Source organism: Enterobacter sp. ECC-219, assembly GCF_043966805.1.
GTDB classification, from domain to species: Bacteria; Pseudomonadota; Gammaproteobacteria; order Enterobacterales; family Enterobacteriaceae; genus Enterobacter; species Enterobacter cloacae_N.
Genome location: NZ_CP143680.1, coordinates 3,544,076 through 3,659,418, shown reverse-complemented (window position 1 = coordinate 3,659,418; position 115,343 = coordinate 3,544,076). Strand labels below are relative to the sequence as shown.

Genomic DNA, 115,343 nt, shown 5'->3' with positions numbered 1-115,343 from the left:
TGAAAGCGGCTCCGGAAGACGCGGTTGCGAATGCCTACGACATGGTTATCAACGGCTACGAAGTGGGCGGCGGTTCCGTGCGTATTCACAGCGGTGACATGCAGCAGACCGTGTTCGGCATTCTGGGCATTAACGAGCAGGAACAGCGCGAGAAGTTCGGCTTCCTGCTGGACGCCCTGAAATACGGCACGCCGCCGCACGCGGGCCTGGCCTTCGGTCTCGACCGTCTGACCATGCTGCTGACCGGCACCGATAACATTCGTGATGTTATTGCCTTCCCGAAAACCACTGCCGCAGCGTGTCTGATGACCGAAGCGCCAAGCTTTGCCAACCCGGCTGCGCTGGCCGAGCTGGGCATTGAAGTGGTGAAGAAGGAAGAGAAAAACTGATATGGCATATAAGCTTCCCGTTTCTGTCCTGGTGGTCATTTATGCAGAAGACACGAAGCGGGTGCTGATGTTGCAGCGGCGTGACGATCCTGATTTCTGGCAGTCGGTTACCGGCAGCCTGGAAGAGGGGGAGACCGCGCCGCAGGCCGCCGCGCGTGAAGTAAAGGAAGAGGTCACCATTGATGTTGCTCATGAGCAACTGACCCTGAAGGACTGTCAGCGCACGGTGGAGTTTGAAATTTTTAGCCATTTACGTCATCGCTATGCGCCGGGCATTGAGCGCAATACGGAGTCGTGGTTCTGTCTCGCGCTCCCCCATGAGCGGGAGATCGTGTTTACCGAACACCTGAACTACCGCTGGGTAGATGCGGCGGATGCCGCCGCGCTGACCAAGTCGTGGAGCAACCGGCAGGCGATTGAAGAATTTGTAATTAACGCGGCCTGAGAAGGCGCGATTTTTGGAGAACTTTTTATGGCAGGTCATAGTAAGTGGGCCAACACCAAGCACCGCAAAGCGGCACAGGATGCCAAGCGCGGTAAGATCTTTACCAAAATTATTCGCGAGCTGGTGACTGCGGCGCGTCTGGGCGGCGGCGATCCAGCTTCTAACCCGCGTCTGCGCGCGGCGGTGGATAAAGCGCTGTCTAACAACATGACGCGTGACACCCTGAACCGTGCTATCGCACGTGGCGTCGGCGGTGATGAAGACGCGAACATGGAAACCATCATTTATGAAGGTTACGGCCCTGGCGGTACTGCGGTGATGGTTGAGTGTCTGTCCGACAACCGTAACCGTACCGTTGCGGAAGTGCGCCATGCGTTCACCAAAACCGGTGGCAACCTGGGCACTGACGGTTCTGTAGCTTACCTGTTCAGCAAAAAAGGCGTCATCTCCTTCGAGAAAGGCGACGAAGATGCGATCATGGAAGCGGCGCTGGAAGCGGGTGCGGAAGACGTGGTGACCTACGATGATGGCGCCATTGACGTTTACACCGCCTGGGAAGAGATGGGCGCCGTGCGCGATGCGCTGGAAGCCGCGGGCCTGAAAGCGGACAACGCTGAAGTCTCAATGATCCCGTCTACCAAAGCGGACATGGATGCGGAAACCGCACCGAAACTGCTGCGTCTGATCGACATGCTCGAAGACTGCGACGACGTGCAGGAAGTGTACCACAACGGTGAAATCTCTGATGAGGTTGCAGCGACTCTCTGATGAGAGCCTGTAAACCGTTTACGGGAGACGCGTGATGTCGATTATCCTCGGGATTGACCCCGGCTCGCGCGTCACCGGCTATGGCGTTATCCGTCAGGTGGGACGCCAGCTAACCTACCTCGGCAGTGGCTGTATTCGTACTAAAGTGGACGATCTGCCGTCGCGCCTGAAGCTCATCTACGCGGGCGTGTCGGAGATCATCACCCAATTTCAGCCGGACTATTTCGCCATCGAGCAGGTCTTTATGGCGAAAAACGCCGATTCAGCGCTAAAGCTGGGTCAGGCGCGCGGTGTCGCCATCGTCGCTGCCGTAAACCAGGATTTGCCGGTGTTCGAGTACGCCGCGCGTCAGGTTAAGCAGACGGTAGTGGGGATTGGTAGCGCGGAGAAAAGCCAGGTGCAGCACATGGTGCGTACCCTGCTGAAGCTTCCCGCGAACCCGCAGGCCGACGCAGCCGATGCGCTGGCGATTGCGATTACCCACTGCCACGTCAGCCAGAACGCGATGCAGATGAGCGAGTCGCGGCTCAACCTGGCGCGAGGCAGGTTACGATAATCAGAAATCAGGCTGGATGTTTATCCAGCCTTTTTTTATTATGTCGGCAGTTAATTTCTTCCAGAACGCAGGAGCGTCACGTGATAGGCAGACTCAGAGGCATCATCATTGAAAAACAACCCCCGTTAGTGCTGCTGGAAGTGGGTGGCGTGGGCTATGAAGTCCATATGCCGATGACCTGCTTCTACGAGCTGCCGGACGCGGGCAAAGAGGCGGTTGTCTTTACTCAGTTTGTGGTGCGTGAAGATGCTCAGCTGCTCTACGGCTTCAACAACAAGCAGGAACGCACCCTGTTCCGCGAGCTGATTAAAACCAACGGCGTCGGGCCGAAGCTGGCGCTGGCGATTTTGTCCGGTATGTCAGCCCAGCAGTTTGTGAATGCCGTTGAGCGCGAAGATCCTGCGGCGCTGATTAAGCTTCCGGGCATCGGTAAGAAAACCGCCGAGCGTTTGATAGTCGAAATGAAAGACCGCTTTAAAGGTCTGCACGGCGATCTGTTCACCCCGGCGGCCGATTTGGTTCTGACCTCCCCGGGCGCGCCTGCCTCTGATGATGACGCCGAGCAGGAAGCGGTTGCCGCGCTGGTGGCGCTGGGCTATAAACCTCAGGAGGCCAGCCGCATGGTGAGCAAAATTGCCAAACCGGATGCCAGCAGTGAAACCCTGATTCGTGAAGCGCTGCGCGCTGCATTGTGAGGTAAAGGATGATTGAAGCAGATCGCCTGGTATCGGCAGGCACCCTTCAGGCAGAAGACGTGGTGGATCGCGCGATCCGCCCTAAGCTGCTTGATGAGTATATCGGCCAGCCGCAGGTACGTTCCCAGATGGAGATTTTCATCCAGGCGGCAAAGCTGCGCGGCGATGCACTCGATCACCTGCTGATTTTTGGCCCGCCGGGGTTAGGGAAAACCACCCTGGCGAATATCGTCGCCAACGAAATGGGCGTTAATCTGCGCACCACCTCCGGCCCGGTGCTGGAGAAAGCGGGCGATCTGGCGGCAATGCTGACCAACCTTGAACCGCATGACGTGCTGTTTATCGACGAAATCCATCGCCTGTCTCCGGTAGTGGAAGAGGTGCTCTATCCGGCGATGGAAGATTATCAGCTGGATATCATGATTGGCGAAGGCCCGGCCGCGCGCTCTATCAAAATCGATCTCCCTCCGTTTACCCTGATTGGCGCAACGACCCGTGCCGGGTCGTTAACCTCTCCGCTGCGCGACCGCTTCGGTATCGTTCAGCGTCTGGAGTTTTATCAGGTGCCGGACCTGCAGCATATCGTTGGCCGTAGCGCGCGCTATATGGGGCTGGATATGAGCGAAGAGGGCGCTTTTGAAGTGGCGAAGCGTTCGCGCGGGACGCCGCGTATTGCCAATCGCCTGCTGCGCCGCGTGCGTGACTTTGCCGAAGTGAAGCATGATGGCACCATTTCGGCAGAGATTGCCGCCCAGGCGCTGGATATGCTTAACGTCGATGCCGAAGGCTTTGACTATATGGACCGCAAGCTGCTGCTGGCGGTGCTGGATAAGTTCTTTGGTGGCCCGGTTGGCCTGGATAACCTGGCGGCGGCGATCGGAGAAGAGCGTGAGACGATTGAAGATGTGCTGGAGCCGTATCTGATCCAGCAGGGCTTTCTGCAGCGCACGCCGCGTGGCCGAATGGCGACGGTGCGGGCTTGGAATCATTTTGGTATCACCCCACCGGCAATGCCGTAACGATGAGCAGGCGGGATGTTAAATTCCGCCTGCGACGCTGACCGATTATTCACCTCATCCGATTTTCCCATCAATATTATTTTGGATAAATTTATCATCCATATCATTTGAGATAATTCACTCATTTTATCTACTATGAATTTATAGCGATACCCAAGCTTATAAATGAATTTTATTTACCCTATCAGGAATAACAAAATGAAATTAATGAAGGCAATATCTATTGCCGCTCTGACTATGGCGGCTATATCTGGCGTAGCGAATGCCGCTATTTCAGGAACCCAAACATGGAAAATGGTAGATCAGAGACTTGAAAATACCAGTAACGGACAAAAACTGTGTATGACTGGCGTTGGCCTGGAGCAGGCGACGATGGAAGAGTGTGGTTCTAATCCAGATATGCAGAATATACGTGAGGCCAATTTCGCTCTTGGTGGGACTCTGATACTGGATGAACATCCATATTATGCATTCGGGCCAATAGATAATAAAATCTATTTAGTCCAAAATGACACTTCCGCGCCTCATTGGAACCATGTTAACGGACAGATGATAACAGCTGATTATGATGGTCATGAGAAATGTCTTGATATTGAAGGCGGTATAAACGTCCCTGGCGCCAAATTGTATTTAGCAACTTGTACCAATAAATAAAATAAGCACCGATAATTTCATCGGTGCTTATTTACGTGTGCGCCCGACATGGGCGCACTCCTGCGGGTGGAAGTTTCGCCATGAGTTGATCACAGCACATGAAGCGAAACGCCACCCTCTGTGGTGGTGGTAATCGCTTATTCAGGCATTCGGTTGTTTTTTCATCATACTAAAAATAAACAACACCGCCGCACACAACACCACCGACGGCCCCGCAGGCGTGTCATAGAATGCCGAAAAGGTTAACCCGCCCGTTACCGCAATCATCCCGATAATCACGGCCACGCCGGCCATCTGCTCCGGCGTGCGGGCAAAACGACGTGCCGTGGCGGCAGGGATAATCAGCAGCGACGTAATAATCAGCGCCCCGACAAACTTCATCGCCACGCCGATGGTTAATGCCGTCACCAGCATCAGCAGCAGCTTAACCCGCTGCAGCTTCACGCCGTCGACGAAGGCCAGGTCCGGGCTGACGGTCATTGCCAGCAGGTTACGCCACTGCCAGAGCAGAATACCGAGTACCACCACCACCCCGATGGCGATGGAAATTAAATCTTCCGGCGTCACGGCAAGCAGATCGCCAAACAGATAGGCCATCAGGTCGACTCGGATATTCGACATCAGGCTTACCACCACCAGACCCAGCGAGAGCGCGCTGTGGGCCATGATGCCAAGCAGCGTATCAATGGCGAGGTGAGGACGTTTCTCCAGCCAGACCAGCCCGGCTGCCAGCAGCAGGGTGACAACAATCACCGCGTAGAAGGGATTAACGTCCAGCAGTAAACCAAAAGCCACGCCCAGCAGGGAGGCGTGCGCGAGGGTATCCCCGAAATAGGACATTCTGCGCCATACCACAAACGAGCCGAGTGGACCCGCGGCGCAGGCAAGCATAATCCCGGCCAGCCAGCCGGGCAGTAATAGTTCAATCATGAGTGTCCATTTCCCCGGCGCAGGACAATTCGTCCCTGTAAATCATGGCGGTGATTATGATGATGACGGTAAATACCCAGCTGTTCAGCGCCGCGAGGGCCAAACATGGAGATAAATTCCGGGTGCATCGAGACCACTTCAGGTGTGCCGGAGCAGCAAATATGATGGTTAAGGCACAGCACTTCGTCCGTTTTCGCCATCACAAGATGGAGATCGTGGGAGACCATCAGCACGGCGCAGTTCAGTTCGCGGCGCAGCTGGTCGATCAAATCATAAAGCGCGACCTGACCATTAACGTCCACACCCTGGGTTGGCTCATCAAGCACCAGCAGCTGCGGGCTGCTCAGCAGCGCACGGGCCAGCAAAACGCGCTGCGTCTCACCGCCGGACAGCTTTTGCAGCGGTGCGTCGATAAGATGGCCCGCCTGCACGCGTTTCAGCGCCGGGAGAATATCGGCTTTACGCGTGCCGGGGCGCAGGCGCAGAAAGCGACTTACCGTCAGCGGCAGGGTGGCGTCCAGGTGTAATTTTTGCGGCACGTAGCCGATCCGCAATTTTTCCTCGCGCGTAATCACACCTTCGTCCGGTGTTACCAGACCCAGCACCACACGTACCAGAGTGGATTTACCAGCGCCATTAGGGCCGAGCAGCGTTAAAATTTTGCCGGGCTTGAGATCCAGCGATACGTCTGAGAGGACGCGGCGCTGGCCGAATGAGACCGAAATATTATCGAGAGAAACCAGTGTCGTCATGTCAATTTAAGCTTGAAGAAGTCAACGGATGTTATAATATCACATTCCACGCATTCACTACGATGACTAGTCGCATTATGTTACATAAAAATACGCTTCTTTTCGCAGCATTATCCGCTGCCCTTTGGGGAACAACCGCACAAGATGTTAACGCTGCCGTTGTCGCTTCGCTAAAACCGCTTGGATTCATCGCATCGGCCATTGCCGATGGCGTAACGGAAACCCAGGTTCTGCTCCCGGATGGTGCATCCGAGCATGACTATTCCTTACGCCCGTCAGATGTAAAACGCTTGCAAAACGCGGACTTAGTTGTCTGGATTGGTCCGGAGATGGAAGCGTTTATGCAGAAATCGGCCAAACAGATTCCAGGCGAAAAACAGGTCGCGATTGCCGGGCTTTCCGGCGTGAAACCGTTGCTAATGAAAGGGGCGGATGACGACGGTGACGAACACGATCATCACGCTGCAGAGGGTGAAAAAGGTGATGGCGATCACCATCACGGCGAGTACAACATGCATCTCTGGCTTTCCCCAGAGATAGCGCGGCTTTCAGCGGTTGCAATCCATGACAAATTAGTGGAACTTATGCCGCAAAGTCGAGCCAAACTAGACGCCAACCTGAAGGATTTTGAGGCACAATTAGCCGCAACCGATAAGCAGGTGGGTAATGAGCTCGCACCGTTGAAAGGAAAAGGGTATTTCGTTTTTCATGACGCCTACGGCTACTACGAAAAACACTATGGTTTGACCCCGCTTGGGCACTTTACCGTCAACCCTGAAATTCAACCTGGTGCGCAGCGTTTACATGAAATCAGAACACAGCTGGTTGAGCAAAAAGCAACGTGCGTTTTTGCTGAGCCACAGTTCAGGCCAGCGGTCGTAGAAGCCGTGGCCAGGGGAACATCCGTGCGCATGGGAACCCTTGACCCGCTAGGTACGAACATCCAGTTGAGCAAAGCGAGCTATTCGCAGTTCCTCAGCCAACTGGCGAACCAGTATGCGAGCTGCCTGAAAGGAGATTAACGAGGAAGTGAATACGTGCAACAGATAGCCCGCTCTGTCGCCCTGGCATTTAACAATCTGCCTCGACCCCACCGCGTTATGCTGGGGTCGCTTACAGTTCTCACTTTAGCGGTCGCCGTCTGGCGGCCCTATGTTTACCACCCGAGTTCTGCCCCTATCATTAAGACCATCGAGCTTGAAAAGAGCGAAATTCGTTCTTTGCTGCCTGAAGCCAGCGAGCCTATCGACCAGGCCGCTCAGGAGGATGAAGCCATCCCGCAGGATGAGCTGGACGATAAAACCGAGAACGAAGCGGGGATCCACGAATACGTTGTCTCTACCGGTGACACGCTGAGCAGTGTGCTCAACCAGTACGGTATCGACATGGGCAATATCAGCCAGCTGGCGGCTGCGGATAAAGACCTGCGTAACCTGAAAATCGGGCAACAGCTCTCCTGGACCTTAACGGCGGATGGTGATCTCCAGCGTTTAACCTGGGAAATGTCCCGCCGCGAAACCCGCACCTACGATCGCACTGCAAACGGTTTCAAAATGACCAGTGAACTGCAGAAGGGCGACTGGGTGAACAGCGTGATGAAAGGCACTGTGGGCGGAAGCTTTGTTTCCAGCGCCCGTGATGCCGGCCTGACCAGCGCTGAAATCAGCGCGGTGATCAAAGCCATGCAGTGGCAGATGGACTTCCGCAAGCTGAAGAAAGGCGATGAGTTCTCCGTCCTGATGTCCCGCGAAATGCTGGACGGCAAGCGCGAGCAAAGCCAGCTGCTGGGCGTGCGTTTGCGCTCTGAAGGCAAAGATTACTACGCTATTCGCGCTGAAGACGGCAAGTTCTATGACCGCAGCGGTACGGGACTTGCGAAGGGCTTCCTGCGTTTCCCGACGGCGAAACAGTTCCGTGTCTCTTCTAACTTCAACCCGCGTCGTCTGAACCCGGTTACCGGGCGCGTTGCGCCACACCGCGGGGTAGACTTCGCGATGCCGCAGGGTACGCCCGTGCTGTCGGTGGGCGATGGCGAAGTGGTGATGGCAAAACGCAGCGGTGCAGCGGGTTACTACGTGGCTATCCGTCACGGTCGTACCTATACCACCCGCTATATGCACCTGCGTAAACTTCTGGTCAAACCGGGCCAGAAAGTGAAACGCGGCGACCGTATCGCGCTTTCCGGCAACACCGGACGCTCTACCGGCCCACACCTGCACTATGAAGTGTGGATCAACCAGCAAGCCGTGAACCCGCTGACGGCGAAACTGCCGCGCACCGAAGGCCTGACAGGTAAAGATCGCTCCGATTACCTGGCGCAGGCGAAAGAGGTGATACCGCAGCTGAGCTTAAACTAAGCCTTTGTTGTGTGAAAAAAGCCGGTGTCAGTATGCACCGGCTTTTTCTTTTGTGCGTGGGCGACTGCCTCGCTACACTATCTGAATAATTTTTTGCGTCACCAGACCCTGGAACCAGCATGGAAACAAAAAAAAATAATATTGAATACATTCCTGAGTTTGAAAAATCCTTTCGCCACCCGCGCAACTGGGGCGCCTGGCTGGGGGTTTACACCTTTGCGGGCATCGCTATGCTGCCTGCCGCGCTGCGCGATCCTGTTCTGGGGAAAATTGGCCGTCTGGCCGGACGTATAGGTAAAAGCGCGCGTCGTCGTGCGCAGATCAACCTCTATTACTGTTTTCCTGAAAAAAGCGATGCCGAGCGCGAGGCCATCATCGATGCGATGTACACCACCGCACCGCAGGCCATGGCGATGATGGCGGAGCTGGCTCTGAAAGGTCCGGAAAAAATCATCGAGCGCGTTGACTGGAAAGGGCTGGAAATCATCGACGAAATGCGTCGCAATGACGAAAAGGTGATTTTCCTCGTTCCTCACGGTTGGGGCGTCGACATTCCGGCGATGCTGATGGCCTCTCAGGGCCAAAAGATGGCGGCCATGTTCCATAACCAGGGCAATAAAATCTACGATTTTGTCTGGAATACCGTACGCCGTCGTTTTGGCGGACGTTTGCATGCGCGAAACGATGGTATTAAGCCGTTTATTCAGTCCGTACGTCAGGGGTACTGGGGCTACTATCTGCCGGATCAGGACCACGGACCCGAGCATAGCGAGTTTGTCGACTTCTTCGCTACCTACAAAGCAACGCTCCCCGCGATTGGCCGCCTGATGAAGGTCTGTCGCGCTCGCGTGATCCCGCTCTTCCCGGTTTACGACGGTAAAACGCATCGTCTGAGCATTGAAGTCCGTCCGCCGATGGACGATTTGCTGACTGCGGACGATCGCACCATCGCACGTCGTATGAATGAAGAGGTGGAACTGCTGGTGGGGCCGCATACCGAACAGTACACGTGGATACTGAAGCTGCTGAAAACGCGGAAGCCGGGAGAGACGGAACCCTATAAGCGTAAAGAGCTGTACCCGAGGAAATAAAATACAGTCACCCCTCTCCCCATAGGGGAGAGGGGATCAGATCTTACTCTACGGTCAGTACGCGAGTGGTGTTGGTTGAGCCGATGGTGCTCATCACGTCACCCTGGGTCACGATGACGATATCACCGGACACCAGGTAACCTTTATCGCGCAGCAGGTTTACGGCATCGTGCGCGGCAGCTACGCCGTCATTGGTGCTGTCGAAATGTACCGGCGTCACACCGCGGTAGAGCGCCGTCAGGTTCAGCGTACGCTCGTGACGTGACATGGCGAAGATCGGCAGGCCGGAGCTGATGCGAGAGGTCATCAGCGCGGTGCGGCCAGATTCGGTCATGGTGATGATCGCCGTAACGCCTTTCAGATGGTTGGCGGCGTACATGGCGGACATTGCAATCGCTTCTTCCACATTGTCGAACTGGATATCCAGACGGTGCTTGGAGACGTTAATGCTTGGGATCTTCTCCGCGCCCAGGCAGACGCGCGCCATTGCGGCCACGGTTTCTGCCGGATACTGGCCCGCCGCGGTTTCCGCAGAGAGCATGACCGCATCGGTCCCGTCCAGCACGGCGTTAGCCACGTCCATGACTTCCGCACGGGTTGGCATTGGGTTGGTGATCATGGATTCCATCATCTGGGTGGCGGTGATCACCGCGCGGTTCAGCTGACGTGCGCGACGAATCAGCGCTTTCTGGATACCGACCAGCTCAGGGTCGCCGATTTCCACGCCCAGATCGCCACGGGCAACCATCACCACGTCAGAGGCAAGGATCACATCGTCCATGGCATCCTGATCGCACACAGCTTCCGCGCGTTCAACCTTAGCGACGATTTTGGCATCACAGCCTGCGTCGCGGGCCAGGCGGCGCGCATAGTTCAGATCTTCGCCACAGCGTGGGAAAGAGACCGCCAGGTAGTCAACGCCGATCTGGGCCGCGGTTACGATGTCCGCTTTGTCTTTCTCGGTCAGGGCTTCCGCAGAGAGGCCGCCGCCCAGTTTGTTGATGCCTTTATTGTTGGAGAGCGGGCCGCCGACGGTGACTTCGGTGAACACCTTCATCCCCTGAACTTCCAGAACCTTCAGCTGGACGCGACCGTCGTCGAGTAGCAGGATATCGCCAGGCACCACGTCAGCCGGCAGGCCTTTATAGTCGATCCCGACTCTCTCTTTGTCGCCTTCGCCTTTGCCGAGGTTGGCATCCAGCAGGAATTTGTCGCCGATATTGAGGAAAACTTTACCTTCTTTAAAGGTTGATACACGAATTTTTGGACCCTGCAGGTCGCCGAGGATTGCGACGTGGCGGCCCAGCTTAGCGGCGATCTCACGCACTTTATCGGCACGCAATTTATGGTCTTCTGGCGTACCGTGAGAAAAGTTCATACGCACCACGTTGGCGCCAGCGGCGATAATTTTTTCGAGATTATTATCGCGATCGGTGGCCGGGCCTAAGGTGGTTACGATCTTGGTTCTGCGAAGCCTTCTGGACATGTAATACTCCGTTGACTGAAACAACTTTGGTGTTGCGTGAACATAGAATCGGCCTTCATCTGCCGCAAGGCAGCAAAGAGGGGACCGAATGCCGAAAATCATTACATCGTAATTATTGGTTACGTCTTCGTTATCTACTTCAGGGAACATCGCTCTTTATAAGCAATTCTTTATCAAAACGCGATTCCTTCAGCGCTTCCTTGACTCGCTTCAAGTTATCCCGGAATTTTGCGCCCCGGCGTAAGGTAAAACCGGTCGCCAGCACGTCGATTACCGTGAGCTGCGCCAGACGGGACACCATCGGCATATACATGTCGGTATCCTCAGGGACATCCAGCGTAATGGCGAGCGTCGCCTCGCGCGCCAGCGGCGTGCCGGCGGTGGTGAGGGCGATCACCATGGCATCGTTTTCACGGGCCAGCTGCGCTAGCTCAACCTGGCTTTTGGTGCGGCCAGTGTGCGAAATCAGTACCACGACGTCATCCTCACTGCAATTCATACAGCTCATGCGTTGCAGCACAATGTCATCGGAATAAATAACCGGTACGTTAAAGCGGAAGAATTTATTCATGGCGTCGTGCGCCACGGCGGCTGACGAGCCAAGTCCGAAGAACGCAATTCGCTTGGCCTGGGTGAGTAAATCCACCGCGCGGTTCACTGAACTCATATCCAGACTTTGGCGAACGTGATCGAGCGTGGCCATGGCCGACTCAAATATTTTCGCCGTGTAGGCATCTACGCTGTCGTCTTCATCCACATTACGATTAACATAGGGTGTGCCGTTCGCCAGACTTTGTGCTAGATGCAGTTTAAAATCAGGAAAGCCGCGCGTTTCCAGACTACGGCAGAAGCGGTTGACCGTCGGTTCACTGACGCCAGCTTCCTGAGCCAGAGCGGCGATGCTTGAATGAATTGCCTGAGCGGGCGCGGCCAGAATGACTTCAGCCACTTTTCGCTCGGATTTGCTAAGGTGTTCCAGTTGATACTGGATTTTTTCAAGCATGTTCATTGTTAACAAGGCGCTCGTGGGGGTGGAAACGATTTCACGCATTGATGAAATCTTGATTCGATTAGCCGATATTACCCCTGTGGCTTCCATAAAGGGTAACAGTCGACAAGATAATGTTGTTGTTTTTTTTCATTACTTGATCGATGTCGGGTTTTGCTATGACCCTGTTGCGCAAATTATCGACGGCTGTTGCGTCATTACGTCGCCGTAATTGGCTGAATGGCGAAAAATCGCCGTATCGCACGAGACGATAAGCGCTAATGGTTTCGGGAATGACGTAAAAGCAGTACAGTGCATTGTAATAAAATTACAACGATACCTGGCAGAAGCACCAGGTGATCCAACTGAGGAGAATGACATGGCGGTAACGCAAACAGCCCAGGCATGTGACCTGGTCATTTTCGGCGCGAAAGGCGATCTTGCACGCCGAAAATTGCTGCCTTCCCTGTATCAACTGGAGAAAGCGGGCCAAATTCATCCGGATACGCGTATCCTGGGTGTAGGGCGCGCCGACTGGGACAAGGACGCTTATACCAAAGTCGTCCGCGAGGCGCTCGAAACTTTCATGAAGGAAAAAATTGATGAAAGTTTGTGGGATACCCTGAGCGGTCGTCTCGATTTCTGCAACCTGGACGTCAATGACGTTAGCGCGTTTTCCCGTCTGGGTGCCATGCTGGATCAGAAAAACCGTGTCACCATTAACTATTTCGCCATGCCGCCAAGCACCTTTGGCGCTATCTGCAAAGGTTTGGGCGAAGCGAAGCTGAACGCCAAGCCGGCGCGCGTGGTGATGGAGAAGCCGCTGGGTACGTCGCTGGCGACCTCGCGTGAAATCAACGACCAGGTAGGCGAGTTCTTTGAAGAGTGCCAGGTCTACCGTATCGACCACTATCTTGGTAAAGAGACGGTACTGAACCTGCTGGCGCTGCGCTTCGCTAACTCCCTCTTTGTGAACAACTGGGACAACCGCACCATCGACCACGTGGAGATTACCGTGGCGGAAGAGGTGGGGATTGAAGGTCGCTGGGGTTACTTTGACCAGGCCGGCCAGATGCGCGACATGATCCAGAACCACCTGCTGCAAATTCTGTGCATGATTGCCATGTCTCCACCGTCTGACCTGACGGCTGACAGCATCCGCGACGCCAAAGTTAAAGTGCTGAAGTCGCTGCGCCGCATCGATCGTTCCAACGTGCGCGAGAAGACCGTGCGCGGCCAGTACACCGCCGGGTTTGCGCAAGGCAAAAAAGTGCCGGGCTATCTGGAAGAAGAGGGCGCGAACAAGACCAGCAACACCGAGACCTTTGTGGCGATCCGCGTGGATATCGACGACTGGCGCTGGGCGGGCGTTCCGTTCTACCTGCGTACCGGTAAACGTCTGCCGACGAAATGTTCCGAAGTTGTCGTCTACTTCAAAAACCCTGAGCTGAACCTGTTCAAAGAGTCCTGGCAGGAGCTGCCCCAGAATAAGCTGACCATTCGTCTGCAGCCGGACGAAGGGGTGGATATCCAGATCCTCAACAAAGTACCGGGCCTGGATCATAAGCACAACCTGCAGACCACCAAGCTGGATCTGAGCTACTCCGAAACGTTCAACCAGACGCACCTGGCGGATGCCTACGAGCGTCTGCTGCTGGAAACCATGCGCGGTATCCAGGCGCTGTTCGTACGTCGCGACGAAGTGGAAGAGGCGTGGAAATGGGTCGACTCCATCACCGAAGCCTGGGCTGCCGATCAGGATGCACCAAAACCGTATCAGGCGGGTACCTGGGGGCCGGTCGCGTCGGTGGCGATGATCACCCGCGATGGTCGCTCCTGGAACGAGTTTGAGTAGGATTATCCACTAGCCCAAAAGTGTTATTTTACCGGTAACATGATCTAACACAGCTCGTGGCACAATTTTTATACTTTTAAGCTCCGCGTGGATTCACCCGCGGAGCTTTTTTTATTACACTGCCGGAAGTGATTTTGCCCCTGAGCTCCGGACAGCAAGCGTTTCAGCGTTGTTAACAACTGCCAGCGACTTTGTAGACTCCCGGGCCCGGACAGATAAATTAAAGGAGCTTTTATGAATCCTGTATTGTTACGCGTAACACAACGCATTATCGAGCGCTCGAAAGAGACCCGTTCGGCCTACCTCGCCCGGATTGAACAGGCGAAGAGCAACACCGTTCACCGCTCCCAGCTGGCCTGCGGTAACCTGGCGCACGGCTTCGCCGCCTGCCAGCCCGATGACAAAGCCTCCCTGAAAAGCATGTTGCGTAACAATATCGCTATTATTACTTCCTATAACGATATGCTCTCCGCACACCAGCCCTATGAGGTCTATCCCAACATCATTCGCAAGGCGCTGCACAGCGTAAACGCGGTGGGTCAGGTCGCGGGCGGCGTGCCGGCGATGTGCGACGGCGTGACGCAGGGGCAGGACGGTATGGAGCTGTCACTGCTGAGCCGCGAAGTAATTGCAATGTCCGCGGCGGTGGGCCTGTCACACAACATGTTTGATGGCGCGCTCTATCTCGGCGTCTGCGACAAAATCGTCCCGGGCCTGGTGATGGCGGCGCTGTCATTTGGTCACCTGCCCGCCATCTTTGTGCCATCCGGCCCGATGGCGAGCGGTCTGCCAAACAAAGAAAAAGTGCGCATCCGCCAGCTGTATGCGGAAGGGAAAGCGGATCGTCAGGCGCTGCTGGAGGCCGAAGCGGCCTCCTACCATGCGCCGGGAACCTGTACGTTCTACGGCACAGCCAATACCAACCAGATGGTGGTGGAGTTTATGGGGATGCAGCTTCCGGGTTCGTCCTTCATCCAGCCGGATGCGCCGCTGCGTCAGGCGCTGACCGAGGCCGCGGCCCGTCAGGTGACGCGTCTGACCGGAAACGGCAATGAATGGATGCCGATGGGCAAAATGGTCGACGAAAAAGTCATCGTCAACGGCATCGTCGCCCTGCTGGCCACCGGCGGCTCGACCAACCACACCATGCACCTCGTGGCCATGGCGCGCGCGGCGGGCATTCTGATTAACTGGGATGACTTCTCCGACATTTCCTCCGTGGTGCCGCTGATGGCTCGCCTGTACCCGAACGGCCCGGCGGACATCAACCACTTCCAGGCCGCGGGCGGCGTCCCGCTGCTGATGCGCGAGCTGCTGAAAGGCGGTCTGCTGCATGAAGACGTGAACACCGTAGCCGGATTTGGCCTGCAGCGCTACACCCAGGAGCCGTGGCTGAACAACGGCGAGCTGGACTGGCGCGACGGGGCAACCGCGTCTCTGGATCCGCAGGTGATTGCCACTATCGACAAACCTTTCTCCCACCACGGCGGTACCAAGGTACTGAGCGGTAACCTCGGTCGTGCGGTGATGAAAACGTCTGCCGTGCCGGAAGAGAACCAGGTTATCGAGGCCCCGGCGGTGGTGTTTGAAAGCCAGCACGACGTGTTGCCTGCCTTTGACGCCGGTCTGCTTGATAAAGACTGCGTGGTGGTGGTGCGTCACCAGGGGCCTAAAGCGAACGGCATGCCAGAATTACATAAACTTATGCCACCACTTGGTGTATTATTGGACCGCCGTTTCAAAATTGCGTTAGTGACCGATGGCCGCCTCTCAGGCGCATCCGGCAAAGTGCCTTCCGCCATCCACGTCACGCCTGAAGCCTACGACGGCGGCTTGCTGGCAAAAGTGCGCGACGGCGACATGATCCGCGTGAACGGCCAGACAGGCGAGTTAACCCTGCTGGTGGATGACGCCGAGCTGGCGGCACGTCAGCCCCATATTCCTGACCTGAGCGCATCGCGCGTGGGGACCGGACGCGAAATGTTCAGCGCGCTGCGTGAGAAACTCTCCGGTGCAGAGCAGGGCGCAACCTGTATTACGTTTTAAGACGACTTGATTTTAACGATCTGGCGAGAGAGAACTCTGATGAAAAACTGGAAAACAAGTGCAGAAGCAATCCTGACCACTGGCCCTGTCGTGCCGGTTATCGTGGTAAACAAGCTGGAGCACGCTGTGCCAATGGCGAAAGCGCTGGTTGCGGGCGGCGTTCGCGTTCTGGAAGTGACCCTGCGTACCGCCTGCGCGATGGATGCCATCCGCGCCATTGCTAAAGAAGTGCCGGATGCCATCATCGGTGCGGGTACCGTTCTCAACGCGCAGCAGTTGGCGGAAGTAACCGAAGCTGGCGCACAGTTTGCCATCAGCCCGGGCCTGACCGAGCCGCTGCTGAAGGCCGCGACAGAAGGCACGATTCCTTTGATCCCGGGCATCAGCACCGTTTCAGAACTGATGCTGGGCATGGACTACGGTCTGAAAGAGTTCAAATTCTTCCCGGCAGAAGCTAATGGCGGTACTAAAGCGCTGCAGGCGATTGCGGGTCCCTTCTCTCAGGTACGTTTCTGCCCGACTGGGGGTATCTCTCCGGCGAACTACCGCGACTACCTGGCGCTGAAAAGCGTGCTGTGCATCGGTGGCTCATGGCTGGTACCGGCGGATGCGCTGGAAGCGGGCGACTGGGATCGCATCACGAAACTGGCTCGCGAAGCGGTTGAAGGCGCGAAGCAGTAACTTATTCGCAGCATGAAAAACGGGCCTTTCGGCCCGTTTTTTCTATCCTGCTATCTTAACGTTCGCTGCCGCCGCTTTTGCTCTTGCTACGGCCTCGTCAACCTTATCCCCGATGGCTAACGCCACGCCCAGACGACGCGTGCCGTCGATCTCCGGCTTGCCGAACAGACGGACCTGCAGGCCTGCGCCAACCGCACCTTCGACGTTATCAAACGTCACATTCTGGCTGGTCAACTGTGGCAGGATCACCGCCGAGGCCGCCGGGCCGTACTGACGGATGCCGCCAACCGGCAGGTCGAGGAAGGCGCGCACGTGCAGGGCGAACTCGGAGAGATCCTGCGAAATGAGCGTAACCATCCCGGTGTCATGCGGGCGAGGGGAGACTTCGCTGAAAATCACCTCGTCACCGCAAACGAACAGTTCCACGCCGAACAGGCCGTAGCCGCCCAGGGCCAGAACGGTTTTACGGGCAATCTCCCGGGCACGCTCCAGCGCCAGGGGGCTCATCTGCTGCGGTTGCCAGGATTCGCGGTAATCGCCATCTTCCTGACGGTGACCTATCGGGTCGCAGAAATGGACGCCGTCCACGGCGCTGACGGTGAGCAGAGTGATTTCGAAATCAAACTTCACCACGCCTTCGACAATGACGCGACCGGCACCGGCACGGCCACCCTGTTGCGCATAATCCCACGCGCTATCCAGCGCGCTGCTGTCGCGAATAAAGCTCTGACCTTTACCGGAAGAGCTCATCACCGGCTTAATGATGCACGGGTAGCCAATCTCCTCGACGGCCTGCAGGAATGCGGTTTTGTCGCCCGCAAAACGGTAGCGTGAGGTCGGCAGCCCCAGCTCCTCCGCCGCCAGGCGGCGAATGCCTTCACGGTTCATGGTCAGTTTTGCCGCTCTGGCGCAGGGCACCACGCGCTGGCCTTCCTGCTCAAGCGCGATCAGCGTATCGGTTGCGATAGCTTCAATTTCCGGCACGACGTAATCCGGTTTCTCCTGCATGATGAGCGTACGCAGGGCATCGCCGTCCAGCATGTTAATCACATAAGAACGATGGGCGACGTGCATGGCGGGCGCGTCAGCGTAGCGGTCTACGGCAATCACTTCCACCCCTAAGCGCTGACACTCAATGGCGACTTCTTTACCCAGTTCACCCGATCCCAACAGCATCACGCGCGTCGCCGCAGGCCGCAGCGCGGTTCCTAAACGAGTCATAATATTCCCCCTGAAAAAGATGCGCGCAGTATAAACGAAAACGTTTGCGTCTGTCTTGCGCAGGGCAAAAAGGCAGATGAGAAATTTGCGCTTCTTTAGCCTTAGCGGACATTTCCTGACGCCTGCTCGCATACGCTGTGGAAAATGTTAACCGTTAAGCGAGGGAATCCATGTCAGGCTGGTTAAATCAACTGCAATCCATGTTAGGACAGAAAACGTCAGGTTCCGGCGAGCAGGGGCTGAGCAAGCTGCTGGTACCGGGGGCACTCGGCGGGCTGGCAGGGCTGCTGGTTGCCAATAAATCCTCACGCAAGCTGCTGGCGAAGTACGGTACCGGCGCGCTGCTGGCCGGTGGTGGTGCCATCGCTGGCACCGTGCTGTGGAACAAATACAAGGATAAAGTGCGGGCGGCGCACCGCGATGAACCTCACTATGGCGAGCATACTTCTCCGCTGGATTTGCGCACGGAGCGGCTTATTCTCGCGCTGGTGTTTGCCGCCAAAAGCGACGGGCACATTGATGATAAAGAGAGAGCGGCTATCGAACAGCAGTTGCGCGAAGCCGGGGTTGAAGAGCAGGGCAGAACGCTGGTGGCTCAGGCCATTGAGCAGCCGCTCGATCCGCAGCGTCTGGCGCTGAACGTGAAAAATGAGGAAGAAGCGCTGGAACTTTATTTCCTCAGCTGTGCCGCCATCGATATCGATCACTTTATGGAACGCAGCTATCTCAACGCCCTCGGCGATGCGCTGAAAATCCCTCAGGACGTACGCGAAGGGATAGAAAAAGATATCCGGGAGCAAAAACAGACGCTACAGGGCTAACTCTCGCCCCGGTGGTCATGTTTCGCTTGCATCATGCGCGGGTTTTGCCAACCTTATAGGGTGTAAAACTCAAAAGAATGATGACATGCCACCGAAAGCCCGACGTACTCCTTATGCGATCGTCACGCATGGCGATACGCGTATAGATAATTACTACTGGCTCCGGGATGATTCGCGTTCCCGGCCAGAGGTGCTCGACTACCTGCACGAAGAAAACGACTATGGTCGCAAGGTCATGTCCAGCCAGCAGGCGCTTCAGGACCAGCTGCTGAACGAAATGGTGCAGCGCATTCCCCAGCGCGATATCTCCGCGCCGTGGACCAAAAACGGCTATCGCTATCGCCATATTTACGAGCCCGGCAATGAGTATCCCATCTATCAGCGACAGTCGGTATTAAGCGCCGAGTGGGATGAATGGGACATTCTGCTGGATGCGAACCAGCGAGCCGCCCACAGCGAGTTTTATACCCTGGGCGGCATGTCCATCTCCCCGGACAACACCATAATGGCGCTGGCGGAGGATTATCTCTCCCGTCGCCAGTACGGCCTGCGTTTTCGCAATCTGGAAACCGGCAACTGGTATCCGGAAATGCTGGAAAATGTCTCCCCGGATTTTGTCTGGGCGAACGATTCCGAGACGGTCTACTACGTCAAAAAGCATGCTTCCACGCTGCTGCCTTATCAGGTGTGGCGCCATACCGTAGGCACGGACTCAGCCGATGACGAGCTGGTCTATGAAGAGAAAGACGAAACGTTTTATGTCAGCCTGCATAAAACCTCCTCGCGCCACTATGTGATTATCTTCCTGGCCAGCGCCACCACCTCGGAAGTACTGCTTCTGGATGCCGAACTGCCTGATGCCCAGCCGCTCTGCTTCCTGCCGCGCCGCAAGGATCACGAGTACAGCCTGGATCACTTCCAGCACAGCTTTTATCTGCGTTCGAATCGCGAGGGCAAAAACTTTGGTCTGTACAAAACCAAGGTGCGCGACGAGCGCAAGTGGGAGGTGCTTATCCCCGCGCGGGATCAGGTGATGCTGGAAGGGTTCACGCTGTTTACCGACTGGCTGGTGGTGGAAGAGCGTCAGCGGGGGCTGACCAGCATCCGGCAGATCAACCGTAAAACGCGTGAGGTGATTGGGATTGCGTTCGACGATCCGGCCTACGTCACGTGGATCGGCTTCAACCCTGAACCCGAATCGTCGCGGCTGCGCTACGGCTACTCATCCATGACCACTCCGGATACGCTCTTCGAGCTGGATATGGATACCGGACAGCGCCAGGTGCTTAAGCAAACCGAAGTGAAGGGCTTTGATTCCGACAATTATCGCAGCGAACACCTGTGGGTCACCGCGCGCGACGGCGTTGAGGTCCCGGTTTCGCTCGTTTATCACAAGGCGCATTTTCAGAAAGGTAAAAATCCGATCCTGGTCTACGGCTACGGCTCCTATGGCTCCAGCATGGATGCTGACTTCAGCAGCAGCAGATTAAGCCTGCTCGATCGCGGCTTTGTTTTCGCTATTGCCCACATTCGCGGCGGCGGCGAGCTGGGGCAGCACTGGTATGAAGACGGGAAATTCCTGAAAAAGAAAAACACCTTCAACGACTATCTCGACGTCTGCGATGCGTTAATTGAACAAGGTTATGGCGATCCGCAGCTCTGCTTCGGCATGGGCGGCAGCGCGGGCGGAATGTTGATGGGTGCCGTCATCAATCAGCGCCCCGATCGCTTTAAGGGCATTGTTGCGCAGGTTCCGTTTGTTGATGTGGTGACAACCATGCTCGATGAGTCCATTCCGCTGACGACCGGGGAGTTTGAGGAGTGGGGTAACCCGCAGGATGAAGCCTATTATCGCTATATGAAAGAGTACAGCCCGTACGATAACGTGGAAGCGAAAGCGTACCCGCACATGCTGGTGACGACCGGTTTGCACGATTCACAGGTGCAATACTGGGAACCGGCAAAATGGGTGGCAAAGCTGAGGGAACTGAAAACCGATGACAACCTGCTGCTGCTCTGTACCGATATGGACTCCGGGCACGGGGGGAAATCGGGGCGATTCAAATCTTACGAAGGGGTGGCCCTGGAGTATGCCTTTTTGATTGGCCTGGCGCAGGATACGCTGCCAGGCCGCGCGCAGCGTTAAGCTTCGCCCAGATAATGTTTCAGGGTTAAGCGCAGTTCCGGGCTCATTTTGTCGAGGTTGTTGTACAGCCAGCGCAGATAGCCCGGATCTTTATCCGCAATATCCGATACCGCTCTCCCGCGGTATTTGCCGAAGGTAAACGTCGTCAGCAGCGCAGGGCGGCCGGTGATGGTTGCCATATCATCCGGCGTCCAGCCGGAGATATTCATAATGTCGATGAGCAGCGCGGCGGTGATATAGCAGTCATACAGGGCGCGGTGATGGTGCAGCCCTTCAGGGGTTCTGACGCTGAGCTTACGGGATTTATACAGCGCCATATTGCTGTATTTGATCCCCGGCCAGAGGCGACGCGCCAGCTTCATGGTGCAAATCCACTCCCCGGGCATTTCGGGGAGTACCCGGCGGTCAAAGCTGGCGTTGTGGGCAACGTACCACGGGCTGCCGTAGTAGTGCGGGATAACGTCCTCTATCCAGGGTTTATCCGCCACCATTGATTCTGTAATGCGATGGATAGCCATGGCCTGTGGGCTAATAGGGCGATCGGGACGCACCAGATGGCTCATCGGGTTGACTATTTTTCCATCAACCACGTCGACCGAGGCCACTTCCACAATTCCGCCCTGAAGATCGCAAGTTTCGGTATCAATGACGCGCAGCATGAAAATCTCCTGAGCTTAAAACGCTTAGCCTAAAGGAATGATATCGCCTTGCCAACCCTGTCCGTTGCGCGTGCCGGTCAACAGAAGCTCACCTTTATCCGCCCGAACGATCAGCTGGCCTTTTTCATCCCATAACGCGCTGCCCGCGCTGGCATTCGCCATTAATACCGCGATGGCATACCTGTGCGCAAAGCGCTGCAGGGTGTTGATAGATTGTCGCCAGCGGTAATCCCTCACCGACTGGCTGCTGGTGAAGAGCGTTGCCTGCGGATCAAGATTCGGGGAATCGCCTTGCTCGTCCAAGATAGTGAGCTGTTTATCCCCCGGCACCAGGCTGGCGCCGCTCCCCTGAGGGTAACGCAGAATGCAATCGCGAGAGGGGGTAACCAGCGCGAGGCCTTTCTGGCGCCGACCGTTTCGTTCAACGGGAAGCCCTGCAATGAGGGTAATGCGGTAAAAATGGGCGGCGTTTAGCAATGGCAGTAGCTGAGCGTCTCCGGGCGGGGGCGGTAGTGCCGTGGTGCCCGGGCCCGTTAACGAGAGTTCCGGGAAGACCAGCAAATCGCACCGATGTTGTGCTGCTTCGGCAATGAAGTGGAGATGGTGCGCAACGTGGTCATCTACGCTATGGTGCTGCCCGCCATACTGTGCTGCCGCTATATTCCAATGTGACATCGTGACTTCCTTATACACTGAGTCGCAGGGATTAAAGAATAATCCTAATTTAACCAGGGTTTTCTTATCCTGCCAGATTCCGCGTAAGGAAGTGTAACGAGTCGTTAAGCTTATTTAACTTTCGGCTCGTACGGTAAGCGGGAGAGGTTGACCGAGGCGAGACGGTGGGCGATTAACCTTTCGCGAAACCAGTCACGCAGGTGGGCGGGTTGTTCCCGTTCGACCACTTCAGCCACGATGGGCATGTTGTAACGCTCTTTAAAGGCGACGCCAGCGGCAGCGAGATCGACATTCACTTTATCCATCTCGTCCTGAGGAAGGGCGGCCAGATTGATCTTCATTACCTTCTCCTTATTTTGCGGCGGCAACGTTACCGCGATTGCGCGACGATGACAAGCAGAGCGGGATGATCCTCGACTCGTTTATTATACAGCGTTATTCTTTAGCATACAGGCATAACAAAAAGGAATGATTGTGATGGGTTTTTCCTCTTCCCGCGCGGTATGTACGCTGGTTTTTCTGGCCTCGACGATACTTTCGCCCTCTGTACTGGCGCATGCGCATCTTAAGCAGCAAAGCCCGGCAGCAGACAGCCAGGTGGCGGCACCGCAGGTGCTTACGCTGAATTTCTCCGAAGGCATTGAGCCCGGATTTAGCGGCGTCGTGGTGACGGATGCACACAAGCAGGTGATCAAAACCGGTACCGCAACGCGAGACGAAAAGAACAAGGCACAGCTGACCGTTCCGCTGGAACAGACGCTGGCGCCGGGGGCTTACCGGGTGGACTGGCATGTGGTCTCCGTCGACGGACATAAAACCACAGGCAGCTATCACTTCAGCGTGAAATAGCATGCTGGCACTGTTATACGTGGGGTTGCGCTTTATCCATTTTGCGGCGCTGATGCTCGTTTTTGGCAACGCGCTTTACAGCGTCTGGTTTGCGCCTTCCGGGCTGCACCGCCTGATGGCCCGGCGTTTCCAGCTCCAGCAGAGAGTGGCGTCCATTGTCAGCCTGGCCGCTGCGATCCTGATGTTCATGCTTCAGGGTGGCTTAATGGGCAACGGCTGGGGCGATGTACTTAACCCGCAAATCTGGCACAGCGTGCTGGGGACTCGGTTTGGCGGCGTCTGGCTGTGGCAAATCATCCTCGGCGCCATCACCGTTGCCGCCGCGTGGCTCGCGCCGCTGAAAGGCTCGCGGCTGCTGCTGCTCGCTATGGGACAGCTTATCCTTCTGGCAGGGGTAGGGCACGCGGCGATGAGCGACGGTCCGGTGGGGGCGATACAGCGTCTCAATCATGCTGTTCACCTGCTGTGTGCCGCAACCTGGGTGGGGGGATTGTTGCCGCTGCTGTTCTGCATGCGTCTGGCTAAAGGGCGCTGGCAGAACGCGGCCATCTATACCATGATGCGTTTCTCGCGGGTGGGGCATTATGCCGTGGCGTGCGTGCTGCTCACCGGCGTGGTGAATGCGCTGTTGATTATGGGCATCCATATTCCCTGGCAGTCTGGCTACGTGCAGTTTCTGTTGTTCAAATGTGCTCTCGTGGCGTTGATGGTGGCAATTGCGCTGGCAAATCGGTATTTTCTGGTGCCACGGTTCCGTCCAGATTCCGGGCGTGCACAACGACTTTTTATCAGGATGACACAGGCAGAGGTGGTGCTGGGGGCGCTGGTTCTGGCAACGGTCAGTCTGTTTGCTACCTGGGAACCCTTCTGACAAGGTTAACTATTAAATGAAAAAGACAGTACTTTCACTCTTATTGCTGACCTGCGCGGGAAGCGCTCTGGCGGCACCGCAGGTTATCACCGTCAGCCGTTTTGAGGTGGGCAAAGACAAATGGGCCTTCAATCGCGAAGAGGTGATGCTGACCTGCCGTCCGGGGCATGCGTTATACGCAATCAACCCGAGTACGCTGGTGCAATATCCGTTAAATGATACCGCAGAGCAGCAGGTCGCCAGCGGCAAGAGCAGCGGTCAGCCAATCAGCGTGATTCAGATTGATGACCCGGCCCACCCGGGGCAGAAGATGAGCCTGGCACCGTTTATCGAGCGCGCTGACAAGCTCTGCTGACGTTCAGGTTTCCAATAAAAAACCGCAGATGCTCGCGAAAGCACTGCGGTTTTTCACTTTTAATGATGCTCTGACGCTTTTTTTCAGTCCACTTTTGCTGTGGACTGGAAAACCTGGCGTCGTCATCTATTCTTAAAAGGCAAGGCGACTTAGCCTGCATTAATGCCAACTTTTAGCGCACGGCTCTCTCCCAAGAGCCATTTCCCTGGACCGAATACAGGAATCGTATTCGGTCTCTTTTTATCTGTATAAAAGTGAATAACTTAACTCCGTTATCTTCTTTATACAGCGCATGCGTCCTGTGCGACTTCGTAAAACATAACACAACACAGCAGGCGGAAGTCCAGCCCTTTTTGCCTGTTTTGTTAAATTTTTGTGAGTAGTCAGCGAAAGTCAGTGCTGTGCTTAAAAGCGGGACTTAACGGACGCTTCAATTTCATCAAGCAGTTCAAAGCGACGACGGTATTCAGCGCGTTTTTTACTCGCTATCTCGTCGAGGGATTTGCGCTCCACCTGCAGCGGAAGCTGCCAGCAGAAGGAGGAGAGTTTTTTCCCGCCCAGAGAATCCCAGAATTCGTCATAGCTGGCATGGAAATGACGGCCTTTGCTGAGGCGATAGCGCAGCGCCCGGAAAACGTGCCCCTCATCGCTGACGGCAAAAATGGCCCGGACAGAGGACTGTGCTGCCAGATGGAAAAGAACTTCCATCAGCACGCGCTTGGGGAACAGGCCATGGCAGGCGCGAGTTGCCAGTTTAATGGCATCCCGTGATACGCAGCGACGGGGGCCCTGAAGTCCGCCAATGACCATAACGGGCTGACCATTGCTGCGGGCGACGCTAAAGGTCAGGCTGGCCAGCAGCGTATCCTCGTTGTCGCGCAGCCAGAGTGTGCTCTCACCTTCACGCTCGGCTTTGCCGGCTGAGGACGCATTAACCGTGTAGGTCACGCCGTCTTTTGCATGGAAGTGCGCAATGGGTTGTTCCAGTGGGCCGGTCAGCGCCTGGGCGAGACTGCTCTCTTTCAGGCTGTCAATCCAGTAATAGTGGTTAACGATAGCGTCAGCGCGATCGTTTGCCGTCAGACCGCGCATCAGGTACTGCCGATGGGTCTTGCTGGGCAACGTAATTTGCGATGTCAGCAATTTGTCGAAATCGTCACGACCAGAGAGGGCTTCCAGCATACGGTGGGTGGAAGACCAGAACAGCAGCGAACGTAAAAGGAACTTCAGTCGGTAATCGCGCTTCCGCCAGATTGGCCCCGGAACGCGTTTGCCGTTCACCAGCTCGGAAATAATATTCGTGCGATGCGGATAGAACACATCGTTATGTAGCTGTGTATTAGACACGTGAAGACCTCTCGTTTTTTTCTACCCTTATTCTACGTAGCCTATAAAAAGGGATTAATAGCGTGAGGATCTTTATTTCTCTTTGGTTTACCGTTTGTTTGACTTGGTAAGGACCGCTCCCGTCTTTTTCATTTACTGACGCGGCTATACTGTTTAAGGGAGGCCTTATGTATCAGCGAATCGAAGGTGGAGAGTGGCGTCACGTCTGGGTTGTCAGTGACATACACGGTTGTTACCAGAGGCTCATGGAGGAACTGAAACGCCGTCATTTTAATCCTTATGAGGATTTACTTATTTCCGTTGGCGATCTGATCGATCGGGGGCCGGACAGCGTTAAATCATTACAGCTCATTAACGAGAAATGGTTTCGAGCCGTGCGGGGTAACCATGAGCAAATGGCAATAGATAGCCTGGATAATAATGATTTTGCGCTCTGGACGATGAATGGCGGAATGTGGTTTACGCGCCTTGAGCATGAGCAGCAGGCGCTGGCGCGAACGTTACTTAACGCCTGCCGGGAGCTGCCGCATATTATTGAGATAACCTGCGCAAACGGCCTTAATGTTATCGCTCACGCGGATTACCCGGCGGAGGAATACCGCTGGGAAAAACCGGTAAGCGCCCAGCGCGTGTTATGGGATCGCGACCGCCTGATGGGATTTATGGTGGGCAAAGGGCAGGGGATTAGCGGCGCGGATCACTTCTGGTTCGGCCATACGCCCGTCGACAGACGGTATGATTTTTCTAACCTGCACTATATTGATACCGGTGCGGTATTCGACGGTTACTTTACGCTGGCGCAGCTACAGTAATAAATAACCCGCCTTCGGGCGGGTTCTCTCTAGGTCAGGCAAGACGCATGACCCAGGCATCGGTTTTACTATCGTAATGCTCACGGTAAAGAACAGAGTGTTCGCCATCAAGTATTGCCGGGACGCTGGTGTCTGCATCCCATGCATCGAGCTGCATGCACAAATCCGGGTCGGATTTGCAGGGAATACTTAACGTTCGATCGCCTTGTGCTTCGCCGCGCAGCTCTGCGTCGTCGATCTCAAAAGCGCCAATACGCACGCTGGTTTTCGTCATAGTGCTCTCCGGGTCGGTTGTCAAAATCTGGTATGACCAGTATGGGCATCCATTTTTGATCGTAGACAAGGAGAGCAAAATCGCCAGTAAAAAAATGCGCTTTTTTCAGGCAGTGCGATCGTTACCGGTAAACAGACGGCCATCGCGGACCAGCTCGCGTGGATAGCTATTTTTAAGCCTTGAGCCAACCTTTTTTGCCAGCCCCAGCGGGTATCCCTGATAGGTCACCACCACTTCATCAGCGGAAGGCGTGCCGTCAGGATAAACGTCGCGTCCACGGTACCACTCTTCAGCTTCCTGGTGCGTCAGGGCGAAAGTATTTGCATGCCCGGCAAGCGCGATGACCGCCTCGTGCTGCCAGCGATAGCCCTTATTGTGCACTTCCGCCAGGCGAATCCCGATACGGGAAAAACGCACTTTGCCAATCAGCGGCTCGATATTCGCCGGGAACAGCCATATCTCTTTGTCTCGCGTCCAGAGGCGCTGACTCTCATCCCAGTCCAGCCCAACCTTGCGGGCAGCGGCTTCAAGCTGCGCGGCATCGCGGCCTTTGAGCGGTGCAAACGGGAAATTGCCGACCTTGAATTTAGGGGCGGGGAGGGGAGCTACCGCCTGAGTTTTACGCAGGCGGGCCACGAAGAACCCTTCGCAGTCGTAAATCTGAGGGAATACGTGCAGGAAACCTTCCGGCGTGACCGCCTCCTGTGCCGAGGCGAACAGATCGTTAAGCGGCATGAACTCGACGGCGTCCGGGTATTGCGCTTTCAGCCACAGGCAGACATCTTCGTTTTCATCCCGGTTTAAAGTACATGTTGAATACACCAGCGTGCCGCCGGGGCGCAGGGCGTGGAACGCGCTGTCGATCAGCTCGCGCTGCGTGGCGGCGATCTCAAGATTGCTCTCCACCGACCAGTTCTTTAACGCATCGGGATCTTTACGCACCACCCCTTCTCCTGAGCAGGGGGCGTCCAGCAGGATGGCATCAAACATTTCCGGCAGGGCGGCGCCAAAGACGCGTCCGTCGAAATGCGTCAAAGCGACATTGTGAATACCGCAGCGGCTGATATTGGCATGCAACACCTTCACGCGGCTGGCGGAAAACTCATTGGCGAGAATCGCCCCGCGGTTACCCATGCGCGCGGCAATCTGCGTGGTTTTCGAGCCGGGCGCGGCGGCGACATCCATCACGCGTTCAGGCGCGTTGCCGTCGGCGAACAGGGCGGCAACCGGCAGCATTGAGCTTGCTTCCTGAATATAAAAAAGACCGCTCAGATGTTCTGCAGTACTTCCCAGCGGCACGGCGTCTTCGTCATCGCGATCGATCCAGAATCCCTCGTCACACCACGGAACCGGCGTAAGTTGCCAGTTGTACGGAGAAACCAGCGCCAAAAAATCCTCGACGCTGATTTTCAGCGTGTTAACGCGAATGCTCCGACGTAACGGACGCTGGCAGGCGGCGATAAAATCGTCCAGCGACAGATGAGAGGGAAGCGCCTCGCGCATCTGCGCCAGGAATTGTTCAGGAAGAAATACGGAGTTTTGAGCCACGAGCACACCACAGGGAAAAGTTCAGGTGCGCAGTGTAACATAAAGGCTCCGGCGCGTTGACACCGGAGCCTGTCAGATTAACGCGGCAGGGCAGTGCCCCATTCGCGCCACTCTTTCGGTTCGCTTTCCAGCAGCAGGAAGTGTTTACCCGGCTGCGCTTTCGGCGCCAGCGGCGTTCCCGGCGGGGTGGCAAACGCAATACCGCCGCGGATGAACTGGTTGAAGGTACCGGTTTTCACCACGCCACCCGTCAGGCCGAAGTCCAGCGAATAGCCGGACGCCAGCCAGAACACCGAGTTATTACGGACCAGGTGCTGGTAACGCTCGCTGATGCGTAACGCCACCATCACGCGGTCGGAGAGCGTGCCGAGCGTGAGACCCGTTACCGTACCCACCTCAATGCCGCGGAACAGTACCGGCGTACCGATGCCAAGCGAGCCTGCTTCCGGTACTTCGACCACAATGCTCAGGCCGCCAAGGTAGCGTGAGTCGGTGATGGTGGCTTCCTGCAGCTCGAAATCACGGCGGGCTTTACCCTGGCCGGGCTCGACGTTGATGTAAGGCTGCAGAATGGTGTCGAGATGCTCAACGCCTGCGGCTGAAATCTGCGGGGTCACCACCGAGAAGCGTGAACCCGTTCGGGCGAAGGTCTGCACATATTCCGGATAAAGCACCGCGGTGGCCTGTACCTCGTTGCGCGAGGTGATAAGCGTCAGCTTCTGGATCTGTCCGATATCAATGCCCAGGTAGCGAATTGGCATGCCTTCTGCCAGCTTGCCGGCATCGAACGCATGCAGGGTAATCTGTCCACCCACGGCACGTGCGGCGGTTTCGGACGGGAAGAGAATTCGCTTATCGCCTTTGCGCAGGTTCGCGCCTGCGCCGCTGAGGTTATCGAAGCTGATTGCCCCGCGCAGCGCGCGAGAGAGCGGGGAGGCCTGCACGGTCAGCCCGTTACCGTTAAGCTGCACCTTCGCGCCGCCCTCGGCCCAGAAGACGCTGTTTGGCGTCAGCAGCTTACGGTATTCGGGTTTGATATGCAGTTCGATATCAAACGCGTCCGCACGAGGGCGAACGGCGATCACCTCCCCGACCTCAAACTTGCGGTAGAGCACCACGGAGCCCGCCTGAACGTCCGGCAGCGTCTCGGCGCTTAAGGTCAAGGTAGTGGTTGGCAAATCGCTCAGGCTGTTTTCAATCGCTTTGTCCAGGTTGGCGTAGAGCGGGTAGCTGTCGCGAACGGGGCCTTTATTGCCCGGCAAAATGCGAATGCCGCCGTTAACCCATTCGCTGGCGCTCGCACCGAGGAACTCCACGCCGTCCAGGCCCACCTTCACATCGACGCGGCTGTTCACCACGAATTTACTGTCGCCATGGACGAGGTTGCTGTATTGCGGATCGATAGCAACCGAGAAGCTCACGCCATTTTCGGAGAGCGTTCGCTCCAGCACCTGACCCACCTGTACGCCGTGCAGAATCAGCGGCTGACCGGCCTCAATGCCGTAACTTTCGGGCGCATTCAGCGTAACCGTCACGACGCCCGGTTTTTGCAGCAGCGCTTTATCCGCCGGGGCAATGACGAAGCTGTTGCTTGGCTCACCTTCACCAGGGATCAGTTCAAAGGTATTTCCGGTAAGCAGCGCGCTGAGGCTGGCATCGTTCAGGGAGAGCTTCGGACTGCGCATTTCGATGCGCGTTTTCTCGCGCAGGAGATCGACCACGCTCGGGTCGACCGTCATTTCGCCGGTCACCGAACCGCCCGGATTAAGCGTCATTTTGGTGAGCTGGCCGACCTGCAGTCCCTGGTACATCAGCGGCGTTGAACCCGCTTTCAGTCCCTTTGCATCAGGCAGAACAAGCTTAACGATCACGCCACGCTGGCTGTGCGCCAGGTCCGGGTATAAACCGAACGTGTCATCGGCCGTGGCAGGGCTTGAATTTTCCGGGGAGTCAAAGGCAATGGCACCATTCACCAGCGCGGCCAGGCTCTCAAGCTTCACTTTTGCACCGCTCAGGCTGAGGTCGGCGTCCACGCCGGAGACATTCCAGAAGCGGCTGCCTTTTTTCACCAGATTGGTGAACCGACGTTCGATCAGCACATCAATGGTTACGCCCTGTTTGTTCGGGTTGATGGTGTAATCATACACGCGGCCAACCGGAATCTTGCGGAAGTAAACCAGCGAGCCGCTGTTCAGCGAGCCCAAATCCGGTGCCTGAAGATGGATCATCAGATCGCCGTTATTGAGGCGGTATTTTGGCTGCGTATCCAGCGCGACAAAGTGATCCTGCGGTTCACCTTTACCCGGCATCATACCAATGTAGTTACCGCCAACCAGCGCATCCAGCCCGGAGACGCCGGCCAGAGAGGCTTTCGGCGTCACCAGCCAGAACTGCGTTTCGCTTCGAAGAGCATCCTGCATGTCAGATTTGATACTGACCCGCACCTGAATCTTGTTAAGCCCTTTGCCAAGGGAGATGTCCTGAACCGTACCGACTTCTACCCCCTGAAAACGAACAGGGGTTCGCCCGGCGACGATGCCGTCGGCGGTCTGAAAATCAATGGTGACGGTACTGCCGCGATCTTCATAGCTCGTCCAGATAAGCCAGCCTGCAATCATCAGTGCGATGACGGGCAGCAACCAGAATGGCGAAATGCGGCGTTTAGTTTTAATTCTCGCTTCAGTCGGCGAAGCGGGGGTTTCCTGACTCATGTGCATCCCAAAGTAAGCGGCTATCCAGCCATTCCACAGCAAGAATAGTCAATATCACCGCAGAGCCGAAATAAAAAGCCGCGGGTCCCATAGTAAAAGCAAGAAGCTGGTCGCGATTGATCAGCGACATCATCAGCGAAATCACAAACAGATCCAGCATTGACCAGCGGCCAATCCAGGTGACGAATCGCAGAAGCAGAATACGGGTACGTAAACCTTGTTCACACTTAAAGTGAATGCTGACCAGCAGGGTAAACATCACCACCACTTTGGTAAAGGGAACCAGGATACTGGCAATAAACACGATGGCCGCCACCCCAACGTTGCTGTGCGCAAGGGAGATAATACCGGAGAGGATAGTATCTTCCTGACGGCCACCGTTCACGTAGATAATGGAAATCGGCAGCATATTGGCCGGGATCAGAAACACCAGGGAGGCAATCAGCGCCGCCCAGCATTTTTGCAGGCTGTTGTTGCGCCGTAGCCTCAACGGTATATGGCAGCGCGGGCAGCGTCCACGCTTGTCGGGCAGCCCGGTGTAATGGCATCCCAGACAGACGCGAAGGTTCTCATCCGGGCGGGTGGCAGGGCGCTGAGGGTAAAAACGCTCCCAAAGCTGCTCAACGTTCAGATGGATCAGCGTCAGGATGCTGAGCAATACCAGGCAGATAAAAGCAAAAAGCCCGACGCCCGGCTGCAGAAAGGCATAGTCCTGCACCTTGATGGATGCCACGCCCACGCCCACCAGATAGATATCCAGCATGACCCACTCTTTGAGCTTTTCCAGCATCAGCAATACCGGACGCAGGTTCATCCCCAGAATGTTGCCAAACCACAGGTAAGCAATGGCGGCAACCAGCACCAGCGGCGCGCCGACAACGCAGAACAGCACCATGGCAGCGGTGAGAGGATCGCCCTGGCTCGTCATCTGCCAGATACCCTGCAGCACGTTGGCGTCAATGCGCACACCAAGCAGGTAGAGTTTCAGCAGCGGTTCGCTCCACGCGAAGGGCATCAGCAGCAGCATGGTGACGGCCATGGCGGCGAGGCGCGTTAACGACCAGTCGCGGCCGTCACGAATTTTAGCGTCGCAGCGGGGACAAAAGGCGCTTTGGTGCGATTTCATCTTCGGCAACATAAAAAGCGTATCGCACTGGGGGCAACGCTGATAATGTGCACGAGGCAAAGCTTCGCTTACCGTATGGACAGTTATCTTTTTTGTCGGCGTAATTTTGGTTGTTTTTAAGGCCATCAGCTGCGCGCAAATAAGTATTGTTGAACGTTATATTAACTCATGAACGGATTCATCTTGAGCATGAGCGCATTTATTGCTTATTTTAATAGGCTATGCGGTAATTTTGTAAGACAACTAAGTGATTGAATAATGAACAAAACAGAATTCTACGCGGATCTGAACCGCGATTTTAAGGCATTGATGGCAGGTGAAACCAGCTTCTTAGCCACTCTGGCAAATACTAGCGCATTGCTGTTCGAACGGCTATCCGATGTGAACTGGGCTGGCTTTTATCTCCTGGAAGGTGAAACGCTGGTGCTGGGCCCGTTTCAGGGCAAACTGGCCTGCGTGCGCATTCCGGTAGGGCGCGGCGTATGCGGTACCGCGGTGGCCGAGAATCAGGTTCAGCGCGTGGAAGACGTGCATGCGTTTGACGGGCATATTGCCTGTGATGCTGCCAGTAATTCAGAAATCGTTCTGCCGCTGGTGGTAAAAAATCAGATTATTGGCGTTCTGGATATCGACAGTACGGTCTTCAGTCGCTTTACAAGCGAGGACGAACAGGGGCTGCGCGAGCTGGCGGCGAATCTGGAAAACGTCCTCGCTGCAACCGATTATCAAAAATTCTTTGCGAGCGTCGCAGGATAATCAACGGATAACGTAGCATTTACTGATAGCGTCATTATAATGACGCCTGTTCATGCCTGCGCTTGTTGGCAACGTCCGTTGTAATCAGGAAATTTCATGGAAAATCAACCTAAGTTGAATAGCAGTAAAGAAGTTATCGCATTTCTGGCCGAGCGTTTCCCGCAGTGCTTCAGCGCGGAAGGTGAAGCTCGTCCCCTGAAAGTCGGTATTTTTCAGGATCTGGTGGCGCGTGTTGAAGGGGAAATGAACCTCAGCAAAACTCAGCTGCGTTCTGCCTTACGTCTTTATACTTCGAGCTGGCGTTACCTGTACGGTATCAAACCGGGCGCAACCCGCGTGGATCTCGACGGCAACCCTTGCGGTGAGCTGGACGAGCAGCATGTTGAGCACGCGCGCAAGCAGCTGGAAGAAGCCAAAGCACGCGTTCAGGCACAACGTGCAGAACAGCAAGCGAAAAAACGCGAAGCCGCAGCGGCAAACGGCCAGGAAGAAGCGCCTCGTCGTGAGCGTAAACCACGCCCAGCGCCGCGTCGTCACGACAATAACGATCGCAAACCGCGTGCAGACAAACCAGCAGCGAAAGCCCCTCGCGCGCCTCGTGAAGAGCCGCGTCATACTCCGGTTTCTGACATTAACGCCCTGAGCGTGGGTCAGGCTCTGAAGGTAAAAGCGGGCAATAACGCTATGGACGCCACCGTACTGGAAATCACCAAAGATGGCGTTCGTGTACAGCTGACTTCTGGTATGTCAATGATTGTACGCGCAGAACACTTGTTGTTCTGAAACGGAGGCCAAGCCTGGCATGAACACTTTTTTTAAGCTCACCGCGCTGGCGGGCCTGTTTGCCATAACAGGCCATGCTTTCGCAGTGGACGATATCACGCGTGTTGATCAAATTCCGGTACTCAAGGAAGAGACGCAGCACGCGACGGTAAGCGAGCGTGTAACCTCTCGCTTTACCCGCTCGCACTATCGTCAGTTCGATCTCGATCAGGCCTTTTCGGCCAAAATCTTTGACCGCTATCTGAACTTGCTGGATTACAGCCATAACGTTTTGCTCGCCAGCGATGTCGAGCAGTTCGCTAAGCGCAAATCCGAGGTGGGTGATGAGTTGCGGTCAGGCAAGCTGGATCTGTTCTACGATCTCTACAACCTGTCGCAAAAGCGCCGCTTTGAGCGCTATCAGTACGCGCTGAAAGTGCTGGAACGTCCGATGGACTTCACCGGCAACGACACCTTTAATCTCGATCGCAGCAAAGCACCCTGGCCGAAAGACGAAGCCGAGCTGAACGCGCTGTGGGATGGCAAGGTCAAATACGACGAACTGAGCCTCAAGCTGACCGGTAAAGATGAGAAAGAGATCCGCGACACGCTGACGCGTCGTTACAAATTTGCTATTCGTCGTCTGGCGCAGACTAACAGTGAGGATGTTTTCTCACTGGCGATGACCGCCTTTGCGCACGAAATCGATCCGCACACCAACTATCTTTCTCCACGCAACACCGAACAGTTCAATACCGAGATGAGCCTGTCTCTGGAAGGTATTGGCGCGGTGCTGCAGATGGACGATGACTACACGGTGATCAACTCCATGGTTGCAGGCGGCCCGGCATCCAAAAGCAAAGCGATTAGCGTAGGCGATCGCATTGTGGGCGTAGGACAAACCGGTCAGAGCATGGTTGACGTTATTGGCTGGCGTTTGGACGATGTGGTTGCGCTGATCAAAGGTCCGAAAGGGAGCAAAGTTCGCCTCGAAATTCTGCCGGCCGGTAAAGGCACCAAAACCCGTATCGTGACCCTGACCCGTGAGCGGATCCGTCTGGAAGACCGCGCGGTGAAAATGTCGGTGAAAACCGTGGGTAAAGAGAAGGTGGGGGTCCTGGATATTCCTGGCTTCTACGTGGGGCTGACCGACGATGTAAAAGTTCAACTGCAGAAACTTGAGAAGCAGAACGTGAGCAGCGTTATCATCGACCTGCGTACGAACGGTGGCGGTGCGCTGACTGAAGCGGTGTCGCTCTCAGGCCTGTTTATCCCGTCTGGCCCGGTGGTACAGGTGCGTGATAACAACGGTAAAGTTCGTGAAGATGCCGATAACGACGGTGTGGTCTATTACAAAGGCCCGCTGGTGGTCCTGGTTGACCGCTTCAGCGCGTCCGCATCTGAAATCTTTGCCGCTGCAATGCAGGACTATGGCCGCGCGCTGATCGTGGGTGAACCCACCTTCGGTAAAGGTACCGTTCAGCAGTATCGCTCGCTGAACCGTATTTACGATCAGATGCTGCGTCCGGAATGGCCTGCGCTGGGCTCCGTTCAGTACACCATTCAGAAGTTCTACCGCGTTAACGGCGGCAGTACGCAGCGTAAAGGCGTAACGCCGGATATCATGATGCCGACCGGCACGGAAGAGACCGAAACCGGCGAGAAGTTTGAAGATAACGCGTTGCCGTGGGACAGCATCAACGCTGCGACGTTCGTTAAAGCCGGTGATATGACGCAGTTTGGTCCTGAGCTGCTGAAAGCGCATAATGACCGCATCGCGAAAGATCCGGAATTCCAGTACATCATGAAGGACATTGCGCGTTTCAATGCCCTGAAAGATAAGCGGAATATTGTTTCTCTGAACTACGCTCAGCGTGAAAAAGAGAACAACGAGGACGATGCAACGCGTCTGGCGCGTATCAACGATCGCTTCAAGCGAGAAGGTAAACCTCTGCTCAAGAAACTGGACGATCTGCCAAAAGATTACCAGGAGCCGGACCCGTACCTGGACGAGACGGTGCATATCGCGCTCGACTTGGCGAATCTGGAAAAAGAGAAGCCTGCCGTACAGCCCGCTCCGGCAAAATAATCTCCCAACAGGCACAAGAAATTGTGCCTGTTTCTTTTTGTTCTGCATCCTTCCGTCAGGCTGATTTCCAATTGTGTAAAGTTGTGTCTTTCTGGTGACTTACGCCTACCGGATGCTTGAAAATAGCCGTAATACCCATACGATGTGGGTAATCGCATAGTGCGTTTTGTTAAACTGAGGTTAAAAGAAAATTATGATGCGAATCGCGCTCTTCCTGCTCACCAACCTGGCGGTGATGGTGGTTTTCGGGCTCGTGCTAAGCCTGACAGGAATTCAGTCGAGCAGCGTTCAGGGTCTGTTGATTATGGCGCTGCTGTTTGGTTTTGGTGGCTCTTTCATTTCCCTGCTGATGTCAAAATGGATGGCGCTGAAATCCGTAGGCGGTGAGGTGATTGAACAGCCGCGTAACGATATGGAACAGTGGCTGATGAATACGGTGGCACAGCAGTCTAAGCAGGCAGGCATTGCGATGCCGCAGGTTGCTATTTACCATGCCCCGGATATTAACGCGTTTGCCACGGGTGCCCGTCGTGATGCGTCACTGGTTGCCGTGAGCACCGGATTGTTGCAGAACATGAGCCGTGACGAAGCCGAAGCGGTTATCGCGCATGAAATCAGCCATATTGCCAACGGTGACATGGTAACCATGACGCTGATTCAGGGCGTGGTGAACACCTTCGTTATCTTTATCTCCCGTATCCTGGCGCAGATTGCGGCTGGCTTCATGGGCGGCAACCGCGATGAAGGTGAGGAGAGCAACGGTAACCCGCTGATCTACTTCGCCGTATCCATGGTGCTGGAACTGGTGTTCGGTATCCTGGCGAGCATTATCACCATGTGGTTCTCTCGTCACCGTGAGTTCCATGCGGATGCTGGCTCTGCGAAGCTGGTGGGGCGTGAGAAGATGATTGCAGCCCTGCAGCGTCTGAAAACCAGCTACGAGCCGCAGGAAGCGAACAGCATGATGGCCTTCTGCATCAACGGCAAATCAAAGTCGCTGAGCGAGCTGTTTATGTCTCACCCGCCGCTGGATAAACGTATTGAAGCGCTGCGCAGTGGGGAATACCTGAAGTAACGCTAAGAGCGTAAATAAGCCGGGCAGGAGAAGACTCCGCCCGGCTTTTTTTATGCCTGAACGCCGGGTTGGGTCACGCGCAGACCGCTGACGATGGCTGCCAGGGTGGCAAGGGCGCCTGCGGTGAGAAGCGCAACGTGATTACCGTTTTGCCCGGCAAGGTTAAACATCAGGGCAACCAGCGCCGCACCGGTGCTTTGTCCCAGCAGACGCGCGGTCCCCAGCATGCCGCTGGCACCTCCGCTGCGATGTCGCGGCGCCACGGTAATAATGGTGTGGTTGTTGGGGGACTGGAACAGGCCAAACCCGGCACCGCACAGGACCATGCGCCAGATGATGTCCAGATCGCCTGGCGATGACGGAAGCAGCGCCAGCGCAAAAAGACCGGTTGCCATCACTGCCAGCCCCACCGCACCCAACAAACCGGCATGTACACGTTCTATTAAATAACCGGCAAGCGGTGCCATCACCATCGTCGCCAGCGGCCAGGGGGTTAACAGCAGCCCGGTCTCCACTTCGGAACGTCCTATCACGCTTTGCAGGAAGAAGGGCAGAGAAACCATAGCCAGCATCTGGGCGCAGAAGGAGCAGACGGAGGTGCAGATGGAGAGCGAAAAGAGGGGGATACGCAGCAGATCGACCGGCAGTAAAGGTACCGGCAGGGCAAGCTGGCGGCGAACAAAGAAGAAGCCCGTCACCAGCAGGGCAACAAGCTCCGCGGCGGTAAGCAGCAGAGATTGACCCTGCGCAAAGCCGCTCAGGGCGGTAATCAGCAGACCAAAGGTGAGCGCATTCATCACTGCACTTGCCACGTCAAAGCGCGGCATGGTGCTTTTCGGGCCGTTAGCGGGGAGATAACGCAGGGCAAAGAAGATGGCCACGATACCCAGCGGCACGTTTATGGCGAACAGCCATTGCCAGGAGGCGACAGAAAGTATAGCGGCCGCAATGGTTGGCCCGGCGGCAGATGAGACCGCGACAATAAACGAGTTTATCCCCATGCCGCGCCCCAGATGACGCTGCGGATAGATTAGGCGGATTAGCGCCGTATTGACGCTCATCAGCGCCGCGCCGCCAAAACCTTGCGCGATGCGCGCCAGCGTCAGCGTATGCAGAGAGTCCGAAAGGGCGCACAGCAGTGATGTGAAAGTAAATACCACCAGCCCGCACTGATATACCCGACGGTAGCCGAACATATCGCCCAGAAAAGAGAAGGAGAGCAGGGAAACCACAATCGCAATCTGATAGGCGTTAACAATCCATATCGAACTGGCCGGGGAAGCATGCAGATCGGTGGCAATGGTGGGAAGGGCAACGTTCGCAATCGCGCCGTCAAGGACGGCCATTGAGATACCAATAATTATCGTAGCGATAGCGCCATACCGCTGGGGCAAAGGCAGGCCATCGGAAAGGTTCTTTTCCATCGGGGATAAATAGCTCAGAGTGAAATTATTCTCAGGGTAACTATTTTAGCATCGTCAACACCGTTTTATGTCGCAGATTTGTAACGAAGTAAACGCGGATTGATTGCAGGTAACATGACGGGAATTTATAATAAAAACCGGTTCTGATTTTTATAAAACACTCTCTATGAGGTGGTAAATGGCAATTGCGGATTTGGATAAACAGCCAGATTCTGTTTCTTCCGTGCTGAAGGTGTTTGGCATCTTACAGGCGCTCGGGGAAGAGCGTGAAATTGGTATCACAGAGTTGTCACAGCGCGTGATGATGTCGAAAAGCACCGTTTATCGCTTTTTGCAAACCATGAAATCACTGGGTTACGTTGCACAGGAAGGGGAGTCTGAAAAATACTCTCTGACGCTGAAACTGTTTGAACTGGGTGCCAGGGCATTACAAAACGTGGATCTGATCCGTAGCGCGGATATTCAGATGCGTGAGATTTCCCGCCTGACCAAAGAGACTATCCACCTGGGTGCGCTGGATGAAGACAGTATTGTTTACATCCATAAAATCGACTCCATGTATAACCTGCGTATGTATTCGCGCATTGGTCGTCGCAACCCGCTTTACAGCACAGCAATTGGTAAGGTTCTGCTGGCGTGGCGCGATCGTGAAGAGGTAAAACAGATCCTCGATGGCGTGGAGTACAAACGCAGCACTGAACGCACCATAACCAGCACCGAAGAGTTATTAACGGTGCTCGACAAGGTGCGTGAACAAGGGTATGGCGAGGATAACGAAGAGCAGGAAGAAGGGCTGCGCTGTATTGGCGTTCCGGTGTTTGACCGCTTTGGCGTCGTGATTGCGGGGTTGAGCATCTCTTTCCCAACGCTGCGCTTCTCGGAAGAGCGCCTGCACGAGTATGTGGCTATTCTGCATACCGCCGCGCGCAAGATTTCAGAACAGATGGGTTACCACGACTATCCGTTTTAAGCCTGGTTAGCATAAAAAACGCCGCATCTTTGCGGCGTTTTTTTATTCGGCATTCACGCTGTGGATCAGCCATTATCAATCACGACGGAAGTCTTACGCAGTACCGGGCAGTTGGTTAAACCAACGATCCCGCTGTCCGAATGGAGATACTGCGCGGTGCTGACTCCCTGTGCTGTTAAATATTTACATTGTATGCCCAGCCCTGCTGCATTTTCGGTGCTTCCCACCAGCACGCCATAACCCGTTAACAGAAGGCCTATCCAGAGTATCGCCAGTGCAACAATTGTTCGAATAATTAAGCGCATTATTACCTCTTTTTCATTGTTATCATAATGCCAGACTAAACGGTTTACGTAATGAAACAAGTGCAGGATTCTGAAAAGAGCCTGATGGCGCTACAGTTAGTCCTTGTTTAAGATAACCGTGATAACCTGGTTGCATCAGGTCTTTAAACGGAGTGTGGAGTGAAAAAAATACGCTGGGTGATTCTGATTATCGTGCTGATAGCGTGCGTGGTGTTATGGACGCAGACTATCAACGTGATGTGCGATCAGGATGTACAGTTTTTTAGCGGCGTTTGCGCAATCAATAAGTTTATTCCGTGGTAGCACGCATTTTTTCTTCAGGTGATTTCCTTCCTTCGCGCCAGTGGTAAAATAGACGCTTTTATTGAGGTGGTGAAATGGGTGAGTTACTGAATTCAGGGCTGCTAAATATGGCATCCCTGACGATCTCTTTGGTTGTTCTGCTGGTGGGGCTGGTCATTTGGTTTTTCGTAAACCGTGCCAGTTCACGTACTAATGAGCAGATCGAACTGCTGGAAGCGCTGCTTGAGCAGCAAAAGCGACAGAATGCGCTGTTGCGTCGTCTGTGCGAGGCTAACGAGCCGGAAGAGAAAGACGTGCCAAAAGAGGCGGTCGCTGAAGAGAACAACGACCAAGACGATTTTATCCGCCTGGTTGCTGAGCGCTAATCGTATCATTCCGGGAGGTGGCTGTGGTCTGGAAAAATCCCTGGTATGACCCCTCCCTGAAACATCACACCCCAAACGGTTTTCGTAATACGACTTCTGCAGGACACCAGCCCGGCGACCTTGACCGCTGGCGCAAAGAACGTAAAGAAGCCGGCCTGCCGAAGCCGCCCGCCCTCGGTTACGATGACTTTATCCGGCAGTGGTGGCAACCGGCCAATCTTCAGCAACCACAGGGGGATGGGGCGTGGTGGCTCGGACATGCGAGCATACTGCTGCAGCTGGACGGCAATATTCTTCTTACCGATCCCGTTTTTTCACGGCGCGCTTCTCCGCTCCCTTTCTTAGGGCCGCAGCGTAAAACGCCTCCGGCACTGTCTGTCGATCAACTGCACCAACTTGACGCAGTCGTCATCTCGCATAATCATTACGATCATCTTGATGAACTCACAATTCGCCACATTCTCAAACGCTTTCCCGACGTCAGTATATTTGTTCCTTTAGGTCTGGGCGGCTGGTTTCGTCGCCGGGGTGCAAAACAGGTGGTTGAGCTCGACTGGTGGCAGAGTTTTACCTGGCAGGGGATGACATTGTCAGCCGTACCGGCGCAGCACTGGAGTATGCGCACGCTCTGGAACCGCAATCGCTCATTATGGTGCGGCTGGGTCTTTGAAGGGCGACATCACCGGTTCTGGTTTAGCGGCGATACCGGCTATTCGCCTGAGCTGCTGTTGATACCGGAACGTCTGGGGCAGATTGATGTGGCAGCATTGCCCGTTGGTGCATATGCCCCGCGATGGTTTATGGCCGTACACCATATGGATCCCCAGTCTGCCGTTGCGCTGTGGCAGCAGCTAGGTTGCCCTCTGGCGTTCCCTGTTCACTGGGGCGTGTTTGAACTGGCAGATGAAGCGCTGGATGACCCGATAAAAGAATTAACTGACGCGCTGGATAATGTAGCGTCAGTTAATAATCCTTTCAGGATACTGAAAATTGGCGAATATTTACCCTTATAAACGAAGCGATGCATTGTTGCATATATTGTGTATGTATTCGTTGTCAGGAATGTTTTATTTTTATCGAAACGTTTTGCTTGCCTTGTTTTGATGCAGAGTCATAAAAATTTCATTATTTTGGTGCATAATCCTGTTTATTATCTGGTGCATTTTAATACAGCGGGTCGTGGTTTATTAACATCGTTTTTGCCTGAAACAATACGGTCACGTTACAATGATTTAAGCATAAGTTTTCACAATTTGTTCTAACTCAATCAACGCCGAAGATTTCTTTTCCCGTCTGCTGGACGCATTGTAATGATTGAGCTATGTTAAAAAAGTCTTAGATTACAGCGGTTGCGCAAGCAGCGTTGAGTCTGTGTAAGGGAGTAAAGCCGTCTGTTTGTGAAGCGCATAATTGTGCAAATCCTTACAGACAGTGTTCGAATTTGTGCGGCGGATCGAGACATGTTTAAAAATGGCTTGCCATATTAAACATAGTGTGTGATAACACGTTTTGGGTCAAACGAGGTACAGTTCTGTTTATGTGTGGCATTTTCAGTAAAGAAGTCCTGAGTAAACACGTTGTCGTTGAATACCGCTTCTCTGCCGAACCTTATATTAGTGCCTCATGCAGTAATGTCTCAGTTTTATCTCAGTTAATGCCTGCGGGCTAAGAAAACACTCTAAGGAATTTTGCAAAATGGCAAAGATTAAAGGTCAAGTTAAGTGGTTCAACGAGTCTAAAGGTTTTGGTTTCATTACTCCTGCTGACGGCAGCAAAGACGTGTTCGTACACTTCTCTGCAATCCAGGGTAACGGCTTCAAAACTCTGGCTGAAGGCCAGAACGTTGAGTTCGAAATTCAGGACGGCCAGAAAGGCCCAGCTGCAGTTAACGTAACTGCTATCTGATCGAACCGCTGCTGACTGGGGCGCATAGCGCTTCAATCTCAGACATAAAGCCTCGCATCATGCGGGGCTTTTTTATTCCCTTTCTTTCAAAATATTGCAATCTCCGGCCTTGTTAGCAACTTGTTGCAAAGCTGCGAGGTTAGTAGCACAGTTTCGCCTCCCAAAGCGCATCTTTTCTCGTTAAATCAGGGCGTTGTTTAACAGTCCTGGGGTTCAGGTGAAGAAGAAATTGATAATAACCGCTGGCAATTTCACGCCGGCGCGTTTTGCGCTGCTCTGTTTCGCTATTTTCTGCAGTCTGGCCTTCTTACTTGGCCGCGTTGCCTGGCTACAAATCATTAAACCCGACAATCTGGTGAAGCAGGAAGATATGCGATCCCTCCGTCAGCTGGCGATTGATGCGCCGCGTGGGATGATTATGGATCGCGAAGGGCGACCCCTGGCGGTCAGCGTGCCTGTCCGGGCCGTTTGGGCCGATCCTAAAACCGTGCGGGCGAAAGGGGGCGTCGGTTTTGATGAACGCTGGCAGGCGCTGGCAAATGCGCTGCCTCTCTCACTGAACACGCTTGCTTCGCGAATTAACGCTAATCCCCAGGGCCGCTTCATCTACCTGGCGCGTCAGGTCGCTCCAGCACAGGCAAAGTGGATTGATAAACTTAATTTGCCCGGCATTAATTTACGCGATGAATCCCGCCGTTTTTATCCGGCAGGCCACGTGGCGGCAAATCTGATTGGCTTCACCAATATTGACGGACAGGGCATTGAAGGGGTGGAAAAAAGCTTCAATGCGCAGCTGACGGGTAAAGCGGGTATCCGACAGGTAAGGGAAGATCGCTACGGGCGCGTGGTTGAAAACCTGACGGAAGTGGCGCCCACGCCGGCGCATAACATCCAGTTGAGCATTGACGAGCGGCTGCAAACCATTACCGAAGACGCGCTGGATAATGCCGTCGCCTGGAATAAGGCCGAGTCAGGGGCCTCCGTGTTAATCAATATCCCCACCGGGGAAATACTCGCCATGGCGAGCTATCCTGATTTCAACCCCAATAACCGGGAAGGCGCGACGATAAACGATTTTCGCAACCGTGCAATCAGCGATACGTTCGAGCCCGGTTCGACCGTCAAGCCGCTGGTGCTGATGACGGCCCTGCAGCAGGGGCTGGTCCAGCCGGACAGCGTTATTGATACCCACCCGTATACCCTTGACGGGCATCGTATCCGCGACGTGGGTTATTATCCTGAGCTGACCATGACAGGGATCCTGCAAAAATCGAGCGATACTGGCGTATCCCGACTCTCGCTGGCGATGCCTGTTCAGCATCTGATTGATACTTATCGAAACTTTGGTTTTGGTACCAACACGGGGCTTGGCCTAACGGGTGAGAGCGCGGGGCTGCTGCCACAGCGTAAATACTGGAGCCAGCTCGACCGCGCGACCTTTGCCTTTGGCTACGGCCTTATGGTCACGCCGCTCCAGCTGGCCCACGTCTACGCGACGATTGGCGGCTTCGGGCTTGAGCGTCCACTCTCCATCACCCGCATCGATCCCCCCGTTATCGGACACCGCGTCATGCCGGAAGAGATCGCGCACGAGGTGGAGCACATGATGGAGAGCGTTGCGCTGCCCGGCGGCGGGGGCGTTAAGGCCGCCGTTCGCGACTATCGCGTGGCGGTGAAGACCGGGACGGCGAAGAAAATTGATGATAGCGGCAAATATGTCGATAAATACGTCGCCTATACCGCAGGCGTTGCGCCTGCCAGCGACCCGCGTTTTGCCCTGGTGGTGGTGATTAACGATCCTCAAAACGGGGCCTACTATGGCGGAGCGGTTTCCGCACCGGTCTTCAGCGAAATTATGGGCAACGTTCTGCGCCTGGAGAACGTGAAGCCTGACGGGCTGCCTGCCGGTTCTGACCACCTTATCGTGATGCGGTAATCCAGCCGTTTTATAGCGGGGCGAATAGCGGTACACTTCGCCCTTTGGTTTATCTCCCGGAGTTGTCATGTCCTTCAGCTGTCCCCTTTGCCACGCGTCCCTGACGCGCTCAGATAAAAGTTATGCCTGTCCGCAGGGACACCAGTTTGATATGGCGAAAGAAGGGTATGTGAATCTTCTTCCGGTGCAGCACAAGCGCTCCCGCGATCCGGGCGATAGCGCAGAGATGATGCAGGCGCGCAGGGCGTTTCTCGATGCCGGACACTATCTGCCGCTGCGGGAAACGGTAGCGCAGATGCTGAATGACATGTTGCCTGATTCGGCGTCCGCCATGCTTGATATCGGCTGCGGGGAAGGGTACTACACCGCACGGTTTGCGGATGTGGTGCGTGAAAAGGGGGCCGTGACATTCGGTCTCGACGTGTCGAAAGTGGCGATCCGCGCGGCGGCTAAACGTTACGCTGGCGTGACGTTCTGCGTGGCATCCAGCCACCGGCTGCCGTTTGAGGATGTCAGTATGGACGCCGTTATCCGCATTTACGCGCCGTGTAAAGCAGAAGAGCTGGCGCGCGTGGTGAAGCCCGGAGGCTGGGTGATAACCGTCACGCCGGGCCCGCGTCACCTGATGGAGCTGAAAGGGCTCATTTACGACGAGGTGCGTCTGCATGCCCCGCACTCTGAACAGCTGACAGGCTTTACGCTGAAGCAGGAGCAGTCAGTGGCGTATGAAATGAATTTAAACGGTGAAGAGGCGGTAGCCCTGCTGCAAATGACGCCGTTCGCGTGGCGGGCAAAACCGGAAGTATGGGATGCGTTAGCGGCTCGAACGACGTTTGGCTGCCAGACGGATTTCAGTATCCACGTCTGGCAGCGCGACGCTTAAGGTGCGAAGTGTGCCCAGAGGATCTGGGCACCAATGCCGATCAGCACAATACCGCCTAAGATCTCGGCGCGTTTACCCAGCAGCGGGCCGATAAACCGTCCAACCATCATGCCCAGCGTGGACATAATCAACGTTGCACAGCCGATGGCCAGCGCGGTGGCGATAATATTGACCTGCAGGAACGCCAGACCCACCCCGACGGCCATGGCGTCCAGGCTGGTGGCAATTGCCGTAGTGACCAGCAGCCAGAAACCGTGGCGGTGCAGCGGTGCTTCATCTTCATCATCATTCCCGCGAAAACCTTCAATCACCATTCGGCCACCGAGAAATACCAGCAGGACGAACGCAATCCAGTGGTTCCACTCCAGCACGAACTGGCTGGCGAGCATGCCCAAACCCCAGCCAATGAGCGGCGTCAGCGTTTCGATGGCACCAAAGATCAGACCGGTGCGCAGAGCTTCTGAGAATTTAGGTTTGTGAAGCGTGGCGCCTTTGCCGATGGAAGCCGCAAATGCGTCCATGGACATGCCAAAAGCGAGAAGGATCGTAGCGGAGATGTTCATAAGAGCGTCCAGACCGGGGATATCCATATGACACATCACTGCCCCCAGTAAACAGCAGTTGATGTATCTATGGTCTCGCCTGATCCCTTTTGCACGGTAAGTGTGCTGAAAGCGATCCGTACGCGCCACGTTTTTCAACGAGTATGTTGACACGTACATTTCCTGCGTGCAGGAAATCGGCTACTCCCCAACGACGGGCGCAACCTTAACATATTTTGAGAATATAAAACAACAATGATAAAGGCTTAATTTATTCGCCTTTTTGATAACGATTTTCATTTAGATTTATGCGTGAAAATATCGTTAATAAATATAAGTCAATGAGGAGGGAAGATATAGCAACGGCTATATTCTTTGCGAAAGAATATCACAATATATAGCCGAGGTTATAATAATAAATCATTGAGTTTTAACGAGTAAGTTGTAGATTTTTTCAAGGTCATCAATATTTTTGACCCGGATGAGCAGGCGGCGTTGTTCTAATTGCATCACTAACACGCCGTCTTCGGATAAATTCATCTCTTTAATACGGTTATATTCTATCCATATGTTGGCGAAGAAGAATCCGTGTTTTTTAAAAATGAGTTTTGGCGAGCGGATCCAGAAAAGGTAAATCGCCATTAATGCCAGCGCACATAATAACCATGTGGTTAATATTGCACCGTGGCTGGTCACGTTATTGTATATCAGAATGACCACCAGGCCCGCGAAGATAAACGCATCAATGCGTCCTCGGCGCAAGAGGGGAAGGGACAGCAGCGTCTCGCCGTGGCGGCGAGGCATTATGAACTCGTCATAGATCGCGTAAGCCAGAAGGGCAACAATAAATAAAACCAGTACGATGTCCGTAACAGTCATTCATCCTCCAGATAAAAAGACCGGGGGCATGCCCCCGGTCGATAACGCAATGTCTTACAGGCCCAGCAGGCCGACAGCGTAGCCCGCGATACCGATGACGAAGAAGCCAACGATGATCCACAGCGGGTTCACTTTCTTACGCAGCAGCCACATACAGGCGAAGGTCAACAGCAGCGGCACCAGGCCAGGCATCAGCTGGTCCAGAATCGTCTGCACGGTGGTGACGCGGGTCTGACCATCCTGACCGGTGATGGTCGAAACCACCAGCGGGATGTTCACGTGCGTCCACTTGTTAACCAGCGCCCCCATCACAAACAGGCCGAGAATTGACGCCCCCTCGGTCAGTTTCTGCAGGAAGCCGCCGCCCATATCCTTAACGATGTCCACGCCCTTACGGTAGCCGTACGCCACGCCGTAGTAACGGGTCAGCAGACGCACCGCGTTGAACAAGATGAAGAACAGCAGAGGACCGAGCAGGCTGCCGCTCATCGCGATCCCGGCACCCAGCGCCGCGAAGACCGGGCGAACGGTACCCCAGAAGATAGGGTCGCCCACGCCAGCCAGCGGACCCATCAGACCGACTTTGATACCGTTGATGGCACCATCGTCAATCTCCGCGCCGTTCGCACGCTGCTCTTCCATCGCCAGCGTCACGCCCAGAACAGGAGCCGCGACGTAAGGATGGGTGTTGAAGAATTCCAGGTGACGCTTAATCGCCTGACGACGCGCTTCGTTGTTTTCCGGATACAGGCGTTTGATCGCCGGTACCATGGAGAAGCAGAAGCCCAGCGCCTGCATACGTTCGAAGTTCCATGAACCCTGAAACAGGTTAGAACGGATGAACACGCCACGAATATCACCCGGAGTGAGTTTTTTCTCGGTGGTAGTTTTTGTCATATCAACCATTTCGCTCACCTGTTAGTCCAGTTCGTTATCGAGATCGTTGTTACCAGCAGCCTGCGCTGGGGCACCCGCAACGCGGTTATATTTCGGGCTGAGCTGGATGTAGAGAATCGCCATCACGGCACCAATCACACCCAGTGCAACCAGGTTGAAGTTGGTGAAGGCGGCGGTGACGAAGCCGAGGTAGAAGAACGGCATCAGGTAGCCTGCGCGCATCATGTTGATGACCATTGCGTAACCCACCACGACGATCATACCACCCGCGATGTTCAGACCGCTGGTGACCACTTCAGGGATCGCATTCAGCATGCCCTGAACTTCGCTTGTGCCGACAGAAATCGCAACGATAACCGCCGGGATCGCGATACGCATCGCCTGCAGGAACAGGGACGAAACGTGGATCCAGGAGAGTGCCGTGAGGTTGCCATTTTCGGCCGCCTTATCCGCCGCATGCTGGAACGCAACGGTGATGGTACGCACGATAATAGTCAGCACCTGGCCCGCTGCGGCCAGAGGAATGGCCAGGGCGATACCTGCACCGATACTCTGATGACCGGCAATAACCAGAACGGTCGAGATGATAGAGGCCAGCGCGGCATCGGGCGCAACGGCAGCACCGATGTTCATCCAGCCGAGGGCGATCATTTCCAGCGTACCGCCGATGATGATACCGGTTTTCATATCACCCAAAACGGCACCAATCAACGTACAGGCCACCAGAGGGCGGTGGAACTGAAATTCATCAAGTACGGATTCCATACCCGCAATACACGCGACGATGAACACCAGCACAATCTGAAGAGTGGTAATCTCCATTGTACTTCTCCTATGACATAAGCTTTATGTGAAAAACCGGCGCGGGCTTATTTCCCAACTTTACCGATCAAATCCATCATTTTCAGTTTCGGGTCAGTGGAAACTTTACGGGCTTCCAGCTCAATACCGCGGGCATTCAGCTTGTTGAACGCCTCGATATCTTTCGCATCGACTGAAATCGCGTTGTTGACCTGCGTTTTGCCCTGACGGAAAGCCATACCGCCGATGTTCACGGAGGTAATTTTCACGCCGCCTTCAACAATGCGCTCGACGTCTGTCGGGTTAGTAAACAGGAGCATCACGCGCTCGCCCGCATATTTCGGGTTGTTGTAAACGCGGATCATCTTGGCGACATCCACCACGTGCGCGGTAACGCCCGGTGGTGCAACCTGAGTCAGAAGGGTTTTACGGACGGTATCAGCGGCCACTTCGTCGCTGACGACGATGATGCGGCGAACGTTGGTCTCTTTGGTCCAGCGTGTCGCCACCTGCCCGTGGATTAAGCGGTCATCAATACGCGCAAGGCCGATAACCATGTAATCGTTCGGTCCCATCGGTTTTGCCGGTGCCGCCGCTTTCGGTGCCGCCGCAGCCGGGGCAGGGGCAGGTTTTTCAACCGGCTGAGCCTTCAGGGCTTTCACGCCTTCACGACCGGTTTCAACGGCCAGCGCGACCAGCTCATCGAAGCTCGGGTTGTCGTCGCGCGCCATAAAGGTTTCCACCAGCATGGGAATGTTAACCCCGGCGACGACTTCATAATGCTCTTTATCGACGACAATGCGGCTGGCAGCGTTAAACGGACTGCCGCCCCATGTATCGACGAGAAACAGCACGCCTTTGCTGGTATCCAGCTTCGCGAGTTGAGCGTTGTACTTCTCAATCAGCGTCTCGGCATTTTCACCGGGAACGAAATCGATCCAGCCGACGTTTTCCTGCTCGCCCAACAGCATCTCTGCCGTTTTGAGTAGCTGCTCAGCAGCCCAACCATGTGTGCCTATGACAATAGCAATGGTCACTTGCTACCTCCTTTTATTATCATTAATACGCCTGCCGGGCAGACGTACTGAGAATCGTATTGGCGAACCGAATCGATTCAGATAAGGGTTAGAGTTCAAAAACTAAGACTTCCGCGAATTATTTTAGATAGTGAAAAAATAATTTATGTGATGAAGATCCGTAATTTAGCCACACGCGACAGATTTATCTTAAGGGTACAGCCACTGTGTTACAGATCTTTGCAAAGGAACGTAAATCTTTGCTAAAAATGCATTGTGTCTGATATGTTTAGCCTCCGTTTAATTGTTCAGGAGTATAGGGCTACAGCCCACTATATGGACCGTCACCGACGTCAGTCATCTACCAGGCCATTCCGCGCCTTTTTCACCGGCGAACCACGCCACGTATCGACTCTGTCTGCCTTATATTTGCCCACGTTGAGTGGGGCACCGTTTTGTCATTCCTTTAGCAGGAGCTTGTCATGGAATTCTTAATGGACCCGTCAATCTGGGTGGGACTGCTCACGCTGGTCGTACTGGAGATCGTTCTCGGTATTGATAACCTGGTGTTTATCGCCATCCTTGCGGACAAACTGCCGCCAAAACAGCGTGATAAAGCGCGTCTGATTGGTCTGTCGCTGGCGCTGGTCATGCGACTGGGGCTGCTCTCCGTCATCTCCTGGATGGTCACGCTGACTAAACCGCTGTTCTCCGTCATGGATTACACCTTCTCCGGGCGTGATTTGATCATGCTGATCGGGGGGATATTCCTGCTTTTCAAAGCGACGACGGAGCTACATGAACGGCTGGAAAACCGTCAGCACGATGATGGGCACGGTAAAGGATATGCCAGCTTCTGGGTCGTGGTACTGCAAATTGTGGTGCTGGATGCGGTCTTCTCGCTGGATGCGGTTATTACTGCAGTCGGTATGGTGAACCATCTGCCGGTGATGATGGCGGCTGTGGTCATTGCTATGGCGGTAATGCTGCTGGCCTCGAAACCGTTGACGCGCTTCGTCAACCAGCATCCGACGGTGGTCGTGCTCTGTCTGAGCTTCCTGCTGATGATTGGTCTGAGCCTGGTGGCGGAAGGTTTTGGCTTCCATATTCCGAAAGGCTACCTGTACGCCGCGATTGGCTTCTCGATTCTGATCGAACTGTTCAACCAGATTGCGCGCCGTAACTTTATTAAGCAGCAGTCAAATCAGCCGCTGCGCGCCCGTACGGCGGACGCCATTCTGCGCCTGATGGGAGGGCGTCGCCAGGTGAACGTCCAGTCTGATTCCGAAAACCGTAACCCGGTGCCGGTCCCGGAAGGGGCGTTTGTGGAAGAGGAGCGCTACATGATTAACGGCGTGCTCTCCCTTGCCTCCCGCTCGCTGCGCGGCATCATGACGCCGCGCGGGGAAATTAGCTGGGTGGATGCGAACCTGAGCGTAGATGAAATTCGTCAGCAATTGCTCTCTTCACCGCACAGCCTGTTCCCGGTATGCCGCGGTGAGCTGGATGAGATCATCGGCGTCGTGCGGGCAAAAGAGATGCTGGTGGCGCTGGAAGAGGGCGTCAACGTAGAGGCGATTGCAGCTTCGTCGCCGGCGATTGTCGTGCCGGAAACGCTGGATCCGATCAACCTGCTGGGCGTATTGCGTCGCGCGCGCGGTAGCTTTGTTATCGTCACCAACGAGTTTGGTGTGGTACAGGGGCTGGTGACGCCGCTGGACGTTCTCGAAGCGATTGCCGGTGAATTCCCGGATGAAGACGAAACGCCTGAGATTGTGGCCGACGGCGAAGGCTGGCTGGTCAAAGGTGCGACCGACCTGCACGCGCTCTCGCACACGCTGGGGCTGGAGAACGTGGTTAACGACGAAGAAGACATCGCAACCGTGGCGGGTCTGGTTATCGCCGTAAACGGTCAGATCCCGCGCGTCGGAGATGTAATCGAGCTTCCTCCGTTGCACATCACTATCGTTGAAGCCAACGACTACCGCGTCGATCTGGTCCGCATTGTTAAAGAACAGTCTGCACACGACGAAGATGAATAAGTCTGCTTAACGGGTACGATGTGCCCGTTATGATGTGCTGGCGGGGACGAATTTCCCGCCAGCCATTGTGGCGTTAATACCGCGTCCGCTTCTCTCAACCCCTTTCGCAACGAGTCCAATACTTAGCCGCTGCCTGATATCAGGCAGTGCGCGAGCAGCCGCGACTGTAAAAGTGTAGTGGGGAAAGAAGAAGGAGACGAGAATGAAGGGAGAAATTCGCCCATCCGTTGCGGATGGGCGAAAGAGAGGATTAGTCGCACTGCACCTTAATGGCCAGACCGCCGCGCGACGTCTCACGGTACTTCGCGTTCATGTCTTTGCCGGTTTCGTACATGGTCTCGATTACCTTATCCAGCGACACGCGTGGTTCGCTGGTACGGCGCATCGCCATGCGCGAGGCGTTAATCGCTTTGACGGAAGCAATCGCGTTACGCTCAATGCACGGCACCTGCACCTGGCCCGCGACCGGGTCACAGGTCAGACCGAGGTTATGCTCCATGCCAATTTCCGCCGCCACGCAAACCTGTTCAGGGCTTGCACCCAGCAGCTCGGCCAGACCGGCCGCCGCCATGGAGCAGGCTACGCCCACTTCACCCTGACAGCCCACTTCAGCGCCTGAAATGGACGCATTCATCTTGTACAGCGCGCCAATAGCGCCTGCCGCGAGGAAATAACGGATATAGATATCCGGCGTCACGGGCTCAATAAAGTGATCGTAGTAGGCCAGCACAGCCGGGACGATCCCGCACGCACCGTTGGTTGGCGCAGTCACGACGCGACCACCCGCAGCGTTCTCTTCGTTTACCGCGAGGGCAAACATGTTTACCCAGTCGACCACGTTCATCGGGTCGTTAGAGAACTTGTCGGTGGTCACCAGCATACGGCGCAGGGCAGAGGCACGACGCGGCACGCGCAGTGGCCCAGGCAGGACGCCTTCGGTGTTCATCCCGCGGTCAATACAGGCGCGCATGGTTTGCCACACGTTGGCAAAATAGTCCTCGATCTCTTTTTTGCTGTGCAGCGCCAGTTCGTTCTGCATCACCATGCCGGACAGCGACAGACCGGTTTCTTTGCAGTAGCCCAGCATTTCGGTGGCCGATTTGAACGGATAGGGCACGTTCACGTCGCCCGCGCTCTCTTTACCAAAATGCTCTTCGTCAACGATGAAGCCACCGCCGATGGAGTAGTAGGTTTTGCTGTAGATCTCTTTTTCGCCGCTCCAGGCGTGGATAGTCATGCCGTTTTCATGCAGCGGCAGGTTGTCGCTGCGAAAACGCATGCCGTCATCCTGCGGGAAATCCACTTCGTGCTGACCGTTAGCCAGCAGCAGGCGACCGCGCGCTTCCACGTCGCGGATGAATGCCGGGATGGCATCAATATCAACAGTGTCCGGCATATTGCCCGCCAGACCCATAATAATGGCGATATCGGTGTGGTGGCCTTTACCCGTTAATGACAGTGAACCGTAAACGTCTACGGCGACACGGGTAACGCTTTCCAGTAATCCTTTTTCGACCAGATCATCGACGAACTGTTTACCGGCCTTCATCGGCCCTACAGTGTGGGAAGAAGAAGGACCAATCCCCACTTTGAACATGTCGAATATACTAATCACTTTCACACTCCTGACAGGGTTACCGGGGTTCCAGTAACGATGTTATAACTGCGCATAGTGTAAGAGGGAACACCGACCTCGGCTTAACTATTCACATGAATTAAACTAATGGTTGACGATGGGTTTTGCTAATAGCGCGACGCGGATCGCAAACCTGCAAAAAAGGATGGAATGTAAAGTATAGTCAAGGCTTCAGGCCGATTTGCAGCGCCAGTTCACGAATAATGCCCGCCGTCATGCCCCAGACAAAATAATGCTGATACCAGGACAACCAGACCCGATGGTCATGCCCCCGGCGATGGATATCCAGCGGATGATAGCGACTTAGCCGGAGCGCCTCTTCAAGCGGCATTTCAAACACTGCAGAGACTTCGTCGACGCTGGCGTGATACTGCAGGCCAGGCGGGATAATGCCGACCACGGGTGTGACCTGAAAGCCGGTGACGCTGTCGACCGGCGGCAGCACGCCGATGACCTCGACCTTTTCAGGAGGAATAGCCACCTCTTCCTGCGCTTCCCGCAGCGCGGCGGCAATCAGCGACGCATCGGTGCTGTCCACCGCGCCTCCCGGGAAGGCCACCTGACCGGCGTGTTTGCGCATATGCGGCGAGCGCTGCGTAAGCAGCAGGCCCGGCTGTTCCCGACGCACCACCGGGATCAGCACCGCCGCCTGGCGCTGATTCAGCGCTTCGCGGTTGACCTGCGGCCGCAACAGCTGAAAGCGCGACAGAAAATCATCCAGCGTCAGGTTCTCTTTCTCCACCGTTAGTTCTCCAGTTGTTTCAGGATACGGTTCACCTTATCAAAGGTTTCCTGATATTCCGCCTCGACCTGGCTGTCCGCCACAATGCCGCCGCCCGCAGAGCAGTACAGATTGCCGCCGCAGGCCGTCAGCGTGCGAATGGTAATGCTGGTATCCATGGTGCCGCACAGGCTGATATAGCCGATGCTGCCGCACCAGGCGTTGCGGCGGTGCGGTTCCAGCTCGTCGATGATTTCCATGGCGCGAATTTTTGGCGCGCCGGTGATGGAGCCGCCCGGAAATGCGGCGCGGAGCAGATCGCAGGCGGTGCGAGAGGCGGGCAGACGCGCGGTAATGGTACTGACCAGATGATGCACCGCCGGGAAAGGCTCGACGACGAACAGTTCCGGCACGCGCACGCTGCCTGGCTCGGCGACCCGGCCAATATCGTTACGCATCAGGTCGACAATCATCAGGTTTTCGGCACGATCTTTCGGTGATGCGGCGAGTTTTTCCGCCTGCCGGCGATCGGCATCAGGGTCCGCAAGACGCGGTAGCGTACCTTTAATCGGGCGGGTTTGAATCGTGCCCTCCGCGAGATGAATAAAGCGCTCCGGCGACAGGCTAAGGACCGCCCCCTGTTCCAGACGTACGAACGCGCTGAACGGCGCCCTGTTGCTGGCATTGAGACGGATAAAGGCCTGCCACTCGTCCCCCTGATACGTCGCCTGAAAACGCTGGGCGAGGTTAACCTGATAGCAGTCGCCGCTTTGCAGATACGACTGAACGCGCGCGAATTTTTCGGCGTATTCCGCTGAGGTCATGTTCGAGCGCCAGCCGGAGGTTAGCGTAAACGTCCGTGCCGGGGCAGGCTGCTGCGCCTCAAGCCAGGCCAGACGCGCCTGCACGTCTTGATGGCTCAGAAGGGAAACCGTTCGTTTCTGGTGATCGACAATTAACGCCCAGTCATACAGCCCCACGGCCATGTCCGGCAGGGAAATATCAGCCTGCGCATGCTCCGGCAGCGTTTCGAAACGGCGACCCAGATCGTAACCAAACAGGCCCAGCGCGCCCCCCTGAAAGGGGAGGTCCGGATTCGGTGTGGCAGATAAGCCCAGTGCGTTAATGGCTTGCTGAAGCTGCACCAGCGGATCGTCCGTTAACGACAGGTCATCGATTGTCAGCGTCTTCACCGGATCGGCCACCAGAATATCGAAGCGGCTATAGGGGTGGTCCGCATGACCGGAATGCAGCAGCATCGCAAACGGACGATGGCTCAGGCGGGCAAACCAGAATTCAGCGGCGTCTGCACGCCAGGGCAAGGTAATAACAGTGGGGAAGCGCATGTTCATGTGTGGCATACTATCGGGCAGCGTGAAATAATTAGCGCGAATAATTTAGCAGGAGTTGACGATGTTTGCAGGTTTACCTTCTCTGAGCCATGAACAGCAGCAGAAAGCGGTTGAGCGAATCCAGGAACTGATGTCCCAGGGGATGAGCAGCGGACAGGCGATTTCCCAGGTGGCGGAAGAACTGCGCGCCACGCATACCGGCGAGCGGATCGTGGCGCGTTTCGAGGATGAAGATGAAGAGTAATCGGGCTTAAACTGCCGCGATAATCTTAATCTCAACCTTATATTCCGGTTTCATCAACGTGGCCTGTACGGTGCAGCGTACGGGTGCGTGCCCCGCCACTACCCACGCATCCCAGGCTTTGTTCATCGCCGCGAAATCATCTTTATTGGCCAGGAAAATGGTCGCATCCAGAATCCGGGATTTGTCGCTGCCCTGTTTTTCCAGCACGGCATCAATCTGCGCCAGGGTATTAGCCGTTTGTTCGAACGCGTCCGCGTCCAGGTTAGCGGGTACGCCGGTGTAGTAGAGCGTCTGGTTATGGATCACCACATCAGACCAGCGGGCTTCGGCATCAATGCGCACAATTGTCATAAACGTTTCCTCGTTATTTTTCGTCGTCAGGCGGCAAGACTGCCATATTGTTCCACTGTCGTCACTATTTGGGGTGGCACAGGAGAGAATGGGCTGACATAATCCCTGTGCAAAAATACAGTGAGAGAGCAACGTGGCAGACGATTTTTCCCCTGAAGGTCAATTAGCGCAGGCGATCCCCGGCTTCAAGCCCCGTGAGCCTCAGCGTCAGATGGCGCACGCCGTTGCACGCGCCATCGATAAGGCTCAGCCGCTGGTGGTCGAGGCCGGAACCGGCACGGGTAAAACCTATGCTTACCTTGCGCCTGCGCTGCGCGCGAAAAAGAAGGTGATTATTTCCACTGGATCGAAAGCGCTGCAGGATCAGCTCTACAGCCGCGATCTGCCTACCGTAGCAAAAGCGCTGAAATACAAAGGGCGTCTGGCGCTGCTGAAAGGGCGCTCAAACTACCTTTGCCTGGAGCGACTTGAACAGCAGGCGCTGGCGGGCGGCGATCTGCCGGTACAAACCCTGAGCGACGTCATTATTCTGCGCGCCTGGGCGAACCAGACTGAAGAGGGCGATATCAGCACCTGCGCGAGCGTGCCGGAAGATTCCCCGGCCTGGCCGCTGGTAACCAGCACCAACGACAACTGCCTCGGCAGCGACTGCCCGCTGTATAAAGACTGCTTTGTGGTGAAAGCGCGTAAAACCGCGATGGATGCAGACGTTGTGGTGGTGAACCACCACCTGTTCCTCGCGGACATGGTGGTTAAGGACAGCGGTTTCGGCGAGCTGATCCCGGAGGCGGATGTGATGATCTTCGATGAAGCCCATCAGCTTCCGGATATCGCCAGCCAGTATTTCGGCCAGTCGCTTTCCAGCCGCCAGCTTCAGGATCTGGCAAAAGATTTCACCATTGCCTACCGGACCGAACTCAAAGATACCCAGCAGCTGCAGAAGTGCGCCGACCGCCTGGCACAAAGCGCGCAGGATTTCCGCTTACAGCTTGGCGAGCCGGGCTATCGCGGCAACCTGCGCGAGCTGCTGGCGGACAAAAATATCCAGCGCGCGCTGCTGCTGCTCGATGATGCCCTGGAACTCTGCTACGACGTGGCGAAGCTGTCCCTCGGACGCTCGGCGCTGCTTGACGCCGCCTTCGAGCGCGCCACACTGTATCGCGGTCGGTTGAAACGGCTGAAAGAGATCAATCAGCCTGGATACAGCTACTGGTACGAATGTACCTCGCGCCACTTTACCCTGGCGCTCACGCCGCTGACGGTGGCCGATAAATTCAAAGAGGTGATGGCGCAGAAGCCGGGAAGCTGGATCTTCACCTCCGCCACCCTGTCGGTCAATGACGATCTGCACCACTTCACCGAGCGCCTCGGCATTGAGCAGGCGGAATCACTGCTGCTGCCCAGCCCGTTTGATTACGAAAAGCAGGCGCTGCTGTGCGTGCCGCGCAATCTGCCGCTGCCGAACCAGCCGGGTGCGGCGCGGCTTCTCGCGGCGATGCTCAAGCCGATGATTGAGGCCAACAACGGGCGCTGCTTTATGCTCTGCACTTCACACGCCATGATGCGCGACCTCGCCGAGCAGTTTCGCGCCACCATGACCCTGCCGGTTTTGCTGCAGGGGGAAACCAGCAAAGGGCAACTGCTCCAGCAGTTTGTCAGCGCCGGTAACGCCCTGCTGGTGGCGACCAGCAGCTTCTGGGAAGGGGTGGACGTGCGCGGCGACACGCTCTCGCTGGTGATCATCGATAAGCTGCCGTTCACGTCGCCGGACGATCCGCTGCTTAAAGCGCGGATGGAGGACTGCCGCCTGCGCGGGGGCGATCCGTTTGACGAGGTTCAGCTACCGGATGCGGTCATTACCCTGAAGCAAGGGGTAGGGCGTCTGATCCGCGACGTCACCGATCGCGGCGTGCTGGTCATTTGTGATAACCGGCTGGTTATGCGTCCTTACGGTGCGACCTTCCTCGCCAGCCTGCCGCCCGCCCCGCGTACGCGGGACATTAAACGCGCGGTGCGCTTTCTGGCAAACCCAACGGCGGAGTAATTCGCCCCGGAGTGTGCTAAGATGCGCGCCATTTTGTGACTGACCCTTGCGAGAGCGCGACGACTGATGCGAATTCTGGCTATTGATACCGCGACAGAGGCTTGCTCTGTTGCTCTGTTGAACGACGGTGCTGTTTCTGCCCATTTCGAAGAGTGTCCCCGGGAACACACCCAGCGTATTCTGCCCCTGGTAAAAGCCATTTTAACCCAGGGCAATACCGCCTTAACCGACCTCGATGCCCTGGCCTTTGGCCGCGGTCCCGGCAGCTTTACGGGCGTACGTATTGGCATTGGTATTGCGCAGGGGCTCGCGCTCGGCGCTGAACTGCCGATGATCGGCGTCTCTACGCTCGCCACGATGGCGCAGGGGGCCTGGCGCATGACGGGCGCGACCCGCGTGCTCGCCGCTATTGATGCCCGCATGGGCGAAGTTTACTGGGCGGAATATACCCGCGATGAAAACGGCGTCTGGCACGGCGAAGAGACGGAAGCGGTACTTAAGCCTGAAGCCGTGACTGAACGCCTGAAGCAGCTGTCCGGCGAGTGGGCGACGGTCGGCACGGGCTGGCCGGCGTGGCCGGAGATGGCGAGCGGCACAGGCGTGACGCTGGTGGACGGCAACATGCTCCTGCCAGCGGCAGAAGATATGCTCCCGATTGCCCGTCAGCTGCTTGCGGAAGGAAAAACCGTTGCCGTTGAACATGCGGAGCCGGTTTATTTGCGAAACACCGTCGCGTGGAAGAAACTTCCGGGCCGCGAGTGAATCTCAGTAACAGGAACTGAGAAAAAGGAGTCGCATCATGGCGGTTCAGACTAAAGTAGTACGCCTTTTTATGGCAGGCGCGGTTGCCATAGCACTGAGCGGTTGCGTAACCGTACCTGATGCGATCAAGGGCAGCAGCCCGACGCCACAGCAGGATCTGGTTCGGGTGATGAATGCGCCCGAGCTTTACGTCGGCCAGGAAGCCCGCTTTGGCGGGAAAGTGATCGAGGTGCAGAACCAGCAGGGGAAAACCCGTCTGGAAATCGCCACCGTACCTCTCGATAGCGGCGCGCGGCCCGTCCTCGGTGAAGCTTCTCGCGGGCGTATCTATGCTGACGTGAATGGCTTCCTCGATCCGGTCGATTTTCGCGGACAGCTGGTGACCGTCGTCGGACCGATTACCGGTTCGGTGCAGGGCAAAATCGGCAACACGCCGTACAAATTTATGACCATGCAGGTGAACGGCTATAAGCGCTGGCGGCTCGCACAGCAGGTGGTGATGCCGCCTCAGCCAATCGATCCGTGGATGTGGGGTCCACATCCTTATCGTTACGGTTATCCGGGATGGGGATGGTATAACCCGGGCCCTGCACAGGTGCAAACGATCGTAACTGAGTAACTTACTGTTATTATTAGGAAAGAGACAGCGGCTCAGCCGCTGTCTCTGTTTTTTTACGGATAAAACGAAAAAAAAGAGTGACGCGCTTCGCAACCTGCAATCTGAACAATTAATAAACTGGTACGCTGAGTTAATATAATGTTAACAAACTGTTTATTATCGGGGCTGTGATGACGACGAACACTCATTTCAGAGGTGATGCATTGAAAAAGGTTTGGCTTAACCGTTATCCCGCAGATGTGCCTGCGGAGATCAATCCTGACCGTTATCAATCCCTGGTTGAATTATTTGAGCACTCGGTAAGACGTTACGCAGACCAGCCCGCGTTTGTGAATATGGGCGAGGTGATGACGTTCCGTAAGCTTGAGGAGCGTAGCCGGGCGTTTGCGGCTTATCTGCAGGAAGGGCTTGGGCTGCAAAAAGGGGATCGCGTCGCGCTGATGATGCCGAACCTGCTGCAATACCCGGTGGCGCTGTTCGGCATCCTGCGTGCCGGGATGATTGTCGTCAACGTCAACCCGCTTTATACGCCGCGCGAGCTGGAACACCAGCTGAACGACAGCGGGGCGGTGGCGATTGTGATTGTTTCTAACTTTGCCCATACCCTGGAAAAAGTGGTCGACAAAACCCAGGTGAAGCACGTCATCCTGACGCGCATGGGCGATCAGCTTTCCACCGCCAAAGGGACGCTGGTTAACTTTGTCGTTAAATACGTCAAACGTCTGGTGCCCAAATACCATCTTCCGGACGCTATCTCTTTCCGCCGCGCGCTGCATGCGGGCTATCGCATGCAGTACGTCAAGCCGGAAGTGGTCTCAGAAGACCTGGCCTTCCTGCAATACACGGGCGGCACAACCGGCGTGGCCAAAGGGGCGATGCTTACACATCGCAACATGCTGGCGAACCTTGAGCAGGTCAATGCCACCTACGGGCCGCTGCTCCATCCGGGCAAAGAGCTGGTGATCACCGCGCTGCCGCTGTATCACATTTTCGCGCTGACCATGAACTGCCTGCTGTTTATTGAACTGGGCGGGCAAAACGTACTGATCACCAACCCGCGCGATATCCCGGGGCTGGTGAAGGAGCTGGCGAAATATCCGTTCACCGCCATGACCGGGGTGAACACCCTGTTCAACGCGCTGCTCAACAACAAAGAGTTCCAGCAGCTCGATTTCTCCACGCTGCATCTCTCTGCGGGCGGCGGCATGCCGGTTCAGCAGGCGGTGGCCGAGCGCTGGGTGAAGTTAACCGGGCAATATCTGCTGGAAGGCTATGGCCTGACGGAGTGCGCGCCGCTGGTGAGCGTCAACCCGCACGATATCGACTACCACAGCGGCAGCATCGGCCTGCCGGTGCCGTCCACGGAAGCAAAGCTGGTGGATGATGAGGGTAACGAAGTGCCGCACGGTGAGCCAGGCGAGCTGTGCGTCAGAGGGCCTCAGGTGATGCTGGGTTACTGGCAGCGCCCTGATGCGACCGACGAGATCCTCAAAGACGGCTGGCTGCACACCGGCGATATTGCGGTGATGGATGACGAAGGCTTCCTGCGCATCGTCGATCGCAAAAAAGATATGATCCTGGTCTCCGGCTTCAACGTCTACCCGAACGAAATCGAAGACGTGGTGATGCAGCACAGCGGCGTGCTGGAAGTGGCGGCAGTCGGCGTCCCTTCCGGCAGCAGCGGTGAAGCGGTGAAGATTTTTGTGGTCAAGAAAGATCCTTCTCTTACCGAGGAAGCGCTGATAACGTTTTGTCGTCGTCAGCTGACGGGCTATAAAGTACCGAAGCTGGTGGAATTCCGCGATGAGCTGCCGAAATCCAACGTCGGGAAGATATTACGACGAGAATTACGTGACGAAGCCCGTGCCAAAGTAGACAATAAGGCCTGAGCTTCACGTTAATCGCCCAGACGCCGGTTAAGCCGGCGTTTTTTATGGGCGCAAACAAAAGAGAATCCGATTTGAATTACCAGATGATCACGACCAACGACGAGCTGGCTTCGCTCTGCGAAGTAACGCGCGACTTTCCTGCCATCGCTCTGGATACCGAGTTTGTCCGTACTCGCACCTATTATCCACAGCTGGGTTTGATTCAGATGTACGACGGTAAGCACGTCTCGCTGATCGACCCTCTCGGCATTACCGACTGGGCGCCGATGCGTGACCTGCTGCTGGATACTGCGGTAACGAAATACCTGCACGCGGGCAGTGAAGATCTGGAAGTCTTTCTGAATACCTTTGGCATCATGCCTCAGCCGCTGATTGATACGCAGATCCTTGCGGCGTTCAGCGGTCGTCCGCTGTCGTGGGGATTTGCCGCCATGGTGGAGGAGTACACGGGCCTGACGCTGGATAAAAGTGAATCCCGTACCGACTGGCTGGCGCGTCCGCTTACCGAGCGCCAGCTGGAATATGCGGCGGCAGACGTGTTTTACCTGCTGCCGATTGCCGGACAGCTGATGAAAGAGGCGGAAGCCTCCGGCTGGCTGTCAGCCGCGCTGGACGAGTGCCGTATGACACAGCAGCGTCGTCAGGAAGTGGTTGATCCGAAAGAAGCCTGGCGCGACATCAGCAACGCCTGGCAGCTGCGTACGCGTCAGCTGGCGTGCCTCCAACTGTTAGCCGACTGGCGCTTACGCAAAGCGCGCGAACGCGATTTGGCTGTTAACTTCGTGGTTCGCGAAGAGCATCTCTGGGCGGTCGCACGCTATATGCCGGGCAGCCTGGGCGAACTGGACAGCATCGGGCTTTCGGGGAGCGAGATCCGCTTCCACGGTAAAACCCTGCTGGCCCTCGTCGCCAAAGCGCAGGAGCTTCCGGAAGAGGCGCTGCCTGAGCCATTGCTGAATCTGATGGATATGCCGGGCTACCGCAAAGCGTTTAAGGATATCAAAGTGCTGGTGCAGGATGCCGCAACGGAAAGCAAACTGAGTGCAGAACTGCTGGCGTCACGCAGGCAGATTAACCAGCTGCTGAACTGGCACTGGAAGCTAAAACCGCAGAATGGCGTGCCGGAACTGATGGCGGGCTGGCGCGGGGAATTGATGGCCGATCGCCTGAATACGCTGCTGGAAGCATACCCACGCTAAAGAATTGTAGCCCCGGTAAGCGTAGCGCCACCGGGGAGATTGCCGGGCGGCGCTACGCTTGCCCGGCCTACAAAACCACAAACGGTTTAACGAGACTCTTCCGCTTCCGGTAGCGTCACGTTCAGCTCCAGTATCGAAATATCCCCGTCTTTTTGCTCCAGCTGCACCGTCACCATCTCCGGGTCAATCTGTACATACTTACAGATCACTTCCAGGATGTCCTTGCGCAGCTGCGGCAGGTAGTGAGGCTCGGCGTCGCTACGACGACGCTCCGCAACGATAATTTGCAGACGTTCTTTTGCGATGTTGGCGGTGTTCTTTTTCCGCGAGAGAAAAAAGTCCAGTAATGCCATAACTTATCCTCCGAACAGGCGTTTGAGGAAACCTTTCTTCTCTTCTTCAATGAAGCGGAAAGGACGTTCTTCTCCCAGCAGACGGTCAACGGTATCCGCATACGCTTTACCTGCATCTGCCATTGTATCAAGGATCACGGGCTCGCCCTGGTTAGACGCGCGCAGCACGGACTGATCTTCCGGGATGACGCCAACCAGTTTAATGCGCAGGATCTCCAGCACGTCTTCCATGCTCAGCATGTCACCTTTGTTTACGCGACCCGGGTTATAGCGGGTCAGCAGCAGGTGCTCTTTAATCGGATCTTCGCCATTTTCCGCACGACGGGATTTGGAGGCGAGGATGCCGAGAATACGGTCTGAGTCACGCACGGAGGAGACTTCAGGGTTGGTGGTGATAATCGCTTCATCAGCGAAGTAGAGCGCCATCAGGGCACCGGTCTCGATGCCGGCAGGGGAGTCGCAGACAATGAAGTCGAACTCCATTTTTTTCAGCTCGTCGAGCACCTTTTCCACCCCTTCACGGGTCAGGGCGTCTTTGTCACGCGTCTGAGAAGCCGGGAGGATATAGAGGTTCTCGGTGCGCTTGTCTTTAATCAGCGCCTGGTTCAGCGTGGCATCGCCCTGAATGACGTTCACGAAGTCATACACGACGCGACGCTCGCATCCCATGATGAGGTCGAGGTTACGCAGACCGATATCGAAGTCGATAACGACGGTTTTCTTTCCCTTCTGGGCCAAACCAGTAGCGATGGCCGCGCTGGAGGTGGTCTTGCCAACGCCTCCTTTACCCGAAGTAACAACAATAATGCGTGCCATAGAAATTCCTTGTTAAAAAGGGATCAATTCAACGGTTGAACGGTCAACGCGTCGTCTGCCAGAAGCAGGCGAGCCGCTTTGCCATAAAATTCGGCTGGGATCTTGTCGCTCAGCCAATATTCACCTGCGATGGACACCAGTTCCGCCGTCAGGTGAGTACAAAATATTTGCGCGTCCCGATCGCCACTTGCGCCTGCGAGCGCACGTCCACGCATCATACCGTATACGTGAATATTGCCATCTGCAATCAGCTCTGCGCCAGCGCTGACGTGGCTTGTAACAATCAGATCACAGTTTGGTGCATAAATGCGCTGACCGGAACGAACCGGCACATCAATCATTCGCGTTTTTGTGAGAGCGGTAACGTTTTGCGCCACAGGAGGGGGCGTTTGCACGGCAGCAGGTGCTGCACGTGGGGCTTTTTCTTTGCCTTCATTAAGAAGCGGCAGCCCCGCGCGCTCAATTTCTGCTTTCAGCTCGGTATCTTTGCAGCCGCTGATGCCGACAATACGCAGCCCGGTTGAGGAGACCGCCTGCTGGAGAAGTTTCCAGTTCACCGGCGCCTCAAGACCGCTGACGTTGATAACAACAGGGGCGTGCTTCAGAAAGGCGGGAGCCTGGGCGATTTTGTCTTCTAACGCCTGACGAATAACCTCGGGTTTTGCATCATGCAAATGTACCACTGATAAGGTGAAGCTACTGCCTTTAAGCTCGATGGGCGTGTTTGACATCCTGGCCTTACTCAATTTGCTATTAACCGCAGCCATTCGCTGCGATATTCCGAAGAGTATCAGGCATGTTATAGTCAGGAGTATATTGAGGCAAGCAACCACCCATTAATTCAGAGTAAAAACATGTTTTGTGTGATCTACAGAAGTACAAGCCGTGACCAGACCTATCTTTATGTCGAAAAGAAAGACGATTTTTCACGCGTGCCGGAAGAATTAATGAAGAACTTTGGCCGACCACAGCTGGCGATGCTGCTGCCGCTGGACGGCCGTAAGAAACTGGTGAATGCCGATCTGGAAAAAGTGAAAACGGCATTAGCCGAGCAGGGCTATTATTTACAGCTTCCACCGCCGCCTGAGAATTTATTAAAACAGCATCTTGAGGCGAACGGGAAAAAATAGCCTCAGCTGTTTTCGGGCATAACACATCAACCGATTAGGGGTCGAGCATGTATCAACATCATAACTGGCAAGGTGCATTACTGGATTATCCCGTCAGCAAAGTGGTCTGCGTGGGCAGCAACTATGCTAAGCATATTCAGGAGATGGGCAGCGCAACGCCAGAAGAGCCGGTCCTGTTTATTAAGCCCGAGACGGCACTGTGCGACATCCGCCAGCCGCTGGCGCTGCCGCAGGGTCTGGGGTCGGTGCATCACGAAGTGGAGCTCGCGGTGCTGATCGGCGCGACGCTGCGCCAGGCTTCCGAAGAGCATGTCGAGAAAGCGATTGCCGGTTACGGCGTGGCGCTGGATCTGACCCTGCGTGACGTGCAGGGCAAAATGAAGAAAGCGGGGCAGCCGTGGGAAAAAGCCAAAGGCTTTGATAACGCATGTCCGATTTCAGGATTCGTTCCGGTGAGTGAATTTACCAACGATCCGCAGGACACCCCGCTCAGCCTGAAGGTGAATGGCGAGGTCCGCCAGCAGGGCACTACGGCAGACATGATCCACAAGATTGTGCCGCTGATCGCCTACATGAGCCGTTTCTTTACCCTGAAGCCGGGCGATGTGATCCTCACCGGCACGCCGGAAGGCGTGGGTCCGCTCGCCAGCGGGGATGAGCTTGAGGTCGGTTTTAACGGACTGTCGCTAAAAACCCGCGTGCTGTAACCGAAGCTTGCCGCCTGAAGAGGGCGGCAAAACTTGCAACAGCGTGCCAGACTCGTTATAAGGTGCGCTTTCTTTTGACGTGTGGACATCCTGATGAACGACATCCCTTTCTGGCAAAGCAAAACTCTTGACGACATGACCGACGCGGAATGGGAATCCCTGTGCGACGGCTGCGGTCAGTGCTGCCTGCATAAGCTGATGGATGAGGACTCCGACGAGATCTATTTCACCAATGTTGCCTGCAAGCAGTTGAACATTAAAACCTGCCAGTGCCGCAACTACGAACGCCGCTTCGAGTACGAGCCGGACTGCATCAAGTTAACCCGTGAAAATCTGCCGACTTTTGAGTGGTTACCGCATACCTGCGCGTATCGTCTGCTGGCGGAAGGAAAAGATCTGCCGAAATGGCATCCGCTACTGACCGGTTCAAAAGCGGCGATGCACGGCGAGCGTATCTCTGTGCGCCACATTGCGGTGAAAGAGTCTGAGGTGCGGGACTGGGAAGACCACATTATGAATCACCCGAATCGGTGAGAATAAAAAACCCGCCGAGGCGGGTTTTTGCTTTTACCTTCCAAACAAATCGCGTTTCTTCGGTTTGAACGGCTGAGCGATCAGCACCAGCAGCGCCACCACGAAGTAGGCCACAAAAATTCCCACCAGCCACTGCGGCATCTCCAGCGTCAGGAATTCCCACTGACGTACGGAGCAGTCACCGGATGCGACGAACACCTGCGGCAGCCACTTATCCAACGGCAGCCAGCTCGGGAAGCGGGCGGCGAAATCACAGGTCATAAACGGTGACGGATGCAGCTGCATCATGGTGTGCTGCCAGGAAAGCTCAATCCCTTTCCAGGCGCTGTACAGCCAGATTGCAATACCCACATAGCGCAGCGGCGTTTTCGGGGCAATCGCACCCACCAGGCCTGCCCCCATAATGCCGAACAGTGCGCAGCGCTCATAGATGCAGAGCACGCAGGGCTTGAGTCCCATTACGTGCTGGAACCACAGCGCAACCATTTCCAGCGCAAAGGCGGTCAGGGCCATCAACAACCACGCTCCGCGACCGCGGGAGCACTGGTTTAAAAATCTCAACATAATCATTTCCCTGGAACATGCTTAGAAAGCGCAGTGTAAACGAATTTTAATGCGCCGCAAGTATACCCGCTTGTAACAGCCATTGCGTACAGGGAACGAGAGTAATTTTGATGCACAGCAAACCAACAGCGGTAAGCACCAGCGTGTATGGCAGCGCCATCCAGACCATTCTCCCATAAGAAAGTCGTATGAGTGGCGCCAGTGCCGAGGTCAGCAGGAAAAGAAATGCCGCCTGGCCGTTCGGTGTTGCAACGGAGGGCAGATTTGTTCCGGTGTTGATGGCCACCGCCAGCAGTTCAAATTGCCCGGTGCTGACAATACCTTGCTCCATCGCCGCTTTGGCCTCATTGATGTACACCGTCCCGACAAAGACGTTATCGGAAATAGAGGACAACAGCCCGTTAAATAAATAGAACAGCGTAAGCTGCGAGTCCGGCGAGGCCTGGAGCACAAATGCGATAATCGGTGCGAACAGGTGTTGGTCAATAATCACCGCCACGACCGCAAAGAAGACTGCCAGCAGCGCGGTAAACGGCAGGGCTTCGGTAAAGGCTTTGCCGATAGCATGTTCGTCCGTTACCCCGCTAAAGGTGGTCGCAAGAATAATGACGGAGAGGCCAATCAACCCGACTTCGGCAAGATGCAACGCCAGCGCGGCGATAAGCCAGATGCCGATGATCCCCTGCGCAATCAGACGCAGCGTCTCCTGGCGCGTGCGCTGTTTGCGGCTCTGCTCGTCAAATTTATGCAGTTCGTTGCGGACCGGCTCAGGCAGCTGTGCGCCGTAGCCGAACAGCCTGAATTTTTCGACAAGAATGCAGGTTGCTAACCCGCAGACCAGCACAGGCACGCTGACGGGGGCCATGCGCAGGAAAAATTCGCCAAAATGCCATTCAGCCGCTTTCGCGATGATCAGGTTTTGCGGCTCGCCCACCATGGTCATCACGCCGCCCAGCGCCGTACCGACCCCCGCGTGCATCATCAGGCTGCGCAGAAATGCGCGGAACTGTTCCAGCACGTCGCGGTTATGCGCCTCGACGTGGCTATCGTCCTGCAAATCATCACTCGGGCGAGAGGAGGCCACGCGGTGATAAATGCCGTAAAATCCAACGGCGACGCTGATCACCACCGCGACGACGGTGAGCGCATCCAGGAAGGCCGACAGAAAGGCGGCGGCAAGGCAAAACGCCAGCGAGAGGATGGTTTTTGACGGAATGCTCAGCAGCAGGCGGGTGAAGATAAACAGCAGCAGCTGTTTCATAAAATAGATACCGGCCACCATAAAAATAAGCAGCAGGAGCACTTCAAGATTGGAGGCCAGTTCTGCTTTGACATGCTCTGCTGACGTCATGCCGATGACCACGGCCTCAAACGCCAGCAAACCGCCGGGCAGCAGGGGATAGCACTTCAGTGCCATTGCCAGGGTGAAGATAAACTCCGCCACCAGCAGCCACCCGGCGATAAACGGATCCACACTAAAAATGAGGGGATTAACGACCAGGAAAACCAGCAGTATCAGTTTGTTCCAGTCAGGAGAATGACCTAAAAAATTGCGCCAAAGCGCGCGCCCAAAAGAAATTTCCACAACAGACGTCCTTCCCGTCAAGTAATACAAAACATCAGTATACGCAAAAATCGCGGCCCGGAGGCGGATAAGACCGCATTGTAAATTTCACAAAAATGAAACGGCGATCCCCTTTTCTCACTTTGCCGCGCTACCTGCCGCTGCGCGCCTCTGGTATGATGAGTCCAATTTGCAAAAGCTGTGTAATGGAAATCTCACTATGGTCATTAAGGCGCAGAGCCCGGCGGGTTTCGCGGAAGAGTACATCATTGAAAGCATCTGGAATAATCGTTTCCCTGCGGGGTCCATTCTTCCGGCTGAACGCGAACTCTCTGAACTGATTGGCGTCACTCGCACCACGCTGCGTGAAGTGCTTCAGCGACTGGCGCGTGATGGATGGTTGACGATCCAGCACGGCAAGCCAACAAAGGTAAATAACTTCTGGGAAACCTCGGGGCTGAACATTCTTGAAACGCTGGCGCGCCTCGACCACGAAAGCGTGCCGCAGCTGATTGATAATCTGCTCTCCGTGCGCACCAACATCGCGACTATCTTTATTCGTACCGCTTTCCGTCAGCATCCGGAGGATGCGCTTGCGGTGCTGGCCAGCGCGAATGAAGTTGAAGATCATGCCGATGCCTTTGCCACCCTAGATTACAACGTGTTCCGCGGCCTGGCGTTTGCCTCCGGCAACCCGGTTTACGGCCTGATCCTCAACGGCATGAAAGGGCTCTATACCCGCATTGGTCGCCACTATTTTGCCAATCCTGAAGCCCGCAGCCTGGCGCTGGGCTTCTACCATAAGCTGAGCAAACTCTGCACCGAAGGCCTGCACGATCAGGTTTATGAAACCGTGCGCCGCTACGGCCACGACTCCGGCGAAATCTGGCACCGTATGCAGAAAACGCTGCCGGGCGATTTAGCGATTCAGACCCGCTAAAAGAAAAACCTCTCATACGAGAGGTTTTTTTCGTCGGGTGGCGGCTACGCCTTACCCGACCTACGGGGTTTGCAGGCCCGGTAAGCGCAGCGCCACCGGGCAAAAAAGCTGCACTACAGGGTATTCAACCGCGCCGGGCACCGATCCAGCAGCTCCACGCTGCCATCCTCATTCTGCTGCTCCAGCTGCACGTCAAAGCCCCACAGGCGGTGCACGTGCTTCAGCACCTCTTTACGTCCTTTATCGAGCGGCGCGCGGTTATGCGGGATATAGCGCAGCGTCAGGGAACGGTCGCCGCGCAGGTCCACGTTCCACACCTGAATATTGGGTTCAAGGTTGCTCAGGTTGTACTGGGAAGAGAGGCGAGAGCGGATCTCACGGTAGCCTTCCTCGTTGTGGATCGCCGAGATCTCCAGATAGTTGTTACGGTCATCGTCCAGCACGGTGAAGAAGCGGAAATCACGCATGATCTTCGGCGACATAAACTGGCTGATAAAGCTCTCATCCTTAAAGTCGCGCATCGCGAAATGCAGCGTTTCCAGCCAGTCAGAGCCGGCGATATCCGGGAACCAGTACTTGTCCTCTTCCGTCGGCGACTGGCAGATGCGTTTAATATCCTGGAACATCGCAAAGCCCAGCGCATACGGGTTAATCCCGCTGTACCACGGGCTGTTGTAGGGCGGCTGGAACACCACGTTAGTATGGCTGTGGAGAAATTCCATCATGAAACGCTCGGTGACTTTCCCTTCGTCATACAGGTGGTTGAGAATGGTGTAGTGCCAGAATGTCGCCCAGCCTTCATTCATCACCTGGGTCTGTTTCTGCGGATAGAAATACTGGCTCACCTTGCGCACGATGCGCAATATCTCACGCTGCCATGGCTCCAGCAGTGGGGCGTTCTTCTCCATAAAATAGAGCAGGTTTTCCTGCGGCTCGGACGGATAACGACGCGCTTCGGCGATCGTTTTTTCCTCCTCACGCTTCGGCAGGGTACGCCACAGCATGTTCACCTGGCTCTGCAGATACTCCTCGCGGCTTTTCTGCCGGGCTTTCTCCTCCTGCAGAGAGATTTTCTGCGGGCGTTTATAGCGGTCCACGCCGTAGTTCATTAGCGCGTGGCAGGAGTCGAGCAGCTTCTCCACCTCGTCCACGCCGTAGCGCTCTTCGCAGTCGGTAATGTATTTACGCGCGAAGATCAGGTAATCAACGATGGAGCTGGCGTCCGTCCAGCTGCGGAACAGGTAGTTATTTTTAAAGAAGGAATTATGCCCGTAGCAGGCGTGCGCCATCACCAGCGCCTGCATGGTAATGGTGTTCTCTTCCATCAGATAGGCGATACACGGATTGGAGTTAATGACGATCTCATACGCCAGCCCCTGCTGGCCGTGCTTATACAGCCGCTCCGTTTCAATGAATTTTTTACCAAACGACCAGTGCGGATAGTTGATCGGCATCCCGACGCTGGAGTAAGCGTCCATCATCTGTTCGGAGGTGATCACCTCAATCTGATGGGGATAGGTATCCAGGCGATACAGCTTTGCCACCCGGTCGATTTCGGCGAGGTAGACATCCAGCAGCTCGAAGGTCCAGTCGGGTCCATCGCTCAGACGTGTGTTGTCCTTGTTCAGGGAATCAATAGTAGCCATTAGCGCGCCCTCGTTGTGGGTGCTCTCTCTGTCTGGAGAGCCTCCTTTCAAGCATAGATCAACGTGTTAAAAAGCGTGCTGGCGCAGAAATTTTTTCTTTGCGATTTCTCGTTTTTGATACGGCAAAAAAAGGGTGCACATCAGCATTTTATGCTGGTTAAAAATAAAGCTCAGCAGGAGATCCCAAATTATCCCTGTCCCCTGATGCTGGGGGATGTGTGAGGTAAGTCACCATAAAAAAGTCATATGTTGAATAATATTTTCAACTAGGTTATCAATCTGTAATTAGATGATTGTTCTTTTGCTCATAATGGAGTGGCTATGCGTGTTGTCATACTGGGAAGTGGTGTCGTTGGCGTAACCAGCGCCTGGTATTTAAGTCAGGCGGGACATGAGGTTACCGTTATCGATCGTGAATCCGGCCCGGCGCTTGAAACCAGTGCGGCAAACGCCGGTCAAATCTCTCCCGGCTATGCGGCCCCGTGGGCTGCACCGGGCGTGCCGCTGAAGGCGATCAAATGGATGTTCCAGCGTCACGCGCCGCTGGCCATCAGCCTTGACGGCACGCAGTTCCAGCTGAAGTGGATGTGGCAGATGCTGCGCAACTGCGACACCCGCCATTACATGGAAAACAAAGGGCGTATGGTACGTCTGGCGGAATACAGTCGCGACTGCCTCAAAGCCCTGCGCGCCTCGACGGGTATCGAGTACGAAGGCCGTCAGGGCGGCACGCTGCAGCTGTTCCGCACCGAACAACAGTATGAAAACGCCACCCGCGATATCGCCGTGCTGGAAGATGCCGGCGTACCTTACCAGCTGCTGGAGGCCAGCCAGCTGGGTCAGGTTGAACCCGCGCTGGCCGAAGTGGCCCACAAGCTGACCGGCGGTCTGCGTCTGCCGAACGACGAAACCGGCGACTGTCAGCTCTTTACCCAGCGTCTGGCGCAGATGTGCGAGCAGGCAGGCGTGACGTTCCGCTTCAACACCTCTGTCGATAAATTGCTGTCGGAAGGCGAAAAAATTTACGGCGTGAAGTGCGGCGACGAGGTGATCAAGGCGGACGCCTACGTGATGGCGTTTGGCTCATACTCCACCGCCATGCTGAAAGGCATTCTTGATATTCCGGTCTACCCCCTGAAGGGCTACTCGCTGACCATCCCGGTGAAAGAGGAGAGTGGGGCGCCCGTGTCGACCATCCTGGATGAAACCTACAAAATCGCCATTACCCGCTTTGATAACCGTATTCGCGTCGGTGGCATGGCGGAGATTGTCGGCTTTAACACCGAACTGCTGCAGCCGCGTCGTGAAACGCTGGAGATGGTGGTGGGCGATCTCTTCCCGCGCGGTGGTTTTGTTGAGCAGGCGACGTTCTGGACCGGCCTGCGTCCGATGACGCCGGACGGCACCCCGATTGTCGGGCGCACGCCGTTCAAAAACCTGTGGACCAATACCGGACACGGTACGCTCGGCTGGACGATGGCCTGCGGATCGGGCCAACTGCTGAGCGACCTGATTTCCGGGCGCACGCCGGCAATTCCGTTTGACGATTTAAGTGCTGCGCGCTATCAATCAGGATTCACGCCAGCGCGTCCTCAGCACCTGCACGGCGCGCATAACTAAGGAGTTGTCATGTCCCGTCCTGTTCTGGCTCAGCTGGATCTGCAGGCCCTGAAGGAAAACCTGCAAATTGTTCGCCGGGCAGCACCTGGTTCGCGCGTCTGGTCGGTCGTCAAGGCGAACGCCTACGGCCACGGTATCGATCGTATCTGGAGCGCGCTCGGCGCGACCGACGGCTTTGCGTTACTCAATATCGAAGAGGCCATCCTGCTGCGCGAGCGCGGCTGGAAAGGGCCTGTTCTGCTGCTGGAGGGGTTCTTCCACGCGGACGATCTGCCGCTGCTGGATAAGTATCGCCTGACTACCAGCGTGCACAGCAACTGGCAGATTAAAGCCATTCAGGATGCGAAGCTCCACGCTCCGCTGGATATTTATCTCAAGGTAAACAGCGGCATGAACCGCCTGGGCTTCCAGCCCGAGCGGGTTCATACGGTCTGGCAGCAGTTGCGCGCCCTGAAAAACGTCGGCGAAATGACGCTGATGGCGCACTTTGCCGATGCGGAAAAACCGGACGGCATTGCGGATGCCATGGTCCGCATTGAGCAGGCGGCAGAAGGGCTCGATTGCCCGCGCTCGCTGTCAAACTCGGCGGCCACGCTGTGGCATCCTGAAGCTCACTATAACTGGGTACGTCCGGGGATCGTTCTGTACGGTGCGTCTCCTTCAGGGCAGTGGCAAGATATCGCCAACAGCGGCCTGAAGCCGGTTATGACCCTGCGCAGCGAGATCATCGGCGTGCAGACGCTGAAGACGGGCGACACGGTAGGCTACGGCAGCCGCTACCGGGCTAAGGGCGAGCAGCGTATCGGCATCGTCGCGGGCGGTTATGCCGACGGCTACCCGCGCATCGCGCCGACCGGTACGCCGGTCTGGGTGGATGGCGTTCGCACGGGCACGGTAGGGACGGTCTCAATGGATATGCTGGCGGTTGACCTCACGCCATGCCCGCAGGCAGGGATCGGTTCTCCGGTCGAGCTGTGGGGCAACGAAATCAAAATTGATGACGTGGCGGCCGCGGCGGGAACGGTTGGCTATGAACTGATGTGCGCGCTGGCGCCGAGGGTGCCGGTTGTGACGGTGTAACTTGTACGTGTGCCGGGTGACGTGAAGCCGCCACCCGGTAAAAAAATCGCTACTCCGCGTCCTCTTCCATCGGCCTCAAACCGACCTTCCGCACCGCGTTATCTTCTTTTTCGGCAACCGTCCAGATCATCCCGGCAAACTCAACCTGGTCACCCACGACCGGGGCAGCGCCAAGCCGCTGTTGGATGATTTCGCCCAGCGTTTGCGGGTTATCACTCTCTTCAGCTCCTTCATCCAGGCCATAAATCAGCGCCACATCCGCAAATTTGGCGCTGGCTTCCAGAATAAAGTCGCCGAAGAAGCGCTGATCCAGCGCCACGGGAGGCGACTGGCTGAACAGCTTGCCCAGCGCGGGCAGGTCGCGCTCGCGGCCAATCACGCAGAGAATATCCCCTTCGCGCAGGCGGGTGCTGCCGGTAGGGTGCAGCAGGACATTATCGCGGAACAGGGCGGCAATGCGCGTTTCGGCCGGCATATGCAGATCGCGCAGCGAGGCCCCCACGCACCATTTATCAGCGCTCAGCTGGTAGACGAACTGTTCCCACGGATTTTCCGGATGAATATCCAGCCCCACGCGGGAAACCGGCCAGCCCACGGGGGGCACCACCACTTTGGCTTTTTTTGCCGCCCACCCGAGCGAGGTTCCCTGGAACAGCAGGGAAATCAGCACCACGAAGAACGCCACGTTGAAAAACAGCCGCGCGTTATCCAGACCGGCCATCATCGGGAAGACCGCAAGAATAATCGGCACCGCGCCGCGCAGGCCTACCCAACTGATAAAGACGCGCTCGCGCAGGTTAAAGCCGCGAAACGGCAGCAGGCCCGCAAACACGGACAGCGGACGGGCGAAGAAGATCATCCACGCCGACAGCAGAAGCGCCGGAACGGCAATCGGCAGCAGGTCAGATGGCGTCACCAGCAGGCCCAGCACCAGGAACATGCCGATTTGCGCCAGCCAGGCCAGCCCGTCGAAGTTCTGCAAAATGGCGTGACGGTTACGAATAGGGCGGTTGCCCATCAGGAACCCGCAGAGGTAAACCGCAAGAATACCGCTGCCGTCCAGCGCGGTGGTGACGGCAAAAATCAGGATCCCACCGCTCAGCGCCAGCAGAGGGTAAAGCCCCGAGGGCAGCGAGATGCGGTTAATGGTCTGCTGTAACAGGTATCCCCCCGCCAGGCCGATGACAATCCCCAGCCCGAACTGCTGCAGGATATGTAAGGCAAACATCCAGCTCAGGCCCGTCTCGTGCTGTTGGATCATCTCTATCAGCGTGATGGTCAGGAACACCGCCATCGGATCGTTACTGCCGGATTCAATCTCAAGCGTTGAGCCAACGCGTTCGTTAAGCCCTTTACCGCCAAGCAGGGAAAAGACCGCCGCCGCATCGGTAGAGCCAACGATTGCGCCAATCAGCAAGCCTTCCATCAGATTGAGATGGAAAAGCCATGCGGCCATCATCCCGGTGAGGCCGGAGGTGATCAACACGCCGACGGTCGCCAGCGACAGCGCAGGCCCCAGGGCCACGCGGAAGGAGCTTGCCTGAGTGCGCATCCCGCCGTCGAGCAGGATCACCGCCAGCGCGAGGTTACTCACCATGTAGGCGAAGGGATAGTTATCGAAGGGGATACCGCCGATGCCGTCAACGCCGGCCAGCATGCCGATGGCAAGGAAAATAACAAGAATGGGTATGCCGAGACGCGATGAAAATGAACTTAATAAAATACTGCTGGTTACAAGTACAGAACCCAAAATGAAAAGGCTGATTATCGCTGCGGCATCCAATGTTCTCTTACTCCCACCTCAATGTTAACGCTGTTACTAAAACCCTAACATATTAACAACGGTAACAGCGTTTTATTAAGGGGGTTTTTTATGCTTTTATGACCGGATGACCGCCGATCGTTAACCGACTGCCCGAAACATCATGTGTAAGCGTCGCCTGCGCGCCCAGCGCAAGGGTAACGGTCTTCTGCTCATGGCCGAAATCCAGACCGGTGATAACCGGAATATCCAGCCGCGAGCGGATGAAGTCGACCATCGTTTCCAGGGAGTAGCCCGCGTCATAGTCATTCGGGGCTGAGCCGCTGAAGCTGCCCAGCACAATCGCGGACTGGCGATCGAGAATACCGGCATGATAAAGCTGCAATAACATGCGCTCGACGCGGAACGGATGTTCGTTGATATCTTCCAGCACCAGAATGCCGTCTTCGATTTGAGGCATCCACGGCGTGCCGATGAGCGAGACCAGCATCGCCAGGTTACCGCCCCACAGCTGGCCCTCACATTCCCAGTGCGGCCCATTCCCCTGCCACTCGACGCTGTAGGTGGGATTGCGCAGCGCGCGCCAGAAATGCTCCACGGTGAACGCGTCCAGTTCCGGCGCGCCGAAGTTACCGGCCAGCATCGGGCCGCTAAACGTAATGACGTTATGCTGCGCCAGCAGACCAAGCTGGATGGCGGTGAAATCGCTGTGGCCGCATATCAGCAGCGGATCCTGCTGCTGGCGCTGCGCCAGGCCCTGCCAGTCGATGCTCTCCAGCAGCCTGCTCGCACCGTAGCCGCCGCGCACCGCAAGGACTATTCGGTTTTCGCCCTTCAGGTTCACCAGACTATTGATATCATTCAGCCTCTGCGCTTCTGTTCCGGCAAAACGCTGCTGGCGGCGCGGGATAATTGTCTGATTTTCTACCTGGTGGCCGGATTCCAGTAAGCGCTGAACGCCCCGCTGCGCCGCGTCCTGGTTAATGCAATAGCCCGACGGCGCGATGAGATGAAACTGAGACATGGCAATTCCTTGCTGAATGAGAAACTAATTGTCTATATCATGCCGCGTATACGCTGCCAGCTTCAAGGGCGGCGCACCGCGATGACCGGCTATAAGGATAGATGACGTGAAATTGAGATGGTTTGCTTTTTTGATTGTTTTGCTGGCTGGCTGTAGTTCAAAACGTGATTATCAAAACCCGCCCTGGAACCCGGAAGTGCCGGTGAAACGGGCCATGCAGTGGATGCCGATCAGTGAACAAGCCGGAAAGGCCTGGGGCGTCAGCCCGCGTCTGATCACCGCCATTATTGCGGTGGAGTCCGGCGGCAATCCCACGCTTGTCAGCAAATCCAACGCGGTGGGTCTGATGCAGCTGAAAGCCTCAACGGCGGGGAGAGAGGTTTACCGCTATATGGGCTGGAGCGGACAGCCGTCGACCAGCGAGCTGAAGAACCCGGAACGTAACATCTCCATGGGGACCGCTTACCTGAGCATTCTGGAACATGGCGTGCTGAAGGGCATCGAGGATCCGGAAGTGATGCAATACGCGCTGGTGGTCTCGTACGTGAACGGCGCAGGGGCGCTGCTCAGAACCTTCTCCTCTGACCGTAAAGAGGCGATCGAGGAGATCAACGACATGGACAAAGATGAATTCGTCGAGCATGTGGCGAAAAATCATCCGGCACCGCAGGCGCCTCGCTATATCTGGAAAGTACAGAAAGCGATGGATGCCATGTAATGCCGCAAACGGGCGGCGCTCGCTGCCCGACTTCTCTCAAAGCACCTTATTCGCACGTTCCCGTGCTTCCCGCTCCAGCGAATAGATAATGCGCTGCAGCTCGCGCTCGGCGCCCGGACCGACGTTCAGAAAACGGAAGCTCAGCCGCGGCGAGGTAATCGTTTCATTTTTGCTGTCCACCACCGTGCGCTCGCTGATGGCAATCAGCTGTGCATCGAAATAAAAACGGCCCCAGCCCGCCATATCCAGTTCAATTTGCGTAAACCGCATGCCTTCTACCAGGCCCTCCGGTTTAGGGGTATCCATCAGCGCGCCCATTCCGCCCAGCGACAGGTCAAAGAGACGGAAGCGGATCTCTTTTTTGTCCGGCATTTTAGCCTTACAAAAATAGGCAGGATGAAGCGGGGCGCTGATGCGGAAATATTCACGACGCTGGACAAACCAGAGGTTGCCAGGAAGGGGGGTAACAAAAGCCGGGAGCCCCTGGTATTCACTCATTTCCAGTCGCAGGAGGACAAACTCCACTTTGGCCCCATGGGTTTCGGCCATGACGACGATATTCTCTGCTTTCAGCGCCGCGCGGTTTTCATACTCCTGGCTGCCCAGGTCAATAACCAGCCGCTCCTGCGAGACGTCAAGGATCTTGCTGATAAACTGATTATTCGACCAGCTGATGCGCAGCGGCACTTCGCCTTTTTGCAGGTCGCGTAATACCCCTAACACAGCCAGCGGATTTTGCTTGAGGAACTGCTCACTGTAATGACTCACGCCGGGTGGCTCCTTGATTGATGACGGACTGTCTTAGCGTTATCGGCAATCCATCCTCAAACTTAATACAAACCGGTGAGTTTTTTTGCCTGTTTAAGCAAAGATAAGTCGGTGAGCTGAAAATGGTTTTTCGGAGATGACCTATACTTAAGCTAGCTGTGCAGAAGGTTTTCTGCACATGCGTTTAATCTGCAAGAGGGCATTGCTATGGGTATCATCGCCTGGATTATCTTTGGCCTTATTGCTGGCGCTATCGCTAAACTGATCATGCCGGGAAACAATGGCGGCGGCTTTATTTTGACCTGCGTACTCGGGGTCGTTGGTGCGGTTGTAGGCGGCTGGCTGGCGACGATGTTTGGTTTTGGAGGCAACATAAGTGGTTTCGACCTGCACAGTTTTCTGGTCGCTGTCGTGGGTGCCATTGTGGTGCTGGGCATATTCAGGTTACTGCGACGAGCATAAATTGACGTAAATGGCTCTCTGCGGAGGGCCGTTTTTTTGCCTGAGTATTGATTTGTTAATCTAAATGATAATAATTGTCGTTCCGTATTGCATCTAACAACAAGACGACATTATGAACTCCTCACGTTTTACGTTATGCGCCCTGGCGGGTGCCGTCACGCTGGCACTGCAGGTCCAGGCTTTCGCCGAAGAATCCACCATTGTCGTCACGGGCTCAGAGCAGGGCAGCGCACTGCCGGCCTGGACGAACAGCGCCACAAAGTCGGCCGTTGCCGAAAGTAAAACGCCGCAGGTCATCAACACGCTCTCGGCGCCTGAAATTGAAAAGCGTCACGCGAACTCCGTGAACGAAATCCTGCGCTATGCTCCCGGCGTCTCGACCGAGGTGAGGGGTAACACCTCCTATATGAGCGAATACAAAATTCGTGGCTTTACCGTTGACCAGGAGTTCTACAACGGGCTGCAGTTGCCCTATAACGTCACCGGCAACACCAAGGCGCGCATCGATCCGTTGTTAATAGACAGCGTCGATATCCTGAAAGGGCCTTCATCGGTGCTTTACGGCGGCGCTTCGCCGGGCGGGCTGGTAAATATTCAAAGTAAAAAGCCGCAGCGGGAAGCCCGAACCGAGGTCGGTTTTAACACCGGGAACCGTAATCTGAAAGAAGGCTACCTCGATTCGACCGGACAAATAGCTGACAGCGACTGGAATTACCGTCTGCTGGGTAAGGCGACGGAGAATGAAGATCAGCCGCACACCAGCCGCTATGAAAATTACCTGGTCGCCCCGTCCGTCACCTGGCAACCCGACAGCAAAACCCGCCTCACGCTGGATGCGCTGGCGCAAAACTCCCCGAGCCTGACGCCGTCGAACCCGCTGCCGCTCGCTTATTTGCGCTCGAAATATGCCGATCGCCGGGATTACGCCGGCGATGAGTGGAGCGGGTTTAAGCAGCGCCAGTGGATGCTGGGCTACAGCTTCGAACACGAGTTCGACAGCGGCTGGGGCTTTAGCCAGAAAGCGCGCTATTTCGACGTCGATACCCACCAGAACAGCGTCTACGCGACGGGAACGGGGAGTGAGGTCTATCAGCTTAACCGCTTTGCCTATACCACCGATGAAGATCTTAAGAGCTTCAACATTGATAACCAGGTGACCAAAACCGTTGCGCTGGGCGACTGGAAACACCATCTGCTGGCCGGGTTTGACTATCAAAGGCTGAATTCCCATTTCCACTACCGTTACGCGTCCGCCACGCCGGGCATGGATATGCGTAATCCTGACTATTCGCAAATCCATGAAAGCGCGCTGGGACTCTACACCGCCCAGAAAAACCGCCTCAGCTATCAGCAGAACGGGTACTACCTGCAGGATCAGGTGGAATTTGGCGGCTTAAATCTGCTGGGCAGCCTGCGCTACGACGATTACCGCTCCGTCACCACCGATTACCTGCAAAACGGCGATAAGGCCTGGGTATCGCAGGATCGCGTCACCAAACGCCTGGGTGCGCTTTACGCATTCGATAACGGTATTTCGCCGTTTATCAGCTATTCAGAAGGTTTTGCACCGGTGTCGCCGCAGGGAACGCTCGTGGCGAAAGACGTCAAGCCAACCACCAGCAAGCAGGTGGAAGGCGGGGTAAAATATCTGCTGGCCGAGTACGCCACGACGTTTACCGCCTCGGTGTTTAACATCCGGCAGAAAAACGTTGTCACCTCCGATCCGGGCTTCCTGAACTACCGTCAGACTGGTGAAGTGGAATCCAAAGGCGCGGAGCTCTCCGCCATCAGCCGTCCGACGGATAACCTGACGCTGATTGCCAACTATGCGTACACCCACGCGATCAACCGGGAAGATGACAAGTACAAAGGTAAACGTCCAACGCAGGTCCCGGAGAATGCCTTCAACCTCTGGGGTGATTACACCTTTGAGAACACGCCGCTGAAAGGACTGATGCTGGGAGCGGGCGCACGCTACACCGGGCCGATGGAAATCTCTCCGGCAAACGATGCGGGTAAACTCGGGGGCACTACGCAGTACGATCTGGCGGCCTCGTACCGGATGGGCGAAATTCTGCCTTCGCTGGCAGGGCTAACGCTTAAAGCCAGCACGCAGAACATCACCAATAAAGAGACGTTGACCTGCTATGACGCGACCAACTGCTGGATTGGGCGTGACAGGACGTATCAGCTAGGGGCGAGTTACAGTTTCTAAGTAACGCCCTGTGAGTTCAAAATGTAGGCCGGGTAAGGCGAAGCCTCCACCCGGCAATACCCTTACTGCGCCGCAGCTTTCACCGGCGCAGCCTCATCGTTCGCCGCAGGCTGATTTTCCGGCACGCTGTCGCACGGTTTCTCTTTAGGACAAACCAGATCCAGCATTTTCAGCGTCACGCCGTTGCTCCAGCCGAACCCATCCTGCAGCGGGTACTCTCCACCGCCACCGCCGGTACCGGTAGAAGAGACATCATACTTCTCCACCAGCTTCTTCTCGCGGTCGTAAGTATGCTGAACGTTCTTCAGGAAGCGCCAGGTTACGTCCATCGCCACCTTGTTCTGCCCATAGTTCTGCAACCCTTCCGTTGCCACCCACTGTAGCGGCGCCCAGCCGTTTGGCGCATCCCACTGCTGGCCGCTGTTGATGGTAGTGGTGGTAATACCGCCCGGTTTCAACAGGCGCGCGGAGGTGGCCGCGGCGACTTTATCGGCACGATCCTGCGCCGCCGCCTTCACGTAAAGTGGGAAGAGGGCCGCTGCCGTGAGCTGGTTGCGCACCTTATTGCTCTTGAGATCGTAATCGGCGTACCAGCCCTCTTTATCATTCCACAGATGGCGCTCAATGGATTTCTGACGTGCGGTTGCCAGCGCTTCATATTTACTCGCCGCCGCGCTGTCCCCTGCCTCCTGGCTCGCTCGCGCAAGCAATTTTTCCATTTTAAACATCAGGGCGTTGAGATCGACGGGCACAATGCTGGTGGTGCGGATGGTGCCGAGCTTTTGCGGATCGTCCATCCAGCGGGAGCTAAAGTCCCAGCCAGAGGCGGCTGCGGAGCGCAAATCGCGGTAGATCTCCGTGGCGGGGCGGTTAGGATTACTCTTCGCCGTGGTGATATCGTCAAGCCAGGACTCCGGGCGCGGGGTATCGCGATCGTCCCAGTAGCGGTTGAGGACCGAACCGTCATCCAGCTTCACCACGCGCTGGCTAGTTTGCCCAGGCTGAAGGCTCTCTACGCCCTCCATCCAGTAGGCGTACTCTTTCTCCATCTGCGGACGATATTTCTTCAGTGCATCGTCGTCGTGGGTCGCCAGCAGCTCAACCATCAATGAGAAGAACGGCGGCTGGGAGCGGCTCAGGTAGTAGCTGCGGTTGCCATTGGGGATATGGCCGAAGGTATCAATTTCCCAGGCGAAGTTATCCACCATATCGCTGATTTTGTCCCAGTGGCCGCTCTCCGCCAGGCCCAGCATGGTGAAATAGCTGTCCCAGTAGTAGACCTCGCGGAAGCGCCCGCCGGGCACCACGTAAGGCTTCGGTAACGGCAGCAGGGAATCCCATTTGTTGCTGGCTTTATCCGTGGTGCGCGTCAGTACAGGCCAGAGGTCGTCAATGTGTTCACGTAAACTTTGTCCCGCAGGCGGCACATATTTTTCACCTTCCTCAGGCAGCGTGAAGTTCATCTCCACAAAGTGGCGCAGGTCAAAACTTGTCTGGGTGTGCTGCATCCGATAATCCGCCAGAATCTTCAGCGGGTCGCTTTTGGGAACGGCATCAGCGAAGGTTTTCTGATCGGGAAACAGTTTGGCACTCTGCACGTCATTAAACAGAGGGCCAAGCAAAATATCGGGTGAATTTTTCTGATAGGCTGGCTTTTCGTCGGCATAGCCCATCGTTGCCACACCGAGTAGCGCGCCTCCCAGCGCGAGGTGCAAAAGGGCAGGGCGTAAAGTACGGGGTCTTATCATCGGTTCGTCTCCTGTATTCCTGAGCAGCGTGACCGCTGTTATCAATCACCTGAAAACCTTAGACGAATATCGCCCGCTTCGCGTGTTGAATATCCCATTTTGCGCAGAACCAGACAATTTACCGCTTCGTCAGGCTTTACTGGATGGAAGGAGTTTGTTCTGAAAACGAAATTTAAAAAATTATTCCTTTATGAGACTGTCCTGATAGATAATAAACGCTTAGATTTTTTGCAATTTCATGATACGATGAGGATTATTAACTTTAAGGTTCAAAAAATGAACTTACCTGTCAATACTAAATCTCTTTCTTTAACTAATTATTCAAAAAAAGTAAAATCCTCATTCCTGGATATCACTTTTGTTATTGTTTTCTTTGTAATAGCATTTGCAGGCATTAATGATTCAGCATCTTTGCCGAACTATCTATATTACTTAATTCACTATATATGGATTGCCAGTCCGTTACCTTTAGCATATATCTCACTTCGTTTAATAAAACTGCCTTCATTAATCTCAGCTTATATTGTTTTTGTAACATTTAAATTATTGGAGTATATAAGTAACGTCAAGCTATCACTCACTGGTGAGGTGCTTTCCTGGAATGACTTAATTTCGCGTTCTAACATGTCTATTGCAAGCCATTATCTTACGCCATGGCCAATGTTTTTGCTTTTTTTGGTAATATCTTTTTGTGTGTTTTTATTCATTTTAAGCAAAGTGTTTTACACAACAAAGACAAATAAATTGTTACTCGCTGTTAGTTTTATTATGATGCTGCCATTCACATTTTATACTCATTTCAGCGCTCTTTTTGGAGAGGCAAATATTCTCTCGAGGGGGATGATTTTATTAGCCAAGGAAATGAATGTCACTTATAAATCATGGAATTGGCCAGAAAACCTCCGAGACAATGGTTTACCAATGCATATTGTGATGACTGGTTCACGCAAATCTGCACCTTTAGCTAACAAAAATAACAAAGAGAATTACGATCTTGAAAAGCAAGCGGGTAGTAAAAAATTGCCAAAACATAAAACTATTATATATGTGCTCTGTGAGTCATGCTGCTATGACAATACAAATTTCAAAGAAATCATAACTCCTATATTAAATGAAGGTTTTGTTACTTTTCGCGCGACGTCTCCAGTTTATGGTGGAGGTACTGCAAATGTTGAATTTGAAATGCTTACAGGACTACCAAGTAATTCGAGAGTTTTATCTGGCATAATTTATCAAGAATATGCATCACAGTTTAAATCGCATTCAGACTCCATTGCAAGTGTTTTAAAAGAAAAGGGGTTTATAACCTATGCTGCGCACAATTATTTAAAAGAATTTTGGCATAGAAATATTGTGTATAAGAAGTTTGGCTTTGAGCAATTTGATGGTCTCTATGAAATGTCTAATATAAAATTACCTGATCCAATTGCCGCAAGCAGGAAAGAATGGCAATGGCAACCCGATGATTACCTTCTTTATCAGTCAGCAATTGAACATTTAAAACATGCTGATGGGAAAGATATTTTCATGAACTTAATTACTATGTCCACACATGGCCCTTATCCTCATGAGAAAGATTCAGGAGAGTATGTATATACGTACGAGTTGAAACAAGCAGTTAGTCGCTTCGTTGATTTCTCTAAAGAAGTTCGTGAAATAGATCCTAATGCTGTTATTGTTCTTTATGGTGATCATAAACCAGCGTTGAATAAATTTTTTATGAACAGGAATGTTCTTCCTGCTAATCTTTTCAGCAAAACAGGCGATCGCGACGACGATTTTATATTTAAATGGGATATAAATCCGACCGAATATGGAGATGTGCCTGTTTTTGTAGCAGCAGGAAACGATGAGAATTTAGAAGAATTAGCGGTGGCGGCTAACCATCAACCATATTTTTGTGTATCCTCTCTAATAGATAAATACTTACTTGATTCCGGACTACCAAGTTTCAGTTACAATATTAAAAATCAATGTTATAACAAAAATGAGTCATATGAGAATAAAATCAATTTAATGCCATCATGGATATATTCAATGGCTTTATTCGAAGACGGTGAATAATGATGTTTAATGTTCAAATAAAAATTCAATATGCTATTTTATGATAAAAACACTACAGGCGGCAAATGGCAGAAAAGATAGTATCCCTGTAACATCCGGACGGCTTTAACAGTCCATGAACGTTGATTAAAAGTTGTATGATTAAATCAATGACAGCGGATACAGTGGGTGTTCTTCAGGCGGGCAAAGTCGGTAGTAAAACTCTACATCTGCCCCTACAAAGACTACGAAGCGGGCTGGCGAAAACACCTCTACAGAGTCGTTGAAATGAACGATTTTACAAATTCTGTTAAGAGGAATCAGATACCACTAGAGCAGTGGACCTTTAAGGTCCACTGCTGGGTGGTCGAGAAGTAGCACAGTTGAATGTATGGCCTTCGGAGGCTTCAGATCTGATAGGAATAGAAGTCAGAAAACGGTAAAACATGTTGCATTTCGCCTGTGGTGTTATTGCCTTCAATAAAGAATTAAAGAAATATGTTCTAATTAATTATATATGTCACGTTATAATATTGATGCGATTAATGAAATAAGAGTGTGAAGTGGATTGCCTTTCTTCTCTTCCTCGCGAAAAATTCTCTCTGTACCGATCACACAAGTTAAAATTCATAATTCACTTATCAAAAAACATAATAGCACCCCAGTGGGTATTTGGTCGAAATGGCGATGCTCAATATTTGTGTATTCACTTTTATAATCAGGATGGATTCTATGAAATTAAAAAAAACGGTAATACTGATAAGTGCATTCTATTCCGGCGCGCTTTTCGCGGCACAACCCGCGACGAACGTGGAAGAAAAGTTGGCGCAACTGGAAGCGCAAATTCAGGCGCTTAAACAGCAGCAGGCGGCCGCCGCGCAGGCAGCATCCGCCGTTGTTGTGCGGTCGGAAGAGCCGGTGAGCAAAGCCGAACCGCCAAAGCTGACGCTTTCAGGGTATGGTGATATTAAATTTTATGGCGACGTCGAGTTTAATATGGATGCCGCGAGTAAGACCGGCAGTCTGACTTCTGTTAGGCAAAGCGCTAATAGCGACTGGGCACCAGGAGATAAAGAACGCTGGGATATTAACGGACGTATTTTATTAGGCTTTGATGGTTATCGTAAAATGGAAAACGGCAATTTTGCCGGATTTTCTGTTCAGCCCCTCGGCGATCTCGTCGGGAAAATGTACCTCGATGATGCGGTATTCTTCTTTGGTTCTGAGAACGACTGGGAAATTAAAGTCGGACGCTTCGAAGCGTACGATATGTTCCCGCTCAATCAGGATACCTTTGTGGAATACTCAGGAAATACCGCAGACGATCTCTACAGCGATGGCTACGGTTATATCTATATGCTGAAAGAGGGCCGCGGGCGAACCGACAGCGGGGGCAACTTCCTGATGAGCAAGACGCTGGATAACTGGTATTTTGAGCTGAATACCCTGTTTAAAGACGGCAGCGATTTGTATGTCGACCAGCGTTATCACGGCGCAGAACTTGAGAACGATAAAAATGTGGCCTACGTGCGCCCGGTCATCTCGTGGCAGGACGGGCCGTTTTCCACCGCGGTCGCCATGGAGACCAACCTGGTGAACAACGCATACGGCTATCGCGACGACGCAGGGCGCTGGGTCGATCAATCCGACCGTACCGGCTACGGGTTTACTATGACCTGGGACGGGCTCAAAACCGATCCGCAGGACGGGGTGGTTATAAACCTCAACACGGCTTACCTGGACGCGACGGGCGAAACCGACTTTACCTCAGGCATCAATGCCCTCTGGCATAATTTTGAGCTGGGTTATATCTACGCCCATAACGAAATCGACGAATTCAATACCTCGACGTTTGACGCAGAGTGTGAGAACGACTGCTGGATCTCTGACCCGGGCGAGTATGACATTCATACCATCCATACGTCGTACCTGATCCCGAACGTCATGAAGATGAAAAACTTCAACATCTATCTGGGCGCGTATGCCTCCTGGGTCAACGCTTCCCCGAAAGAGGGTGATAATAAAAACGACGACCGCTACGGTGGCCGCGTGCGCTTTAAATACTATTTCTGATGCCAGCCTGCCGGTCAGACCTCTTCCGGGGTCTGGCTGGCTTCCCGCAGCGTGCCCGGCGCATGGCCAATGATGCGCTTAAAGGCCCGGCTAAACGCTGCCAGCGATCCGTAACCCAGCCTGAGTGCGACCGTTTCAATCGGCTGGTTTTCGTGGCGAATGTACTGAATCGCCAGTCGCATTCTCAGTTCGCTGAGATACTTTGCCGGGGTGGTCCCCGTCGCGGCCAGAAACCGTTCGGCAAACACGGAGCGGGAGGTGCCCGCTTCTTTTGCCAGTTCCGCCACGCTCCAGTTCAGGCCAGGCTGCTGGTGCATGGCGTAAATGGCCCTGCTCAGCCGCGGGTCGCGTAAGACCTGCACCCAGCCGGTGGCTTTCCCGCAACCAGCCTCAACCCAGCCGCGGACGATCAGCGCCGCCACCACGTCAGCCAGCCGGGCGAGGATCCCGGCAAACCCGACCTGTCGTGTCATTGACTCGCGCTCCATGGCCGCCAGCAGCGGATGGATTTCCGGCCAGGTGGACATCAGCCGACTGACCATCATCACTTCCGGCATTGCTTTAATCAGCGGCTGCATCCCGCCGAGCTCAAAATCCATACACCCGCTAAAGATGATGGTGTTCTCGTTCTCCGGACAGGGCTCGCAGGTAATCGCACAGACCGAGCCGCAGATAGGCTCGCTGGGAAAGGCGTTCACCGGGGTAATGGCTGCCTGCGCGTCAGAGAGCAGGGCATGAGAATTACCGCCAGGAATAAACAGCGCGTCGCCGCTGCTCAGTTCAAACGTTGCGCCGCTGTCCATTCGGAGCAGGGCACTTCCGTGGCTCACAAAATGGAACTGCGCCTTACCGGGTGCCTGGTGGAACGCCACGCCAAACGGCGCGCTGGCTTCAATCCGCCGGTATTTCACGCCCGACAGGCGCATGCCGCGTAAAAGTTCGCTGATCAAATCGGGGGACTGTACGGTCATGGCGCAACTCCGGACGAATAATCAATAAGTGGAGATTATATGTCATAGATCGTCCACGGTGAACCCTCTATGCTTTTGCGACAGTTGTCACATTTTTATAACGGGAGAATAACAGATGAATTCATGTGTCGCGGCGAGAGAGGCCGTTGCGCCTGCCAGACCCGCCTGGCGGGCCGTCTATTCACTGGGGCTGGGCGTGTTTGGTTTGATAACGGCAGAGTTCCTGCCGGCCAGTTTGCTGACGCCGATGGCCGCGAGCCTGGGCGTCAGTGAGGGCATGGCCGGGCAGGCCGTCACAGCCACCGCGCTGGTGGCGCTGGTCACCGGCCTGCTGATCGCCCCGGCGACCAAAAATATCGACCGTCGCTGGGTATTGATGTTTTTCTCCGTGCTGCAAATCATCTCCAGCCTGCTGGTGGCCTTTGCGCCCACGCTGCACGTCCTCCTGATGGGGCGCCTGCTGTTAGGGGTCGCCATCGGTGGGTTCTGGGCGATGTCGACGGCCACGACGATGCGTCTGGTTCCGGCGGATAAGGTGCCGAAAGCGCTGGCGGTGATCTTTTCCAGCGTGTCGATTGCCACCGTGGTTGCGGCCCCGCTGGGGAGCTATCTGGGCAGCCTGATTGGCTGGCGCAACGTCTTTGTGCTCTGCATTCTGCCGAGCATGCTGGCGCTGCTGTGGCAGATCTGGGTACTGCCGTCCATGAAGCCGGAGAGCAGCGGTAGCCTGAGCACGTTGTTCCGCGTGCTGCGTCGTCCGGGGATGATCGGCGGCATGCTGGCCACTATTCTGATCTTCAGCGGCCATTTCGCCTTCTTTACCTACCTGCGCCCGTTCCTGGAAACGGTGGGGCAGGCGAACGTTGAGACCATTTCACTGATCCTGCTGGGCTTTGGGCTGGCGAACTTTGTCGGCACTTCCGTTGCCGGGCACCTGCTGGCACGTAATCTGCGCCTGACGCTGGCGCTGGTGCCTTTCGCCATGGGCATACTGGCGCTGGCGATGGTGGCGTTTGGCCATCTGGCGATGCTGGACGGGTTCCTGGTGGCGCTGTGGGGCTTTGCGTTTGGTCTGGTTCCGGTAGGCTGGTCAACCTGGCTTGCTACCACCGTTCCGGATGAAGCCGAAAGTGCAGGAGGGCTGCTGGTGGCCTCAATTCAGCTGGCAATCAGTGCCGGTGCGGCCGTGGGCGGAGCGGTATTTGACCTTAACGGTGCCAGCGGAGTATTCGCCGGAAGCGGGTTGCTGCTGGTGACGGCGATGGTGGTTGTGTTGATGGGCGTGAAGGTCAAAGCGGAGTAATTTATTTGCCGGGTGAGCGCTTGCGCCACCCGGCCCCAGGCTTACAGCCCTTTCTTATCCATCCACACCGCCAGATCCACCAGGCGGTTAGAGAAGCCCCACTCGTTGTCATACCACGCCAGGATCTTCACCATGTTCCCGCCAATCACCAGCGTGGAAAGCCCGTCGATAATGGAGGAGCGCGGGTCGCCCTGATAGTCGCTGGAGACCAGCGGTTCATCGCTATAGCCCAGAATGTCTTTCAGCGGCCCGCTGGCTGCCGCGTTACGGAACGCGTCATTCACCTCTTCGGCGGTTACGTTCCGGCTGAGCGTTACCGTTAGATCCACAATCGACACCACCGGAACCGGCACGCGCAGAGAGTACCCGGTGAGTTTGCCGTCCAGTGAGGGAATGACTTTGCCCAGCGCTTTCGCCGCGCCGCTGGAGTAAGGCACAATCGACAGCGCCGCCGCGCGCGCGCCGCGCAGATCTTTCTCCGGCTGGTCGTGCAGCGCCTGGCTGTTGGTGTAGGCGTGCGTCGTGTTCATCAGACCATGCTCAATCCCGAACTGTTGATGCAGCACCTGAGCCGCCGGCGCCAGGCCGTTCGTGGTGCAGCTCCCGTTACTGACGACCACATGTTGAGCCGGGTCGTAGCGATCGTGGTTCACCCCCATCACAACCGTCAGATCGTCATTCTTGCCGGGCGCGGAGATGATGACGCGCTTTGCACCACCGTGCGTGACGTGCACCGCTGCTTTTTCCCGCTCGGTAAAGAAGCCGGTGGCCTCTATCACCACGTCAACGCCGACATCGCGCCACGGGATATTTGCCGGATCGCGCTCGCTAAACACCGTGATCCGCTGACCGTCCACCTGCAGCGCGCCGTCAGCCGCTTCAACGGGCGCGGGCAGTTTGCCCAGAAGGGAATCATGTTTCAGCAAATGGGCGAGGGTTTTACTGTCCGTCAGATCGTTAATGGCCACAATCTGAAGAGCCGGGTTACCCAGCGCCGCGCGCAGGAAATTACGTCCGATACGGCCGAAACCGTTAATACCGACCTTAACCATGGTGCACTCCTTATCTCTGTTGTCTGGAGTCACTGTAGGCGTCGGGCTGGTTGGCGTAAATGACAAAAAAGGATCAGATTACGCCATCTTGCGGCAGTGGAATCGCTGGCGGTACTCGCCGGGCGTGAGGTGAAGCTGCTTCTCAAAGATGCGGCGCAAATTAATGCTGGTGCCAAACCCGCTTTGCTCGGCAACGCGATCAAGGGGATCATGAGTCTGCTCAAGCAGCTGCCGGGCGGCAGCCAGTCGCGCTTCGGTCACGTAGCGGGCAGGCGAGACGCCCGCGTCGCGGGTAAATACCCGGGTAAAATTGCGCGGGCTCATCGCCACCTTTTCGGCCAGATTTTCCACGCACAGGTCAGCGGTGAGGTTCTGCAGGATCCAGGTTTGCAGCTCGCTTATGGGCCCCGATGTGCCAGGCTGCTGCAGGCTATAGCGGCTAAACTGCAGCTGTCCGCCGGGACGTCGCAGGTACATCACCATATCCTGCGCCACGTCGCGGGCGAGGGTAAATCCGTAGTCGTCCTCCACCAGCGCGAGGGTCAGGTCGAACCCGGAACTGACGCCGCCGGAGGTCCAGATGGGACCATCCTGAATGTACAGCGGGCCCCCTTCGACATGGATAGACGGATACCGGGCTTGCATTGTCTCCAGCAGCCGCCAGTGGGTGGTGGCGCGACGACCGTCCAGAAGGCCGGTCTGAGCCAGCAGCATCGCGCCGCCGCAGATAGAGGCTACCCGCCGGGCATGCGGCGCAGCGAGGTGCAGCCAGTCCACCACCGCCGTGCTTTCCTGCTCGTTCATCCCGCGTCCGGTGATGATAATGGTGTCCAGCGGTTCGCGCGGATCCAGCTCCGGCAGACGATAGTCCGCCAGCAGGTTCAGACCGGACTGGCCGTGGATCACCTGGTGAGGCTGCGTGGTGGCGATGATAATACGGTAGCGGGGCCGGGAAAGCCCTTCCGGATGCAGCCGGTTGGCCTGCATCAGAATGTCGGCGATACCGGCGGCTTCAAACAGCATGCCACTGTCGGGAACGATAATTAAAATTTTCTTCATGTCCTGAAAAGTACCTTTACCACAAAATAAGTCAAGCGGCGCGTGCCCCCACATTTCTGGCAAAGCAAAGCGATTTAAGTTCTTTGTTATTTCAGGCGTTATCCCCGATCGTCAGGGCACTGTCTCTGGCGAAACGGCGTCTGAAGGAATGAGTCAACGAAGCTCCCTCTATTTACATCCGCAACAACGCGAACAAATCCGCCATCTCGCATCGGGTTTTATATGGCGAAGCGAACTGCCCACGTGGCTGTTGATCGTCACTATTTATGCCGGCTGGTTTGCCACGCTGGCGTTCTGGCAAACGCTGGGCCTGCTGCCCGCCACGCTGCTGCTCATCGGGTTTACCGCCTGGTACATGTCGCTGCAGCATGAGCTGATCCACGGACATCCCACCCGTTTCGCCTGGCTTAACCAGCTGCTGGGCACGCTCCCGCTGGCGGTCTGGTATCCGTACGGCCTGTACCGGGATTCCCATCTTGCGCATCATCGGCACCATAGCCTGACCGATCCGGTGGATGACCCGGAGTCGTACTATTTTACCGACGAGAGCTGGGCACGTTTTTCGCCGTGGCAGAAACGCGCGATCCGCGCCCGGAATACCTTTTTCGGGCGGCTGGCACTGGCGCCGCTACTGGATATCCTTCAGTCGCTGGGCAGCGCCGTGACGGCGTTTCGTCATCGTCAGCCGCGGGCAATGGCGATGTGGCTGGTTCACGCTCTGCTGCTGGCGGCGCTTTTCGCGTGGATGGCGCATCACGGCTTTTCACCCGTCTGGTTTGTGCTGGCGGTAAGCTATCCGGCGCTGGCGCTGACCAAGGTCCGGTCGTTTTACGAACATCGGGCGGCGGACGATCCGCTCGCGCGATCGGTCATTAACGAGGCCGGGCTGTTCTGGCGGGTGCTGTTTTTGAATCTCAACTACCATTCCATTCACCACGATTTACCGGGCGTTCCCTGGTACGGGTTACCGACGATCTACCGGCAAAATCGGGAGGCGTACCGGCAGCGTAACCACGGCTTTGTAGTCAGGGGCTACGGTGACTGGCTACGCCAGTTCTGGACCCGGCCTGTGGAGGTCACTGTACATCCCGGAAAACAACAGGAGGAGAGGTATGAGTAACCTGCTGGCGCTTCCCATGTACGCCGTGGATCGCGCCGACACCCGCGCGCTCTGGCTGGCGGTGCAGCGTCTGCTGGCCGCACGGGATGTGCCCGTCGATCCTGTTCCCGGCTGGCCGGAGTCTGACCTGCTGACCCACTGGCGGCAGCCTGAGCTTACCCTCAGCCAGACGTGCGGCTACCCGCTGGTCACGCAGCTCCCGGAGGTACAGGTGGTGGGCTGTTTTCACTACACCGCGGAGGGCTGCGAATGGAGCCTGTACCGCAGCTTTCTGGTGGCGCGCGAGGCTGATAGGCATCTCACGCTGGCGGATTTTCGCGGACGTCGGGCGGTCTGTAATTCGGTAGACTCGCAGTCCGGCTATAACGCACTGCGAAAAAAGGTGGCTCCCCTGATTGTTGACGGGCCATTTTTCTCACAAACGTCCTTCAGTGGCAGCCACCGTCAGTCCCTGATTGACGTCCAGCGCGGGAAGAGCGATATCGCCGCCATCGACTGCGTGACCTGGGCGCTGCTGAAGCGTCATGAGCCGGAACGGCTTGCGGGGCTGGCGGCGATCGACCGTACCCCGCTTACGCCTGGGCTGCCATTAATCACGTCGCAACGCACGTCCACCGAAACGCTCAGTGCCATTCGCGATGCGCTACGCGAGCTGGTGAGCGCGCCGGAATACCGGGAGGTTTGTGCCGCGGTTCTGATCGGCGGTTTTAGCGTGGTGACGCGCCAGGCTTACGCCGCATTGACCGTGTGAAAAATCGCCTGTGCGTCGGTAAAACAGCGCAGCGCCAGCGAGGAGACGGGCTTCTGCCTGCGCATAATCAGGCCGACGGGGGCCTCAACGTTGGCATCGGCGATGGGGGCGATCCCGAAATTGTTGTTCAGTTCCTCAAGCCCGTTGTTCAGCGGCATCACGGCGCAGCACACGCCGCTCTGAACCGCCTGAATGATCTGGTATGTTGAATCACTCTCGAAAACGGACCTGGGTTCGATGCCGGCTGATTTAAAGCTGGCCTCCATGTGCGCCCGGTAGTGCATCCCTTTGGTCAGGAACCCCAGCGGAAAATCCGTCAGGTCGCGCCAGGTGAGCGGCGTCTGGTCCAACTGGAAATGACGGGTATCGTGCAGCAGGCCCATCTTCGTTTCAGGAAGCTGGATAATATCAAACAGGCTGGTGTCGATGCTGTTGAGATAGCAAATCCCCAGTTCCAGCTGGTTGCGGCTGACGCCGTCCGCAATCTGCGCCGAAGACATAGAATAGAGGCTGTAGGTCAGCTCCGGGTACTTTTGCGTCAGCTGGCGGATAAAGATCATCGGATCCACGCTCGCCAACGGCACCATCCCCAGACGTAATTCCCCCACCACCTGACCTTTGCACAGCGCGGCTTCCGCCTGCAATCCGTCGTGCGCGGCGAGCAGCGCGCGCGCCCACGCCAGAATACGTTCACCCTCCGGTGTAAACCCTTCAAAGCGCTGTCCGCGCACAATCAGCACCAGCCCGAGCTCCTCTTCCAGGCTGCGGATGCGCATGGAGAGGGTCGGCTGGGTGATATTGCACCGCGAGGCCGCTTTACCAAAATGGCGGGTTTCGTCGAGCGCGAGTAAATATTTTAACTGTTTAATGTCCATCACTCTTCTCTGCGCGTGAAGCCTTACAGCATGCGGATCTCTTTCGAGCGCAGGGTAATGCGGACCGGAACCGATTTATACGACGGCGTGCCGCTGTCCTTATCGAGATAATCGAGCGGCACCAGCACGTTGGCTTCCGGGTAATAGGCCCCGACGGAGCCCTGGGCGATGTTGTACGCCACCACGGTAATATCCTCCAGACGCTGAGCGCTGCCGGGCAGGGCGGTTTCAATATCCACGCGATCGCCGTGTTCCAGCCCTGACTGCGCCATATCCTCTTCGTTCATAAACAGCACGTCGCGGCGGCCAAACACGCCGCGGTAGCGGTCGTCCAGGGCATAAATGGTGGTGTTGTACTGATCGTGGCTGCGCAGCGTAATCAGGCGCAGAACATGCTCGCCTTCGCCGCTGGCGTTCTCGTGTACGCCGTCGAATACCGAAAACATCGCTTTGCCCGTCGCGGTCGGCCAGATACGCTGCGTCGGCGGCAGCGGCATGCGGAAGCCGCCGGGAACGCGGATCCGCGCATTGTAGTTCTCGAAGCCCGGGATGGTCTGCTCAATCAGATCGCGGATGCGGTCGTAATCCTCGACCAGCGTCGTCCAGTCTACACGGGTTTTCGGCAGCGTGGCTTTCGCAAGGCCTGCCACGATGGCGGGCTCTGAGCGGAGTAACGGCGAGGCGGGTTTTAGCTTGCCGGAGGAGGCGTGCACCATCGACATGGAGTCTTCAACGGTAATGGACTGACGGCCGGTGGCCTGCATATCCAGCTCGGTGCGGCCGAGGCACGGGAAAATAAAGGTCTCTTTGCCCACCAGCAGATGGGTACGGTTGAGCTTGGTGCCAACGTGCACGCTCAAATCCAGGTTACCCATCGCCGGAAAACCCCGTTCGTGATCGGGCATCGCAACGGCAAAGTTCCCGCCGAGGCAAATGAGCGCTTTTGCGCGACCGTCGATCATGGCCTGCGTCGCCTGCACCGCATCATGCCCGTGACGGGAAGGGGGCTCAAAGCCAAACACCTCTTTCAAACGCGTCAGGAAGGCGGGGGTGGGCTTCTCGCTAATCCCGACGGTGCGGTTCCCCTGAACGTTTGAGTGGCCGCGCAGGGGGCAGATCCCCGCGCCGGGCTTGCCGATATTCCCGCGCAGGAGCAGCACGTCAGCAATCAGGCGGACGTTGGCCGTGCCTTTATTGTGCTGGGTAATCCCCATTCCATAAGTAATGATGGTGGCGTTTGATTTTGCATAGGCCTCGGCCACCTTTTTGAGCGCTGCCTGGCTGAGCCCGGACTCGCGCTCGATGTCATCCCAGCGGGTCTGCGTGATATCGGCAGCAAAGTCGTCAAGGCCCTGGGTGTGTTCTGCTATAAAGGCACGATCGAGCACGTTACCGCGTTCGGCCTCCATTTCAAGAAGATGTTTAGCAATACCTTTCAGCGCGGCAGCATCGCCCCCGGCCTTCACCTGGAAGTAGGTTGAGGCGATATCCGTAGAGCTATAGGTTGCCATTTCAATCACGCTTTGCGGATCCGCAAAACGTTCGAGGGCGCGCTCGCGCAGCGGGTTGAAGACGATAATCGGCACGTTGCGACGGGCCAGCTCATGAAGGGTCCCCATCATTCGCGGATGGTTCGTGCCGGGGTTATGGCCGATGGAGATCACCAGCTCGGTCTTGTCGAAGTCGTCCAGCGAGACGGTACCTTTCCCAATCCCGATGGAGCGAGGCAAGCCGACGCTGGTGGCCTCGTGACACATATTCGAACAGTCCGGGAAGTTATTGGTGCCGTACTCCCGGGCGAACAGCTGGAACAGATACGCCGCTTCGTTGGAGGCACGTCCGGAGGTATAGAACTCGACCTGGTCCGGTTCGAGCCCGCGCAAGATTTCCCCGATACGTTGAAACGCCTCGTCCCAGTCGACGGGCCGGAAGGTATCGCTAGTCCGGTCATAGCGCAGGGGATGTGTCAGACGCCCGTAACCCTCCAGCTCAAAGTCCGATTTTGCCAGCAGCGAGGAGACGCTGTTTTCCGCCAGAAACGCGGGCGTCACGCGCTTGCTGGTTGCTTCCCATGTCACCGCCTTGGCGCCGTTTTCACAGAACTGGAACGTTGATTTGTGTTCTTTATCGGGCCACGCGCAGCCCGGGCAGTCAAAACCGTCAGGCTGGTTGGTGCGCAGCAGCGTAGCGGGGGCTTCAAAGGTATCCATTTGAGTCCGTACCGCAATGGCCGTCGCTTTTAACGCGCCCCAGCCGCCGGCAGGACCATCATAGTGTCTGATACCGGGAACTGAGCGTCTTTTCGTGTTCATACATACTCCTGACGTGTTTGGTCGCGCAACGGCTGGGTAATAAGCAAAAACAATGACTGGCATAAAGGTGAACCCATGCGATCGAGTTATAGCTCTTGCCTGCAATCATATTTATAACAATGGGTTAAAGCGGTTCATGTGTAACTATTTAAAGAAATTATAACGAAATTTTATCATTTTAATAATAAATTATATCTATCATGTGTTCAGTCTGAGCGATGGCGGTAGCGGGGCGATGATGTAGTCAGGGTGAAATTTCAAATGAAGGTTGCGTGGTTTGCAGCAAAGCGAATCCGAACAGAAAAGGGAATGCTTCACAATTTCATCGAGGGAAACATCATAAATGGTGTAGCAACGCTTAATTGTTATAATATCCAGGTGATAATAACGGGGAAAAAGTAGTGGCTAAAAGAGAAACTTATTTTGAAGTGCAAAATTAACTTTTTTCAACCCTGCTGAATAAGCTTCATATATTCATCTTACCCCTTCCAGTAATTAATGTTACATGGCTAATGCAACAAATAATTCATACTTGATATATTTTCTTCACCTCACAAAAAGCCAAATTCTACTAGTTATGGTAGTAGCAATAATAGAGTGACTGCGGTAATGAAAGTAATTCTTTTTTGTGGTTAATCTTTAAATATCAATTGGATAACTTGTTGTCTGGCAGGTGAAATAGAGGGTCGCGCTTAAATCATATTTTTTTCTCAGATTAATCCTATAATCATTCATGTGCTTCTTTAAGCACCACTTGTCAGGCAGGAAATATTGAATTGCAGGCAAGCTCATGTAAACTTGTTTACCGTTTGTCAAAATATGTCAGGAAGACGCTGGGCCTAATTCTGAAGGGCTCGTGCGGTAGCTATGCCTTAAAATTAGTAACACCCCGAAATTATCCTGACTATTTTAACAATAGCACCTAAGTCAAATTTCATCCCCTTATCTCCATCATCAAAATATCGCTACGGAAAAGCATATGAAAATGCGCGTACTGTTTTCACTTCTGTTTGTAATGGCGGTGGCGGGCTGTAAAGCGCCACAGAAACCGGCAATCACCGACGACACGATTGTGACCAGCCAGGTCAACGGCGTCACCCTGACTCACCGTCACGCCGTGGTGCCGCCAACGGAATTCACCCCGCTTAACGAGCCTTATCGCGCCATGTACCCGGCCTCCCTGATGAGCCGTCCTGATTTTGGCGGAAAGGTTATCCGTACGCTGGATACCGGCAAAACTTATGTGGTGCTGGGGCAGGTTGAACACTACTGGATGGCGCTCGCCGACGAGGGGAACGACCAACTGATTGGCTACGTCCCGATGCGTGCCGTTATCAAAGCCGACCAGTACGAAGCGACCGTTCGTAAACAGGCCATTCGTCCTAAGGCGCGTAAAAAGGCGACCTGCGTCGATGTGGATGGCAACAGCAAAGCCTGCAAAGACAGCGCTAACGGTACCTGGATCCTGAACTAAACGGCTTTCGTGGGCGTATTTTTATGAATAATAAAAAGTTTCATCGGCTGTGGTTAGTCTTTTACGCGGCGTTTTTCGCCCTTGTCAGTGGTTGTACGTCGTCTTCACACAGCGACCCTTCCCGCTACAATCTGCAGTTTCAGGCTCATCCACAAATCAATGATTCTGCGCCACTTAAAGTCCGGGTGCTGTTGTTGAAATCCGATGCGGATTTCATGTCCAGCGACTTCTATTCCCTGCAGAACAACGCGTCAGCAACGCTTGGCGCGAATCTGCTGAACAGCGATGTTTTCTTCCTGATGCCGGGACAGCTGTCCAAAACCCTCAGCGGTCAGAGCGATCCCGAGGCGCGCTATATCGGCGTGATGGCGGAATATCAGAAGCTGGACGGTAAAAAATGGCGCGTTTCACTCCCGCTGCCTGTGCCAGGCGAAAATCATATCTACCAGTTCTGGAAATGGTCCGCGGATGAACTCCAGGCCAACGTTTTTCTCGACGTAAACGGCATTCGGGTCATCAGCCAGTAACGCGCTTCACAACAGGAAACACATCATCATGACCAAAGCAGAAAAGGTCGTCTGGACCGAAGGCATGTTCCTGCGTCCACACCATTTTCAGCGGACTGAAAGTTATCTGCTCAACCATGTTCGTGAGTGGGGTGCGCTGCAGCGTTCTTATCTCTGGGGCTTTCTCGACGTAGAGCTGGACGAAGCAATGCTTCGCCAGGGCTGCATTGCCCTGAGCTACTGCAGCGGGTTACTGCCGGACGGCACCTTTTTCCAGGTGCGCAACGGACGCAACGGTCCCGCGCCGCTAAAAATTCCTGACAACCTCACCAACGAAAAGGTGGTGCTTGCGCTGCCGGTTCGTCGTGGCGAGCGGGAAGAGGTGATCTTCAGCGAAGAGCCGGCCTCGCTGGCGCGCTTCGTCGCGTTTGAGCAGGAGGTGGAAGACGATAACGCCATGTCGGTAGGGGATGCTACCGTACAGTTTGGCCGCCTGCGTCTGACCCTGATGCTGGAAAAAGACCTCACGGCAGAATGGACCGCCATCGGCGTGGCGTTTGTGACTGAAAAACGCAACGACAACCACGTGCGGCTCGATAACAGCTACATCCCGCCGATGCTGAACGCCAACAACAGCCCGCAGATCTACAGCATGATTAACGATCTGCACGGCTTGCTGGTGCAGCGCAGCCAGCAGATTGGCGGCCGCCTGCGCCAGCCTGGCCGCTTTAACACCTCTGAACTGATTGAATTTACGCTGCTGTCGCTGGTGAACCGTCATCTGGGCGAGGTTTCACATTTGAAAACGCTGCCGCTGCTGCACCCGGAAACGCTCTGGCGCAGCTGGCTGCCGTTTGCCACCGAGCTCGCCACCTGGACGTCGCAGCGTACAACCGAGAGCGTGCTGCCGATTTACGATCACGACGATCTGGCGAACTGCTTCAGCAAGCTGATGCTGATGCTGCGTCAGGGGCTGTCGCTGGTAATGGAAGACCACGCGATTCAGCTGCCGCTTAACGAGCGCTCCCATGGCCTGAACATTGCCACGGTGCCTGAAACCAGCATGGTGCGTGAGTTTGGCTTCGTGCTGGCGGTAAAAGCCAACGTGCCGGGCGAACACCTGCAGACCCATTTCCCGGCGCAGATGAAGGTCGCACCGGTCTCGAAAATTCGCGATCTGGTTCAGCTACAGCTGCCGGGCATTATGCTGCGCGCCATGCCGGTCGCGCCACCGCAGATCCCGTGGCATGCCGGCTACAGCTACTTTGAGCTGGAGAAGGGCAGCGAGCTGTGGCACGAGATGGATAAGTCCGGCGCATTCGCCCTGCACCTTGCAGGGGAGTTCCCGGGGCTGGATATGGAGTTTTGGGCCATCCGTAGCCCGACAGAATAATAAAGCGAGCGCTTAATATGCAGGAACGACAGGATAGCGGCAGTGATGCCGCGTTTACCGGAGCCAGTAGCAACAATCAGCTGGTGGCGGCCGCCAATCCGCTGCTCAACGCGATTCCGCAGATCCGTCATTCGGTATCACATGACGATCAGGTGGCGTTACGCCAGCGCCTGATCGATGAGATTCGCCGTTTTGAAGTCCGCTGCCAGCAGGCGGGGCTGCCCTACGAAGTGATCGTCGGGGCGCGCTACTGCCTGTGTACGGCGCTGGACGAGGCCGCCGCGCTTACCCCCTGGGGCAGCAGCGGCGTCTGGTCCAGCAATGGCCTGCTGGTGACGTTCCATAACGAAACCTGGGGCGGGGAGAAGTTCTTCCAGCTGCTGGCGCGCCTGTCGCAGAACCCGCGCGAGCATATTCTGCTGCTGGAGATGATCAACTACTGTCTGCTGCTGGGCTTCGAGGGGCGCTACCGGGTACTGGACAATGGTCGTACCCAGCTTGAAACCATCAAGCAGCGGCTGTGGCAGATGATCCGCGGCGTGCGCGGTAGCTATCCGCCGCCGCTTTCTCCTCATCCGGAAGATCGTCCGGTGCTGCGCAAGCTGTGGCGGCCGATGGTTCCCCTGTGGGCCTGCGTGGCGCTGGCCGGGTTTATCGCCTGCCTGTTTTATATCGTGCTTAACTGGCGTCTTGGCGACAGCACCAACCCGGTGCTGGCGAAGATTTACCAGTCCCAGCTGCCGGAAACCACCATCCAGCAGCCGGCGCGTCAGCTGCCCGCTGTGCTGAACCTGCGCGGCTTCCTGAAGCCTGAAATTGAGGCGGGCCTGGTGGCGGTGAAAGACGAAGCGGATCGCAGCGTCGTGATCCTGAAGGGCGACGGGCTGTTTGCCTCCGCCTCTACCGTCGTGCGCGACCGCTATGAACCGGTCATCAACCGCATTGCGCAGGCGATGAATAACGTCAGCGGCAAAATTCTGGTGGTGGGCTACAGCGATAACGTGCCGATCCGCAGCGCACGCTTTGCCTCTAACTACGAGCTCTCACTGGAACGCGCGCGCTCCGTACAGAAAATGCTGCAGGGAAGCCTCTCTCAGCCTGGCCGCGTGAAGGCGGAAGGGCGGGGCGAGATTAACCCGGTGGCGCCGAACACGACCCCGGAAAACCGCGCCCGTAACCGCCGTGTGGAAATTACTCTGCTGGTGTCGCCTGAAAACACTCAGGCCGAGCTGAACGGATTGCCGCAAGGAAACTAAGGAATGCTGACGACTCTTCTTTCCATACTGACTAACCGCATTCTGTGGAGCTTCCTCGGCGTCACGGCGCTGGCGGCGGTGATTTGGATGATAGGTCCGCTGTTGTCCATCGTGGACACCCGACCGCTCGAATCCGAGCAGAACCGCATCATCAGTATTGCCGTGGTCTACCTGCTGTGGGCTCAGGGCCATATTCTGCCGCGTCTTTATAACGCCTGGCTGAACCGCAAGCTGATGGACAAGCTCAACGAGAACACCACCAGCCCGGAGGCGGCGGATCCGCAGCAGCGCCTGAACAGCGAGGAGCAGATCCTCGCCAGCCGTTTTGATGAAGCCGCGCAGATGCTGAAAAAAGCGCACTTCAGCAAAGCGGGACAGGGTGCCCAGTGGACGCAGCGCTTCAGCACGCAATATCTCTACCAGCTGCCGTGGTACGTCATTATCGGCGCGCCGGGTTCCGGTAAAACCACGGCGCTGGTTAATTCCGGGCTGCAGTTCCCGCTGGCCGACCGCTTCGGTAAAACCGCGCTGCGGGGCATCGGCGGCACGCGCAACTGCGACTGGTGGTTCACCAACGAGGCCGTGCTGCTGGATACCGCGGGTCGCTATACCACTCAGGAAAGCGAACAGGTGCAGGACGCCGGTGAATGGCTGCAGTTCATGGGGCTACTGCGCAAGTACCGTCGCCGCCAACCGATCAACGGCGTCATCGTCACGATCAGCATTTCGGACCTGCTGACCCAGTCCGCCGAGGCGTCCCGCCAGCAGGCGGTGAATCTGCGCCAGCGTCTGTCCGAGCTGCATGAACAGCTGGGTATCCGTTTCCCGGTGTACGTGATGGTGACCAAGGCCGACCTGCTTAAAGGCTTCCGCGCGTGGTTTGCCGACTACGACAAAGCGCAGCGAGACCAGATCTGGGGCTTCACGCTGCCGTGGGAGCAAACCAAACACGCCGATTACGACCTGATGGGTAACTTCCAGCAGGAGTTTTCTTTGTTACAGCAGCGCCTTGATGCCGGGCTGCCGGAAACCATGCTCAAAGAGCATGATGCGAAAACCCGTGCCGAAGCGTATCTCTTCCCGCAGGAGTTCGCCGCGCTGCGTCCACTGCTGGCGGATTACCTCAGCACGGTCTTCGCCCGCTCCAACTTCGAAACCGAGTTCTCGCCGCGCGGGATCTACTTCGCCAGCGGTACCCAGGAAGGCATGCCGTTCGACCGCGTAATGGGCGAACTGAACCGCGCGCTCTCCCTGCCGGAAGGGGGAGAGAACGATAACTGGGATTCGGTAAGCAAAGAAGCGCCTATCCCCGGCGCGAAGGGCCAGAGCTTCTTCATCAAGAACCTGCTGCAAAACGTCATCTTCCAGGAAGCCGGGATTGCCGGCGAAAACCGCTGGTGGGAACTGCGCAACCGGGCAGTGATCTGGTCCGGCTACGCGGCGCTGCTGGCCCTGCTGGCGATCCTCGGCGGGCTGTGGCTGACCAGCTATGCAAAAAACAAGGCCTATCTGGAAGAGGTGGATGCGAAGGTGCCGCTGCTGGACCAGCAGAGCAAAGCGTTGCAGAACCAGCCGCAGCGTGACCTGTTCGATCTGCTCCCGCTGCTGAATGGCCTGGTGGACCTGCCGAAAAGTGACGCGTTTGATGTCAACGATCCGCCAGTCTCCCGCCGCATGGGGCTTTACCGTGGGGATGACGTCAGCGATGCCTCTCAGTCCCTGTACCAGAAGGCGCTGGATCAGCTGCTGTTGCCCGCCGTTGCTATGCACATCACCACCTGGCTGCGCAACGACAACGGCAGCGACGTGGAGTACAGCTACGAGGCGCTGAAAGCCTATCAGATGCTGTATCAGCCGAAACACTACGACGGCAAATTCCTGCATTCGTGGGTGATGCTCAACCTGCAACGTAACCTGCCGCAAAACGTCACGAAGGCGCAGCTGCAGCAGCTCGAATGGCATCTCACCCAGCTGCTGGAGCCGAAAATTCAGGCCTCGCCGTACGCTCAGGACGAATCCCTGGTGGCACGCGAAAGGGCTTTGATCAACCAGCAGCCACTTTCAACCCGCGTCTACGGTCGCCTGAAGCGCCTGCTGGAACATGACGAAAACCTCAAGCCAGTCTCCCTTTCCGATCTGGGCGGCCCGCAGAGCGAGCTGGTGTTTTCCCGCAAAAGCGGCAAGCCGGTAAGCGAAGGCGTGCCGGGGCTCTATACGCCGGACGGTTACTGGAAAAGCTTTAACGGCCAGATTGACAGCGTAACCACCGCCCTGCATGAGGACGACGCCTGGGTGCTGGGTGCCGCAACCGCGCAGGAAGATAAACAGCAGATCGATAATGCCGTGCGCCAGCTCTACATGCGCGACTTTATCGCGAACTGGGATCGCTTTCTCGCCGACATTCAGCTTAATAACAGCGCCGATCTCTCCCAGCGCATCAACACCGCGCGCCTGCTCTCTGGCGCAAACTCGCCCCTGCGTCGTCTGGTCCAGAACCTGAGCCAGGTTCTGACGCTCTCCCGCGATACCCCGGCGCCGGAAGATGCCGGTAAAGCGCAGGCGCAGAGCAACCGCGCCACCCGCACGCTGGAAGCGCTGTTCAGCAATAATGACAATGCCCCGACGCAGGCCGCCGCAATTACTCAGGCGCCGGAGCAGCTGGTGACCGACCACTATGCGCCGATGATTGAGCTGGCGCAGCCGCTGGAGAAGGGCGGGAAGACGATTGTATTTGATGATTTTCTCAAGCAGGTGGATGAGCTTTATCGTTACCTGACCGCGGTTCAGGATGCGGCCAACAACGGTATGCCAGCACCCGGCGGTGAGGCGATCAGCCGTCTGCAGGCCAGCGCTGGTCGTTTGCCGGGCGGACTGCAAACCATGTTCAGCAACATGGCGGTGGGGGCCAGCAGCGATACCCAGCGCCGCGACCTGGAAAACGTGCGTAAGCGGATTAACGTTGAAGTCGGCGGGTTCTGCCGTCAGGCAATCGCCGGCCGCTACCCGCTGGTGCGCAGCGCCAGCACCGAGGTCACCCCGGACGATCTTGCCCGCATGTTTGCCCCCGGTACCGGGCTGATGGATGCCTTCTTTCGCGACAACCTGACCAGCAAAGTCGATACCACGCAGGCAAACTGGCGCTTTATGCCGGGCATCGACGGTAAAACCCTGCCGGGCAGCGAAGGGCTGCTGAGACCGTTCCAGCAGGCCCAGTCGATTCGCGACGCTTTCTTTGCTAACGGCGCCACCACGCCGTCTTTCAAGGTAACGGTACGCACCGTGAGAATGGATAACACCATTCTGAACCTGACGCTGGACGTCGACGGCCAGCTCCTGCGCTACAGCCACGGCCCGCAGGCCGTGCAGATCATGAACTGGCCGGGGCCGGGCGGCACCAACCAGGTACGCATGCAGCTGGGGCTGGCTAACGGCAGCACGGCGACGCTGGTAACCAACGGTTCCTGGGCGCTCAACCGCTTTTTCGACAAAGCGAGCACCAGCCCTGGCGCGGGTAGCCTGAGCCGTCAGGCCACCTTCAACGTCGACGGACATCAGGTCACGCTGGAGTTTGCGCCAAACAGCATTCGCAACCCGTTCCAGCTTCCCCGTTTCTCATGCCCATAACCGCAAGGACAGCCGTATGACGAATACCCCTGCGATGAACCGCTACAGCTGGTATGGCAAATTACCCAGCGCCGGAGATTTCCTGCAGCGTCGCTTTCCTGACACCTTACAGCGCCAGTGGTCGCACTGGTTTCAGGTTGGCCTGCTCGCCTGGCAGCAGGAAGAGCAGCGCGGTGGCGAACGCCAGTTCACCAAAGCACCGGTCTGGAATTTCGTCGTCCCGCCGATGCTGGGCAGCCAGATGATCCAGATGGGCTGCCTGCTGCCAGGCCGCGACAGCGTTGGCCGACAGTACCCGGTTTGCATTCAGCTGAGCTTTGCCCCGTCAGAGTGGTCGACCAGCCTGCTCAGCCAGGCGGAGAGCTGGTATCAGCAGATTGGTCGTCTGGGGCTGCACGCGGTGCGCAACAGCTTTTCCGCCTCGCAGCTGGATGAGATGCTGATGTCCATTCCGGCGCCGCAGCCCGTCGAGCCGCAAAAGCGTTCCGACATCCTTGATGTGATTGGCTATGACGAGGACGGCCAGAGCACGCTGGGCTGGCCGCAGGCAGCGGAGTGTTTTGACCCGCTGCGTCAGACCAGCTACTGGTGGACCAACCGCTGCGACGGTTACCCGCTCTACACCCACGTTCACAGCGGCAATTTCACCGGGCAGCTTTTCACCCTGCTGTTCGACCCGGCAGGGGGCGCCCGTCCGGGGCGTCACGGTCTCTATCCGCCCATGTTTGAATAAGCAGGGATCTCATGAATATCGAAGAATTTCTCGCGCCGATAAGCCCCGAAAAGCCCTGCGGCGAAAATCTGGAGTACGACGCCGACTTCCAGATCATGAATCAGGCAAGTCTTGGGAAAGCGGAACAGCAGTTTGGCGACACCATTATCCCGGCAGAGCCCGCTGACTGGAACACGGTAGAAAAATTCGCCACCAGCCTGCTGACCCGCACCAAAGATCTTCGCGTGATGCTGGCGTTAACCCATGCCTGGACCCGCCGCCGCGGGCTTGCGGGCTACGCGGACGGATTATTGCTGGTGCAGGAGGCGATCGCGCGCTACTGGGAGCCGCTCTACCCGCTGCTGGAAGAGTATGGCGAAACCGACCCGTTCTACCGCATTAACGCCCTGGCCGGGCTGAGCGATAAATCCGACCTCACCGTCGCGGTACGCAACGCCTCGCTGCTGCGTTCTAACGGCGATGAAATTTCGCTGCGTGACGCCCAGGCGCTGCTGGACGGCAGCAAGACGGAATGTCCGGACTATCCCGGCGGCCGTCCGCGGCTGATTGACGAGCTGGCCCGCGGCGACCAGCCGGGAACCGCAGCGGTTATCGTCATTAACGAACGGCTGCTTGCCATCCGTGAGCTGCTCACCGGGCATCTCGGTGAAAGCGGCGTGCCGGAGATGGAGCAGTTGCTGAAAACCGTGGGGCTGGTCGCCAGCGCGTGTCAGGTGACCGACATCAGCAAGCTGCTGCCGAACCGTGAAGCGCAGGCAGAGCCACAGGCTGAACAGCAATCGGCGGCAACGCAGCCGATTCAGCAGGTGACCGACTGGCGCAGCGTGCAGGTCACCAGCCGCGCCGACGCGCAGCTGATGCTGGAAAAAGCGAAGCAGTATTTTGCGCAGTACGAACCGAGCCACCCCGCACCGCTGATGATTGAACGGGTGCAGCGGCTGTCAGAACTTAACTTCATGGACATTATTCGCGACCTGGCGCCAGACGGCGTTAACCAACTGGAAAACATCTTTGGACGCCGCGAATAACGCGTCCAGGCATTATGACGACAGGCATGGAGCCTGCCGTTTCACCTTCACCGCGCATCTTTGATGGAGAACATCATGGCAATGAGTAACAGTGGGCAGAAATTCATCGCACGTAACCGTGCCCCCCGCGTGCAGATCGAGTACGACGTAGAGATCTACGGTGCAGAACGTAAGATTCAGCTGCCGTTTGTGATGGGCGTCATGGCCGATCTGGTCGGCAAACCGGTTGAAAATCTGCCGGCCGTCGACGAGCGTAAATTCCTCGAAATCGACATCGACAACTTTGACGAACGCATGAAGGCGCTGAAGCCACGCGTGGCGTTCCAGGTGGATAACACCCTGACTGGCGAAGGTAAGCTCAACGTGGATCTGACCTTCGACAGCATGGACGACTTCCTGCCGGATGCGGTGGCCCGCAAGGTAGAGCCGCTGAACAAGCTGCTGGAAGCGCGTACCCAGCTCTCTAACCTGCTGACCTACATGGACGGCAAAAACGGTGCGGAAGAGCTGATCGCTAAAATTCTGCAGGATCCGACGCTGCTCAAATCCCTGAGCCAGTTGCCGAAAAATGACGAAAGCGCGAAAGGTAGCGAGGAATAATCGATGAGCAACCAGACTCAACAACACGAGCAGCAGGCGGGTCAGGCGTTCAGCCAGGATGAGTTCAGCGCGCTGCTGAACAAAGAGTTCCGCCCGAAAACCGATCAGGCCCGTTCCGCCGTAGAAAGCGCGGTCAAAACCCTGGCGCAGCAGGCGCTGGAAAATACCGTTACCTTCTCGAACGACACCTATCGCACCATTCAGAACCTGATTGCCGGTATCGACGAGCAGCTGTCGCAGCAGGTGAACCAGATTATTCACCACGAAGAGTTTCAGAAGCTGGAGAGCGCCTGGCGCGGCCTGAGCTATCTGGTGAACAACACTGAAACTGACGAGATGCTGAAGATCCGCTTTATGAGCATCTCCAAGCAGGAGCTGGGCCGCACCCTGAAGCGCTTCAAGGGCGTGGGCTGGGACCAGAGCCCGATCTTCAAGAAAATCTACGAGCAGGAGTACGGTCAGTTCGGCGGGGAGCCGTTTGGCTGCATCGTGGGCGACTATTACTTCGACCACAGCCCGCAGGACGTGGAGCTGCTGGGCGAAATGGCGCGCATCGGCTCTGCGGCGCACTGTCCGTTTATCACCGGTACTGCACCGGGCGTGATGCAGATGGAGTCCTGGCAGGAACTGGCTAACCCGCGCGACCTGACCAAGATTTTCCAGAACACCGAATACGCGGCCTGGCGTTCACTGCGTGAATCCGAAGATGCCCGCTATCTGGGCCTGGTGATGCCGCGCTTCCTGTCGCGCCTGCCGTACGGCATTCGCACCAACCCGGTCGACAGCTTTGACTTTGAAGAGCAAACCGACGGCGCGAACCACAACAGCTACTCCTGGGCGAACGCCGCCTATGCGATGGCGGCTAACATCAACCGCTCCTTCAAAGAGTACGGCTGGTGCACCTCGATTCGTGGCGTGGAGTCCGGCGGGGCGGTGGAAAACCTGCCGTGCCACACCTTCCCGAGCGATGACGGCGGCGTGGACATGAAGTGCCCGACCGAGATTGCCATCAGCGACCGTCGTGAAGCCGAGCTGGCGAAAAACGGCTTTATGCCGCTGGTTCACCGTAAAAACTCCGACTTTGCCGCCTTCATCGGCGCGCAGTCGCTGCAGAAACCGGCCGAGTACCACGACCCGGATGCCACCGCCAACGCGCGTCTGGCCTCTCGTCTGCCGTACCTGTTCGCCTGCTGCCGCTTTGCCCACTACCTCAAGTGCATCGTGCGCGACAAAATCGGCTCCTTCCGCGAGCGCGAAGAGATGGAGCGCTGGCTGAACGACTGGGTGATGAACTATGTCGACGGTGACCCGGCTAACTCCTCCCAGGAGACCAAGTCACGCAAGCCGCTGGCGGCTGCGGAAGTGCAGGTGCAGGAGATTGAAGACAACCCGGGCTACTACGCCGCGAAGTTCTTCCTGCGTCCGCACTACCAGCTGGAAGGTCTGACCGTTTCTCTGCGACTGGTATCTAAGCTGCCGTCGCTGAAGACGAAAGACGCGTGATGATGGTTACCGGCCCGATGGGGCCGGTTAGCCAAAAGCCATATTTCAGTTAATAACTGTCAGTGAATAAGGATATCCGGTGATAAAAAATCTATTAATCGCTACCAGTTTGCTGGCAGTTTCAGTACTGGCAAGTGCGCAAACAGAAAAATATACTTATCCTCAAGCGGAAGCATTGCCGCAGGATGACACATCAAACATGCTGCGCGATCCGGCTCTATTAACCGGGTATGATTTAAACCTTACCGCAGAGCGGTTTGCTAATGCCTGGCTTTCAAAAACCAATGAACGTGAACGCATTAAGGCAAATATGTATCTTCTGGGGGTTGTGGATGCCTCCGAGGGAACCGTCTGGTGCAAAGGAAAGCCTTTTTTACCCAATACTCTTCATGAGTTTCTTTACCCGCGTTTCGCTAAATTGACTGCAGAGCAAAAAGAAGAGCGCGCGTCGAAAATTATCACCGATGGCATGAAAGAATTACGCCCTTGCAAAAAAGGAGAGTAATAAATGAGACCATTATACGAACAGCTGAAACGTCAACATTACTCTTCAAATCAAGCTCGTGCGGGCTTTACCTCTGGCGAACAGCTTTTCGCAGAAATTGGCTACGACTATTCAACAATTATCAAACAGCAACCTGCATACGAAAATACGTGTGCGGTCAGGATGAGTTTGGCTTTGTTGAAATGTAATGTTGAATTTACTGGGCGTCTCCCCATCAAGTCAGGGCCCTATAAGGGAAAAACAATTGAGCCGGGTGCAAAATTGCTCGCCGATCAGCTCTTTAAATCTCACGTTTTTGGGAAAGCAGAAATCTATACCGATCGTCAGGCTGGTGCACGGTCAATGCTCGGCAGAAAAGGTGTAGTTTTCTTTAATAAAATAGATGGTTACGGTGGAGGTCATATCGACCTCATCGAGCCCCTAAGTAATAATTCGTTTATATGTAACTCCGATTGTTTTCCTTACTGTAAGGAAATCTGGTTTTGGGAATTAAAGTAATATCACTAATGAATTTGAAGAGAGCATTTATTCTGCTCGCATTTTTAACATTTTCGGCTCTTGGCGATAACACTCAATTTGATTTTTACCAGCAGCAAACATACCGGCAGGGAGTAAAAGATTTAGTTCTGGCGCGTTGCCTTGCGCAGGTGGCCGATAAAGGCAGCCAGTTTTCTGCTGATGCGGCCCGCAGTGCGAGTGCTTTCATTGAGTGGATACCTTTTGATGCCGAAAATGGCACTGATAAAGTGGATGCCCTCATTGGAAAATATAAAAATCAAATTAATGGTTTTCATTCGGAGCGAAAACCCGATGTAAAAGGCGTAACCTTAAACTGTCTACGTCTTTATCATAGTGACGAACTTAATAAACTTGTTCCTCAATTAATCATCGGAAATCCTGACCGCACCTGGATTCAGGATAATCCACAATAGTAAAAGACTTCACATTCTTTCCGTTCATTCAGAGGGAATGTAAGACTGTCAAATGACACGGGTCATTTGATGTGAGGCAGAGGTAAAATATGGACGGTTTTATTCAGCCCCATGCTTTCCTGTTTGCCATATAAGTGCTTTTTCGAAAGCAATATTGTTCATCCACGAAGAGTAGATATTATGGCTATTGATATGTTTCTGAAGGTCGAGGGTGTTACGGGCGAATCTAAAGATTCTAACCACACCGGCTGGACTGATATTACCTCCTTCTCCTGGGGCGCTTCCCAGCCTGGTAATATGAGCGTTGGCGGTGGCGGCGGTGCCGGTAAAGTCAACTTTAACGACCTGCACGTTAACGCGCTGATCGACAAATCCACCACCGCTATCCTGAAACACTGCGCCAGCGGTAAACACCTGACCAAAGTTGAGCTGTCCGTATGTAAAGCGGGTGGCCAGCAGGTGGAATATTCCCGCATTACGCTGGAAGATGTGCTGGTGACTTCCGTTCAGTACACTGGTGCAGACAACGGCGATACCGTTGGTGTGACCTACGCATTCCAGGCTGCGAAAGTGAAACAGCAGTACTGGGAGCAGACCACGTCTGGTGGTAAAGGTGCTGAAAGCAGCGCTGGCTGGAATATCAAAGAAAACAAAGAAGCATAATTGCGTATGTGGCCGGGGTTTTTTCCCCGGTCATTACGATTGGTTCACTACTCGGTGTATAATAGCGATGGAAAGAGCGTTAACTGTTATATCCATTGTATTATCATGTAGCGCATGCATATCCCATCCTGCTCAGTTTCAAAGTTTAACTGTTAAGCTGGAAAAAAATGCCCCCTGTTTTGGATTTTTGGATGACACGAGGCCAGGTGAAACTGTTTTAGTTTACGAACCTTCAATATCTCGACAGGTAGGTAATGAATGGGAAGCTATATATTCCCCACAAATTTTTCATTCCAGCCGCATTCTAAAGTCTGAGGATTGTCTTCGCTGGGACAAAGTTGACTGGCAGCCAGGAAAGTATGATGTGGTATTAAAGTTGAGAAATCATAATGCCGCTCTTAGGTACGCGACTCGCTTTGTGCTCAGTGCGAATGCTAAAGGTGAACTATCGCTGACTAAAATAGAATAGAAGAGTTTCCAAATGTTGGCTCTTTTTTTAGAAAAGCGTCAACATTTGGGTGCTGCTTAACTTCATTTTTATTTAAATGTTTGTGCTTATTTGTAAGCGTTTCGGTGAAAATCAGAGGGAATGAATATGGCTGGTCAATCATTAGTTAATCCGGGATATTGCATTGTTCAGCAACCCGGAACTCTGGATTTCCAGGCAAGGCTCTTATTCAACAATCCAAACAGTGATGCTGCACGTTATTTCATGCAGGTTAATAGTGATATGCAGTGGTCAAAACCTGGACAGATGTTGATTCTTGATGCGCCGGGAAGTAATAATGCTGTGCAACTTAAGCAGTTACAGCTTGCAAAAAATAAAGTCAATGGTGCTCTGGCCGATCTTAACTCTGGAGAAGCGAATTTTTTTAATCACCATTTTAGTACCATAGCCGCAGTCACTAATTTTATGGATAAGTCCCTTGGAGTTGTTGCTGACGCAGGTGAAAAATATTTCAGTGAAATAGAAAAAAAACTTAAATCCATTGAGTTGGCATACCAGAATCAGTACAGGGCACAAGGGACATTGATAAGCCAGCAGTTTTTTGTTGAGCGTCAGCGCCTCTTTTCTGAGTTGGATGGTTTATTAAATAAATTGTCCAGGCTGACGTTAAAGATGAAACCCTATAACGAACTGAAGCATGCATTAGGGTTGTCAAGCAGATCAATTGTACATGAATGGAGCACAGCGGGTGTCGCTTCTATTCGTGGTTATTCAACTTATGTCGATAATGCCTCTAAAGCCGCTCGTTTTCTTAAAGCCGGGGGATGGCTTGCAATAGGTTTTGCCGGTGCAAATACAACCAATGAAGTTTACAATGCATGCACCACGGGACGAGAGCAAAGTTGTACTAAAGTCGCTGTGAAAAAATACAGCAGCTTTGGTGCAAGTCTTGCAGGAGGGATTTACGGTGGCAAATACGGGGCCATGGCAGGTGCCGGTGTATGCGTTGCGCTTGGTGTCGCGACGGGTGGTGTAGGTTTGCTCGCCTGTTCCATTGTCGGGGCGGCAGCAGGTGGATACGTTGGTGGCGAGATAGCGGGCGGAGCGACTGAGTATATGATGGATAAAATATGGTGAATATTGAAAATTTACTATTATTCCTTATCGTGGCTTTATTGCTGATTGTGATAGTTATGGATCTATTCAGTTCTCGTTACTTCAAAAAACACGAGGCTGATTATAATCAGTTACTTTCTGACTACCGGCGAAAAGGATATGACCTGGATCTTGTTACCGACTACGCTTCTTTTTTTGGTTCGTTGGCAAATTATCAAAAAATAATCTGGTTTGTTCGCCTTTATAAAGGCGTAAAAATGAAGTTCACTCGTGAAAGGCTTGTTCAGGAAGAAGCTTATAAATACGTACAGTCGTTACCGGAAGAAAGAATTGGCTGGATACTAAAGTTACATCGTCGTTATAAATTACAGGCGTTAATATTCACTCTATGGCTCATTGTTGGATTATATTTTATAACCTTCATTAAATAGTTTTTGATATTCACTTTCTCAAACGCCGCCGTTCTCGCCCCGAGAGCGGCAGCGTTTGAGCGCTAATCATACCAGCAGGAATACGCCATGCGATTCACGATTATTTCTACGAAACCCGGTCATCAGCCGCCGCAGAGCAGCTGTGATTTTTACGCCCCGGGCGGCACCATTGGGCGCGGTACGGATAACAATCTGGTATTGCCGGACAATGACCGCACCATCTCGCGTCTGCAGGCCATTGTCCACGTTGACGCCCAGGGCGAATGCCGCGTCACCAACCGTGGCAGCGTCACCCGCGTGGTATTAAATGACATTCCGCTGGAGCGGGGGCGTCAGGTTGAACTCCAGGATGGCGACATTCTCGGTATTGATGACTACCGCATTGAAGTTACTGAGCTTATCCACGATACGCAGCCGGTAAGCCGTATGGCGGCCAGCATGCAGCAGCCGCCACGTCCGACAGCCGCGCCAACTGCACTCGCAGCGCAGGCGAAGCCTGCTAACCCTGCGCCACGCGGTAAAGCGGAACCGACCGCCGTGCCGTCGGAAATCTGGGACAGCCTGATGCAGGAGTTCTCCATCTCCGACAGCATCTCCAGCAACCGCGCAAAACCTCAGCCTGCGACATCGCACGATCCGTTCTCCCAGCCTGAGGCCCCGGAGCGTAATGCCGAAGATCCGCTCGCGATGTTCAACGACAGCGATCCATCGCTTGAGCGTAAGAACGTCGACCCGGACACGCTGTTCAGCGACGAGGCGCTGTTCAAAAAAGAGAGCATTTTTGACGACGTGACGCCTTCCACGCTGGTGCCGCCGGTTGAGGGGCAACCCACCGCTAAAGAAGAAGCGTCGGACGAGCTCGACCCGCTGGCGCTGTTTGGTGGAAAGGCCAGCGCGCCAGCCGCGCGCAATGATGATCCGCTCGGGCTGATGGGCGGGGCACCGTTAACCCATCCGGATGACATTGCTGACGACAAGCCAGCACCAGCGCCTGAATCAGAGCAGGAAGAGGATGTGCTGGCCGATTCTCCGCTGTTCGCTCCTGAGCCGCAGGAAACGGCGCGTGAAGAAGAGCCGGCGCGGCCGGATTACGCGGGCTTCACCATGCCAACACCGCAGGCCGTTGCGCGCAGCAGCACTCAGGCACCGAAGGGGCGTCTGCGCATCGACCCGGTCAACAACGCGGCAACCCCAACCGCAACCGCGAATAACGGCGAGAAGGGCGAAGTGCTGCAGGGCGAACTGCTGCAGGCGCTGCTCGAAGGCATGGGCCTGAGCGAAATGCAGCCCGTTCCGCAGTTTGACCGTGAAAATATGCGTCAGCTGGGGCAGATTCTGGGCATGTTCTCGCAGGGCACCGTGGCGCTTCTCTCGTCGCGCTCTATCCTCAAGCGCGGCGTGAAAGCCGATATGACCATGGTGCTGGACGATGCCAACAACCCGTTCAAGCTGTTGCCGACCGGCAAAACCGTACTGATCCAGATGTTTGGCACGCCGATGCCGGGCTTTATGCCGCCGACCAAATCCGTGCGCGACGCGCTGATCGACCTTCAGGCGCACCAGCTGGGGATGATCTCCGGTATTCGGGCCATCATCGCCGCGATGCTGCAGTCCTTTAACCCGGAACAGCTGGAGGAGCAGGCGAAGCAGAACGGCATGACCTCTCGTCTGGCGCTGCCGGGCAGCCGCAAAGCCGCCCTGTGGGACTATTTTGTTCGCAGCTATGGCGAGACGGCGGGCGAGATTGAGGATGACTTCCACACCCTGTTCGGCGAAGCCTTCCTTCATGCGTACGACATGGAGGTGAATCAGTACAAAGACTCACAGAGCGGATCGGAAGACAAATGAATATCGCAACCGCTTCTCTCTCCCGCCAGGGGACGCGCGCCAGCAACCAGGATCAGACGGGAGAAACCATAGGGGAACGCTCGGCCTGCTTTGTCGTCTGTGACGGCATCGCGGGGCTGCCGGGCGGTGAGGTCGCCGCGGAACTGGCCCGCAACAGCATTATCTCCCGCTTCGATGGCGACAAGCACCTGAACGCGCAGCATATCCGAGATTACGTACAGACGGCGAACCGCACCATACTGAGCGAACAGCAGGCCGTTCAGGACTATCGCCGGATGGGCACGACGCTGGTCAGCCTGTTCATTGACCGGGACTACGGGCTGGCGTACTGGGCGCATGCCGGCGATAGCCGCCTGTACCTGTTTCGCCGGGGATGGCTGTGGCACGTGACCACCGACCACAGCCTGGTGCAGCAGATGAAGGATGCCGGGCATCAGACGGACGATCTCAACAGCAACCTGCTTTATCTGGCGCTGGGGATTGAAAACGGCGGGCCGGAGGCGAGCTACAGTGACGTGGTGCAGGTGGAAGACGGCGATGCCTTTTTACTCTGCACCGACGGGTTCTGGCACGGCGTCAGTGAAGAGCAAATGAAGCAGTCGCTGCACATGGTCAATACGCCGCAGGAGTGGCTGACCTTAATGAACCAAATCATTCAAAAGAATGGCGAAAAGGAAGGGAATGCTCAGGATAACTATACTGCCCTGGCGGTATGGATGGGCAACCCTCAGGACACTACTTTGCTGCACACCCTCTCTGACGCAGCACAATTTCTTCCCTGCGGAACTGATTAGACACACAAGGAACGATATGAAACTTTGGCTATCGGGTTTGGCACTTCTGGCGGTGACCTCCACCGTGCAGGCTGAGAATTTCCGCATCGTGCAGTCTCCTGCGCAGAAGCTGGATATCTGGATCGACAACATCAAAGACAACACGCCGCAGAGCTGGTGTAAGCCTGAGGTGGCGCTGCGTATCGTGGCGAACGGCAAGAAAGACGTCTCGGTGCTGGAAAACTTTGTGCCGCGCCTTGGCTCGCTGCTGGAGCACCAGTGCAGCAAAGTGAATAAGCTGAGCTGGACGCTCAACGATCCTGAGGGGACGACGCTGGCGCAGGGTACAGCCGCCAAAGCGCAGGAGTGGGCGCTGGTGGTGAAACAGCAGCAGGCTGCGCCTGCCGTCACCACGTCCAGCGGCGCGTTACTGCCACCGGATCAGAACGTTGCCGCCCATACGGTTGCCGCGGACCGCACGCCGTGGCAGGAATTTACCCTGCAGGACGGCTGCCACCTGCGCACCTTCTGGGAAGGGGGCGCGTCCGCGCCGGCGCTCTTTATCCCGGATTCTGACACCACCCGCTGCGGTAACGGCAGCTGGCTGAGTGGTCACACCGTTGTCTCTCAGTCCCGCAACGGCGGACAGAAAGAGATGGCGGTGACGTACATTCACGGCTTCCCGGTGATGGGGCTGAATCAGAGCGCCGATCCGGAAAACGCGCTGATCACCTCCGTTAACAAAGAGCGCATGGTTTTCAGCACGCCAAACAGCGACCAGAGCTGGATGATCCTGCCTTACGATAGCGCCCTGAACAGCTGGAAGAGCAACGGCACGGTGGCGGTGGAGATTTCCCGTGAGATTGCCAGCGACGATGCAAAGCTGCAGGCGCGTATTGCGGCGGTGAAGAAAACCTGGAGCGCCTGGGTCGCACCGGGCACGCCGCTGAATATCGTTCTGATTGATACCCTGCGCCCTCAGCTGCGCGATCCGGCAGTGGGCGCCTGGCGCGCGGCGAATTAAGGAATGGCTATGAATACGCTCTATCAACACCTGGCGGGTGAAACGCTCAACGACGCGCTGGCGCGCCTCGAAGCAGAGATTAAAGCCCGTCCGGCGGATGCCGATCTCCGTGCCGCGTTTGTGCAGTTTCTCACCCTCAGCGGTAACTGGACGCGCGCGCTAACCCAGCTGAAAAGCTGGCTGGCGCTGAAGCCGCAGGCGAAGCCGACCGTCACGCTGCTGGAGCAGTCTATTCAGGGCGAGCTGCAGCGCGCGCAGGTGATGGCGGGGCAGGCGCGTCCGGCCATGCCTGAAACCCAGTGGCCTTGGCTGACCACCCTGGCTATGGCGCTTAGCGAGGACGGCGAGCGTGCGCATGCGCTGCGGCTGGAGGCCCTCGAAC

At 55.5% G+C, this 115,343-nt stretch carries 110 protein-coding genes and 1 pseudogene (2 of these 111 running past the window's edge); 72 read left to right on the top strand and 39 right to left on the bottom strand.

Annotated elements, in window-relative coordinates; translation table 11 throughout:
- From aspS to V1603_RS17345, 7 genes are all read left to right on the top strand, one after another.
- Positions 1-389 carry the final stretch of an aspartate--tRNA ligase gene (aspS, locus tag V1603_RS17375; RefSeq protein ID WP_061097871.1) on the top strand. It extends 1,384 nt beyond the left edge of the window, so 389 of the gene's 1,773 nt are visible here — the last part of the coding sequence; its start codon lies beyond the left edge, outside the window; the stop codon is at positions 387-389.
- Between the two features lies 1 nt (position 390).
- Positions 391-834 carry a dihydroneopterin triphosphate diphosphatase gene (gene nudB / locus V1603_RS17370; RefSeq protein WP_061097872.1) on the top strand — a complete coding sequence of 148 codons (444 nt, stop codon included), beginning with the start codon at positions 391-393 and terminating at the stop codon, positions 832-834.
- Between the two features lie 27 nt (positions 835-861).
- Positions 862-1,602 carry a YebC/PmpR family DNA-binding transcriptional regulator gene (locus V1603_RS17365; protein ID WP_003859747.1) on the top strand — a complete coding sequence of 247 codons (741 nt, stop codon included), beginning with the start codon at positions 862-864 and terminating at the stop codon, positions 1,600-1,602.
- A gap of 34 nt (positions 1,603-1,636) precedes the next feature.
- On the top strand, positions 1,637-2,158 hold the full coding sequence (gene ruvC / locus V1603_RS17360; RefSeq protein WP_003859749.1) for a crossover junction endodeoxyribonuclease RuvC: 522 nt from the start codon (positions 1,637-1,639) through the stop codon (positions 2,156-2,158).
- Between the two features lie 80 nt (positions 2,159-2,238).
- Complete coding sequence (gene ruvA, locus V1603_RS17355; protein ID WP_163329867.1) at positions 2,239-2,853, top strand: Holliday junction branch migration protein RuvA; 615 nt, start codon at positions 2,239-2,241, stop codon at positions 2,851-2,853.
- 8 nt (positions 2,854-2,861) lie between these two features.
- Positions 2,862-3,872 (top strand): Holliday junction branch migration DNA helicase RuvB, encoded by a 1,011-nt coding sequence (gene ruvB / locus V1603_RS17350; RefSeq protein WP_025756924.1) that lies wholly within the window; start codon positions 2,862-2,864, stop codon positions 3,870-3,872.
- Positions 3,873-4,070: 198 nt separating this feature from the next.
- On the top strand, positions 4,071-4,526 hold the full coding sequence (locus tag V1603_RS17345; RefSeq protein ID WP_166711569.1) for a hypothetical protein: 456 nt from the start codon (positions 4,071-4,073) through the stop codon (positions 4,524-4,526).
- A gap of 141 nt (positions 4,527-4,667) precedes the next feature.
- Here the strand turns inward: V1603_RS17345 and znuB are convergent, their stop codons facing one another.
- The gene (gene znuB, locus V1603_RS17340) at positions 4,668-5,456 is read right to left on the bottom strand and encodes a zinc ABC transporter permease subunit ZnuB (protein ID WP_116339092.1); all 789 of its coding nucleotides are present in this window, start codon (positions 5,454-5,456) and stop codon (positions 4,668-4,670) included.
- Positions 5,453-6,208 (bottom strand): zinc ABC transporter ATP-binding protein ZnuC, encoded by a 756-nt coding sequence (znuC, locus tag V1603_RS17335; protein ID WP_014884314.1) that lies wholly within the window; start codon positions 6,206-6,208, stop codon positions 5,453-5,455. The genes znuB and znuC overlap by 4 nt, the downstream gene beginning before the upstream one ends.
- A gap of 77 nt (positions 6,209-6,285) precedes the next feature.
- Between znuC and znuA the strand changes: the two genes are divergently transcribed.
- The 3 genes from znuA (at position 6,286) to lpxM (ending at position 9,656) form a co-directional block, all read left to right on the top strand.
- Positions 6,286-7,230: a zinc ABC transporter substrate-binding protein ZnuA gene (znuA, locus tag V1603_RS17330; RefSeq protein WP_162874936.1), complete on the top strand. Its 945-nt coding sequence runs from the start codon at positions 6,286-6,288 to the stop codon at positions 7,228-7,230.
- Between the two features lie 15 nt (positions 7,231-7,245).
- Positions 7,246-8,565: a murein DD-endopeptidase MepM gene (gene mepM, locus V1603_RS17325; RefSeq protein WP_116339096.1), complete on the top strand. Its 1,320-nt coding sequence runs from the start codon at positions 7,246-7,248 to the stop codon at positions 8,563-8,565.
- A 119-nt stretch (positions 8,566-8,684) separates the two neighbouring features.
- Positions 8,685-9,656 (top strand): lauroyl-Kdo(2)-lipid IV(A) myristoyltransferase, encoded by a 972-nt coding sequence (lpxM, locus tag V1603_RS17320; RefSeq protein ID WP_163329870.1) that lies wholly within the window; start codon positions 8,685-8,687, stop codon positions 9,654-9,656.
- A gap of 43 nt (positions 9,657-9,699) precedes the next feature.
- On the opposite strand, the gene pyk is transcribed toward lpxM, so the two are convergent.
- A complete protein-coding gene (gene pyk / locus V1603_RS17315; protein ID WP_116339098.1) occupies positions 9,700-11,142 on the bottom strand; it encodes a pyruvate kinase in 1,443 nt (480 codons plus the stop codon).
- Positions 11,143-11,281: 139 nt separating this feature from the next.
- Positions 11,282-12,151, bottom strand: coding sequence for a MurR/RpiR family transcriptional regulator (locus V1603_RS17310; RefSeq protein WP_028013615.1), 870 nt, complete (start codon positions 12,149-12,151; stop codon positions 11,282-11,284).
- Positions 12,152-12,509: 358 nt separating this feature from the next.
- Between V1603_RS17310 and zwf the strand changes: the two genes are divergently transcribed.
- From zwf to kdgA, 3 genes are all read left to right on the top strand, one after another.
- Positions 12,510-13,985: a glucose-6-phosphate dehydrogenase gene (gene zwf, locus V1603_RS17305; protein WP_116339100.1), complete on the top strand. Its 1,476-nt coding sequence runs from the start codon at positions 12,510-12,512 to the stop codon at positions 13,983-13,985.
- A 234-nt stretch (positions 13,986-14,219) separates the two neighbouring features.
- Complete coding sequence (gene edd / locus V1603_RS17300; RefSeq protein ID WP_041909456.1) at positions 14,220-16,031, top strand: phosphogluconate dehydratase; 1,812 nt, start codon at positions 14,220-14,222, stop codon at positions 16,029-16,031.
- A gap of 39 nt (positions 16,032-16,070) precedes the next feature.
- Complete coding sequence (gene kdgA / locus V1603_RS17295) at positions 16,071-16,712, top strand: bifunctional 4-hydroxy-2-oxoglutarate aldolase/2-dehydro-3-deoxy-phosphogluconate aldolase (RefSeq protein ID WP_014884307.1); 642 nt, start codon at positions 16,071-16,073, stop codon at positions 16,710-16,712.
- Between the two features lie 42 nt (positions 16,713-16,754).
- Here kdgA and purT read toward each other — a convergent pair whose 3' ends face one another.
- Entirely contained in the window at positions 16,755-17,933 is a 1,179-nt protein-coding gene (purT, locus tag V1603_RS17290) for a formate-dependent phosphoribosylglycinamide formyltransferase (protein ID WP_395313011.1), read from the bottom strand.
- Positions 17,934-18,103: 170 nt separating this feature from the next.
- On the opposite strand from purT, the gene V1603_RS17285 reads away from it, so the two are divergent.
- Positions 18,104-18,754 carry a tellurite resistance TerB family protein gene (locus tag V1603_RS17285; protein ID WP_116339104.1) on the top strand — a complete coding sequence of 217 codons (651 nt, stop codon included), beginning with the start codon at positions 18,104-18,106 and terminating at the stop codon, positions 18,752-18,754.
- Between the two features lie 85 nt (positions 18,755-18,839).
- Entirely contained in the window at positions 18,840-20,900 is a 2,061-nt protein-coding gene (ptrB, locus tag V1603_RS17280) for an oligopeptidase B (protein ID WP_116339105.1), read from the top strand.
- On the opposite strand, the gene exoX is transcribed toward ptrB, so the two are convergent.
- The 3 genes from exoX to V1603_RS17265 all read right to left on the bottom strand — a co-directional run bounded on the left by exoX (position 20,897) and on the right by V1603_RS17265 (position 22,575).
- A complete protein-coding gene (gene exoX / locus V1603_RS17275; protein ID WP_116339107.1) occupies positions 20,897-21,559 on the bottom strand; it encodes an exodeoxyribonuclease X in 663 nt (220 codons plus the stop codon). The genes ptrB and exoX overlap by 4 nt on opposite strands.
- A gap of 24 nt (positions 21,560-21,583) precedes the next feature.
- The gene (locus V1603_RS17270; RefSeq protein WP_233003066.1) at positions 21,584-22,234 is read right to left on the bottom strand and encodes a nitrilase-related carbon-nitrogen hydrolase; all 651 of its coding nucleotides are present in this window, start codon (positions 22,232-22,234) and stop codon (positions 21,584-21,586) included.
- 110 nt (positions 22,235-22,344) lie between these two features.
- Complete coding sequence (locus V1603_RS17265; protein WP_013096102.1) at positions 22,345-22,575, bottom strand: DNA polymerase III subunit theta; 231 nt, start codon at positions 22,573-22,575, stop codon at positions 22,345-22,347.
- Between the two features lie 136 nt (positions 22,576-22,711).
- Between V1603_RS17265 and yobA the strand changes: the two genes are divergently transcribed.
- Genes yobA through V1603_RS17250 form a run of 3 tightly spaced genes read left to right on the top strand, consistent with a single transcriptional unit; the run spans position 22,712 to position 24,309 of the window.
- Positions 22,712-23,083, top strand: a complete 372-nt coding sequence (yobA, locus tag V1603_RS17260; RefSeq protein ID WP_116339110.1) for a CopC domain-containing protein YobA — start codon at positions 22,712-22,714, stop codon at positions 23,081-23,083.
- Between the two features lies 1 nt (position 23,084).
- On the top strand, positions 23,085-23,954 hold the full coding sequence (gene copD, locus V1603_RS17255; protein WP_233003065.1) for a copper homeostasis membrane protein CopD: 870 nt from the start codon (positions 23,085-23,087) through the stop codon (positions 23,952-23,954).
- A gap of 16 nt (positions 23,955-23,970) precedes the next feature.
- On the top strand, positions 23,971-24,309 hold the full coding sequence (locus tag V1603_RS17250) for a YebY family protein (protein WP_192984903.1): 339 nt from the start codon (positions 23,971-23,973) through the stop codon (positions 24,307-24,309).
- Positions 24,310-24,714: 405 nt separating this feature from the next.
- Here the strand turns inward: V1603_RS17250 and V1603_RS17245 are convergent, their stop codons facing one another.
- Complete coding sequence (locus V1603_RS17245; RefSeq protein ID WP_395313010.1) at positions 24,715-25,656, bottom strand: VirK/YbjX family protein; 942 nt, start codon at positions 25,654-25,656, stop codon at positions 24,715-24,717.
- Between the two features lie 167 nt (positions 25,657-25,823).
- Between V1603_RS17245 and pphA the strand changes: the two genes are divergently transcribed.
- Positions 25,824-26,468 carry a protein-serine/threonine phosphatase gene (pphA, locus tag V1603_RS17240; protein ID WP_233003063.1) on the top strand — a complete coding sequence of 215 codons (645 nt, stop codon included), beginning with the start codon at positions 25,824-25,826 and terminating at the stop codon, positions 26,466-26,468.
- Positions 26,469-26,502: 34 nt separating this feature from the next.
- On the opposite strand, the gene V1603_RS17235 is transcribed toward pphA, so the two are convergent.
- The 4 genes from V1603_RS17235 to yebS form a co-directional block, all read right to left on the bottom strand.
- Entirely contained in the window at positions 26,503-26,742 is a 240-nt protein-coding gene (locus V1603_RS17235; RefSeq protein WP_008500472.1) for a YebV family protein, read from the bottom strand.
- Positions 26,743-26,847: 105 nt separating this feature from the next.
- Positions 26,848-28,290 (bottom strand): 16S rRNA (cytosine(1407)-C(5))-methyltransferase RsmF, encoded by a 1,443-nt coding sequence (gene rsmF, locus V1603_RS17230; RefSeq protein WP_163329875.1) that lies wholly within the window; start codon positions 28,288-28,290, stop codon positions 26,848-26,850.
- A gap of 77 nt (positions 28,291-28,367) precedes the next feature.
- Positions 28,368-31,001 carry a PqiB family protein gene (locus tag V1603_RS17225; RefSeq protein ID WP_163329877.1) on the bottom strand — a complete coding sequence of 878 codons (2,634 nt, stop codon included), beginning with the start codon at positions 30,999-31,001 and terminating at the stop codon, positions 28,368-28,370.
- Positions 30,970-32,253: a membrane integrity lipid transport subunit YebS gene (gene yebS / locus V1603_RS17220; protein ID WP_116339236.1), complete on the bottom strand. Its 1,284-nt coding sequence runs from the start codon at positions 32,251-32,253 to the stop codon at positions 30,970-30,972. Before yebS ends, V1603_RS17225 begins: the two co-directional genes overlap by 32 nt.
- A gap of 132 nt (positions 32,254-32,385) precedes the next feature.
- On the opposite strand from yebS, the gene V1603_RS17215 reads away from it, so the two are divergent.
- From V1603_RS17215 to htpX, 4 genes are all read left to right on the top strand, one after another.
- Complete coding sequence (locus V1603_RS17215; RefSeq protein WP_116339238.1) at positions 32,386-32,883, top strand: GAF domain-containing protein; 498 nt, start codon at positions 32,386-32,388, stop codon at positions 32,881-32,883.
- 96 nt (positions 32,884-32,979) lie between these two features.
- A complete protein-coding gene (proQ, locus tag V1603_RS17210) occupies positions 32,980-33,666 on the top strand; it encodes an RNA chaperone ProQ (RefSeq protein ID WP_014884292.1) in 687 nt (228 codons plus the stop codon).
- A 19-nt stretch (positions 33,667-33,685) separates the two neighbouring features.
- The gene (prc, locus tag V1603_RS17205) at positions 33,686-35,734 is read left to right on the top strand and encodes a carboxy terminal-processing peptidase (RefSeq protein ID WP_116339242.1); all 2,049 of its coding nucleotides are present in this window, start codon (positions 33,686-33,688) and stop codon (positions 35,732-35,734) included.
- A 193-nt stretch (positions 35,735-35,927) separates the two neighbouring features.
- Complete coding sequence (htpX, locus tag V1603_RS17200; protein WP_010432647.1) at positions 35,928-36,809, top strand: protease HtpX; 882 nt, start codon at positions 35,928-35,930, stop codon at positions 36,807-36,809.
- 50 nt (positions 36,810-36,859) lie between these two features.
- On the opposite strand, the gene V1603_RS17195 is transcribed toward htpX, so the two are convergent.
- Entirely contained in the window at positions 36,860-38,233 is a 1,374-nt protein-coding gene (locus V1603_RS17195; RefSeq protein WP_395313009.1) for an MFS transporter, read from the bottom strand.
- 178 nt (positions 38,234-38,411) lie between these two features.
- Between V1603_RS17195 and kdgR the strand changes: the two genes are divergently transcribed.
- Positions 38,412-39,203: a DNA-binding transcriptional regulator KdgR gene (gene kdgR, locus V1603_RS17190; protein ID WP_116339246.1), complete on the top strand. Its 792-nt coding sequence runs from the start codon at positions 38,412-38,414 to the stop codon at positions 39,201-39,203.
- Between the two features lie 65 nt (positions 39,204-39,268).
- Here the strand turns inward: kdgR and V1603_RS17185 are convergent, their stop codons facing one another.
- Complete coding sequence (locus V1603_RS17185; protein ID WP_163329881.1) at positions 39,269-39,508, bottom strand: YobH family protein; 240 nt, start codon at positions 39,506-39,508, stop codon at positions 39,269-39,271.
- A gap of 159 nt (positions 39,509-39,667) precedes the next feature.
- Here V1603_RS17185 and mgrB point away from each other — a divergent pair, with 159 nt between their 5' ends.
- From mgrB to rlmA, 7 genes and pseudogenes are all read left to right on the top strand, one after another.
- Complete coding sequence (gene mgrB, locus V1603_RS17180; RefSeq protein WP_006175995.1) at positions 39,668-39,811, top strand: PhoP/PhoQ regulator MgrB; 144 nt, start codon at positions 39,668-39,670, stop codon at positions 39,809-39,811.
- Between the two features lie 74 nt (positions 39,812-39,885).
- Positions 39,886-40,176 (top strand): YebO family protein, encoded by a 291-nt coding sequence (locus V1603_RS17175; RefSeq protein ID WP_163329882.1) that lies wholly within the window; start codon positions 39,886-39,888, stop codon positions 40,174-40,176.
- A 23-nt stretch (positions 40,177-40,199) separates the two neighbouring features.
- On the top strand, positions 40,200-41,189 hold the full coding sequence (locus V1603_RS17170) for an MBL fold metallo-hydrolase (RefSeq protein WP_320720311.1): 990 nt from the start codon (positions 40,200-40,202) through the stop codon (positions 41,187-41,189).
- A gap of 524 nt (positions 41,190-41,713) precedes the next feature.
- Positions 41,714-41,858: pseudogene (locus tag V1603_RS17165) on the top strand (DUF2627 domain-containing protein).
- Between the two features lie 13 nt (positions 41,859-41,871).
- On the top strand, positions 41,872-42,081 hold the full coding sequence (cspE, locus tag V1603_RS17160) for a transcription antiterminator/RNA stability regulator CspE (protein WP_001062678.1): 210 nt from the start codon (positions 41,872-41,874) through the stop codon (positions 42,079-42,081).
- A gap of 217 nt (positions 42,082-42,298) precedes the next feature.
- A complete protein-coding gene (ftsI, locus tag V1603_RS17155; RefSeq protein ID WP_395313008.1) occupies positions 42,299-44,017 on the top strand; it encodes a peptidoglycan glycosyltransferase FtsI in 1,719 nt (572 codons plus the stop codon).
- A 67-nt stretch (positions 44,018-44,084) separates the two neighbouring features.
- Entirely contained in the window at positions 44,085-44,900 is an 816-nt protein-coding gene (rlmA, locus tag V1603_RS17150) for a 23S rRNA (guanine(745)-N(1))-methyltransferase (RefSeq protein ID WP_116339256.1), read from the top strand.
- On the opposite strand, the gene mntP is transcribed toward rlmA, so the two are convergent.
- From mntP to manX, 5 genes are all read right to left on the bottom strand, one after another.
- On the bottom strand, positions 44,897-45,463 hold the full coding sequence (gene mntP / locus V1603_RS17145) for a manganese efflux pump MntP (protein ID WP_061099650.1): 567 nt from the start codon (positions 45,461-45,463) through the stop codon (positions 44,897-44,899). The genes rlmA and mntP overlap by 4 nt on opposite strands.
- A 399-nt stretch (positions 45,464-45,862) precedes the next feature.
- Complete coding sequence (locus V1603_RS17140; protein WP_163329886.1) at positions 45,863-46,321, bottom strand: DUF986 family protein; 459 nt, start codon at positions 46,319-46,321, stop codon at positions 45,863-45,865.
- A gap of 54 nt (positions 46,322-46,375) precedes the next feature.
- The gene (locus V1603_RS17135; RefSeq protein ID WP_006810994.1) at positions 46,376-47,227 is read right to left on the bottom strand and encodes a PTS mannose transporter subunit IID; all 852 of its coding nucleotides are present in this window, start codon (positions 47,225-47,227) and stop codon (positions 46,376-46,378) included.
- A gap of 12 nt (positions 47,228-47,239) precedes the next feature.
- Positions 47,240-48,040, bottom strand: a complete 801-nt coding sequence (manY, locus tag V1603_RS17130; protein WP_003859914.1) for a PTS mannose transporter subunit IIC — start codon at positions 48,038-48,040, stop codon at positions 47,240-47,242.
- A gap of 47 nt (positions 48,041-48,087) precedes the next feature.
- Positions 48,088-49,056, bottom strand: a complete 969-nt coding sequence (gene manX, locus V1603_RS17125) for a PTS mannose transporter subunit IIAB (protein WP_163329887.1) — start codon at positions 49,054-49,056, stop codon at positions 48,088-48,090.
- Positions 49,057-49,320: 264 nt separating this feature from the next.
- Here manX and V1603_RS17120 point away from each other — a divergent pair, with 264 nt between their 5' ends.
- On the top strand, positions 49,321-49,530 hold the full coding sequence (locus V1603_RS17120) for a protein YoaL (RefSeq protein ID WP_371199783.1): 210 nt from the start codon (positions 49,321-49,323) through the stop codon (positions 49,528-49,530).
- Entirely contained in the window at positions 49,518-51,077 is a 1,560-nt protein-coding gene (gene yoaE / locus V1603_RS17115; protein WP_116339262.1) for a CNNM family cation transport protein YoaE, read from the top strand. The genes V1603_RS17120 and yoaE overlap by 13 nt, the downstream gene beginning before the upstream one ends.
- Before the next feature lie 250 nt (positions 51,078-51,327).
- Here the strand turns inward: yoaE and sdaA are convergent, their stop codons facing one another.
- The 3 genes from sdaA to pabB all read right to left on the bottom strand — a co-directional run bounded on the left by sdaA (position 51,328) and on the right by pabB (position 54,786).
- Entirely contained in the window at positions 51,328-52,692 is a 1,365-nt protein-coding gene (sdaA, locus tag V1603_RS17110; RefSeq protein ID WP_028013531.1) for an L-serine ammonia-lyase, read from the bottom strand.
- Positions 52,693-52,876: 184 nt separating this feature from the next.
- Positions 52,877-53,455, bottom strand: a complete 579-nt coding sequence (locus V1603_RS17105; protein WP_116339264.1) for a CoA pyrophosphatase — start codon at positions 53,453-53,455, stop codon at positions 52,877-52,879.
- 2 nt (positions 53,456-53,457) lie between these two features.
- Positions 53,458-54,786, bottom strand: a complete 1,329-nt coding sequence (gene pabB, locus V1603_RS17100) for an aminodeoxychorismate synthase component 1 (protein WP_395313996.1) — start codon at positions 54,784-54,786, stop codon at positions 53,458-53,460.
- Positions 54,787-54,847: 61 nt separating this feature from the next.
- Here pabB and V1603_RS17095 point away from each other — a divergent pair, with 61 nt between their 5' ends.
- Positions 54,848-55,030, top strand: coding sequence for a YoaH family protein (locus V1603_RS17095; protein WP_008500497.1), 183 nt, complete (start codon positions 54,848-54,850; stop codon positions 55,028-55,030).
- Between the two features lie 6 nt (positions 55,031-55,036).
- Here the strand turns inward: V1603_RS17095 and V1603_RS17090 are convergent, their stop codons facing one another.
- Positions 55,037-55,381, bottom strand: coding sequence for a RidA family protein (locus V1603_RS17090; RefSeq protein ID WP_008500498.1), 345 nt, complete (start codon positions 55,379-55,381; stop codon positions 55,037-55,039).
- A 133-nt stretch (positions 55,382-55,514) separates the two neighbouring features.
- On the opposite strand from V1603_RS17090, the gene V1603_RS17085 reads away from it, so the two are divergent.
- The 5 genes from V1603_RS17085 to rnd all read left to right on the top strand — a co-directional run bounded on the left by V1603_RS17085 (position 55,515) and on the right by rnd (position 61,894).
- Complete coding sequence (locus V1603_RS17085) at positions 55,515-57,425, top strand: ATP-dependent DNA helicase (protein WP_023325496.1); 1,911 nt, start codon at positions 55,515-55,517, stop codon at positions 57,423-57,425.
- A 66-nt stretch (positions 57,426-57,491) separates the two neighbouring features.
- Positions 57,492-58,187: a tRNA (adenosine(37)-N6)-threonylcarbamoyltransferase complex dimerization subunit type 1 TsaB gene (tsaB, locus tag V1603_RS17080; protein ID WP_163329890.1), complete on the top strand. Its 696-nt coding sequence runs from the start codon at positions 57,492-57,494 to the stop codon at positions 58,185-58,187.
- A 37-nt stretch (positions 58,188-58,224) separates the two neighbouring features.
- Complete coding sequence (locus tag V1603_RS17075) at positions 58,225-58,806, top strand: Slp family lipoprotein (RefSeq protein ID WP_163329891.1); 582 nt, start codon at positions 58,225-58,227, stop codon at positions 58,804-58,806.
- Positions 58,807-59,009: 203 nt separating this feature from the next.
- Positions 59,010-60,695, top strand: a complete 1,686-nt coding sequence (gene fadD / locus V1603_RS17070; protein WP_162874940.1) for a long-chain-fatty-acid--CoA ligase FadD — start codon at positions 59,010-59,012, stop codon at positions 60,693-60,695.
- An 83-nt stretch (positions 60,696-60,778) separates the two neighbouring features.
- Entirely contained in the window at positions 60,779-61,894 is a 1,116-nt protein-coding gene (rnd, locus tag V1603_RS17065) for a ribonuclease D (RefSeq protein WP_166712706.1), read from the top strand.
- A gap of 86 nt (positions 61,895-61,980) precedes the next feature.
- On the opposite strand, the gene minE is transcribed toward rnd, so the two are convergent.
- Genes minE through minC form a run of 3 tightly spaced genes read right to left on the bottom strand, consistent with a single transcriptional unit; the run spans position 61,981 to position 63,794 of the window.
- Positions 61,981-62,247 carry a cell division topological specificity factor MinE gene (gene minE / locus V1603_RS17060; protein ID WP_024909868.1) on the bottom strand — a complete coding sequence of 89 codons (267 nt, stop codon included), beginning with the start codon at positions 62,245-62,247 and terminating at the stop codon, positions 61,981-61,983.
- Between the two features lie 3 nt (positions 62,248-62,250).
- Entirely contained in the window at positions 62,251-63,063 is an 813-nt protein-coding gene (gene minD / locus V1603_RS17055) for a septum site-determining protein MinD (RefSeq protein WP_008500505.1), read from the bottom strand.
- Between the two features lie 23 nt (positions 63,064-63,086).
- The gene (gene minC, locus V1603_RS17050; protein WP_395313007.1) at positions 63,087-63,794 is read right to left on the bottom strand and encodes a septum site-determining protein MinC; all 708 of its coding nucleotides are present in this window, start codon (positions 63,792-63,794) and stop codon (positions 63,087-63,089) included.
- 123 nt (positions 63,795-63,917) lie between these two features.
- Here minC and V1603_RS17045 point away from each other — a divergent pair, with 123 nt between their 5' ends.
- From V1603_RS17045 to V1603_RS17035, 3 genes are all read left to right on the top strand, one after another.
- Positions 63,918-64,193 carry a YcgL domain-containing protein gene (locus tag V1603_RS17045; RefSeq protein ID WP_024909870.1) on the top strand — a complete coding sequence of 92 codons (276 nt, stop codon included), beginning with the start codon at positions 63,918-63,920 and terminating at the stop codon, positions 64,191-64,193.
- A 47-nt stretch (positions 64,194-64,240) separates the two neighbouring features.
- Positions 64,241-64,900 carry a fumarylacetoacetate hydrolase family protein gene (locus V1603_RS17040; protein ID WP_116339277.1) on the top strand — a complete coding sequence of 220 codons (660 nt, stop codon included), beginning with the start codon at positions 64,241-64,243 and terminating at the stop codon, positions 64,898-64,900.
- Between the two features lie 93 nt (positions 64,901-64,993).
- Positions 64,994-65,434: a YcgN family cysteine cluster protein gene (locus tag V1603_RS17035; RefSeq protein WP_023336059.1), complete on the top strand. Its 441-nt coding sequence runs from the start codon at positions 64,994-64,996 to the stop codon at positions 65,432-65,434.
- 33 nt (positions 65,435-65,467) lie between these two features.
- Here the strand turns inward: V1603_RS17035 and dsbB are convergent, their stop codons facing one another.
- Positions 65,468-65,998 carry a disulfide bond formation protein DsbB gene (gene dsbB / locus V1603_RS17030; protein ID WP_028013517.1) on the bottom strand — a complete coding sequence of 177 codons (531 nt, stop codon included), beginning with the start codon at positions 65,996-65,998 and terminating at the stop codon, positions 65,468-65,470.
- Positions 65,999-66,044: 46 nt separating this feature from the next.
- Positions 66,045-67,583: a sodium/proton antiporter NhaB gene (nhaB, locus tag V1603_RS17025; protein ID WP_395313006.1), complete on the bottom strand. Its 1,539-nt coding sequence runs from the start codon at positions 67,581-67,583 to the stop codon at positions 66,045-66,047.
- A gap of 199 nt (positions 67,584-67,782) precedes the next feature.
- Here nhaB and fadR point away from each other — a divergent pair, with 199 nt between their 5' ends.
- Entirely contained in the window at positions 67,783-68,502 is a 720-nt protein-coding gene (gene fadR / locus V1603_RS17020; RefSeq protein ID WP_023336056.1) for a fatty acid metabolism transcriptional regulator FadR, read from the top strand.
- Positions 68,503-68,615: 113 nt separating this feature from the next.
- On the opposite strand, the gene V1603_RS17015 is transcribed toward fadR, so the two are convergent.
- Positions 68,616-70,148: a SpoVR family protein gene (locus V1603_RS17015; protein ID WP_100170101.1), complete on the bottom strand. Its 1,533-nt coding sequence runs from the start codon at positions 70,146-70,148 to the stop codon at positions 68,616-68,618.
- 321 nt (positions 70,149-70,469) lie between these two features.
- Here V1603_RS17015 and V1603_RS17010 point away from each other — a divergent pair, with 321 nt between their 5' ends.
- Both V1603_RS17010 and dadX read left to right on the top strand, forming a co-directional pair.
- The gene (locus V1603_RS17010) at positions 70,470-71,768 is read left to right on the top strand and encodes a D-amino acid dehydrogenase (protein WP_163329894.1); all 1,299 of its coding nucleotides are present in this window, start codon (positions 70,470-70,472) and stop codon (positions 71,766-71,768) included.
- Positions 71,769-71,777: 9 nt separating this feature from the next.
- Entirely contained in the window at positions 71,778-72,848 is a 1,071-nt protein-coding gene (dadX, locus tag V1603_RS17005) for a catabolic alanine racemase DadX (RefSeq protein ID WP_163329895.1), read from the top strand.
- A 49-nt stretch (positions 72,849-72,897) separates the two neighbouring features.
- Here the strand turns inward: dadX and V1603_RS17000 are convergent, their stop codons facing one another.
- Together V1603_RS17000 and ldcA are read right to left on the bottom strand one after the other, a co-directional pair.
- A complete protein-coding gene (locus V1603_RS17000; protein ID WP_395313005.1) occupies positions 72,898-74,631 on the bottom strand; it encodes a potassium/proton antiporter in 1,734 nt (577 codons plus the stop codon).
- 88 nt (positions 74,632-74,719) lie between these two features.
- The gene (ldcA, locus tag V1603_RS16995; RefSeq protein WP_163329897.1) at positions 74,720-75,634 is read right to left on the bottom strand and encodes a muramoyltetrapeptide carboxypeptidase; all 915 of its coding nucleotides are present in this window, start codon (positions 75,632-75,634) and stop codon (positions 74,720-74,722) included.
- A 106-nt stretch (positions 75,635-75,740) separates the two neighbouring features.
- Here ldcA and emtA point away from each other — a divergent pair, with 106 nt between their 5' ends.
- A complete protein-coding gene (gene emtA, locus V1603_RS16990; protein WP_116339290.1) occupies positions 75,741-76,352 on the top strand; it encodes a membrane-bound lytic murein transglycosylase EmtA in 612 nt (203 codons plus the stop codon).
- 36 nt (positions 76,353-76,388) lie between these two features.
- On the opposite strand, the gene V1603_RS16985 is transcribed toward emtA, so the two are convergent.
- Positions 76,389-77,120 carry a flagellar brake protein gene (locus V1603_RS16985; RefSeq protein ID WP_116339292.1) on the bottom strand — a complete coding sequence of 244 codons (732 nt, stop codon included), beginning with the start codon at positions 77,118-77,120 and terminating at the stop codon, positions 76,389-76,391.
- A gap of 207 nt (positions 77,121-77,327) precedes the next feature.
- Here V1603_RS16985 and V1603_RS16980 point away from each other — a divergent pair, with 207 nt between their 5' ends.
- Together V1603_RS16980 and V1603_RS16975 are read left to right on the top strand one after the other, a co-directional pair.
- On the top strand, positions 77,328-77,582 hold the full coding sequence (locus V1603_RS16980; RefSeq protein ID WP_395313004.1) for a GlsB/YeaQ/YmgE family stress response membrane protein: 255 nt from the start codon (positions 77,328-77,330) through the stop codon (positions 77,580-77,582).
- 112 nt (positions 77,583-77,694) lie between these two features.
- Positions 77,695-79,797 (top strand): TonB-dependent siderophore receptor, encoded by a 2,103-nt coding sequence (locus V1603_RS16975; RefSeq protein ID WP_395313003.1) that lies wholly within the window; start codon positions 77,695-77,697, stop codon positions 79,795-79,797.
- Positions 79,798-79,859: 62 nt separating this feature from the next.
- On the opposite strand, the gene V1603_RS16970 is transcribed toward V1603_RS16975, so the two are convergent.
- Positions 79,860-81,545, bottom strand: a complete 1,686-nt coding sequence (locus V1603_RS16970) for an alpha,alpha-trehalase (protein WP_395313002.1) — start codon at positions 81,543-81,545, stop codon at positions 79,860-79,862.
- 276 nt (positions 81,546-81,821) lie between these two features.
- Between V1603_RS16970 and V1603_RS16965 the strand changes: the two genes are divergently transcribed.
- Positions 81,822-83,609 (top strand): LTA synthase family protein, encoded by a 1,788-nt coding sequence (locus V1603_RS16965; protein WP_395313001.1) that lies wholly within the window; start codon positions 81,822-81,824, stop codon positions 83,607-83,609.
- 711 nt (positions 83,610-84,320) lie between these two features.
- Positions 84,321-85,661 carry a carbohydrate porin gene (locus tag V1603_RS16960; protein WP_395313000.1) on the top strand — a complete coding sequence of 447 codons (1,341 nt, stop codon included), beginning with the start codon at positions 84,321-84,323 and terminating at the stop codon, positions 85,659-85,661.
- Positions 85,662-85,675: 14 nt separating this feature from the next.
- On the opposite strand, the gene V1603_RS16955 is transcribed toward V1603_RS16960, so the two are convergent.
- The gene (locus V1603_RS16955) at positions 85,676-86,632 is read right to left on the bottom strand and encodes an AraC family transcriptional regulator (protein WP_302218043.1); all 957 of its coding nucleotides are present in this window, start codon (positions 86,630-86,632) and stop codon (positions 85,676-85,678) included.
- Between the two features lie 115 nt (positions 86,633-86,747).
- Here V1603_RS16955 and V1603_RS16950 point away from each other — a divergent pair, with 115 nt between their 5' ends.
- Positions 86,748-87,935, top strand: coding sequence for an MFS transporter (locus V1603_RS16950; protein ID WP_116339302.1), 1,188 nt, complete (start codon positions 86,748-86,750; stop codon positions 87,933-87,935).
- 41 nt (positions 87,936-87,976) lie between these two features.
- Here V1603_RS16950 and gap read toward each other — a convergent pair whose 3' ends face one another.
- Positions 87,977-88,987, bottom strand: coding sequence for a type I glyceraldehyde-3-phosphate dehydrogenase (gene gap, locus V1603_RS16945; RefSeq protein WP_166711514.1), 1,011 nt, complete (start codon positions 88,985-88,987; stop codon positions 87,977-87,979).
- 78 nt (positions 88,988-89,065) lie between these two features.
- The gene (locus tag V1603_RS16940; protein ID WP_395312999.1) at positions 89,066-90,046 is read right to left on the bottom strand and encodes a GlxA family transcriptional regulator; all 981 of its coding nucleotides are present in this window, start codon (positions 90,044-90,046) and stop codon (positions 89,066-89,068) included.
- 148 nt (positions 90,047-90,194) lie between these two features.
- Here V1603_RS16940 and V1603_RS16935 point away from each other — a divergent pair, with 148 nt between their 5' ends.
- Both V1603_RS16935 and V1603_RS16930 read left to right on the top strand, forming a co-directional pair.
- Complete coding sequence (locus V1603_RS16935; protein WP_166711512.1) at positions 90,195-91,166, top strand: fatty acid desaturase; 972 nt, start codon at positions 90,195-90,197, stop codon at positions 91,164-91,166.
- Positions 91,159-91,917: a phosphate/phosphite/phosphonate ABC transporter substrate-binding protein gene (locus tag V1603_RS16930; protein ID WP_395312998.1), complete on the top strand. Its 759-nt coding sequence runs from the start codon at positions 91,159-91,161 to the stop codon at positions 91,915-91,917. Before V1603_RS16935 ends, V1603_RS16930 begins: the two co-directional genes overlap by 8 nt.
- Here V1603_RS16930 and V1603_RS16925 read toward each other — a convergent pair.
- Both V1603_RS16925 and V1603_RS16920 read right to left on the bottom strand, forming a co-directional pair.
- Positions 91,896-92,792: a LysR family transcriptional regulator gene (locus tag V1603_RS16925; RefSeq protein ID WP_395312997.1), complete on the bottom strand. Its 897-nt coding sequence runs from the start codon at positions 92,790-92,792 to the stop codon at positions 91,896-91,898. The genes V1603_RS16930 and V1603_RS16925 overlap by 22 nt on opposite strands.
- A gap of 23 nt (positions 92,793-92,815) precedes the next feature.
- Positions 92,816-95,104 (bottom strand): FdhF/YdeP family oxidoreductase, encoded by a 2,289-nt coding sequence (locus V1603_RS16920; protein ID WP_395312996.1) that lies wholly within the window; start codon positions 95,102-95,104, stop codon positions 92,816-92,818.
- A gap of 979 nt (positions 95,105-96,083) precedes the next feature.
- Here V1603_RS16920 and V1603_RS16915 point away from each other — a divergent pair.
- The 19 genes from V1603_RS16915 to V1603_RS16825 all read left to right on the top strand — a co-directional run.
- Positions 96,084-96,578: an SH3 domain-containing protein gene (locus tag V1603_RS16915; RefSeq protein WP_163329910.1), complete on the top strand. Its 495-nt coding sequence runs from the start codon at positions 96,084-96,086 to the stop codon at positions 96,576-96,578.
- Positions 96,579-96,601: 23 nt separating this feature from the next.
- Complete coding sequence (tssJ, locus tag V1603_RS16910) at positions 96,602-97,105, top strand: type VI secretion system lipoprotein TssJ (RefSeq protein WP_116339318.1); 504 nt, start codon at positions 96,602-96,604, stop codon at positions 97,103-97,105.
- Between the two features lie 28 nt (positions 97,106-97,133).
- Positions 97,134-98,477 carry a type VI secretion system baseplate subunit TssK gene (tssK, locus tag V1603_RS16905; RefSeq protein WP_116339320.1) on the top strand — a complete coding sequence of 448 codons (1,344 nt, stop codon included), beginning with the start codon at positions 97,134-97,136 and terminating at the stop codon, positions 98,475-98,477.
- A 17-nt stretch (positions 98,478-98,494) separates the two neighbouring features.
- On the top strand, positions 98,495-99,733 hold the full coding sequence (locus V1603_RS16900; RefSeq protein ID WP_166711502.1) for a DotU family type VI secretion system protein: 1,239 nt from the start codon (positions 98,495-98,497) through the stop codon (positions 99,731-99,733).
- A gap of 3 nt (positions 99,734-99,736) precedes the next feature.
- Entirely contained in the window at positions 99,737-103,357 is a 3,621-nt protein-coding gene (gene tssM / locus V1603_RS16895; protein ID WP_395312995.1) for a type VI secretion system membrane subunit TssM, read from the top strand.
- A gap of 16 nt (positions 103,358-103,373) precedes the next feature.
- Complete coding sequence (gene tagF, locus V1603_RS16890) at positions 103,374-104,090, top strand: type VI secretion system-associated protein TagF (RefSeq protein ID WP_116339326.1); 717 nt, start codon at positions 103,374-103,376, stop codon at positions 104,088-104,090.
- An 11-nt stretch (positions 104,091-104,101) separates the two neighbouring features.
- A complete protein-coding gene (tssA, locus tag V1603_RS16885) occupies positions 104,102-105,118 on the top strand; it encodes a type VI secretion system protein TssA (protein WP_163329920.1) in 1,017 nt (338 codons plus the stop codon).
- Positions 105,119-105,193: 75 nt separating this feature from the next.
- Positions 105,194-105,718, top strand: a complete 525-nt coding sequence (gene tssB / locus V1603_RS16880; RefSeq protein WP_008502644.1) for a type VI secretion system contractile sheath small subunit — start codon at positions 105,194-105,196, stop codon at positions 105,716-105,718.
- Between the two features lie 3 nt (positions 105,719-105,721).
- The gene (gene tssC, locus V1603_RS16875) at positions 105,722-107,221 is read left to right on the top strand and encodes a type VI secretion system contractile sheath large subunit (protein ID WP_014884232.1); all 1,500 of its coding nucleotides are present in this window, start codon (positions 105,722-105,724) and stop codon (positions 107,219-107,221) included.
- Between the two features lie 79 nt (positions 107,222-107,300).
- Positions 107,301-107,726, top strand: a complete 426-nt coding sequence (locus V1603_RS16870) for a Rap1a/Tai family immunity protein (protein ID WP_116339330.1) — start codon at positions 107,301-107,303, stop codon at positions 107,724-107,726.
- A gap of 3 nt (positions 107,727-107,729) precedes the next feature.
- On the top strand, positions 107,730-108,224 hold the full coding sequence (locus V1603_RS16865; protein ID WP_163329922.1) for a T6SS effector amidase Tae4 family protein: 495 nt from the start codon (positions 107,730-107,732) through the stop codon (positions 108,222-108,224).
- 14 nt (positions 108,225-108,238) lie between these two features.
- The gene (locus tag V1603_RS16860; RefSeq protein WP_370552285.1) at positions 108,239-108,658 is read left to right on the top strand and encodes a T6SS amidase immunity protein Tai4 family protein; all 420 of its coding nucleotides are present in this window, start codon (positions 108,239-108,241) and stop codon (positions 108,656-108,658) included.
- 180 nt (positions 108,659-108,838) lie between these two features.
- Positions 108,839-109,321 (top strand): type VI secretion system tube protein Hcp, encoded by a 483-nt coding sequence (locus V1603_RS16855; protein ID WP_008502640.1) that lies wholly within the window; start codon positions 108,839-108,841, stop codon positions 109,319-109,321.
- A 595-nt stretch (positions 109,322-109,916) separates the two neighbouring features.
- On the top strand, positions 109,917-110,906 hold the full coding sequence (locus tag V1603_RS16850; RefSeq protein ID WP_192984497.1) for a hypothetical protein: 990 nt from the start codon (positions 109,917-109,919) through the stop codon (positions 110,904-110,906).
- Complete coding sequence (locus tag V1603_RS16845) at positions 110,900-111,316, top strand: hypothetical protein (RefSeq protein ID WP_116339338.1); 417 nt, start codon at positions 110,900-110,902, stop codon at positions 111,314-111,316. Before V1603_RS16850 ends, V1603_RS16845 begins: the two co-directional genes overlap by 7 nt.
- Positions 111,317-111,403: 87 nt before the next feature.
- Positions 111,404-113,164 carry a type VI secretion system-associated FHA domain protein TagH gene (tagH, locus tag V1603_RS16840; RefSeq protein WP_395312994.1) on the top strand — a complete coding sequence of 587 codons (1,761 nt, stop codon included), beginning with the start codon at positions 111,404-111,406 and terminating at the stop codon, positions 113,162-113,164.
- A complete protein-coding gene (locus tag V1603_RS16835) occupies positions 113,161-113,958 on the top strand; it encodes a PP2C family protein-serine/threonine phosphatase (RefSeq protein ID WP_395312993.1) in 798 nt (265 codons plus the stop codon). The genes tagH and V1603_RS16835 overlap by 4 nt, the downstream gene beginning before the upstream one ends.
- A gap of 16 nt (positions 113,959-113,974) precedes the next feature.
- Positions 113,975-114,961 (top strand): hypothetical protein, encoded by a 987-nt coding sequence (locus V1603_RS16830; RefSeq protein ID WP_395312992.1) that lies wholly within the window; start codon positions 113,975-113,977, stop codon positions 114,959-114,961.
- Positions 114,962-114,970: 9 nt separating this feature from the next.
- Positions 114,971-115,343: the 5' end (the start) of a type VI secretion system accessory protein TagJ gene (locus tag V1603_RS16825; protein WP_395312991.1), read on the top strand. Its footprint extends 440 nt past the window's final position; only the first 373 of its 813 coding nucleotides appear in the window; it begins with the start codon at positions 114,971-114,973; the stop codon falls past the right edge of the window.

Coding starts and splice junctions, on each gene's coding strand:
- nudB (WP_061097872.1), top strand. CDS start 391: ATGGCATATAAGCTTCCCGTTTCTGTCCTGGTGGTCATTTATGCAGAA.
- V1603_RS17365 (WP_003859747.1), top strand. CDS start 862: ATGGCAGGTCATAGTAAGTGGGCCAACACCAAGCACCGCAAAGCGGCA.
- ruvC (WP_003859749.1), top strand. CDS start 1,637: ATGTCGATTATCCTCGGGATTGACCCCGGCTCGCGCGTCACCGGCTAT.
- ruvB (WP_025756924.1), top strand. CDS start 2,862: ATGATTGAAGCAGATCGCCTGGTATCGGCAGGCACCCTTCAGGCAGAA.
- V1603_RS17345 (WP_166711569.1), top strand. CDS start 4,071: ATGAAATTAATGAAGGCAATATCTATTGCCGCTCTGACTATGGCGGCT.
- znuB (WP_116339092.1), bottom strand. CDS start 5,456: ATGATTGAACTATTACTGCCCGGCTGGCTGGCCGGGATTATGCTTGCC.
- znuC (WP_014884314.1), bottom strand. CDS start 6,208: ATGACGACACTGGTTTCTCTCGATAATATTTCGGTCTCATTCGGCCAG.
- znuA (WP_162874936.1), top strand. CDS start 6,286: ATGTTACATAAAAATACGCTTCTTTTCGCAGCATTATCCGCTGCCCTT.
- lpxM (WP_163329870.1), top strand. CDS start 8,685: ATGGAAACAAAAAAAAATAATATTGAATACATTCCTGAGTTTGAAAAA.
- pyk (WP_116339098.1), bottom strand. CDS start 11,142: ATGTCCAGAAGGCTTCGCAGAACCAAGATCGTAACCACCTTAGGCCCG.
- V1603_RS17310 (WP_028013615.1), bottom strand. CDS start 12,151: ATGAACATGCTTGAAAAAATCCAGTATCAACTGGAACACCTTAGCAAA.
- zwf (WP_116339100.1), top strand. CDS start 12,510: ATGGCGGTAACGCAAACAGCCCAGGCATGTGACCTGGTCATTTTCGGC.
- edd (WP_041909456.1), top strand. CDS start 14,220: ATGAATCCTGTATTGTTACGCGTAACACAACGCATTATCGAGCGCTCG.
- kdgA (WP_014884307.1), top strand. CDS start 16,071: ATGAAAAACTGGAAAACAAGTGCAGAAGCAATCCTGACCACTGGCCCT.
- purT (WP_395313011.1), bottom strand. CDS start 17,933: ATGACTCGTTTAGGAACCGCGCTGCGGCCTGCGGCGACGCGCGTGATG.
- V1603_RS17285 (WP_116339104.1), top strand. CDS start 18,104: ATGTCAGGCTGGTTAAATCAACTGCAATCCATGTTAGGACAGAAAACG.
- ptrB (WP_116339105.1), top strand. CDS start 18,840: ATGCCACCGAAAGCCCGACGTACTCCTTATGCGATCGTCACGCATGGC.
- exoX (WP_116339107.1), bottom strand. CDS start 21,559: ATGCTGCGCGTCATTGATACCGAAACTTGCGATCTTCAGGGCGGAATT.
- V1603_RS17270 (WP_233003066.1), bottom strand. CDS start 22,234: ATGTCACATTGGAATATAGCGGCAGCACAGTATGGCGGGCAGCACCAT.
- V1603_RS17265 (WP_013096102.1), bottom strand. CDS start 22,575: ATGAAGATCAATCTGGCCGCCCTTCCTCAGGACGAGATGGATAAAGTG.
- yobA (WP_116339110.1), top strand. CDS start 22,712: ATGGGTTTTTCCTCTTCCCGCGCGGTATGTACGCTGGTTTTTCTGGCC.
- copD (WP_233003065.1), top strand. CDS start 23,085: ATGCTGGCACTGTTATACGTGGGGTTGCGCTTTATCCATTTTGCGGCG.
- V1603_RS17250 (WP_192984903.1), top strand. CDS start 23,971: ATGAAAAAGACAGTACTTTCACTCTTATTGCTGACCTGCGCGGGAAGC.
- pphA (WP_233003063.1), top strand. CDS start 25,824: ATGTATCAGCGAATCGAAGGTGGAGAGTGGCGTCACGTCTGGGTTGTC.
- V1603_RS17235 (WP_008500472.1), bottom strand. CDS start 26,742: ATGACGAAAACCAGCGTGCGTATTGGCGCTTTTGAGATCGACGACGCA.
- V1603_RS17225 (WP_163329877.1), bottom strand. CDS start 31,001: ATGAGTCAGGAAACCCCCGCTTCGCCGACTGAAGCGAGAATTAAAACT.
- yebS (WP_116339236.1), bottom strand. CDS start 32,253: ATGGCCTTAAAAACAACCAAAATTACGCCGACAAAAAAGATAACTGTC.
- V1603_RS17215 (WP_116339238.1), top strand. CDS start 32,386: ATGAACAAAACAGAATTCTACGCGGATCTGAACCGCGATTTTAAGGCA.
- proQ (WP_014884292.1), top strand. CDS start 32,980: ATGGAAAATCAACCTAAGTTGAATAGCAGTAAAGAAGTTATCGCATTT.
- prc (WP_116339242.1), top strand. CDS start 33,686: ATGAACACTTTTTTTAAGCTCACCGCGCTGGCGGGCCTGTTTGCCATA.
- htpX (WP_010432647.1), top strand. CDS start 35,928: ATGATGCGAATCGCGCTCTTCCTGCTCACCAACCTGGCGGTGATGGTG.
- V1603_RS17195 (WP_395313009.1), bottom strand. CDS start 38,233: ATGGAAAAGAACCTTTCCGATGGCCTGCCTTTGCCCCAGCGGTATGGC.
- kdgR (WP_116339246.1), top strand. CDS start 38,412: ATGGCAATTGCGGATTTGGATAAACAGCCAGATTCTGTTTCTTCCGTG.
- V1603_RS17185 (WP_163329881.1), bottom strand. CDS start 39,508: ATGCGCTTAATTATTCGAACAATTGTTGCACTGGCGATACTCTGGATA.
- V1603_RS17175 (WP_163329882.1), top strand. CDS start 39,886: ATGGGTGAGTTACTGAATTCAGGGCTGCTAAATATGGCATCCCTGACG.
- cspE (WP_001062678.1), top strand. CDS start 41,872: ATGGCAAAGATTAAAGGTCAAGTTAAGTGGTTCAACGAGTCTAAAGGT.
- rlmA (WP_116339256.1), top strand. CDS start 44,085: ATGTCCTTCAGCTGTCCCCTTTGCCACGCGTCCCTGACGCGCTCAGAT.
- mntP (WP_061099650.1), bottom strand. CDS start 45,463: ATGAACATCTCCGCTACGATCCTTCTCGCTTTTGGCATGTCCATGGAC.
- V1603_RS17140 (WP_163329886.1), bottom strand. CDS start 46,321: ATGACTGTTACGGACATCGTACTGGTTTTATTTATTGTTGCCCTTCTG.
- V1603_RS17135 (WP_006810994.1), bottom strand. CDS start 47,227: ATGGTTGATATGACAAAAACTACCACCGAGAAAAAACTCACTCCGGGT.
- manY (WP_003859914.1), bottom strand. CDS start 48,040: ATGGAGATTACCACTCTTCAGATTGTGCTGGTGTTCATCGTCGCGTGT.
- V1603_RS17120 (WP_371199783.1), top strand. CDS start 49,321: ATGTTTAGCCTCCGTTTAATTGTTCAGGAGTATAGGGCTACAGCCCAC.
- yoaE (WP_116339262.1), top strand. CDS start 49,518: ATGGAATTCTTAATGGACCCGTCAATCTGGGTGGGACTGCTCACGCTG.
- pabB (WP_395313996.1), bottom strand. CDS start 54,786: ATGAACATGCGCTTCCCCACTGTTATTACCTTGCCCTGGCGTGCAGAC.
- V1603_RS17095 (WP_008500497.1), top strand. CDS start 54,848: ATGTTTGCAGGTTTACCTTCTCTGAGCCATGAACAGCAGCAGAAAGCG.
- V1603_RS17090 (WP_008500498.1), bottom strand. CDS start 55,381: ATGACAATTGTGCGCATTGATGCCGAAGCCCGCTGGTCTGATGTGGTG.
- tsaB (WP_163329890.1), top strand. CDS start 57,492: ATGCGAATTCTGGCTATTGATACCGCGACAGAGGCTTGCTCTGTTGCT.
- V1603_RS17075 (WP_163329891.1), top strand. CDS start 58,225: ATGGCGGTTCAGACTAAAGTAGTACGCCTTTTTATGGCAGGCGCGGTT.
- rnd (WP_166712706.1), top strand. CDS start 60,779: ATGATCACGACCAACGACGAGCTGGCTTCGCTCTGCGAAGTAACGCGC.
- minE (WP_024909868.1), bottom strand. CDS start 62,247: ATGGCATTACTGGACTTTTTTCTCTCGCGGAAAAAGAACACCGCCAAC.
- minD (WP_008500505.1), bottom strand. CDS start 63,063: ATGGCACGCATTATTGTTGTTACTTCGGGTAAAGGAGGCGTTGGCAAG.
- minC (WP_395313007.1), bottom strand. CDS start 63,794: ATGTCAAACACGCCCATCGAGCTTAAAGGCAGTAGCTTCACCTTATCA.
- V1603_RS17045 (WP_024909870.1), top strand. CDS start 63,918: ATGTTTTGTGTGATCTACAGAAGTACAAGCCGTGACCAGACCTATCTT.
- V1603_RS17040 (WP_116339277.1), top strand. CDS start 64,241: ATGTATCAACATCATAACTGGCAAGGTGCATTACTGGATTATCCCGTC.
- V1603_RS17035 (WP_023336059.1), top strand. CDS start 64,994: ATGAACGACATCCCTTTCTGGCAAAGCAAAACTCTTGACGACATGACC.
- dsbB (WP_028013517.1), bottom strand. CDS start 65,998: ATGTTGAGATTTTTAAACCAGTGCTCCCGCGGTCGCGGAGCGTGGTTG.
- fadR (WP_023336056.1), top strand. CDS start 67,783: ATGGTCATTAAGGCGCAGAGCCCGGCGGGTTTCGCGGAAGAGTACATC.
- V1603_RS17015 (WP_100170101.1), bottom strand. CDS start 70,148: ATGGCTACTATTGATTCCCTGAACAAGGACAACACACGTCTGAGCGAT.
- V1603_RS17010 (WP_163329894.1), top strand. CDS start 70,470: ATGCGTGTTGTCATACTGGGAAGTGGTGTCGTTGGCGTAACCAGCGCC.
- dadX (WP_163329895.1), top strand. CDS start 71,778: ATGTCCCGTCCTGTTCTGGCTCAGCTGGATCTGCAGGCCCTGAAGGAA.
- ldcA (WP_163329897.1), bottom strand. CDS start 75,634: ATGTCTCAGTTTCATCTCATCGCGCCGTCGGGCTATTGCATTAACCAG.
- V1603_RS16980 (WP_395313004.1), top strand. CDS start 77,328: ATGGGTATCATCGCCTGGATTATCTTTGGCCTTATTGCTGGCGCTATC.
- V1603_RS16975 (WP_395313003.1), top strand. CDS start 77,695: ATGAACTCCTCACGTTTTACGTTATGCGCCCTGGCGGGTGCCGTCACG.
- V1603_RS16970 (WP_395313002.1), bottom strand. CDS start 81,545: ATGATAAGACCCCGTACTTTACGCCCTGCCCTTTTGCACCTCGCGCTG.
- V1603_RS16965 (WP_395313001.1), top strand. CDS start 81,822: ATGAACTTACCTGTCAATACTAAATCTCTTTCTTTAACTAATTATTCA.
- V1603_RS16960 (WP_395313000.1), top strand. CDS start 84,321: ATGAAATTAAAAAAAACGGTAATACTGATAAGTGCATTCTATTCCGGC.
- V1603_RS16955 (WP_302218043.1), bottom strand. CDS start 86,632: ATGACCGTACAGTCCCCCGATTTGATCAGCGAACTTTTACGCGGCATG.
- V1603_RS16950 (WP_116339302.1), top strand. CDS start 86,748: ATGAATTCATGTGTCGCGGCGAGAGAGGCCGTTGCGCCTGCCAGACCC.
- gap (WP_166711514.1), bottom strand. CDS start 88,987: ATGGTTAAGGTCGGTATTAACGGTTTCGGCCGTATCGGACGTAATTTC.
- V1603_RS16940 (WP_395312999.1), bottom strand. CDS start 90,046: ATGAAGAAAATTTTAATTATCGTTCCCGACAGTGGCATGCTGTTTGAA.
- V1603_RS16935 (WP_166711512.1), top strand. CDS start 90,195: ATGAGTCAACGAAGCTCCCTCTATTTACATCCGCAACAACGCGAACAA.
- V1603_RS16930 (WP_395312998.1), top strand. CDS start 91,159: ATGAGTAACCTGCTGGCGCTTCCCATGTACGCCGTGGATCGCGCCGAC.
- V1603_RS16925 (WP_395312997.1), bottom strand. CDS start 92,792: ATGGACATTAAACAGTTAAAATATTTACTCGCGCTCGACGAAACCCGC.
- V1603_RS16920 (WP_395312996.1), bottom strand. CDS start 95,104: ATGAACACGAAAAGACGCTCAGTTCCCGGTATCAGACACTATGATGGT.
- V1603_RS16915 (WP_163329910.1), top strand. CDS start 96,084: ATGAAAATGCGCGTACTGTTTTCACTTCTGTTTGTAATGGCGGTGGCG.
- tssJ (WP_116339318.1), top strand. CDS start 96,602: ATGAATAATAAAAAGTTTCATCGGCTGTGGTTAGTCTTTTACGCGGCG.
- tssK (WP_116339320.1), top strand. CDS start 97,134: ATGACCAAAGCAGAAAAGGTCGTCTGGACCGAAGGCATGTTCCTGCGT.
- V1603_RS16900 (WP_166711502.1), top strand. CDS start 98,495: ATGCAGGAACGACAGGATAGCGGCAGTGATGCCGCGTTTACCGGAGCC.
- tssM (WP_395312995.1), top strand. CDS start 99,737: ATGCTGACGACTCTTCTTTCCATACTGACTAACCGCATTCTGTGGAGC.
- tagF (WP_116339326.1), top strand. CDS start 103,374: ATGACGAATACCCCTGCGATGAACCGCTACAGCTGGTATGGCAAATTA.
- tssA (WP_163329920.1), top strand. CDS start 104,102: ATGAATATCGAAGAATTTCTCGCGCCGATAAGCCCCGAAAAGCCCTGC.
- tssB (WP_008502644.1), top strand. CDS start 105,194: ATGGCAATGAGTAACAGTGGGCAGAAATTCATCGCACGTAACCGTGCC.
- tssC (WP_014884232.1), top strand. CDS start 105,722: ATGAGCAACCAGACTCAACAACACGAGCAGCAGGCGGGTCAGGCGTTC.
- V1603_RS16865 (WP_163329922.1), top strand. CDS start 107,730: ATGAGACCATTATACGAACAGCTGAAACGTCAACATTACTCTTCAAAT.
- V1603_RS16855 (WP_008502640.1), top strand. CDS start 108,839: ATGGCTATTGATATGTTTCTGAAGGTCGAGGGTGTTACGGGCGAATCT.
- V1603_RS16850 (WP_192984497.1), top strand. CDS start 109,917: ATGGCTGGTCAATCATTAGTTAATCCGGGATATTGCATTGTTCAGCAA.
- V1603_RS16845 (WP_116339338.1), top strand. CDS start 110,900: ATGGTGAATATTGAAAATTTACTATTATTCCTTATCGTGGCTTTATTG.
- tagH (WP_395312994.1), top strand. CDS start 111,404: ATGCGATTCACGATTATTTCTACGAAACCCGGTCATCAGCCGCCGCAG.
- V1603_RS16835 (WP_395312993.1), top strand. CDS start 113,161: ATGAATATCGCAACCGCTTCTCTCTCCCGCCAGGGGACGCGCGCCAGC.
- V1603_RS16830 (WP_395312992.1), top strand. CDS start 113,975: ATGAAACTTTGGCTATCGGGTTTGGCACTTCTGGCGGTGACCTCCACC.